The organism is Enterobacter sp. WP_7_1, assembly GCF_003688535.1.
GTDB classification, from domain to species: domain Bacteria; phylum Pseudomonadota; class Gammaproteobacteria; order Enterobacterales; family Enterobacteriaceae; genus Enterobacter; species Enterobacter asburiae.
The window spans coordinates 1-88,396 of record NZ_REFK01000009.1 but is presented as its reverse complement, the minus strand read 5'-3'; the positions used below and the strand labels follow the sequence as shown (position 1 = coordinate 88,396).

82 protein-coding genes, 1 rRNA gene and 1 riboswitch are annotated in these 88,396 nt (G+C 55.4%); of the genes, 40 read left to right on the top strand and 43 right to left on the bottom strand.

The window, feature by feature from the left end; all coding sequences use genetic code 11:
* Nucleotides 1-321: 321 nt before the first annotated feature.
* Both murI and btuB read right to left on the bottom strand, forming a co-directional pair.
* Nucleotides 322-1,173, bottom strand: a complete 852-nt coding sequence (gene murI / locus BJ885_RS22670; RefSeq protein WP_023309660.1) for a glutamate racemase — start codon at nt 1,171-1,173, stop codon at nt 322-324.
* Nucleotides 1,118-2,965: a TonB-dependent vitamin B12 receptor BtuB gene (btuB, locus tag BJ885_RS22665; RefSeq protein ID WP_121932820.1), complete on the bottom strand. Its 1,848-nt coding sequence runs from the start codon at nt 2,963-2,965 to the stop codon at nt 1,118-1,120. Before btuB ends, murI begins: the two co-directional genes overlap by 56 nt.
* 65 nt (nt 2,966-3,030) lie before the next feature.
* Nucleotides 3,031-3,207: riboswitch (cobalamin riboswitch) on the bottom strand.
* A gap of 104 nt (nt 3,208-3,311) precedes the next feature.
* Here btuB and trmA point away from each other — a divergent pair.
* The gene (gene trmA / locus BJ885_RS22660; RefSeq protein WP_047653051.1) at nt 3,312-4,412 is read left to right on the top strand and encodes a tRNA (uridine(54)-C5)-methyltransferase TrmA; all 1,101 of its coding nucleotides are present in this window, start codon (nt 3,312-3,314) and stop codon (nt 4,410-4,412) included.
* A 79-nt stretch (nt 4,413-4,491) separates the two neighbouring features.
* Here trmA and BJ885_RS22655 read toward each other — a convergent pair whose 3' ends face one another.
* On the bottom strand, nt 4,492-4,851 hold the full coding sequence (locus BJ885_RS22655) for a YijD family membrane protein (RefSeq protein ID WP_008501783.1): 360 nt from the start codon (nt 4,849-4,851) through the stop codon (nt 4,492-4,494).
* A 9-nt stretch (nt 4,852-4,860) separates the two neighbouring features.
* Entirely contained in the window at nt 4,861-5,499 is a 639-nt protein-coding gene (gene fabR / locus BJ885_RS22650) for an HTH-type transcriptional repressor FabR (RefSeq protein ID WP_008501784.1), read from the bottom strand.
* Between the two features lie 196 nt (nt 5,500-5,695).
* Between fabR and sthA the strand changes: the two genes are divergently transcribed.
* The gene (gene sthA / locus BJ885_RS22645; RefSeq protein ID WP_008501785.1) at nt 5,696-7,096 is read left to right on the top strand and encodes a Si-specific NAD(P)(+) transhydrogenase; all 1,401 of its coding nucleotides are present in this window, start codon (nt 5,696-5,698) and stop codon (nt 7,094-7,096) included.
* Here the strand turns inward: sthA and oxyR are convergent.
* The 4 genes from oxyR to argC all read right to left on the bottom strand — a co-directional run bounded on the left by oxyR (nt 7,079) and on the right by argC (nt 11,568).
* Complete coding sequence (gene oxyR, locus BJ885_RS22640) at nt 7,079-7,996, bottom strand: DNA-binding transcriptional regulator OxyR (protein WP_023309664.1); 918 nt, start codon at nt 7,994-7,996, stop codon at nt 7,079-7,081. The two genes, sthA and oxyR, sit on opposite strands and share 18 nt — an antisense overlap.
* A 336-nt stretch (nt 7,997-8,332) precedes the next feature.
* Entirely contained in the window at nt 8,333-9,706 is a 1,374-nt protein-coding gene (gene argH, locus BJ885_RS22635; RefSeq protein WP_039264229.1) for an argininosuccinate lyase, read from the bottom strand.
* Between the two features lie 74 nt (nt 9,707-9,780).
* Nucleotides 9,781-10,557 carry an acetylglutamate kinase gene (argB, locus tag BJ885_RS22630; protein ID WP_090420882.1) on the bottom strand — a complete coding sequence of 259 codons (777 nt, stop codon included), beginning with the start codon at nt 10,555-10,557 and terminating at the stop codon, nt 9,781-9,783.
* A 6-nt stretch (nt 10,558-10,563) separates the two neighbouring features.
* Entirely contained in the window at nt 10,564-11,568 is a 1,005-nt protein-coding gene (gene argC, locus BJ885_RS22625) for an N-acetyl-gamma-glutamyl-phosphate reductase (RefSeq protein WP_121932821.1), read from the bottom strand.
* An 88-nt stretch (nt 11,569-11,656) separates the two neighbouring features.
* On the opposite strand from argC, the gene argE reads away from it, so the two are divergent.
* The 5 genes from argE (at nt 11,657) to BJ885_RS22600 (ending at nt 18,496) form a co-directional block, all read left to right on the top strand.
* Nucleotides 11,657-12,808: an acetylornithine deacetylase gene (gene argE / locus BJ885_RS22620; protein WP_023309677.1), complete on the top strand. Its 1,152-nt coding sequence runs from the start codon at nt 11,657-11,659 to the stop codon at nt 12,806-12,808.
* 271 nt (nt 12,809-13,079) lie between these two features.
* Nucleotides 13,080-15,731, top strand: a complete 2,652-nt coding sequence (ppc, locus tag BJ885_RS22615) for a phosphoenolpyruvate carboxylase (RefSeq protein WP_023309665.1) — start codon at nt 13,080-13,082, stop codon at nt 15,729-15,731.
* Between the two features lie 93 nt (nt 15,732-15,824).
* Nucleotides 15,825-16,589: an AraC family transcriptional regulator gene (locus tag BJ885_RS22610; RefSeq protein WP_121932822.1), complete on the top strand. Its 765-nt coding sequence runs from the start codon at nt 15,825-15,827 to the stop codon at nt 16,587-16,589.
* A gap of 128 nt (nt 16,590-16,717) precedes the next feature.
* Nucleotides 16,718-17,380, top strand: a complete 663-nt coding sequence (gene fsa / locus BJ885_RS22605; RefSeq protein WP_121932823.1) for a fructose-6-phosphate aldolase — start codon at nt 16,718-16,720, stop codon at nt 17,378-17,380.
* A 12-nt stretch (nt 17,381-17,392) separates the two neighbouring features.
* Nucleotides 17,393-18,496 (top strand): glycerol dehydrogenase, encoded by a 1,104-nt coding sequence (locus BJ885_RS22600; protein WP_008501794.1) that lies wholly within the window; start codon nt 17,393-17,395, stop codon nt 18,494-18,496.
* 83 nt (nt 18,497-18,579) lie between these two features.
* Here the strand turns inward: BJ885_RS22600 and katG are convergent, their stop codons facing one another.
* The 4 genes from katG to metB form a co-directional block, all read right to left on the bottom strand.
* Nucleotides 18,580-20,760, bottom strand: coding sequence for a catalase/peroxidase HPI (gene katG / locus BJ885_RS22595; protein WP_121932824.1), 2,181 nt, complete (start codon nt 20,758-20,760; stop codon nt 18,580-18,582).
* A 147-nt stretch (nt 20,761-20,907) separates the two neighbouring features.
* On the bottom strand, nt 20,908-21,795 hold the full coding sequence (gene metF, locus BJ885_RS22590; RefSeq protein ID WP_023309676.1) for a methylenetetrahydrofolate reductase: 888 nt from the start codon (nt 21,793-21,795) through the stop codon (nt 20,908-20,910).
* A 226-nt stretch (nt 21,796-22,021) separates the two neighbouring features.
* The gene (locus BJ885_RS22585; RefSeq protein WP_029739191.1) at nt 22,022-24,454 is read right to left on the bottom strand and encodes a bifunctional aspartate kinase/homoserine dehydrogenase II; all 2,433 of its coding nucleotides are present in this window, start codon (nt 24,452-24,454) and stop codon (nt 22,022-22,024) included.
* Nucleotides 24,455-24,456: 2 nt separating this feature from the next.
* Nucleotides 24,457-25,617, bottom strand: coding sequence for a cystathionine gamma-synthase (gene metB, locus BJ885_RS22580; protein ID WP_121932825.1), 1,161 nt, complete (start codon nt 25,615-25,617; stop codon nt 24,457-24,459).
* Between the two features lie 276 nt (nt 25,618-25,893).
* Here metB and metJ point away from each other — a divergent pair, with 276 nt between their 5' ends.
* Nucleotides 25,894-26,211, top strand: a complete 318-nt coding sequence (metJ, locus tag BJ885_RS22575; RefSeq protein ID WP_015966498.1) for a met regulon transcriptional regulator MetJ — start codon at nt 25,894-25,896, stop codon at nt 26,209-26,211.
* 48 nt (nt 26,212-26,259) lie between these two features.
* Here metJ and rpmE read toward each other — a convergent pair whose 3' ends face one another.
* Nucleotides 26,260-26,472, bottom strand: coding sequence for a 50S ribosomal protein L31 (gene rpmE / locus BJ885_RS22570; protein ID WP_003862040.1), 213 nt, complete (start codon nt 26,470-26,472; stop codon nt 26,260-26,262).
* Nucleotides 26,473-26,672: 200 nt separating this feature from the next.
* Here rpmE and priA point away from each other — a divergent pair, with 200 nt between their 5' ends.
* From priA to rraA, 7 genes are all read left to right on the top strand, one after another.
* Nucleotides 26,673-28,868 (top strand): primosomal protein N', encoded by a 2,196-nt coding sequence (gene priA, locus BJ885_RS22565; RefSeq protein WP_121932826.1) that lies wholly within the window; start codon nt 26,673-26,675, stop codon nt 28,866-28,868.
* A gap of 119 nt (nt 28,869-28,987) precedes the next feature.
* Nucleotides 28,988-30,013 carry a DNA-binding transcriptional regulator CytR gene (cytR, locus tag BJ885_RS22560; protein ID WP_023309683.1) on the top strand — a complete coding sequence of 342 codons (1,026 nt, stop codon included), beginning with the start codon at nt 28,988-28,990 and terminating at the stop codon, nt 30,011-30,013.
* A 93-nt stretch (nt 30,014-30,106) separates the two neighbouring features.
* Complete coding sequence (ftsN, locus tag BJ885_RS22555) at nt 30,107-31,105, top strand: cell division protein FtsN (RefSeq protein WP_047646961.1); 999 nt, start codon at nt 30,107-30,109, stop codon at nt 31,103-31,105.
* A 94-nt stretch (nt 31,106-31,199) separates the two neighbouring features.
* Nucleotides 31,200-31,730, top strand: a complete 531-nt coding sequence (hslV, locus tag BJ885_RS22550; protein ID WP_008501802.1) for an ATP-dependent protease subunit HslV — start codon at nt 31,200-31,202, stop codon at nt 31,728-31,730.
* A 9-nt stretch (nt 31,731-31,739) separates the two neighbouring features.
* Complete coding sequence (gene hslU / locus BJ885_RS22545) at nt 31,740-33,074, top strand: HslU--HslV peptidase ATPase subunit (RefSeq protein ID WP_023309685.1); 1,335 nt, start codon at nt 31,740-31,742, stop codon at nt 33,072-33,074.
* 68 nt (nt 33,075-33,142) lie between these two features.
* On the top strand, nt 33,143-34,063 hold the full coding sequence (menA, locus tag BJ885_RS22540; protein ID WP_023309686.1) for a 1,4-dihydroxy-2-naphthoate polyprenyltransferase: 921 nt from the start codon (nt 33,143-33,145) through the stop codon (nt 34,061-34,063).
* A gap of 92 nt (nt 34,064-34,155) precedes the next feature.
* Nucleotides 34,156-34,641 (top strand): ribonuclease E activity regulator RraA, encoded by a 486-nt coding sequence (rraA, locus tag BJ885_RS22535; RefSeq protein WP_023309687.1) that lies wholly within the window; start codon nt 34,156-34,158, stop codon nt 34,639-34,641.
* Between the two features lie 84 nt (nt 34,642-34,725).
* On the opposite strand, the gene zapB is transcribed toward rraA, so the two are convergent.
* Entirely contained in the window at nt 34,726-34,965 is a 240-nt protein-coding gene (zapB, locus tag BJ885_RS22530) for a septal ring assembly protein ZapB (RefSeq protein ID WP_010436935.1), read from the bottom strand.
* Nucleotides 34,966-35,364: 399 nt separating this feature from the next.
* Between zapB and BJ885_RS22525 the strand changes: the two genes are divergently transcribed.
* The 4 genes from BJ885_RS22525 (at nt 35,365) to fpr (ending at nt 39,722) form a co-directional block, all read left to right on the top strand.
* Nucleotides 35,365-36,210: an MIP/aquaporin family protein gene (locus BJ885_RS22525; RefSeq protein ID WP_014885705.1), complete on the top strand. Its 846-nt coding sequence runs from the start codon at nt 35,365-35,367 to the stop codon at nt 36,208-36,210.
* A gap of 21 nt (nt 36,211-36,231) precedes the next feature.
* Nucleotides 36,232-37,740, top strand: a complete 1,509-nt coding sequence (gene glpK / locus BJ885_RS22520) for a glycerol kinase GlpK (protein ID WP_028018115.1) — start codon at nt 36,232-36,234, stop codon at nt 37,738-37,740.
* Nucleotides 37,741-37,868: 128 nt separating this feature from the next.
* Entirely contained in the window at nt 37,869-38,879 is a 1,011-nt protein-coding gene (gene glpX, locus BJ885_RS22515) for a class II fructose-bisphosphatase (RefSeq protein ID WP_029739197.1), read from the top strand.
* A gap of 96 nt (nt 38,880-38,975) precedes the next feature.
* On the top strand, nt 38,976-39,722 hold the full coding sequence (fpr, locus tag BJ885_RS22510) for a ferredoxin--NADP(+) reductase (RefSeq protein ID WP_029739198.1): 747 nt from the start codon (nt 38,976-38,978) through the stop codon (nt 39,720-39,722).
* Here the strand turns inward: fpr and BJ885_RS22505 are convergent, their stop codons facing one another.
* Nucleotides 39,723-40,142, bottom strand: coding sequence for a DUF805 domain-containing protein (locus BJ885_RS22505; RefSeq protein WP_023293600.1), 420 nt, complete (start codon nt 40,140-40,142; stop codon nt 39,723-39,725). It abuts the gene before it with no gap.
* 112 nt (nt 40,143-40,254) lie between these two features.
* Here BJ885_RS22505 and BJ885_RS22500 point away from each other — a divergent pair, with 112 nt between their 5' ends.
* Nucleotides 40,255-40,851, top strand: coding sequence for a DUF1454 family protein (locus BJ885_RS22500; protein WP_023309692.1), 597 nt, complete (start codon nt 40,255-40,257; stop codon nt 40,849-40,851).
* 111 nt (nt 40,852-40,962) lie between these two features.
* Complete coding sequence (gene tpiA, locus BJ885_RS22495; RefSeq protein WP_014172206.1) at nt 40,963-41,730, top strand: triose-phosphate isomerase; 768 nt, start codon at nt 40,963-40,965, stop codon at nt 41,728-41,730.
* Nucleotides 41,731-41,829: 99 nt separating this feature from the next.
* Here the strand turns inward: tpiA and BJ885_RS22490 are convergent, their stop codons facing one another.
* The 6 genes from BJ885_RS22490 to cpxP all read right to left on the bottom strand — a co-directional run bounded on the left by BJ885_RS22490 (nt 41,830) and on the right by cpxP (nt 47,970).
* Nucleotides 41,830-43,134, bottom strand: a complete 1,305-nt coding sequence (locus BJ885_RS22490) for an SLC13 family permease (RefSeq protein WP_121932827.1) — start codon at nt 43,132-43,134, stop codon at nt 41,830-41,832.
* Nucleotides 43,135-43,207: 73 nt separating this feature from the next.
* The gene (locus BJ885_RS22485) at nt 43,208-43,951 is read right to left on the bottom strand and encodes a CDP-diacylglycerol diphosphatase (protein WP_121932841.1); all 744 of its coding nucleotides are present in this window, start codon (nt 43,949-43,951) and stop codon (nt 43,208-43,210) included.
* Nucleotides 43,952-44,058: 107 nt separating this feature from the next.
* Nucleotides 44,059-45,048: a sulfate ABC transporter substrate-binding protein gene (locus BJ885_RS22480; RefSeq protein ID WP_029741703.1), complete on the bottom strand. Its 990-nt coding sequence runs from the start codon at nt 45,046-45,048 to the stop codon at nt 44,059-44,061.
* Nucleotides 45,049-45,280: 232 nt separating this feature from the next.
* Nucleotides 45,281-46,243 carry a 6-phosphofructokinase gene (pfkA, locus tag BJ885_RS22475; RefSeq protein WP_023309696.1) on the bottom strand — a complete coding sequence of 321 codons (963 nt, stop codon included), beginning with the start codon at nt 46,241-46,243 and terminating at the stop codon, nt 45,281-45,283.
* A gap of 174 nt (nt 46,244-46,417) precedes the next feature.
* Complete coding sequence (fieF, locus tag BJ885_RS22470) at nt 46,418-47,311, bottom strand: CDF family cation-efflux transporter FieF (protein WP_023309697.1); 894 nt, start codon at nt 47,309-47,311, stop codon at nt 46,418-46,420.
* 152 nt (nt 47,312-47,463) lie between these two features.
* Nucleotides 47,464-47,970 carry a cell-envelope stress modulator CpxP gene (gene cpxP, locus BJ885_RS22465; RefSeq protein WP_059347407.1) on the bottom strand — a complete coding sequence of 169 codons (507 nt, stop codon included), beginning with the start codon at nt 47,968-47,970 and terminating at the stop codon, nt 47,464-47,466.
* Between the two features lie 150 nt (nt 47,971-48,120).
* Between cpxP and cpxR the strand changes: the two genes are divergently transcribed.
* Nucleotides 48,121-48,819, top strand: a complete 699-nt coding sequence (cpxR, locus tag BJ885_RS22460; RefSeq protein WP_006179159.1) for an envelope stress response regulator transcription factor CpxR — start codon at nt 48,121-48,123, stop codon at nt 48,817-48,819.
* A complete protein-coding gene (gene cpxA / locus BJ885_RS22455; RefSeq protein ID WP_023309731.1) occupies nt 48,816-50,189 on the top strand; it encodes an envelope stress sensor histidine kinase CpxA in 1,374 nt (457 codons plus the stop codon). Before cpxR ends, cpxA begins: the two co-directional genes overlap by 4 nt.
* Before the next feature lie 53 nt (nt 50,190-50,242).
* Here the strand turns inward: cpxA and yiiM are convergent, their stop codons facing one another.
* The 3 genes from yiiM to BJ885_RS22440 form a co-directional block, all read right to left on the bottom strand.
* Nucleotides 50,243-50,917 (bottom strand): 6-hydroxyaminopurine reductase, encoded by a 675-nt coding sequence (gene yiiM / locus BJ885_RS22450; protein ID WP_121932828.1) that lies wholly within the window; start codon nt 50,915-50,917, stop codon nt 50,243-50,245.
* Between the two features lie 71 nt (nt 50,918-50,988).
* Complete coding sequence (gene sodA, locus BJ885_RS22445) at nt 50,989-51,609, bottom strand: superoxide dismutase [Mn] (RefSeq protein WP_121932829.1); 621 nt, start codon at nt 51,607-51,609, stop codon at nt 50,989-50,991.
* A gap of 203 nt (nt 51,610-51,812) precedes the next feature.
* Complete coding sequence (locus tag BJ885_RS22440; protein WP_121932830.1) at nt 51,813-52,361, bottom strand: helix-turn-helix domain-containing protein; 549 nt, start codon at nt 52,359-52,361, stop codon at nt 51,813-51,815.
* A 103-nt stretch (nt 52,362-52,464) separates the two neighbouring features.
* Between BJ885_RS22440 and BJ885_RS22435 the strand changes: the two genes are divergently transcribed.
* Both BJ885_RS22435 and BJ885_RS22430 read left to right on the top strand, forming a co-directional pair.
* The gene (locus tag BJ885_RS22435; protein WP_047646952.1) at nt 52,465-53,124 is read left to right on the top strand and encodes an AzlC family ABC transporter permease; all 660 of its coding nucleotides are present in this window, start codon (nt 52,465-52,467) and stop codon (nt 53,122-53,124) included.
* The gene (locus tag BJ885_RS22430; protein WP_033146957.1) at nt 53,124-53,447 is read left to right on the top strand and encodes an AzlD domain-containing protein; all 324 of its coding nucleotides are present in this window, start codon (nt 53,124-53,126) and stop codon (nt 53,445-53,447) included. Before BJ885_RS22435 ends, BJ885_RS22430 begins: the two co-directional genes overlap by 1 nt.
* 39 nt (nt 53,448-53,486) lie before the next feature.
* Here BJ885_RS22430 and BJ885_RS22425 read toward each other — a convergent pair whose 3' ends face one another.
* Entirely contained in the window at nt 53,487-53,699 is a 213-nt protein-coding gene (locus tag BJ885_RS22425; protein WP_033146958.1) for a DUF1471 domain-containing protein, read from the bottom strand.
* 114 nt (nt 53,700-53,813) lie between these two features.
* Complete coding sequence (fdhD, locus tag BJ885_RS22420) at nt 53,814-54,650, bottom strand: formate dehydrogenase accessory sulfurtransferase FdhD (RefSeq protein WP_029741586.1); 837 nt, start codon at nt 54,648-54,650, stop codon at nt 53,814-53,816.
* Between the two features lie 373 nt (nt 54,651-55,023).
* On the opposite strand from fdhD, the gene fdnG reads away from it, so the two are divergent.
* From fdnG to fdhE, 4 genes are read left to right on the top strand one after another with little or no spacing between them, the layout of a single operon-like run.
* On the top strand, nt 55,024-58,074 hold the full coding sequence (gene fdnG, locus BJ885_RS22415; protein WP_121933155.1) for a formate dehydrogenase-N subunit alpha: 3,051 nt from the start codon (nt 55,024-55,026) through the stop codon (nt 58,072-58,074).
* A 12-nt stretch (nt 58,075-58,086) separates the two neighbouring features.
* The gene (fdxH, locus tag BJ885_RS22410; protein WP_008501831.1) at nt 58,087-58,989 is read left to right on the top strand and encodes a formate dehydrogenase subunit beta; all 903 of its coding nucleotides are present in this window, start codon (nt 58,087-58,089) and stop codon (nt 58,987-58,989) included.
* Complete coding sequence (gene fdoI / locus BJ885_RS22405) at nt 58,986-59,621, top strand: formate dehydrogenase cytochrome b556 subunit (RefSeq protein WP_010436852.1); 636 nt, start codon at nt 58,986-58,988, stop codon at nt 59,619-59,621. Before fdxH ends, fdoI begins: the two co-directional genes overlap by 4 nt.
* Nucleotides 59,618-60,547 carry a formate dehydrogenase accessory protein FdhE gene (fdhE, locus tag BJ885_RS22400; protein WP_029741588.1) on the top strand — a complete coding sequence of 310 codons (930 nt, stop codon included), beginning with the start codon at nt 59,618-59,620 and terminating at the stop codon, nt 60,545-60,547. Before fdoI ends, fdhE begins: the two co-directional genes overlap by 4 nt.
* A 39-nt stretch (nt 60,548-60,586) precedes the next feature.
* Here fdhE and BJ885_RS22395 read toward each other — a convergent pair whose 3' ends face one another.
* Both BJ885_RS22395 and BJ885_RS22390 read right to left on the bottom strand, forming a co-directional pair.
* Nucleotides 60,587-60,958, bottom strand: coding sequence for a type II toxin-antitoxin system VapC family toxin (locus BJ885_RS22395; protein ID WP_029741589.1), 372 nt, complete (start codon nt 60,956-60,958; stop codon nt 60,587-60,589).
* Nucleotides 60,959-60,960: 2 nt separating this feature from the next.
* Nucleotides 60,961-61,203, bottom strand: coding sequence for a CopG family transcriptional regulator (locus BJ885_RS22390; protein WP_029741590.1), 243 nt, complete (start codon nt 61,201-61,203; stop codon nt 60,961-60,963).
* 199 nt (nt 61,204-61,402) lie between these two features.
* Between BJ885_RS22390 and BJ885_RS22385 the strand changes: the two genes are divergently transcribed.
* A complete protein-coding gene (locus BJ885_RS22385; RefSeq protein WP_121932831.1) occupies nt 61,403-62,323 on the top strand; it encodes an alpha/beta hydrolase in 921 nt (306 codons plus the stop codon).
* A gap of 8 nt (nt 62,324-62,331) precedes the next feature.
* Here the strand turns inward: BJ885_RS22385 and fabY are convergent, their stop codons facing one another.
* The 6 genes from fabY to BJ885_RS22355 all read right to left on the bottom strand — a co-directional run bounded on the left by fabY (nt 62,332) and on the right by BJ885_RS22355 (nt 66,522).
* Entirely contained in the window at nt 62,332-63,273 is a 942-nt protein-coding gene (fabY, locus tag BJ885_RS22380; protein ID WP_023309755.1) for a fatty acid biosynthesis protein FabY, read from the bottom strand.
* Between the two features lie 44 nt (nt 63,274-63,317).
* Nucleotides 63,318-63,755, bottom strand: coding sequence for a D-aminoacyl-tRNA deacylase (gene dtd / locus BJ885_RS22375; protein WP_008501836.1), 438 nt, complete (start codon nt 63,753-63,755; stop codon nt 63,318-63,320).
* Nucleotides 63,752-64,633 (bottom strand): virulence factor BrkB family protein, encoded by an 882-nt coding sequence (locus BJ885_RS22370; protein ID WP_033146965.1) that lies wholly within the window; start codon nt 64,631-64,633, stop codon nt 63,752-63,754. Before BJ885_RS22370 ends, dtd begins: the two co-directional genes overlap by 4 nt.
* Nucleotides 64,627-65,226: a glucose-1-phosphatase gene (gene yihX, locus BJ885_RS22365; protein ID WP_121932832.1), complete on the bottom strand. Its 600-nt coding sequence runs from the start codon at nt 65,224-65,226 to the stop codon at nt 64,627-64,629. The genes BJ885_RS22370 and yihX overlap by 7 nt, the downstream gene beginning before the upstream one ends.
* Nucleotides 65,227-65,314: 88 nt before the next feature.
* Nucleotides 65,315-65,785: a hypothetical protein gene (locus BJ885_RS22360; RefSeq protein WP_121932833.1), complete on the bottom strand. Its 471-nt coding sequence runs from the start codon at nt 65,783-65,785 to the stop codon at nt 65,315-65,317.
* Entirely contained in the window at nt 65,782-66,522 is a 741-nt protein-coding gene (locus BJ885_RS22355) for a winged helix-turn-helix domain-containing protein (RefSeq protein WP_121932834.1), read from the bottom strand. Before BJ885_RS22355 ends, BJ885_RS22360 begins: the two co-directional genes overlap by 4 nt.
* Before the next feature lie 547 nt (nt 66,523-67,069).
* On the opposite strand from BJ885_RS22355, the gene BJ885_RS22350 reads away from it, so the two are divergent.
* Nucleotides 67,070-67,687, top strand: a complete 618-nt coding sequence (locus BJ885_RS22350; protein ID WP_121932835.1) for a helix-turn-helix transcriptional regulator — start codon at nt 67,070-67,072, stop codon at nt 67,685-67,687.
* Between the two features lie 71 nt (nt 67,688-67,758).
* On the top strand, nt 67,759-70,707 hold the full coding sequence (locus tag BJ885_RS22345; RefSeq protein WP_121932836.1) for an autotransporter outer membrane beta-barrel domain-containing protein: 2,949 nt from the start codon (nt 67,759-67,761) through the stop codon (nt 70,705-70,707).
* Nucleotides 70,708-70,761: 54 nt separating this feature from the next.
* On the opposite strand, the gene typA is transcribed toward BJ885_RS22345, so the two are convergent.
* Nucleotides 70,762-72,585 (bottom strand): ribosome-dependent GTPase TypA, encoded by a 1,824-nt coding sequence (gene typA / locus BJ885_RS22340; RefSeq protein ID WP_029741474.1) that lies wholly within the window; start codon nt 72,583-72,585, stop codon nt 70,762-70,764.
* A gap of 378 nt (nt 72,586-72,963) precedes the next feature.
* Here typA and glnA point away from each other — a divergent pair, with 378 nt between their 5' ends.
* The 4 genes from glnA (at nt 72,964) to BJ885_RS22310 (ending at nt 77,240) form a co-directional block, all read left to right on the top strand.
* On the top strand, nt 72,964-74,373 hold the full coding sequence (gene glnA, locus BJ885_RS22330) for a glutamate--ammonia ligase (RefSeq protein WP_023309763.1): 1,410 nt from the start codon (nt 72,964-72,966) through the stop codon (nt 74,371-74,373).
* A 171-nt stretch (nt 74,374-74,544) separates the two neighbouring features.
* Nucleotides 74,545-75,594 carry a nitrogen regulation protein NR(II) gene (gene glnL, locus BJ885_RS22320; RefSeq protein WP_008501857.1) on the top strand — a complete coding sequence of 350 codons (1,050 nt, stop codon included), beginning with the start codon at nt 74,545-74,547 and terminating at the stop codon, nt 75,592-75,594.
* A gap of 11 nt (nt 75,595-75,605) precedes the next feature.
* Complete coding sequence (glnG, locus tag BJ885_RS22315; RefSeq protein WP_023309765.1) at nt 75,606-77,018, top strand: nitrogen regulation protein NR(I); 1,413 nt, start codon at nt 75,606-75,608, stop codon at nt 77,016-77,018.
* A 111-nt stretch (nt 77,019-77,129) separates the two neighbouring features.
* Nucleotides 77,130-77,240, top strand: coding sequence for a YshB family small membrane protein (locus BJ885_RS22310; RefSeq protein WP_023333898.1), 111 nt, complete (start codon nt 77,130-77,132; stop codon nt 77,238-77,240).
* A 72-nt stretch (nt 77,241-77,312) separates the two neighbouring features.
* Here BJ885_RS22310 and hemN read toward each other — a convergent pair whose 3' ends face one another.
* Nucleotides 77,313-78,686, bottom strand: a complete 1,374-nt coding sequence (hemN, locus tag BJ885_RS22305; RefSeq protein ID WP_121932837.1) for an oxygen-independent coproporphyrinogen III oxidase — start codon at nt 78,684-78,686, stop codon at nt 77,313-77,315.
* A gap of 188 nt (nt 78,687-78,874) precedes the next feature.
* Entirely contained in the window at nt 78,875-79,390 is a 516-nt protein-coding gene (gene yihI, locus BJ885_RS22295) for a Der GTPase-activating protein YihI (protein WP_033146972.1), read from the bottom strand.
* 577 nt (nt 79,391-79,967) lie between these two features.
* On the opposite strand from yihI, the gene yihA reads away from it, so the two are divergent.
* Nucleotides 79,968-80,597 carry a ribosome biogenesis GTP-binding protein YihA/YsxC gene (gene yihA, locus BJ885_RS22290; protein WP_023309768.1) on the top strand — a complete coding sequence of 210 codons (630 nt, stop codon included), beginning with the start codon at nt 79,968-79,970 and terminating at the stop codon, nt 80,595-80,597.
* A 311-nt stretch (nt 80,598-80,908) separates the two neighbouring features.
* On the opposite strand, the gene polA is transcribed toward yihA, so the two are convergent.
* Together polA and BJ885_RS23610 are read right to left on the bottom strand one after the other, a co-directional pair.
* Complete coding sequence (gene polA, locus BJ885_RS22285) at nt 80,909-83,701, bottom strand: DNA polymerase I (RefSeq protein ID WP_047646929.1); 2,793 nt, start codon at nt 83,699-83,701, stop codon at nt 80,909-80,911.
* Nucleotides 83,702-84,038: 337 nt separating this feature from the next.
* Nucleotides 84,039-84,302, bottom strand: coding sequence for a hypothetical protein (locus BJ885_RS23610; RefSeq protein ID WP_396349948.1), 264 nt, complete (start codon nt 84,300-84,302; stop codon nt 84,039-84,041).
* Between BJ885_RS23610 and BJ885_RS22280 the strand changes: the two genes are divergently transcribed.
* Nucleotides 84,199-85,050: an acyltransferase gene (locus BJ885_RS22280; protein WP_404851418.1), complete on the top strand. Its 852-nt coding sequence runs from the start codon at nt 84,199-84,201 to the stop codon at nt 85,048-85,050. The genes BJ885_RS23610 and BJ885_RS22280 overlap by 104 nt on opposite strands.
* Before the next feature lie 23 nt (nt 85,051-85,073).
* Here BJ885_RS22280 and dsbA read toward each other — a convergent pair whose 3' ends face one another.
* From dsbA to BJ885_RS22265, 3 genes are all read right to left on the bottom strand, one after another.
* On the bottom strand, nt 85,074-85,697 hold the full coding sequence (gene dsbA, locus BJ885_RS22275; protein ID WP_121932838.1) for a thiol:disulfide interchange protein DsbA: 624 nt from the start codon (nt 85,695-85,697) through the stop codon (nt 85,074-85,076).
* Nucleotides 85,698-85,724: 27 nt separating this feature from the next.
* On the bottom strand, nt 85,725-86,711 hold the full coding sequence (locus BJ885_RS22270) for a serine/threonine protein kinase (RefSeq protein WP_059347388.1): 987 nt from the start codon (nt 86,709-86,711) through the stop codon (nt 85,725-85,727).
* Between the two features lie 75 nt (nt 86,712-86,786).
* A complete protein-coding gene (locus BJ885_RS22265; protein WP_008501866.1) occupies nt 86,787-87,056 on the bottom strand; it encodes a YihD family protein in 270 nt (89 codons plus the stop codon).
* Between the two features lie 68 nt (nt 87,057-87,124).
* Between BJ885_RS22265 and mobA the strand changes: the two genes are divergently transcribed.
* Nucleotides 87,125-87,709: a molybdenum cofactor guanylyltransferase MobA gene (gene mobA, locus BJ885_RS22260; RefSeq protein WP_121932839.1), complete on the top strand. Its 585-nt coding sequence runs from the start codon at nt 87,125-87,127 to the stop codon at nt 87,707-87,709.
* The gene (mobB, locus tag BJ885_RS22255; RefSeq protein ID WP_121932840.1) at nt 87,706-88,209 is read left to right on the top strand and encodes a molybdopterin-guanine dinucleotide biosynthesis protein MobB; all 504 of its coding nucleotides are present in this window, start codon (nt 87,706-87,708) and stop codon (nt 88,207-88,209) included. Before mobA ends, mobB begins: the two co-directional genes overlap by 4 nt.
* 99 nt (nt 88,210-88,308) lie before the next feature.
* On the opposite strand, the gene rrf is transcribed toward mobB, so the two are convergent.
* Nucleotides 88,309-88,396, bottom strand: a 5S ribosomal RNA gene (gene rrf, locus BJ885_RS22250); the annotation flags it as partial.

The window sequence follows — 88,396 nt, the reverse complement described above, 5'->3', positions numbered from 1 at the left end:
ATTCATTTATTGTCCGAAGACATTAAGAATCCATGTCACTTTGAGTGCCCACACAGATTGTCTGATAAATTGTTAAAGAGCAGTTGCAACGCGGCGTTAAGCTCACCGTTGCGAGGTCCCGTATATTACGTTTTCCTCATTCAGAGTCAAGCGATTATTTTTGCTTTTCTCTGTCGGCGTTCATCTCTGAACCCCGCTAACCCGGCGGCCTGTAAGCCGTTGTTCCGTGTCAGTGGAGGCGCATTATAGGGAGTTCTCAGACGTTGACAACCCCTCTTTTAAAAAAAACTTTCAACCGTCTCTTTTTTGCTCAAAACCGTGCTACAGCGCCAGTTTTTCGAGCGTTTCAAAGCCATAACGGCGTAAAACGGGTAAAAGTTGCTCAGTCTCTTTCGTGATGGCCATACAAAACGCGATATTCGCATCGGTAGATTTCGCATCCGGCGCTTCATGCTCCAGCAGCCAGGCCGTGCGACGGGCGATAGCCGCGCCGGAATCCACCAGGCGCGTCCCCTCCGGCAACACCTCTAATAGCTCTTCCTGTAATAGCGGGAAGTGGGTGCAGCCCAGCACAACGGTATCCGGAGGTTCGGGCATCCGCAGCCACGGACGAAGAATACGACGCAGCTCGTCGAGTGATACCGCTTTTCCATGCAGCTTCGCTTCAGCCATCTCCACCAGCTCAGCCGAACCCAGCATCGCAATCTGGCATTCGTTGGCAAAACGGTCGATCAGCTCACGGGTATAAGGACGCTTTACCGTGCCTCGCGTTGCCAGCAAACCCACAATGCCGTTCGCCGTCAGGCGTGCGGCAGGCTTTATCGCAGGAACAACGCCCACAACCGGGAACTGGAATTTTTCACGCAGGGCGGGAAGAGAAACGGTGCTCGCCGTATTACAGGCGATGACGGCCAGCGCAAGGGGATAGCGCTTTTGTACCGCGGTGACGATTTCAACCACACGCTCAACAATAAAATCTTCACTCTTTTCCCCATACGGGAAAGCGACGTTATCGAAGGCGTAGATGTAATGGAGATCCGGCAGGAGATGCCGAATCTCATCATAGACCGAAAGCCCACCGACGCCGGAATCAAAAACCAGCACGGTGGGACGCGGATTAGAAGGTGTAGCTGCCAGACAAGGTGTATTCCCGTCCTGCAGTTTGGTAGCCATAAACTGTCTCGTAATCTTTATCGAACAGGTTGGCTATTTTACCACGAACTGTGAGATGTGAGGTGACAGGATACGAAACTGCGACATCCCACAGGCTGACACCACCCATTTTTACTTTCTCAGACGGATAAGCACCAAAGTCAGTGTCGTAACGCGTACCGAGATAGTGATAAGTCAGGCTCCAGTCGAAATCATAGATCTGCGTGTCGAGCTGATATTTCACCTGCTGCTTAGCACGACGGTCCAGAAGTTCGTTGGTTGCGGCATTGCGGGCATCCACATAGTCGTAGCCTACAGTATGCGTCAACGGGCCCGTATCAAATGATGCTGTCGCTTCCACACCTTTAATGCGCGCTTTACCGACGTTGTAATATTGCTGAAGGTTATTATCGAAGTCGATGAGATTATCGACGTCATTACGGTAGCCGGAGACGCGCCAGCTCACGCCCGCCGTCAGGCCTTCAAACGCACCTTCCCACTGCTTGCTCTCTTCTGGATCAAGATGGTCATTGCCATAGAAACCATAGAGTTGACCCAGATTCGGTGCTTTATAGGCCGTACCATAAGAAGCAACGAAGCGGTAACCCTCCACGAACTCCCAGGCCGCACTACTTTGCCAGGTGCCATGGCGACCGAACTGAGAGTTGTCATCGCTGCGAACCGCTCCTTCCAGAGTGAAGTCACCAAACTGCTGCAACCCGGTCAGGTAAACGCCGGTGTTACGCAGGTCGTAGCCGCTGGTCACGTAGTTTGTACCCGGCTCGGTGCTCTGCTTCTGCCAGTCAACGCCCGCGCCAATGTTCCCATGGCCAACATCAACGGAGTTCAGCCACTGGACGTTGTACTGTTTGATTTCATCCAACGTGGCTGTTGAATCGTAGCGGCCCAAATTTGGGTCGTAGTTATAGTCCTTGCTGTGGCTATAGCTGGTGAGCAGCTGTGAATGGAAGATGTCATCGTTGAAGCGCAATCCTGCATCCCAGGTCTGACTATAGAGCTGGCGGGTATCGACCAGTACGTCAGGGGTAAATGAACTGTAGTAACCGTCGTAGGCAGTACGGTTGCTGTAGCCAAAGCCGCGAACAAATCCGCTCCACTGCTCCGAGAATGCGTGATCCACTGCACCATAGAGCGTTTTATTCATAAAGCCGTCGCGATCGGTCTGGGCAAGGCCACCATTGTTGCCGTCCGCAACCACATCAAACCCTTTGGTATAGGTGTAATCACCCGCAAGCGTGACGCGCGTGCTGTCGCCCAATGTTTGCTGAGTACTGCCGCCATAATTCTGATAACCATGCGACCCTGCACCTGCGTTCAGCGTGGTACCGTCCTTCGCGCGAGTGGTAATAATGTTTACGACTCCGCCGATCGCGTCCGAGCCGTATACCGCCGAACGCGGTCCACGAACATATTCGATACGCTGCACCAGGGAGATCGGGAACTGGCTGAGATCGGATGACCCCGTGACGCCCGCCTGGTTAAGGCGGATCCCATCAACAAGGATCAGGACGTGGCTGGAGTTGGTGCCACGTATAAAGAGAGAAGAGAGTTGCCCCATCCCGCCATTTTGCGCCGTATCCACGCCGGGCAGGCGACGCATAACATCCAGGACTGAGGTTGATTGCCAACGGTCAATATCGGCACGCGTAACAACGGAGGTTGCAGCCAGAATAGTTTTTTCAGGTTGTTCAAAACGATTTGCCGTCACCACCAACGAGTCGGCGCTATCCTGCGCCCAGCCCGAAAATGCCGTGACGGACAACGCCGTCAACAGCGATACTTTTTTAATCATTGTTAAAGCATCCACAATATAAGAAGGATGCCGCAGGCCTCATCGATAGCACGCGATGATGAAACCAAATGCGACGTGATCCCGGCAGGTCTTCGGGCTAGGTGGCTATATAAGGATGAAGACTTCCCATTTTCACAGTGTCTACAACGCTCATCCCGCCAGACTTTACCGCTGCGCGTCAGCTCCAGATTTACACTGGATTCCCTTTTCACTCTCAGGAGACCGGAAACAGAATGCTACAATTAGACACGTATGGATGTCCAGACAGCTATTACCCATTAAATCTGGACATCCCCTGAACAATGCCTACAATCCCCGCGTAATTCTTTATCATTCAGGACGCATCATGACCCCAGAACACCTCCCGACAGAACAGTACGACGCGCAGCTGGCAGAGAAAGTCGTCCGCCTGCAAAGTATGATGACGCCTTTCAACGCGCCCGTTCCCGAGGTGTTCCGCTCTCCCGTCAGCCACTACCGCATGCGCGCCGAGTTCCGCATCTGGCACGACGGTGACGACCTGTACCACATCATTTTCGATCAGCAGACGAAGTCCCGTATCCGCGTGGACAGCTTTCCGGCGGCGAGCGAGCTCATTAACCAGTTGATGACGCTGATAATGGACGGCGTGCGCAACAATCCGGTACTGCGTAACAAGCTGTTCCAGATTGACTACCTGACCACGCAAAGCAATCAGGCAATTGTCTCTCTGCTGTATCACAAAGCGCTTAACGACGAGTGGCGCGAGCAGGCAGAAGCGCTGCGCGATGCGCTGCGCGCGCAGAACATCAACGTTCACCTGATTGGCCGCGCGACAAAAACCAAAATCATGCTGGATCAGGACTACATCGACGAGCGCCTGCCGGTGGCAGGTAAAGAGATGGTGTATCGTCAGGTCGAGAACAGCTTCACCCAGCCGAATGCCGCGATGAACGTGCAGATGCTGGAGTGGGCGCTGAAGGCGACGGAAGGGTCAACGGGCGATCTGCTTGAGCTCTACTGCGGTAACGGCAACTTCTCCCTGGCGCTGGCGCGTAACTTCGATCGCGTTCTGGCAACGGAAATCGCCAAGCCGTCGGTGGCTGCCGCGCAGTACAACATCGCCGCTAACCATATCGACAACGTGCAGATCATTCGTATGGCCGCAGAAGAGTTCACGCAGGCCATGAACGGCGTACGCCAGTTTAACCGCCTGGAAGGGATCGATCTCAAGAGCTACCAGTGTGAGACAATTTTTGTCGACCCGCCGCGCAGTGGCCTGGACAGCGAAACCGAGAAGATGGTGCAGGCGTACCCGCGTATTTTGTACATCTCCTGTAACCCGGAGACGCTGTGCAAGAACCTCGAAACATTAGGCCAGACGCACAAGGTTGAACGTCTGGCGCTGTTCGATCAGTTCCCGTATACGCACCATATGGAGTGCGGCGTTTTACTTACCGCACGGTGATCTGTAGGCCGGATAAGCGTAGCGCCATCCGGCGTTTTTGGCAGGTGGCGCTTCGCTTACCTGCCCTACAAATAATTCATTACTCTGGTAACTGGCTCTTACGGCTACGCATGCGCGAGCCAATCCAGAACACCAGCGCCACAGACAGTACCGCAGGGAAGAAGTTAGAGCCGATATCCGGATATTCCGCGCGAACCACGGTGCTATACAGCAATACCCCCAGAATAAAGCAGGCAGCGGCCAGCCCCGGTAACCCCACCGGCATGGTGCGGTTCAGGTAACGTTGATGCAGGCAGTAAACCGTCAGCACCAGCGCAATAAGCGGGAAAATCGAAAATGGAACGATTGAGCTAAAAATAGCGGCAAACGTACCATTAATGGATAAGCCAGCGATCAATGCCAGCAACAGCGTCCCTTTATCCTGACCTGACTGTTTCATTACTCACCTTCACTCTTCGGTTTGATGTGCCAGTTTCTCTTGTTCACGGCGATACCAGTAGTACGCGCCTTTGGAGATCATCCTGAGCTGCAATACCAGCCGCTCTTCGAGCTGCTTGCGTTGTTCAATGCTGACATCCAGCGCTTCGGCACCCGCGCTGAAAACAATCGTCACCATCGCCTCAGCCTGTGCTTCAGTAAACGCACGCGGCATATGGTTTTCGAGTTCAAGATAGTCGGCAAGTTCCGCGATGAAGTGCTGAATTTCACGCGCGACGGCGGCACGAAACGCCGCCGATGTGCCCGAACGCTCGCGCAGAAGCAGACGAAACGCGTTGGGGTTATTGCCGATAAATTCCATAAAGGTCGATACGGAGGTGCGGATCACGCTGCCCCCTTTGGCGATACGCTGACGCGCCTGCCGCATCAGCTGGCGCAGCATCAGACCGCTCTCGTCGACCATGGTCAGGCCCAGTTCATCCACATCACGGAAATGACGATAGAAGGACGTTGGCGCAATCCCGGCCTCGCGTGCGACTTCGCGCAGGCTCAAACTGGCAAAACTCCGCTCAGCACTCAGTTGACTGAATGCGGCTTCCACCAGCGAACGCCGGGTTTTCTCTTTTTGTTGTGCTCTTACGCCCATCACGATAGTTGAATCCTTCCAAAGGCCTGATGGCACTATACCAGAGAATAAAATTAATCTGTTTGCCTGGCTTTGTGAATGATTGTTTACGTGCGGTTTGTGCCCCACTGCCCGAAAAAAGCACAACGATAATTGGGTTACTCTGCCAATGATGTTATGATTCTGTTGCTTTTATGTATAAGAACAGGTAAGCCTTACCATGCCACATTCCTACGATTACGACGCAATAGTTATTGGTTCCGGCCCCGGCGGCGAAGGTGCTGCTATGGGTCTGGTGAAACAGGGAGCCAGAGTAGCGGTCATCGAGCGCTACCATAATGTCGGCGGCGGTTGCACCCACTGGGGCACCATCCCTTCGAAAGCCCTCCGCCACGCCGTTAGCCGCATTATCGAATTTAACCAGAACCCTCTTTACAGCGACCACTCCCGACTTCTTCGTTCATCCTTTGCTGACATCCTGAATCACGCGGATACCGTTATTAACCAGCAGACACGCATGCGTCAGGGATTTTATGAGCGTAACCACTGTGAAATTTTGCAGGGCAACGCGCATTTTGTGGATGAACACACCCTGGCACTCGAATGCCACGACGGTTCGGTTGAAACCATCACGGCTGAAAAATTTGTGATTGCCTGCGGCTCACGCCCTTACCATCCGGCCGACGTGGACTTCTCGCACCCGCGCGTCTACGACAGCGACTCGATTCTGAGCCTGCACCATGAACCCCGCCACGTCATTATCTATGGCGCAGGGGTCATTGGTTGCGAATATGCGTCGATCTTCCGCGGAATGGACGTCAAAGTTGACCTGATCAACACCCGTGACCGCCTGCTGGCGTTCCTCGATCAGGAGATGTCGGACTCCCTCTCCTACCACTTCTGGAACAGCGGCGTGGTGATTCGCCACAACGAAGAGTACGAGAAGATTGAGGGCTGTGACGACGGGGTGATCATGCATCTGAAGTCCGGTAAGAAGCTGAAAGCAGACTGCCTGCTGTACGCCAACGGTCGTACCGGCAACACCGATTCACTGCAGCTGGAAAATATCGGGCTTGAAACCGACAGTCGCGGTCAGCTGAAGGTCAACAGCATGTATCAGACTGCCCTGCCGCACGTTTACGCGGTCGGCGACGTGATTGGCTACCCAAGCCTGGCCTCAGCCGCTTACGACCAGGGACGCATTGCCGCACAGGCGCTGGTAAAAGGCGAAGCGACGGCGCACCTGATCGAAGATATTCCGACGGGCATCTATACCATCCCGGAAATCAGTTCTGTCGGGAAAACCGAGCAGCAGCTGACGTCAATGAAGGTGCCTTACGAGGTGGGACGTGCCCAGTTTAAACATCTGGCGCGGGCGCAAATCGTGGGGATGAGCGTGGGAACGCTGAAGATCCTGTTCCATCGCGAGACCAAAGAGATCCTCGGCATTCACTGCTTTGGTGAACGCGCGGCGGAAATCATTCATATCGGCCAGGCGATAATGGAGCAAAAAGGCGGTGGTAACACCATTGAGTACTTCGTTAACACCACCTTTAACTACCCGACCATGGCGGAAGCCTATCGGGTAGCTGCGCTGAACGGCTTAAACCGCCTGTTTTAACGCGCTGTCGAAATGGCCATCCATCGAACCACGGATGGCCTCTGCCAGCTGCTCATAGCGGCTGCGCAGCGGTGAACCCGGACGATACACCAGGCCGATAGTGCGACGCGGCTCCGGCTTAATGCACGGTAGATAAACCACGCCATCACGCTTACGCTCGCGCGGCACGGCCAGCGCAGGCAGCAGCGTAATACCGCTTCCCGCCGCGACCATATTACGCAGCGTTTCCAGGCTGGTTGCGCGGAAATGGGTATCCTCATCCGCACCCGCTTCAAAGCAGAAGCCCATCGCCTGATCGCGCAGGCAGTGGCCATCTTCCAGCATCAGCAGCTTTTCACCGGCCAGATCGGCCATCGGTACGCGATCGCGGTTCGCCCACGGGTGATCTTCATAGATCGCCAGCATCATCGGCTCATCGAACAGCGGCACTTCAATAAAGGCTTCACTCTCTTTCACCAGCGCCAGAATGGCGCAGTCGAGCTTGCCGCTGTCTAGCTGCGCCAGCAGCTGATGGGTCTGCGCTTCATGCAGGTACATTTCGAGTTTCGGGAACGTCTGGTGCAGCATCGGAATGATGTGCGGCAACAGGTACGGGCCAACGGTTGGGATCAGGCCGATATGCAGCGGGCCGGACATCGCCTCCCCCTGCTGGCTTGCCATTTCCTTGAGCACTTTGACCTCGCGCAGCACGGTGCGCGCCTGATCCACCAGCAGCAGACCTGCCTGTGTGAACAGAACCTTACGACTGGTGCGCTCCAGCAGCATCACGCCCAGCTCGTCTTCCAGCTTGCGGATCTGACCGCTCAGCGTGGGCTGGCTGACGTGGCAGGAGTCTGCCGCGCGGCGAAAGTGACGATGCTCGGCTAACGCTACCAGGTATTCAAGATCACGAATATTCATTATTCATCCTCCGTCGCCACGATAGTTCATGGCGATAGATAGCATAGCAACGAACGATTATCCCTATCAAGCATTCTGTTGAATAATACACCACATAGACGAGGCGGCACGTGTTTGACCCTTGACGTCCCCGCACCGTCAGCGAATTTCTCTCAAAACTCGAACAACTAAAGCCAACGTGAACTTTTGCGGACCCCGTGGTCCGCTTTTTTTTGCGTAAAAAAACCCCGAGGTAAAAGCAAAATGGCAACCGAAGTTGCCATTTTTAGTGTTTGCTCCCTCTCCCCGTGGGAGAGGGCCGGAGTGAGGACACCAGCCCGCACTGTTCAAACCAAATCAAACCAACCGGTTTTTCGCATCCGCTATCGCCTGCGCCACCTGCTTAGGCGACACGCCGCCTTTCGCGGCACGCTTGTCCAGGCAAGACTGCAGCGCAAGGATCGGATACACATCATCCCCGATAACCGCGCTGAACTTCTGCAGGTCGGCCAGCGCCAGATCTTCCAGCGGTTTACCCTGACGAATGGCTTCCACCACCGCTTCACCCACAATATGGTGCGCTTCACGGAAAGGTACGCCTTTCGCCACCAGATAATCCGCCAGTTCGGTAGAGTTCGCATAGCCCTGCTGCGCCGCTTCCTGACAGCGCGGGCGTTTCACCTGAATGCCGTCCAGCACCAGCGCGCCCATATGCAGACAGTCCAGCCAGGTGTCGAGCGCGTCGAACAGCCCTTCTTTGTCTTCCTGCATGTCTTTGTTATACGCCAGCGGCAGCCCTTTCAGGGTCATCATCATGCCTGTCAGCGCGCCCTGCACGCGGCCACACTTGCCGCGGATCAGCTCCAGCGCGTCCGGGTTTTTCTTCTGCGGCATCAGGGATGAGCCTGAGGTCACGCGGTCGGACAGCTCGACGAAGCCCGCTTCGCCAGAGTTAAAGAAGATCAGGTCTTCGGCAAAGCGCGACAGATGCACCATTCCGATAGACGCATTGGAGAGCAGCTCCAGCACGTGGTCGCGGTCGGACACGCTGTCCAGGCTGTTACGGGTGGCGGAGGCAAAGCCCAGCCAGCCTGCCAGCTGCTCACGGTCGATTTCATACGCCGTACCGGCCAGCGCGCCGCTGCCCAGCGGGCTGACGTCCAGACGTTTCAGGGTATCCTGCAGACGGCTTTCGTCACGCGCCAGCATCTCGACGTAGGCCAGACACCAGTGCGCGAAGGTCACCGGCTGCGCGCGCTGCAGGTGGGTATAACCCGGCATCACCGCGTCCTGGTTGTTCTGCGCGGTTTCCACCAGCGCGCTCTGCAGCTGACGGTTAGCCGCCAGCAGTTCGCCAACGGTATCTTTACACCACAGCTTCAGATCGGTGGCGACCTGGTCGTTACGGCTGCGGCCGGTATGCAGCTTTTTACCCAGCTGGCCGACCTTGTCGATCAGTTTACCTTCCACCCAGCTGTGAATATCTTCAGCATCGCTTTCGAGGATCTGCTGCGGGTTAAGACGCACCTCTTCCAGCAGATTGTTCAGCGCTTCTTCCAGCTGTAATTGTTCGTCTGCGGTCAGTACGCCCACCGTCACCAGCGCTTTGGACCAGGCCACAGAGCCGACAATATCCTGTTCGGCCAGGCGGTAGTCGAAGCGCAAAGAGTCGTTGAACTGTTTGAATCGCTGATCCGCTGCCTGTGTAAAACGCCCACCCCAAAGTGCCATAACATGATTCCTTTATTCGTTAGTTCTGCCGGGTGGCGCTTCGCTTACCCGGCCTACGGTCATTCAATAAAAACTTACGCTAAAATACGCGTGCCAATCGGCGTGCCGTTAAACAGCGCCGGCAGTTGTTCCGCGTGACGCCAGGAGGCGATATCCACCGGACGGCCCAGCGTGCGTGCGGCATCCAGCGCGGCATTCACTTTGACGATCATGCCGTCAGTAATAATGCCCTGAGCAATCAGCTGCTCGGCTTTCTCAGCCGTCATTTCCGCAATGCGCTGGCCTTTACCGTCCAGAATACCGCTCACGTCGGAGAGCAGGATCAGATCCGCGCCCAGCGTTGCCGCCAGCGCGGTCGCCGCCTGGTCAGCGTTGACGTTCATCAGCTCGCCCTCTTCGGTCACGCCGATAGAGCTCACCACCGGCAGGAAACCGCCTTCCAGCAGGGTGTTAATCAGCTTAGGTGAACCTGGCTGTGCCAGTCCAACGTGGCCGAGCTCTTCGTCGAGCTGGGTCACTTTTACGCTGTCGCCATCGCCCAGATAGAGGCCAACGGACGCGATGTGGTGTTTCTTCGCCCACGCCAGCAGCGTTTTGTTCGCCGTACCCGCCAGCGCGCCGGTAATGATGTCAATCTGGTCAGCAGGCGTCACGCGCAGGCCGTTCTTCTTTTTCACCGGCAGGTTGAGCCCTTTCATCAGCTCATCCACCACGCAGCCGCCGCCGTGCACAATCACCAGCGGACGCTGGTGTGATTCGCGATAGTTCACCAGCGCGGTAAACAGGCGCTCCAGCGCTTCTTCGCTGTCCAGCAGTACACCACCGAGTTTGATAATTAATGGGTTCATCATCACACCTTAAATAAGAGCCTGCGTTTCCGGGAAACCGAAACGAATATTTGCACACTGCATTGCCTGTGCGGCAGCGCCTTTGAGTAAGTTATCTTCCGCGGCGACAACGATGAGATGCTCGCCCTGTACGGCAAAGCCGATATCGCAGAACGGCAGGCCGACCACGTTTTTCAGCGCCGGCACGCCTTTGTCGTACAGGCGCACCAGCGGTTTATCCGCATACGCCTGGGTGAAGACCTCGTTCACCTGCTCTTTGGTCACGCCGGGCTTCAGGCGGCAGGTAATGGTTTCGAGGATCCCACGCGGGAAGCTGCCCAGGTGCGGGGTGAAAATGACGTCCGCGCCCAGATGCGTCGTGATTTCAGGATGATGACGGTGATTAAACACGCCATACGGCTGAAGGCTCACTTCGCAGAAGCTGTTGGAGATAGCGGCCTTGCGCCCTGCTCCGCTCACGCCGCTGGTGGCGTTAATCACCGGCCACTGACTCAGATCCAGCAGACCCGCGTCGATCAGCGGCTTCAGGGAAAGCTGCGCCGCCGTCGGGTAGCAGCCCGGAACGGCAATGAGGTCCGCTTCTTTCAGTTTATCTGCGCTCCACTCCGCCAGGCCGTACACCGCTTTTTCAAGCAGATCCGGATGCTGATGGGTGAAACCGTAATATTTTTCATAAAACGCGCCGTCGTTCACGCGGAACGCGCCGGAAAGGTCGAAGACCACGCAGCCGGCCGCCAGGAACTGCGGTGCCAGGTCGTGGCTGACCTCGTGCGCGGTGGCTAAAAACACCACGTCGACGCCGTCGGTAAACTCGCTGATGTCAGACATGGGCTGCAGCGGCAGATCGACAATGCCCTTAAGCTGCGGATGCAAATCGGAAATTAACTTTCCTGCATCATTGCTTTGCGCTGACACGGTCAAAGCGGTTATGGTCATATGTGGATGGCGATTCACGTAGCTTACAAGCTCTGCGCCCGCATAACCGCTAGCGCCTACAATCAGCGTATTCAACATCGGGTTCCTTTATGCTCAACGTTAATGTATTTTTATTCACATTTATTGCATGAATATTGATACTATCACGACCTAAGGTGTGTCAACAATGAAAATGAACTTACCGCCATTTATCGAGATCTACCGCGCCCTGATTGCCACACCGTCCATCAGCGCAACGGAAGAAGCGCTGGATCAGAGCAATGAGTCTTTAATCAATCTGCTGGCGGGTTGGTTTAGCGATCTTGGGTTTAACGTTGAGGTTCAACCCGTCCCCGGAACCCGCCACAAATTTAACCTGCTCGCCAGCACCGGAACCGGTGCGGGCGGCCTGCTGCTGGCCGGTCATACCGATACGGTGCCGTTTGACGACGGCCGCTGGACGCGCGATCCGTTCACCCTGACCGAGCACGACAACAAGCTCTATGGCCTGGGCACCGCCGACATGAAAGGCTTCTTCGCCTTTATCCTCGACGCGCTGCGTGACGTGGACGTGACGAAACTGAAAAAACCGCTCTACATTCTGGCGACCGCCGATGAAGAAACCAGCATGGCGGGGGCGCGCTACTTCTCTGAAAACACGTCGATTCGTCCGGATTGCGCGATCATCGGCGAGCCGACGTCTCTGCAGCCGATCCGCGCGCACAAAGGCCATATTTCTACCGCCGTGCGCGTGCTGGGCCAGTCCGGCCACTCCAGCGATCCGGCGCGCGGCGTGAACGCCATTGAGCTGATGCATGATGCCATCGGGCGCATCATGACCCTGCGCGACGATCTGAAAGAGCGCTACCACTACGACGCGTTCACCGTGCCGTATCCGACCCTGAACCTCGGTAGCCTGCACGGCGGCGATGCCTCGAACCGCATCTGCGCCTGCTGCGAACTGCATATGGACATCCGCCCGCTGCCGGGCATGACCCTCAGCGATCTCGACGGCCTGCTGAATGAAGCGCTGGCGCCGGTGAGCGAGCGCTGGCCGGGCCGCCTGACGGTCTCCGAATTGCATCCGCCGATCCCGGGTTACGAATGCCCGCCGGACCATCAGCTGGTTGAGGTGGTGGAAAAGCTGCTCGGTGAGAAAACCGACGTGGTGAACTACTGCACCGAAGCGCCGTTTATTCAGACGCTTTGCCCTACGCTGGTCCTGGGCCCCGGCTCCATCAACCAGGCGCACCAGCCGGATGAATATCTGGAAACCCGCTTCATCAAGCCAACCCGCGAACTGATTACTCAGGTTGTGCATCACTTCTGCTGGCATTAAAACCGCACCGAAGAGTCCCCTCTCCCTGTGGGAGAGGGTTAGGGTGAGGGCAATAAACCGCATGATCTCCGTCACATTCCCATAAGCATCTCTTATCTGAAGCAATGCGAATTAAATTTCGTAAATTGCCCACATTTATTCGTTTGCTGAACCGTTTTCGCAGCAATTGACGACGGGGGTTTTACGTGGCTTTATAAAGGGAGATGACAAAATAATGTCCAGAAAATTTTCGCCTGGACATAAACAAAAATGATGGGGTGACTGGGTTTTTATGAACGAACAATATTCCGCGTTGCGTAGTAATGTCAGTATGCTCGGCAAAGTGCTTGGAGATACCATCAAAGACGCGTTGGGGGAGAACATCCTCGACCGCGTTGAAACCATCCGCAAGCTGTCCAAATCTTCCCGTGCCGGTAACGAGGCCAGTCGTCAGGAGCTGCTCACCACCTTGCAGAACCTCTCAAACGATGAGCTGCTACCCGTTGCACGCGCATTCAGCCAGTTCCTGAACCTGGCTAACACCGCTGAGCAATACCACAGCATTTCGCCAAATGGCGAAGCGGCAAGCAACCCGGAAGTCATTGCCCGCACCCTTCGTAAACTGAAAGATCAGCCAGACCTCAACGAAGCCACCATAAAAAAAGCGGTGGAGTCACTTTCGCTGGAGCTGGTGCTGACCGCACACCCCACTGAAATTACCCGTCGCACCCTGATCCACAAAATGGTGGAAGTGAACAACTGTCTGAAGCAGTTGGATAACAAAGACATTGCCGACTACGAACGCAACCAGCTGATGCGCCGTCTGCGCCAGCTGATTGCCCAGTCCTGGCACACCGATGAAATTCGTAAGCATCGTCCAAGCCCGGTCGACGAAGCCAAATGGGGCTTTGCGGTGGTGGAAAACAGCCTGTGGGAAGGGGTACCTAACTACCTGCGCGAGCTGAACGAACAGCTGGAAGAGAACCTCGGCTACCGCCTGCCGGTCGACTTTGTTCCGGTGCGCTTCACCTCCTGGATGGGCGGCGACCGCGACGGCAACCCGAACGTGACCGCAGAAATCACCCGTCACGTCCTGCTGCTGAGCCGCTGGAAAGCGACCGACCTGTTCCTGAAAGACATTCAGGTGCTGATCTCCGAGCTGTCGATGGTTGAGGCAACGCCTGAACTGCGCGCGCTGGCCGGGGAAGAAGGCGCCAGCGAGCCGTACCGTTTCCTGATGAAGAAACTGCGTGGTCAGCTGATGGCCACTCAGGCCTGGCTGGAAGCGCGTCTGAAAGGTCAGCGCCTGCCGAAGCCGGAAGGGCTGCTCAGCCAGAACGAACAGCTCTGGGAGCCGCTCTACGCCTGCTATAAATCACTGCAGGCCTGCGGGATGGGCATCATCGCTAACGGCGAACTGCTCGACACCCTGCGCCGCGTGAAGTGTTTCGGCGTGCCGCTGGTGCGTATCGACGTACGTCAGGAAAGTACCCGTCATACCGAAGCCCTGGGCGAGCTGACCCGCTATCTCGGCATCGGCGACTATGAAAGCTGGTCCGAAGCCGACAAACAGGCCTTCCTGATCCGCGAGCTGAACTCGAAGCGCCCTCTGCTGCCGCGTAACTGGGAGCCAAGCAACGAAACCCGCGAGGTGCTCAACACCTGTAAAGCGATCGTGGACGCGCCGAAAGGATCGGTGGCCGCCTATGTGATCTCCATGGCGAAGACCCCGTCCGACGTGCTGGGCGTTCACCTTCTGCTGAAAGAAGCGGGAATCGACTACGCTCTGCCGGTCGCCCCGCTGTTTGAGACCCTCGACGACCTGAACAACGCCAACGACGTCATGACCCAGCTGCTGAATATCGACTGGTACCGCGGCTTTATTCAGGGCAAACAGATGGTGATGATTGGCTATTCTGACTCCGCGAAAGATGCGGGCGTGATGGCGGCATCCTGGGCGCAGTATCAGGCGCAGGACGCACTGATCAAAACCTGCGAGAAAGCCGGTATTGAACTGACCCTGTTCCACGGACGCGGTGGCTCGATTGGCCGTGGCGGCGCGCCTGCACACGCAGCGCTGCTGTCGCAGCCGCCGGGAAGCCTGAAAGGCGGCCTGCGCGTCACCGAGCAGGGCGAGATGATCCGCTTCAAGTACGGTCTGCCGGAAGTGACCATCAGCAGCCTGTCGCTCTACACCAGCGCTATCCTGGAAGCAAACCTGCTGCCGCCGCCGGAGCCGAAAGCATCCTGGTGCCATATCATGGACGAGCTGTCTGATATCTCCTGCGATCTGTACCGCGGCTACGTGCGTGAAAACAAAGATTTCGTCCCTTACTTCCGCTCGGCCACGCCTGAGCAGGAGCTGGGTAAACTGCCACTGGGCTCACGTCCTGCGAAGCGTCGCCCGACCGGTGGCGTAGAGTCTCTGCGCGCGATCCCGTGGATCTTCGCCTGGACGCAGAACCGTTTGATGCTGCCCGCCTGGCTGGGTGCCGGTGCCGCGCTGCAAAAAGTGGTGGAAGACGGTAAACAGAACGAACTGGAAACCATGTGCCGCGACTGGCCGTTCTTCTCTACCCGTCTGGGTATGCTGGAGATGGTCTTCTCGAAAGCCGACCTGTGGCTGGCGGAATACTACGACCAGCGTCTGGTGAAACCAGAGCTGTGGGCGCTGGGTAAAGAGCTACGCGAACTGCTGGAAGGCGACATCAAAGTGGTGCTGGACATCGCCAACGACTCACATCTGATGGCGGACCTGCCGTGGATTGCCGAGTCTATTCAGCTGCGTAACATCTACACCGACCCGCTGAACGTCCTGCAGGCAGAGCTGCTGCACCGTTCGCGTCTGGCGGAAGAAGAAGGTAAAGAGCCGGATCCGCGCGTTGAACAGGCGCTGATGGTGACGATTGCGGGTGTTGCTGCGGGTATGCGTAACACCGGCTAATACGCTATGCCTGGCGGCGCCGCGCTTGCCCGGACCTACACTGGTAGGCCGGGTAAGCGTTAGCACCACCCGGTACATTTCGGTAGTCTTCTCATGCATTTCGATATCACCCGAATTTTGGCAGACCTGGTGAACCGCACGCTACCGCTGGGTCAGATTCATTTCTCAGCGCTGTCTGAACAATACACCCGAACATCTCCCTGCCTCGTCATTACCCTTGATACCCCCTGTGAGGCGATATTTTCATCCTTTGGACACTTAACGCAGCCATCGCCTGACGCCCTGAGCATACATTTCGGTAAGCAGCTGCTGGCTATCGAGTTACAGCATGACAATACGCTTGTGCAGCAGCTCCAGGTTGCCCGCCGCGGTCCGCGAACGGGTGCTTTTCTTCTGCAGACGCTAACCGAATTACAGATGCAGCCGGATGAGCAAGAGACCGCGATACTGGTGGTATTAAGCCTGCTCAGCCACTGCCGGGATCTGCTTGGCAGCGATATCCACACCGCCAGCCGCAGCCGCGCCCTGTTTGAGGCCATTCGCCGCTTCATTGAAGAACATCATGCTTCGGCGTTAACCCGTGAATCCGTCGCGCAGGCGTTCTACGTCTCGCCGAACTACCTTTCCCACCTCTTTCAGAAGATTGGCAACGTGGGGTTCAACGAATACCTGACCCAAACGCGACTCGAACACGCGCGCCAGCTGCTGAAAGGCTACGATCTTAAAATCAAAGATATCGCCGCAAGCTGCGGGTTTACAGACAGCAATTACTTCTGCCGTCTCTTTCGCAAGCACACCGAGCGTTCCCCTTCCGAATATCGTCGCCAGTATCACAGCGAGCTGATCGCCAAAAAATAGCATTGTGATCGCTCTCGCACTTCGCTAAGGACATTACATTTGTCCAGTATTTGGCAAAATTGGCCTGTATCCGCTCTGCCTGCCCGCGTCTTATCCTTTATTCAACCTTTCTGACTTAAGGAAAAATAATGGAACTGTACCTGGATACCGCCAACGTGGCGGAAGTTGAACGCCTGGCGCGCGTTTTCCCCATTGCGGGCGTCACCACCAACCCGAGCATCGTTGCCGCCAGCCGTGAATCCATCTGGAACGTGCTGCCGCGTCTGCAAAAAGCCATCGGACCGGAAGGCACGCTGTTTGCTCAAACCATGAGCCGCGATGCCGAAGGCATGGTGGCGGAGGCCAAACGCCTGAGTAACGCCGTCCCTGACATCGTGGTGAAAATCCCGGTGACGGCTCAGGGGCTCATCGCGATTAAGGCATTGAAAAAAGAGGGGATAACAACGCTGGGAACCGCCGTTTACGGCGCGGCACAGGGCCTGCTCGCCGCGCTGGCAGGCGCGAAATATGTCGCGCCGTATGTAAACCGCGTTGACGCTCAGGGCGGTGACGGCATTCGCATGGTCCAGGAGCTGCAATCCCTGCTGGAAATGCACGCGCCGGAAAGCTGCGTGCTGGCCGCCAGCTTCAAAACGCCGCGTCAGGCGCTGGACTGCCTGCTGGCGGGATGCGAGGCAATCACGCTTCCCTTAGACGTAGCGCAACAAATGCTCGGCACGCCAGCGGTAGAGTCAGCCATAGAGAAGTTCGAGCAGGACTGGAAAAACGCGTTTGGTAACCTCAACCTCTAAGGGAGAACTGTTATGGACCGTATCATTCAATCGCCGGGAAAATATATCCAGGGCGCTGATGTGCTTACCCGTCTCGGCGACTATCTGAAACCCCTGGCCAATCGCTGGCTGGTTGTCGGCGATAAATTTGTGCTGGGTTTTGCCGAAGAGACCCTGCGTCAGAGTTTTAAAAAAGCCGAACTGCATGCCGAAATCGCGCCGTTTGGCGGCGAATGTTCACAAAATGAAATCGACCGACTGAAAAAACTGGCCGACAGCGCCGACTGTCTGGCGGTGTTGGGTATCGGCGGCGGTAAAACGCTCGATACCGCCAAAGCGCTGGCCCATTTTATGGATGTGCCGGTCGCTATCGCCCCGACAATTGCCTCCACCGATGCGCCGTGCAGCGCCCTTTCCGTCATTTACACCGACAGCGGTGAGTTCGATCGCTACCTGATGCTGCCGCACAACCCGAACATGGTTATCGTCGATACCAAAGTGGTAGCGGGCGCGCCGGCACGCCTGCTGGCCGCCGGGATTGGCGACGCGCTGGCAACCTGGTTTGAAGCACGCGCCTGCTCGCGCAGCGGCGCAACCACCATGGCGGGCGGCAAATGTACGCAGGCAGCACTCGCGCTGGCCGAGCTGTGCTACAACACGCTGGTTGAAGAGGGTGAAAAAGCCATGCTGGCCGCGGAACAGCATGTGGTTACACCGGCGCTGGAACGCATTATCGAAGCCAATACCTATCTCAGCGGCGTAGGCTTTGAAAGCGGCGGGCTGGCGGCAGCACACGCTATTCATAACGGAATGACGGCGGTACCGGACGCGCACCACTTCTATCACGGTGAAAAAGTGGCGTTTGGCACGCTGACGCAGCTGGTGCTGGAAAACGCGCCGGTAGAAGAAATAGAGACCGTCGCCGCGCTTTGTCACAGCGTTGGGTTGCCGATCACGCTGGCGCAGCTGAACATCAAAGAGGATATTCCGGCCAAAATGCGCCTGATCGCGGAAGCCTCCTGTGCCGAAGGGGAAACTATCCACAACATGCCCGGCGGCGTAACGCCGGATCAGGTGTATGCGGCACTGCTGGTGGCCGACCAGTATGGGCAGCGGTTCCTGCAGGAGTGGGAGTAAATAGCGTGAATAAAAATCCCCGCATCAGCGGGGATTTTTTTGTCCGTAAGCCGGGTAAGCGTCAGCGCCACCCGGCACAACGGTTACTGCAGGTCAAACCGGTCCAGATCCATCACCTTCGCCCATGCGGCAACGAAGTCGCGAACAAACTTCTCATGCGCATCATCACTGGCATAAACCTCTGCCAGCGCGCGCAGGACGGCGTTAGAACCGAAGACCAGATCGGCGCGGGTGGCGGTGTATTTCACTTCACCGCTGGCGCGATCGCTTCCGGCAAACAGTTCATTAGATTCGTCGGTCGCCTTCCACTGGGTGTTCATGTCCAGCAGGTTCACGAAGAAATCGTTGCTCAGCACGCCCTCGCGGTCGGTGAACACGCCATTCTTGCTGCCATCAAAGTTTGCGCCCAGCACGCGCAGGCCACCGATCAGCACCGTCAGCTCAGGCGCGGTCAGCGTCAGCTGCTGGGCTTTATCAATCAGCAGTGACTCAGTGGTGGACACATCCACCTGCGCACGGTAGTTGCGGAAGCCGTCGGCAATCGGTTCGAGCAGGTTAAACATCTCGATATCCGTCTGATCCTGACGCGCATCGACGCGGCCCGGCGTGAAAGGAACGTTGACGTAAACGCCTGCCGCTTTCGCCGCCTGCTCAACGCCCACCACGCCCGCCAGCACGATGATATCGGCCAGAGACGCTTTGTTGGTGGTGCGCTGGATAGCTTCCAGAGCCGGCAACGCGCGAACCGCTGCGGCGTTCACATCCCAGTCGCGCTGAGGGGCCAGCGCCAGACGCGCGCCGTTGGCGCCGCCACGCTTGTCGCCGCCGCGGAAGGTTGAAGCTGACGCCCAGGCAACGGAAATCAGTTCGCTCACGGAGAGGCCAGATGCAGCGATTTCCGCCTTCAGGCTTTCAATGTCTTCTTTCGACGGATTGAACACCGCCTGCGGCAGCGGGTCCTGCCAGATCAGATCTTCTTTCGGCACTTCCGGGCCAAGGTAACGCGATTTTGGCCCCATATCGCGGTGCGTCAGCTTGTACCACGCGCGCGCGAAGGCTTCGTTGAAGGCCTGCGGATCGTTCAGGAAGCGGCGGGAAATTTTCTCGAATTCCGGGTCAAAACGCAGCGTCAGATCGGTGACCAGCATAGTAGGTTTGCGTTTTTTCGACGGGTCGAACGGATCGGGCATGATTTCCGGCGCATCCACGGCTTCAAACTGAATCGCCCCCGCCGGGCTGCGGGTCTGCACCCATTCGTATTTGAACAGGTTCTCGAAGAAGTAGTTGCTCCACTGGGTCGGGGTTTGCGACCAGATAACTTCCAGACCGGAGGTAATGGTATCTGCGCCAATCCCCGTGCCGTGCGTGCTGGCCCAGCCCAGGCCCTGCGCTTCAATCGGCGAGGCTTCCGGGTCGGTGCCCACGTGCGTGGCTTCACCCGCGCCGTGGGTTTTGCCGAGAGTGTGGCCGCCCGCGATCAGCGCAACGGTCTCTTCGTCGTTCATCCCCATGTTGCCGAAGGTCGCGCGAATGGCCGCCGCAGCAGACAGGGGTTCGCCGCTGGCGTTTGGCCCTTCCGGGTTAACGTAGATCAGGCCCATTTCGGTGGCGGCCAGAGGACGCTTCGCCAGCGCTTCCGGGTCACGGTGGGTCAGCCAGGCTTTTTCATCACCCCAGTTCACGTCCAGATCCGGCTCCCAGACGTCTTCACGCCCGGCACCAAAACCAAAGGTGCGGAAACCGGAGTTCTCCAGCGCCACGTTACCCGCGAGGATAAACAGGTCGGCCCAGGAAATTTTTTGTCCGTATTTTTGCTTAATTGGCCACAGCAGACGGCGCGCCTTATCCAGGCTCACGTTATCCGGCCAGGAGTTCAGCGGCGCAAAGCGCTGTTGACCACGACCAGCGCCACCGCGTCCGTCCACGGAGCGATAGGTACCCGCGCCGTGCCAGGCCATACGGATAAACAGGCCCGCATAGCTGCCCCAGTCGGCAGGCCACCACGGTTGAGAGTCGGTTAAAAGGGCTTTGAGGTCGCCTTTAAGGGCGGAGTAATCAAGTTTGCTGAATTCTTTGCGGTAGTCGAAGTCTTCACCCAGCGGGTTCGAACGATTGGAATGTTGGTTAAGAAGATCGATGCGGAGTTGTTTTGGCCACCAGTCGCGGCTGCCTGTACCTGCCCCCGCGCTGTGATCGACGCCGCCCTGGTGGAACGGGCATTTGCCGACCGATGCCGCTTTATTGGTCTCGTCTGACGTGCTCATCGCTATGCTCCCTTTTACAGTGTTACCGTTACGATATACACCACTAGCAATAAGTTATAGTTGAATTAATCCACAGATTCGATAGCTAATACCTTTTAACTATTCGCGTGACAAAAAAGCCCTCGTAATACGAGGGCTTTGTGCTTATTACGCCGGACGAACACCCAGCGTATGGCAAATGGCGTAGCTCATCTCCGCGCGGTTCAGCGTATAGAAGTGGAAATCTTTCACCCCTTCACGGCTTAAAATTTTCACCATGTCCATCGCGATATTGGCTCCCACCAGCTTGCGGGTTTCCGGGTCGTCGTCCAGCCCTTCGTACATTTTGGACATCCACAGCGGAATGCGGACATTGGTCATATCGGCAAACTTCTTCGCCTGTTTGAAGTTAGAGACCGGCAGAATACCCGGGATAATTTCAACGTCGATGCCCGCGGAGACGCAGCGGTCACGGAAACGCAGGTAGCTTTCCACATCAAAGAAGAACTGGGTAATGGCGCGGTTCGCGCCGGCGTCCACTTTACGCTTGAGGTTCAGCAGATCGGCCTGGGCGCTTTTCGCTTCCGGATGCACCTCAGGATAAGCGGCAACGGAGATATCAAAGTCGGCCACGTCTTTCAGCAGCGCGACCAGATCGGCGGCATACATGTCCGGCTTACCGCTGCCCGGCGGCAGGTCACCGCGCAGAGCGACGATATGACGAATGCCGTTATTCCAGTAATCCTGGGCGATGGCCCGCAGCTCGTCGCGGGTCGCGTCGATACAGGTGAGATGCGGCGCCGCTTCCAGACCGGTACGATCTTTGATGCCTTTAATGATGCTGTGCGTACGGTCACGCTCGCCGGAGTTAGCGCCGTAAGTCACGGAGACGAACTTCGGCTTCAGGCTGCTAAGACGATCGATAGAGCTCCACAGGGTTTGCTCCATTTCACTGGTGCGCGGCGGGAAAAATTCAAAAGAGACGTTAATCTGGCCGTTTACTTCGGCCAGGCTCTGATTCAGTGCTTCCCGCTGGTTGGCGTGAAAAAAGCTCATACCTTACCTCTATCAATCGCATGTCGTTATTTGTTGTGTTGTGAACTTCTATACGTTTAGACGTCCAGATGTAAAAATGACGGAAAAGCGGAGTGACGTCAACATAAATAATCAACAATAACGGTGAGGTTTGCTCAGGGAATATGAGGGAAATTCAGGATGAGGGTGAGTGCGGTCTGATGCCCTCACCCTAACCCTCTCCCACAGGGAGAGGGAAATTCAGGTTTTACAGCAGTTTAGCCAGACGGTTGATGTCGGACTGAATGGCTCCAGCGGTGACATCGCGCCCCGCACCAGGACCGCGGATCACCAGCGGGTTATCGCGATACCAGCGGCTTTCGATGGCGAAGACGTTATCGCACGGCAGCAGCGCCGCCAGCGGATGTTCAGGACGCACCGCCTCGACGCCGACTCGCGCTTTTCCGTTGGCCTCGAAACGCGCCACGTAGCGCAGCACCAGCCCCATCTCGTTCGCCGCTTCCAGTCGCTGTACCATCTGCTCGTTAAGCTCTTCACCATTTTCAAAGAAATGATCCACAGAACCTTCTTCACAGCCGGCAGGCACCAGCGATTCGACGCGTACGGCATCCGGTTCGATGTCGTAACCGGCTTCACGCGCCAGGATCACCAGCTTACGCATTACGTCTTTGCCGGAAAGGTCAACGCGCGGATCGGGCTCGGTTAAGCCCTGCTGCCACGCCTGATCCACCAGGTCGGTGAACGGTACGGTGCCGTCAAACTGCAGGAAAAGCCAGGAGAGCGTGCCGGAGAAGATACCGCTCAGCGCCAGAATGCTGTCGCCGCTTTCAATCAGGTCACGCACAGTGTGGTTAACCGGCAGGCCAGCCCCAACGGTGGCGTTATAGAGCCAGTGGCGCCCTGTTTTTTCAAACGCGTCGTGGATCTGGCGGTATTTATCGGTGCTGCTCGCCCCCGCCAGCTTGTTCGCGCTAATAACGTGGAAACCGTGGCTGGCGAAATCCAGATACTGATCCGCAAGCTGTTCGCTGGCGGTAACGTCCAGCACTACCAGATCGTCATACGGGTGCGCGCGCATCCACAGGAACAGCGACTCTTCGTCCTGCTCTACGGCTTCATCATTAAAGAAGGCAAGCGCGCGGCTGGCGTCCAGCCCTTCGTAGTTCAGCAGGCTGCGGCGGCTGTCCACCACGCCCGCAAGAATAAATTCAAACCCGGTACGCGCCGAGAGCGTCACCTGTTCGCGGGCAAACAGCTCCAGCCAGCGGGAACCAATGTTGCCTTTACCAAACAGCACCAGACCGATGCGCTTTTCCGCGCGGAACAGGGAGGTGTGCAGACCCTGAATCAGGCTCTCGGTTGGGCCTTTGCGCAGGACGGCGACCAGGCTGATGCCCTCTTCCGACTGCCAGGTGAACTCCACCGGCTGGCCTTTCAGCTGCTGCCAGAAGCGGTGGCAGTGCAGCGGGTTACGGGTGACGCCCGCGCCCACCATCGCCACCAGCGCCAGCCCCTGACGCAGGCGAAGCTCGCCCGGCAGGCCCGCTTCATCCAGAATTTTCAGCGCGCTGTCCGCCACTTCAGCGGTGTAGCAGAACTGCAGCAGCTGACGATCGTTATGCACGCCAACGGCAAGCGGACGCACCTGGGCGCGTTTCAGGATAGTGTCGATATCTTTATGCGCCAGCTTGAAGTCCTGGCCCGCAGGCACCTGGAACTCAATCAGGCAGATGTCGTCGTGGCTGGTGACAATACGCGCCCCGGTACCGGACGCCAGCACGCGCTCAATGCGCGTGGAGCCTTGATCCGGGGTATAGCTGCAGCGCAGCTGGAGGTCGATATCGCTGCCGGAAACCGGCTGCAGCGTGCGCGCGTGCAGCACCGGCGCGGCCAGACGCGCCAGCTCGCTGGCTTCGTCGAGACGCAGCAGCGGCAGCAGGCAGGCATCTTTCACCTTACGCGGGTCCGCGCTGTACACACCGGCCACGTCGCTCCAGATGGTGACGCGGGACACGCCAGCCAGCGCACCAATCTGCGTTGCCGAGTAGTCAGAACCGTTACGGCCCAGCAGCACGGTTTCGCCCGCGTTGCTGCGGCTGATAAAGCCGGTGACGACAATACGTTTACCCGGGTGCTGCACCAGCAGCTGTTGCAGCAGCGGGTAGGACAACCCTTCATCCACCTGCGGCTGCGCGGCGCGTTCGGCGCGCAGAAAATCACGCGCGTCGAGCCAGGCCGCTTCTACGCCCAGGTGTTGCAGCACGGCGGCCATCAGGCGCGCGGACCACACTTCTCCGTGGCCCACCACTTCGGCATACACCGCGTCGGTAATCCCGCTGTCCAGCAGGGCAGCCAGACGTTCAAGGTCATGCGTGAAGGCGCCGATCAGCCCGTCCGCCACGTCCGCAGGCAGCAGGCCGGCAATCAGCTCGCTCTGGTAGCGGCGTAAGGACTGTTGCACCTGATGCGCAGAAAGGCGATCGGTCTGGCTCAGTTTCAGCCAGCTAATCAACTGGTTGGTGGTGCTGCCCGCCGCCGAAACAACCATCATGTCACCCGGCTGTGAATATTCCGTCATGATGCCTGCAACGCGCAGGTAACATTTCACATCAGCAAGACTACTACCACCAAACTTGTGCAGTTGACGACCCTTCGCCCCTGCCTGCGCTATCACACTCATGATTACCCCTTGGCTGCGATCCGGAAGGCATTTTCCAGATCGGCAATTAAATCTTCAGAATCTTCAATGCCGGTTGAGATACGCAGCAGCGTCTCAGAAATTCCGGCGGCGGCACGTGCTTCCGGTGCCATACCTGCGTGCGTCATGGTTGCGGCGTGGGAGATCAAGCTTTCAACCCCACCTAAGGATTCCGCCAGCGTAAACAATGACAGCCCGCTCAGGAAGCGACGCAGCGTTTGCTCGTCACCGTCCAGTTCAAAACTTAACATCGCGCCAAACCCTTTCTGCTGGCGCGCGGCAATCTCGTGCCCCTGATTTTCCGGCAGCGAAGGATGATAAAGCTTCTTCACCAGCGGCTGGGTTTTCAGGAAATCGACTATCGCCTGAGCATTGCGCTGCGCCACGTCCATGCGCGGCGACAGCGTGCGGATGCCGCGCAACAGCAGATAGCTGTCGAAGGCCCCCGCGGTGACGCCAATATTATTGGCCCACCATGCCAGTTCGGTGACAACGTCGGGATCTTTGGCAATCACCACGCCCGCCACCACATCAGAATGGCCGTTCAGATATTTAGTGCATGAATGCAATACCAGATCGGCACCCAGTGCGAGTGGGTTCTGAAGGGCCGGACTGAGGAACGTATTATCCACTACACTTATCGCTCCCGCATCCCTTGCGAGCTGACAAATTTTCGCAATATCGACAACGCGCAACAATGGATTGCTTGGACTTTCCACCAGAACCAGCTTCGGTTTCTCTGCCAGGGCCTGTTTCAGCGCCTGTTCGTCGTTTTGATCGACAAACAGCACGCGATAGCAGCCGCGTTTCGCCAGGCTGTCAAACAGACGATAGCTGCCGCCGTAGCAGTCGTGCGGCGCAACCAGCAAGTCACTTGGTTTCAGGAACACCGTGGTCACCAGGTGAATGGCGGACATCCCCGTATTGGTTAATACTGCACCTGCGCCACCTTCCAGTTCGGCCAGCGCGCGCTGGGTCACGTCACGCGTAGGATTGCCGCGACGCGAATAATCATGCGCGCGGGGTTCATTAAATCCGGTGAAATTGTAGGTACTGGAAAGATGAATCGGCGGGACAACGCAGCCGTACTGCTCGTCATCATTTAATCCGCTACGCACTGCAATAGTGGCCTGTTTACGCGTCATGGTGAGGGCTTCCTGGCGAATGAGGTGAAAAGTCAGGCACCAGAGTAAACACTGAAAGTATGGACGTCAATACATCTGGACATCTAAACTTCTTTGCGTATAGATTGAGCAATGCGCAAATAGCCGTTAAAATTATATGCTTTAGTGCACGCTGCAGCGGCAATATCCGTGCCACGGTATCGTCTCTACGGTAAACTAGACAAGATTGCGGTTCAAAACGGGTGGTTACAGGTTTTGCACCTTTAAATAAATGACTGAGAGGATTAAAGGTATCTCATGGCTGAATGGAGCGGCGAATATATCAGCCCATACGCTGAGCACGGTAAGAAGAGTGAGCAAGTAAAGAAAATTACGGTTTCCATTCCTCTGAAGGTGTTGAAGATCCTCACCGATGAACGTACGCGTCGTCAGGTGAATAACCTGCGCCACGCGACCAACAGCGAACTGCTGTGCGAAGCGTTTCTGCATGCGTTTACCGGTCAACCGTTGCCGAACGATGAAGATCTGCGCAAAGAGCGTAGTGATGAAATCCCGGAAGAGGCGAAGGTGATCATGCGTGAACTGGGTATTGACCCGGAGACGTGGGAATACTGAGAAGCGGATACAAAAAAGGCACCTTGCGGTGCCTTTTTTTCGGGAAACTTATTTAGCGCCCGGGATGCTGAAACGCTTGTTGAAGCGGTCAACACGGCCACCGGTTGCAACGTCACGCTGCTTACCAGTGTAGAACGGGTGGCATTTGCCGCACACGTCCAGGTTCAGATCGTGACCCACGGTAGAGCGGATCTGGATAGAGTTACCGCAAGAACAGTTTGCAGTAATCATTTCGTATTTCGGGTGAATATCTTTTTTCATGGGAGAACCTCAGTTAAGGCCGCGTCGCTCTTCCAGCCCTAACGCCAGACACCACGCGATGTTGATTGTAAGTTCTTTGGCGTAAAGTACACCAAAGGCGGCGAATCATACAGAATTTGACCAACGTATGCAAACTGATCCGCACGCCGCTTTTACTAATGTGTATACTAACGCGCCACTTTTCAAGTCAGGAAGATTCGATGCCCGTCGCTCACGTTGCCCTGCCCGTTCCGCTTCCCCGCACCTTTGACTACCTGCTGCCCGACAGCATGAGCGCCAAAGCGGGCTGCCGCGTGACCGTGCCGTTTGGCAAACAGCAGCGCGTGGGGATCGTCGTCTCCGTCAGCGATAAAAGCGAATTACCGCTTAACGAGCTGAAGTCGGTCGTTGAGGTGCTGGACAGCGAGCCGGTTTACTCTATCAGCACCTGGCGACTGCTGCTGTGGGCGGCGGATTATTATCATCACCCGATTGGCGACGTGCTGTTCCACGCCCTGCCAATCATGCTGCGCCAGGGCAAAAGCGCCAGCCATGCGCCGATGTGGTACTGGTTTGCCACCGAGCAGGGCCAGGCGGTGGATATCAACAGCCTGAAGCGATCGCAAAAACAGCAGCAGGCGCTGGCGGCGCTGCGTCAGGGAAAAATCTGGCGACATCAGGTCGACGAGCTTGAGGTCAGCGAAACGGCGCTACAGGCCTTAAGAAAGAAAGGGCTGAGCGAACTGGCCAGCGAAGCCCCCGCTCTTTACGACTGGCGGGAGAGTTTCTCTGTTTCAGGGGATCGCCTGCGTTTGAATACCGAGCAGGCCACCGCCGTGGGCGCGATTCATAGCGCCTCCGATCATTTCTCTGCCTGGCTGCTGGCGGGGGTCACCGGTTCCGGCAAGACCGAAGTCTACCTGAGCGTGCTGGAAAACGTGCTCGCGCAGGGCAAACAGGCGCTGGTGATGGTGCCGGAAATTGGCCTGACGCCGCAAACCATCGCCCGATTCCGCGAGCGCTTTAACGCGCCGGTTGAGGTGCTGCACTCCGGCCTGAACGACAGCGAACGCCTCAGCGCCTGGCTGAAAGCCAAAAACGGCGAAGCGGCGATTGTGATCGGCACCCGCTCGTCGCTGTTTACGCCTTTTAAAAATCTTGGCGTTATCGTGATCGACGAAGAGCACGACAGCTCCTATAAACAGCAGGAAGGCTGGCGCTATCACGCCCGCGATCTGGCGGTCTACCGCGCGCACAGCGAGCAAATTCCCATTATTCTCGGCTCCGCCACGCCTGCGCTCGAAACGCTGCACAACGTGCGCCAGCGTAAATACCATATGCTGCGCCTGACGCGTCGCGCGGGGAATGCCCGTCCGGCCATTCAGCACGTGCTGGATCTGAAAGGCCAGCAGGTTCAGGCCGGGCTCGCGCCTGCATTGATTACCCGCATGCGCCAGCACCTGCAGGCGGGGAACCAGGTCATTCTGTTCCTTAACCGACGCGGATTCGCCCCCGCCCTGCTGTGCCACGACTGCGGCTGGATTGCCGAGTGCCCGCGCTGCGACCACTACTATACCTTCCACCAGGCCCAGCGGCATTTGCGCTGCCACCACTGCGACAGCCAGCGCCCGGTGCCGCGCCAGTGCCCGTCGTGTGGCTCAACGCATATCGTGCCGGTCGGTCTGGGGACGGAACAGCTGGAACAGGCGCTTGGCCCCTTCTTCCCGGACGTGCCTATCTCTCGTATCGACCGGGACACCACCAGCCGCAAAGGGGCGCTGGAACAGCAGCTGGCGGAAGTGCATCGCGGTGGAGCACGCATTCTGATTGGCACCCAGATGCTGGCGAAAGGCCACCACTTCCCGGACGTCACGCTGGTTGCCCTGCTGGACGTAGACGGCGCGCTATTCTCGGCAGATTTCCGCTCAGCCGAGCGCTTCGCCCAGCTTTATACCCAGGTGGCAGGGCGTGCCGGTCGCGCCGGTAAACAGGGCGAAGTGGTGCTGCAAACGCACCATCCTGAGCACCCGCTGCTGCAAACCCTGCTGCATAAAGGCTATGACGCCTTTGCCGAGCAGGCGCTGGCCGAACGCCAGACCATGCAGCTGCCGCCGTGGACCAGCCACGTCATCATCCGCGCGGAAGATCACAACAACCAGCAGGCGCCGCTTTTCCTGCAGCAGCTGAGAAACCTCCTGCAGGCCAGCCCGCTGGTGGATAATCAGCTTTGGATTTTGGGCCCGGTTCCAGCGCTGGCCCCAAAACGCGGCGGACGTTTTCGCTGGCAAATTTTGCTCCAGCACCCCTCGCGCGTTCGTCTTCAGCACATCGTCAGCGGCACGCTGGCGCTCATCAACACGCTGCCGGAAGCGCGAAAAGTGAAGTGGGTACTGGACGTCGATCCTATCGAAGGCTGAAGACGGATCGAAAAATTTAACACTCCTCACACTTTTTATGAAAATTCTGTAACCGATTCCATTAACTATCTGTAAAAATGGTGATGTCAGAAGTTCGGTGTTCAGGCGAGGAGAAGACGTTGAAGTCCAGGAAAGAGGTTGCACCGGCGACCATGAAAGACGTTGCCCAGAAAGCACAAGTCTCTACGGCAACGGTATCCCGCGCATTAATGAACCCGGATAAAGTCTCCCAGGCGACCCGTAACCGGGTGGAGCAGGCTGCGCTTGAAGTGGGCTATTTCCCACAGGCGATGGGGCGTAACGTTAAACGCAATGAGTCGCGCACCATTCTGGTGATTGTGCCGGACATCTGTGACCCCTTCTTCAGCGAGATTATCCGCGGTATTGAAGTCACCGCTGCGGAACAGGGTTACCTGGTGCTGATTGGCGACTGTGCTCACCAGAACCAGCAGGAAAAAACCTTCATCGATCTCATTATCACCAAGCAGATCGACGGCATGCTGCTGCTTGGCTCTCGCCTGCCTTTTGATGCCAGCATTGAAGAGCAGCGTAATTTACCGCCGATGGTGATGGCCAACGAGTTTGCGCCAGAGCTGGAGCTGCCGACGGTCCACATTGATAACCTCACCGCCGCGTTCAACGCCGTAAACTATCTCCAGGAGCTGGGGCATAAGCGCATTGGCTGTATTGCCGGGCCGGAAGAGATGCCGCTGTGTCACTATCGCTTACAGGGCTACGTACAGGCGCTGCGCCGTACCGGCGTCACCGTCGATCCGCACTACATTGCGCGCGGAGACTTTACCTTCGCCGCGGGTGGACAAGCGCTGGAGAAACTTCTGGACCTGCCTGAACCGCCAACCGCCGTATTTTGTCACAGCGACGTGATGGCGCTGGGCGCATTATCGTACGCCAAACGCCGCGGCCTGCGGATACCGAAAGATTTATCGATCATCGGATTCGACAATATTTCGCTTTCAGAATTTTGCGATCCGCCGCTCTCAACGGTCGCTCAGCCGCGCTATCAAATTGGCCGCGAAGCGATGCTGCTTCTGCTGGATCAGCTTCACGGTCAAACAGTTAGCAGCGGCTCGCGGTTGCTGGACTGCGAACTGATTGTCCGAGGAACTACCCAGGCATTGACTTAAAGTAAACGTCTTTCGGATACCCTTATCTGGTCAAAGCCCCGCCGCTTAAGTAACATGGCGGACTGACGAACGAATAAATACAGCGAAACGATAGTGGCACAACGAGATTATGTACGTCGCGGCCAGCCGGCACCTTCGCGACGCAAAAAGAGTAGCTCAAGGAAAAAGCAACGTAACCTGCCTGCTGTCTCGCCAGCAATGGTCGCTATTGCTGCGGCTGTAGTCGTCGCCTTTATTGGTGGCCTGTACTTCATCACGCACCATAAAAAAGAAGAGTCTGAGGCGCTTCAGGCCAGTAAAGTTGCCGGAAATGGCCTTCCTCCGAAGCCTGAAGAGCGCTGGCGCTATATCAAAGAGCTGGAAAGCCGTCAGCCCGGGGTGCGTGCGCCAACCGAACCTTCTGCGGGTGGTGAAGTGCAGAATGCGAATCAGCTGACGGATGAACAGCGTCAGCTGCTGGCCCAAATGCAGGCCGATATGCGCCAGCAGCCTACGCAGCTGAACGAAGTACCGTGGAATGAGCAGACCCCGGCACAGCGCCAGCAAACGCTGCAGCGACGTCAGGCGCAACAGCAGATCCAGCAGCAGCAACAACAGCAGCAGTGGGCGCAAACCCAGCCGGTGCAGCAGCCGAAAGCACAGCCGCGGGTAACGGAACAGCCATACCAGCAGCAGACGCGTACGGCGCAGTCTCAGCCTGTCCAGCAGCAGCCGAAAACGCAGCCGCAGAAACAGGCGGCTCAGCCGTATCAGGATCTGCTCCAGACGCCAGCGCATACCACCGCGCAGCAGCCGAAAACGCAGCAGGCCGCGCCGGTCACCAAAGAGACCGAAGCGCCGAAGCAGACGGCTGAGAAAAAAGACGAGCGCCGCTGGATGGTGCAGTGCGGTTCGTTCAAAGGCGCAGAGCAGGCGGAAACGGTGCGCGCGCAGCTGGCCTTTGAAGGGTTTGATTCGCGTATTACCACCAATAACGGCTGGAATCGCGTGGTGATTGGTCCAGTCAAAGGCAAAGAAAATGCCGATGGCACCATTTCGCGGTTGAAAATCGCCGGTCACACAAACTGCATTCGACTCGCCTCCGGGGGTTGAACCCCCCAAAATCCCCCCCATCTATCATTTAATTCAGCCCTGGGCACAGGCTCAGGGCTTCTGTTTCCCGATTCTGTAACCAGGGGGTCTGCTCGTGACAACAATAGTAAGTGTACGCCGTAACGGCCATGTGGTAATCGCCGGTGATGGCCAGGCCACGCTGGGTAATACCGTCATGAAAGGCAACGTGAAAAAAGTGCGCCGTCTCTACAATGACAAAGTGATCGCCGGTTTTGCAGGCGGCACGGCGGACGCCTTCACGCTGTTTGAACTGTTTGAACGCAAACTGGAAATGCACCAGGGTCATCTGGTGAAAGCTGCCGTTGAGCTGGCGAAAGACTGGCGTACCGACCGCATGCTGCGCAAGCTCGAAGCGCTGCTGGCCGTAGCCGATGAAACCGCCTCGCTGATCATCACCGGTAACGGCGACGTCATTCAGCCGGAAAATGATCTGATTGCCATCGGCTCTGGCGGCCCTTATGCCCAGGCTGCAGCCCGCGCGCTGTTGGAGAATACCGACATGAACGCGCGTGATATCGCGGTGAAGGCGTTGGATATTGCAGGTGATATCTGCATTTATACCAACCACAACCACACCATCGAAGAATTGACCTCCAAAGCGTAAGGATCTCCCATGTCTGAAATGACCCCACGCGAAATTGTCAGCGAACTGAACAAACACATTATCGGCCAGGATAACGCCAAGCGTTCCGTGGCTATCGCCCTGCGTAACCGCTGGCGTCGTATGCAGCTTGACGAAGAGCTGCGCCACGAAGTGACGCCGAAAAACATTCTGATGATCGGCCCGACCGGCGTCGGTAAAACCGAAATCGCCCGTCGTCTGGCGAAGCTGGCTAACGCGCCGTTCATTAAAGTTGAAGCCACCAAGTTCACCGAAGTGGGCTATGTGGGTAAAGAAGTTGACTCCATCATCCGCGATCTGACCGACTCGGCGATCAAGATGGTGCGCGTCCAGGCGATCGAGAAAAACCGCTACCGCGCGGAAGAGATGGCGGAAGAGCGCATTCTCGACGTGCTGATCCCACCGGCAAAAAACAACTGGGGCCAGGCAGAACAGCAGGCGGAACCGTCCGCTGCGCGTCAGGCGTTCCGCAAGAAGCTGCGTGAAGGCCAGCTGGACGACAAAGAGATTGAGATCGATCTCGCTGCCGCGCCAATGGGTGTAGAAATCATGGCGCCTCCGGGCATGGAAGAGATGACCAGCCAGCTGCAGTCCATGTTCCAGAACCTGGGCGGCCAGAAGCAGAAAGCGCGTAAGCTGAAAATCAAAGACGCGATGAAGCTGCTGATTGAAGAAGAAGCGGCGAAGCTGGTAAACCCGGAAGAGCTGAAGCAGGACGCTATCGACGCGGTTGAGCAGCACGGCATCGTGTTTATCGACGAAATCGACAAAATTTGTAAGCGCGGCGGCAACAGCTCCGGCCCGGATGTATCCCGCGAAGGCGTTCAGCGCGACCTGCTGCCGCTGGTTGAAGGCTGCACCGTCTCCACCAAGCACGGCATGGTGAAAACGGACCACATCCTGTTTATCGCTTCCGGTGCGTTCCAGGTTGCCAGCCCGTCGGATCTGATCCCGGAACTGCAGGGGCGTCTGCCTATCCGCGTTGAGCTGCAGGCGCTGACCACCGAAGATTTCGAACGTATCCTGACCGAGCCAAACGCCTCTGCTACCGTACAGTACAAAGCGCTGATGGCGACCGAAGGCGTGAACCTCGAGTTCACCGAAGACGGTATCAAGCGTATTGCCCAGGCCGCATGGCAGGTCAACGAAACCACCGAGAACATCGGTGCGCGTCGCCTGCATACCGTGCTGGAACGCCTGGTTGAAGATATCTCTTACGACGCGAGCGACCTTAACGGTCAAACCGTTACCATTGACGCAGAATATGTGAGTAAACATCTGGATGCGTTAGTGGCAGATGAAGATCTGAGCCGTTTTATCCTATAATCGCGGTTACTGGATTCTCATCACGTTTAATGGGGGCTAATGCCCCCATTTTTATTGGCTAAATACTTATGACTGACATCAGCCGTACTCAGGCGTGGCTCGAAAGTCTGCGCCCTAAAACGCTTCCTCTGGCCTTTGCCGCAATTATCGTCGGCACCGCCCTTGCCTGGTGGCAGGGTTATTTTGATCCGCTGGTCGCCGCGCTGGCATTGATTACCGCCGGCCTGCTGCAAATTCTCTCCAATCTCGCCAACGACTACGGCGACGCGGTAAAAGGCAGCGACAAGCCGGACCGCATAGGACCACTGCGCGGGATGCAGAAAGGGGTGATTACCCAGGCGCAGATGAAACGCGCGCTGATTATCACCGTAGCGCTGATCTGCGTATCCGGCCTGGCGCTGGTGACGGTGGCGTCTAAGACCACCAGCGATTTCATTGGCTTCCTGGTGCTGGGTTTACTGGCTATTATCGCGGCCATCACCTACACCGTCGGCACGCGTCCTTACGGTTATATTGGACTCGGGGATATCTCCGTACTGGTGTTCTTCGGCTGGCTGAGCGTGATGGGAAGCTGGTACCTGCAGGCGCATACGGTGATCCCTGCCCTGTTCCTGCCCGCAACCGCCTGCGGCCTGCTGGCGACGGCGGTGCTCAACATCAACAACCTGCGCGACATCGACAGCGATCGCGAGAACGGCAAAAATACCCTGGCGGTTCGTCTGGGGCCGGTCAATGCGCGCCGCTATCACGCCTGTCTGCTCATTGGCGCGCTGGTTTGCCTGGCGCTGTTTAACCTGATTTCCTTGCAGAGCCTGTGGGGCTGGCTGTTTGTGCTTGCCGCGCCGCTGCTGATTAAGCAGGCCCGCTTTGTGATGCGTGAACTCAGCCCGTCCGCCATGCCGCCAATGCTGGAGCGCACGGTAAAAGGCGCGCTGCTGACTAACCTGTTGTTCGTCATCGGGATTGTTTTAAGCCAGACGCTGCGTTAGCTGACAAATATCAATTAACAATTGATGATTTTGCCAACAACGCATTTCGCACGATATACTGAACACATTCGCAGCAACTGAGCGTTAAACCTATGAAATACGATACCTCCGAGCTCTGTGACATCTACCAGGAAGATGTCAACGTCGTTGAACCGCTGTTCTCCAACTTTGGTGGGAGGTCGTCGTTTGGCGGTCAAATCGTCACGGTGAAATGTTTCGAGGACAACGGGTTGCTGTACGATCTGCTCGAACAGAATGGCCGCGGCCGCGTTCTTGTGGTAGACGGCGGCGGTTCCGTGCGCCGTGCATTAATTGATGCTGAACTGGCCGGCATTGCCGTTCAGAATGAGTGGGAAGGCCTTGTGGTGTACGGTTCCGTGCGTCAGGTGGACGATCTGGAAGACCTGGATATCGGGATTCAGGCCATCGCGGCCATACCGGTAGGGGCGGCAGGTGACGGCATCGGCGAAAGCGACGTGCGCGTCAATTTCGGCGGCGTGACCTTCTTCTCCGGGGACCATCTCTACGCCGATAATACCGGCATTATCCTTTCCGAAGACCCGCTGGATATCGAGTAGTAAAAAGTCAGCGAGAACCATAAAAAAAGCCGGGTGGCGGCGACGCCTTACCCGGCTTATTTCATCTGTATTTCCCGAGAGAAATTAGACTTCTTCCATACGTCCCAGCAGCGCCTGCAGGCGATCCTGCCAGCCGTTCTGCTGTTCGCGCAGCTGGTTGTTTTCGCGCTCCAGCTCTTCGCGGCCGTGCTGAGCGTTCTGAACTTCCTGCGCCAGGCTGTTGTTCTTCTCTTTCAGCTCTTCAATTTCCATCTGCAGCAGGGTGATGGTGTCAATCGCCTGCTGTACTTTCGATTCCAGTTTCTCAAACACTTCTAAAGACATGATGCTACCTCTCCTGAATTGCAAGGCGACGCTTTAACATAAACGCGCACGACATATACCGTCGATTGTATGGAGCGCGGCGCTCTGTGTCCAGCGACACACCGCGCAGATCGCGGTTTGCAACACTTTTAGGTCTGGTCCTGGTGTGTTCGCGTCATATACCCCTAAATTGTTAACTGATTCGTTAATGAAATGATTCAGCTCACATTCCTGTACTGATGCAAAAATGTGCTTTATGGCGCGAAAACGCTCATTTTATTGACGCAGACCACACATTTTGATTTCGATATTTCTCGTTTTTGCTCGTTAACGATAAATTAACACTATGTCTACAGGGCATCGTGGCTGTCACGGGCGGCCATGCTAACAATAAACATCAATTTCTTCAGGATTCCGATTATGAGTCAGACATCAACCTTAAAAGGCCAGTGCATTGCCGAGTTCCTTGGTACCGGGTTGTTGATATTCTTCGGAGTGGGCTGTGTTGCTGCACTGAAAGTGGCGGGTGCCAGTTTTGGTCAGTGGGAAATCAGTATCATCTGGGGTCTGGGCGTGGCGATGGCCATCTACCTGACTGCAGGGGTTTCTGGTGCACATCTTAACCCGGCGGTGACAATCGCACTGTGGCTGTTCGCGTGCTTCGACGGACGCAAAGTAGTTCCTTTCATTCTTTCTCAGTTTGCCGGCGCGTTTTGCGCAGCGGCGTTAGTTTACGGGCTTTATTATAATCTTTTCATCGACTTCGAACAGACGCATCATATGGTACGCGGCAGCGTCGAAAGTCTGGATCTGGCAGGCATCTTCTCAACCTACCCTAACCCGCATATCAATTTTGTGCAGGCGTTCGCAGTTGAAATGGTGATTACCGCTATTCTGATGGGCGTTATCCTGGCGCTGACCGACGACGGAAACGGCATTCCGCGCGGCCCGCTGGCACCCCTGCTGATTGGTTTGCTGATTGCGGTGATTGGCGCATCCATGGGCCCGCTGACCGGCTTCGCGATGAACCCGGCACGTGATATCGGCCCAAAAGCCTTCGCCTTTATCGCTGGCTGGGGCGACGTGGCCTTCACCGGCGGCAAAGACATTCCTTACTTCCTGGTACCGCTGTTTGCGCCGGTTGTCGGGGCTGCGCTGGGTGCGTTTAGCTACCGCAAATTAATTGGTCGCCACTTACCGTGCGACACCTGTGTGGAAGAGGAGAAGGAAACGACTTCTACCGCACAACAAAAAGCTTCGCTGTAATCTGACTACGGGACACATACCATGACCGAAAAAAAATATATCGTTGCGCTCGACCAGGGCACTACCAGCTCCCGCGCTGTCGTAATGGATCATGACGCGAACATCGTCAGCGTGTCACAGCGCGAATTTGAGCAAATTTATCCTCGTCCAGGCTGGGTAGAACACGACCCGATGGAGATTTGGGCATCGCAAAGCTCCACGCTGGTTGAAGTGCTGGCGAAAGCCGATATCAGTTCCGACGAGATTGCCGCGATTGGTATTACCAACCAGCGTGAAACGACGATTGTCTGGGAACGTGAAACTGGTAAGCCTATTTACAACGCTATCGTCTGGCAGTGCCGCCGTACATCAGAGATCTGCGAACAGCTGAAGCGCGACGGTATGGAAGAGTACGTGCGCAGCGCCACCGGTCTGGTGGTTGACCCGTATTTCTCCGGCACCAAAGTGAAATGGATCCTCGACCACGTAGAAGGTTCACGCGAGCGTGCTAAACGCGGCGAGCTGCTGTTCGGTACCGTCGATACCTGGCTTATCTGGAAGATGACCCAGGGACGCGTTCACGTCACCGACTACACCAACGCCTCGCGTACCATGCTGTTCAACATCAACACCCTGGAGTGGGATGACAAGATGCTGGACGCGCTGGACATTCCGCGCGCGATGCTGCCTGAGGTGCGTAAGTCTTCAGAAGTGTACGGTCAGACTAACATCGGCGGTAAAGGCGGCACCCGTATTCCTATCGCCGGTATCGCCGGTGACCAGCAGGCGGCGCTGTTCGGCCAGCTGTGCGTCAAGGAAGGGATGGCGAAGAACACCTACGGTACCGGCTGCTTTATGCTGATGAACACCGGCGAGAAAGCGGTGAAATCAGAAAACGGCCTGCTGACCACCATCGCCTGCGGCCCGCGCGGCGAAGTGAACTATGCGCTGGAAGGTGCGGTGTTCATGGCGGGTGCATCCATTCAGTGGCTGCGCGACGAGATGAAGCTGATCAGCGATGCGTTCGACTCCGAGTACTTCGCGACCAAAGTGAAAGACACCAACGGCGTGTACGTGGTGCCTGCGTTCACCGGTCTGGGCGCACCGTACTGGGATCCGTATGCACGCGGGGCGATTTTCGGCCTGACGCGCGGTGTGAACTCTAACCACATTATTCGCGCTACTCTCGAATCCATCGCCTACCAGACGCGCGACGTGCTGGAAGCGATGCAGGCTGACTCCGGCATTCGTCTGCACGCCCTGCGCGTGGACGGCGGTGCGGTAGCGAATAACTTCCTGATGCAGTTCCAGTCCGACATTCTCGGCACCCGCGTTGAGCGCCCTGAAGTGCGTGAAGTTACGGCGCTGGGCGCGGCGTACCTTGCCGGTCTGGCGGTAGGCTTCTGGCAGAACTTGGACGAGCTGCAGGAAAAAGCGGTTATCGAACGCGAGTTCCGTCCGGGCATCGAAACCACCGAGCGTAACTTCCGCTACAGCGGCTGGAAAAAAGCGGTGAAACGCGCCCTGGCGTGGGAAGATCACGAAGAGTAAGACAGACTCACCCCTCACCCCGGCCCTCTCCCCAAAGGGGAGAGGGTTAGGGTGAGGGGAGTACAGACCGCACCTTACCCACTCTGTGATAAACTTCGTGCAATTCCTTTTGATTGCACGAGTACCTCATGAAACGTGAACTTGCTATCGAGTTTTCCCGCGTCACCGAAGCGGCCGCCCTTGCAGGCTATAAATGGCTGGGTCGTGGCGACAAAAATACCGCAGACGGCGCAGCCGTCCATGCCATGCGCATTGTGCTTAACCAGGTCAACATTGACGGCACCATCGTGATCGGCGAAGGCGAGATCGACGAAGCGCCGATGCTCTATATCGGTGAAAAAGTCGGTACCGGCAAAGGCGATGCCGTAGATATCGCGGTAGACCCGATCGAAGGCACCCGTATGACGGCAATGGGTCAGGCCAATGCGTTAGCGGTGATGGCCGTGGGCGATAAGGGCTGCTTCCTCAACGCGCCGGATATGTACATGGAAAAGCTGATTGTCGGTCCTGGCGCGAAGGGCGCAATCGACCTTAGCCTGCCGCTGGAAGAGAACCTGCACAACATAGCCAAAGCCCTGGGCAAACCCCTTAGCGAACTTACCGTGACGATTCTGGCGAAACCGCGCCACGACGCCACCATCGCGCAGATGCAAAAGCTCGGCGTGCGCGTGTTTGCCATCCCTGACGGTGACGTTGCCGCCTCGATCCTGACCTGCATGCCGGACAGCGAAGTCGACGTGCTGTACGGCATCGGCGGCGCGCCGGAAGGTGTGGTCTCCGCGGCAGTGATCCGCGCGCTGGATGGCGATATGCAGGCCCGTCTGCTGCCCCGCCATGAGGTGAAAGGCGATAATGAAGAGAACCGCCGTATCGGGGAAAACGAGCTTGCGCGCTGCGAAGCGATGGGCATCGAGGCCAATAAAGTGCTGGCTCTGGACGAGATGGCGCGTAGCGATAACGTTGTCTTCTCGGCGACCGGCATCACCAAAGGCGATCTGCTGGACGGCATCACCCGCAAGGGTAATATGGCCACCACTGAAACGCTGCTGATCCGCGGTAAATCACGCACCATTCGGCGCATCCAGTCTATCCACTATCTCGACCGCAAAGACCCGGACGTGCAGACGCACATTCTGTAAAACCGTTTGATCGATAGAGCTTTCCGGCCCTGACGGGCTGGAAATTGTCACCACAAGTACGGAAGATAGAACAGAGAAACAGCACAGGAGAAGATCATGGCGGACTGGGTAACAGGTAAAGTCACAAAGGTACAGTTCTGGACCGATGCGCTATTTAGTCTCACCGTACATGCTCCCGTTCACCCGTTTAAAGCCGGGCAATTTGCGAAGCTGGGGCTGGACGTCGACGGCGAGCGCGTGCAGCGCGCCTACTCTTACGTTAACGCGCCTGATAACCCGGATCTCGAGTTCTATCTGGTCACCGTTCCTGACGGTAAGCTCAGCCCGCGCCTTGCCGCCCTAAAGCCCGGCGACGAGGTGCAAATTGTGAGTGAAGCGGCAGGCTTCTTTGTGCTTGAAGAGATCCCTGACTGCGACACGCTCTGGATGCTGGCAACCGGCACGGCCATCGGCCCTTATCTCTCTATTTTGCAGTACGGCAAAGACCTGGAGCGCTTTAAAAACATCGTGCTGGTGCACGCTGCGCGCTACGCCGCAGACCTGAGCTATTTGCCGCAAATGCAGGCGCTTGAACAGCAGTACGGCGGGAAGTTAAAGATTCAGACGGTGGTCAGCCGTGAAACCGTAGCAGGAGCGCTTACCGGTCGCGTGCCGGCGTTAATTGAGAGTGGCGCCCTGGAAGACGCGGTGGGTTTGCCGCTGAACGCTGAAACCAGCCACGTCATGCTGTGCGGCAACCCGCAGATGGTTCGTGACACGCAGCAGCTTCTGAAGGATACCCGGCAGATGACGAAACACCTTCGTCGCCGACCGGGCCATATGACCGCCGAACACTACTGGTGATCAGCGGTATTTCACCTCAACGGTGTCTTTACCGTATTTATTTTCGCTCTGGGTGCCAATAAACGCGCCCAGATCGACAATCATCATCACGAAGATGACCGACGGCAGCAGCCTGCCCACGACCCACGGCAGGATGGACGGAAGCATCGCCCAGTTTCCCGCCACCAGCATCCACGCCAGAATAATCAGAAATGCCCACGCGCCGGAACGTCCGCGATCGTGCAGCCGTTTTACGACAACCGCCGCCGTTGGCCATAGCAGACAGACCAGCGCGAAGGCCGCCGTTTGCGTGCTCAGCCAGGCGTTGTAAGCAACGAAAAACAGAAGCAGCATGGCGACAACCCACGTCACCATCCAGATCCAGAAATCACGGCGTCCAATACGCCCTTTGAATGAAAACAGCCACTGCTGTATGGTCATGTAAGGTTCCTTATTATCGTATAGCGCGCATTTTACCCTGGAGTTGTGACCTTTTGACAAGCCGACCAGATATCGTTTTAATCATGAGCACTTACGGCCAGGGGCAATGTTGATGAAAAGTTCGGCACGTTCTCTTTTCCTGTGTTTAGCGCTGCTCAGCGCGGGTTATCCCCTGCACGCCGCCGAAACCACTGCCCCGACCACAGCACCGTATCTGCTGGCGGGCGCGCCGTCCTTCGATCAGTCCATCAGCCAGTTTCGTGAAACCTTCAATCAGACCAACCCCACGCTGCCGCTGGATGAGTTTCGCGCCATTGATGGCTCACGCGATACCCCCACACTGACCCGTGCGGCAAGCAAGATAAATGAGAATTTGTATGCATCTACGGCGCTGGAGCGCGGTACGTTAAAAATCAAAAGCATGCAAATCACCTGGCTGCCGATACAGGGGCCAGAGCAGAAAGCTGCGAAGGCGAAAGCGCTGGAGTACATGAGCGCGGTACTGCAGGCCTTTACCCCTGCGCTGACGAAAAAGCAAAGTCAGCAAAAGCTGCAAAAACTCCTTACCGCCGGGAAAAACAAGCGTTACTACGCTGATACTGAAGGCGCGATCCGCTATGTTGTGGCGGACAACGGCGAAAAAGGACTGACCTTCGCTGTTGAACCGATTAAGCTGGCACTATCTGACACCCTCGGCGGGGCGAATTAATGACAAAAAGCAAAGCCTTTCGAGGGAAAATCTCTATACTGATTCACAGACCATGCTGCCCGACAGGGTGGCCATATTCCTTAATTCGCTTATTTAGCGTGGAGAATTGAAATGCGACATCCTTTAGTGATGGGTAACTGGAAACTGAACGGCAGCCGCCACATGGTAAACGAGCTGGTTGCGAACCTGCGTAAAGAGCTGGCTGGCGTGACGGGCTGCGCGGTTGCTATCGCTCCGCCGGATATGTACCTGGATCTGGCTAAACACGCCGCTGACGGCAGCCACATCATCCTGGGTGCGCAGAACGTTGACGTTAACCTGTCTGGCGCGTTCACCGGTGAAACCTCCGCTGAAATGCTGAAAGATATCGGCGCGAAATACATCATCATCGGCCACTCCGAGCGTCGCACCTATCACAAAGAATCCGATGAGTTCATCGCGAAGAAATTCGCCGTGCTGAAAGAGCAGGGTCTGATCCCGGTTCTGTGCATCGGTGAAACCGAAGCGGAAAACGAAGCGGGCAAAACCGAAGAAGTGTGCGCACGTCAGATCGACGCAGTGCTGAAAACTCAGGGCGCGGCAGCGTTCGAAGGCGCGGTAATCGCATACGAGCCAGTCTGGGCGATCGGTACCGGCAAATCTGCAACCCCTGCGCAGGCTCAGGCGGTTCACAAATTCATTCGTGACCACATTGCTAAAGCCGACGCGAAGGTCGCTGAGCAAGTGATTATTCAGTACGGCGGTTCCGTAAACGCCTCCAACGCTGCTGAGCTGTTCACCCAGCCAGACATCGATGGCGCGCTGGTTGGCGGTGCATCCCTGAAAGCTGACGCTTTCGCGGTGATCGTTAAGGCAGCAGAAGCGGCTAAACAGGCGTAATTGCCTTTGCGGCGGGTGGCGCTTGCGCTTACCCGCCGCTCTTCTCCTCCCTCTCCCTTTGGGAGAGGGTTGGGGTGAAGGGAAACCGCTCGCACCGAACTACACTTTCCCCAGCAAACTAAACCACAGATAATTCAGCGGCAGCAGCACCAGATAGGTTGCTATCGCCAGCGCCAGACAGAGCACCATCCCCGCCCTTGCAGGCACCTTTCCTAACCCCATCGCCACCACAATCGGAGACGCCTGATACGGCAGCAGCGGCGTGGAATAGCCCAGCACCTGAATCATGATCACCGACAGCAGCGGGAAACCGGTCGCGTCCGAAAAACTCTGCGCCAGCGTGGTGTACAGCGCCGGCACGCCGTTGGCGGTCATAATGAAGTTGAGCGCGGTGGTAATACCGGTCAGCGCCAGGAAACTGGTGAACGGTCTGTCTGCATCCAGCGGCATAATGCGTAGCAACGCCTCACCTACTGCCGTTCCGATACCGGTTTGCGTCACCACGATCGCAAGCCCAAGAATACCCGCGACGTAAATACAGGTGCGCATGTTCACGCCCGCTGAAAATTCTTCCCCGGTGATAAAGCCAACGCGCGGCAGCATGACGACGATCGACGCCGCCAGCCCCGTCCACGCCGGCCCCACGCCGTGCCAGCTCTCCGTCACCCACATCCCCAGCACCACCGCCAGCAGCCAGGCGAGACGCTTTTCATCCCGCCCCATAGGCTCAGACGGCGCCTGTTCCTTCGGCGGTTTCGGGCTACCGGGAAATAGCCAGCAGATCAGGCCAATCAGGATCAGGCCTTTGAGAATACCGAGCACCGGCGTGTGCAGCAGCAGATACGGGACATAGTTCAGATGGATACCGTACGAACCTTCCGCCGCACCGCTCATTACCAGATTGGGGACGTTTGCAGGCAGGATCGTCGCCGAAAGCTGGAAAGTCCCGAACCCCACCGCCAGCGCCAGCCCATACCAGGCGCGGGAGCCGTCGGCGATACCGCCGCGTTTTGCCATCGCCGCGACAATCGGCATCAGCAGCGCAATACGCCCCATGTTCGACGGCATCACAAACGCCAGCGCATAGCTCAGCAGCACCACGCTCGCCACCATCAACACCCAGGAGTCGGTGAGCTTTGACGACAGCGCCCGGGCGGCCCTGTCCGCCAGTCCGGTTTTACGGATCGCCACGCCGAGCACAAAGCCGCTGAAGACCAGCCAGAAAGCCGACGAGGCAAAACCGCCGAAGATGACCTCTGGCGGGGCGATTCTGGCGGTCATCGCCGCCGTGAAGAACAGCAGCGCGGTGATAAATTCCGGCAATAGCGACGTCGCCCACAGCACGATGGTGACGCCAACGATCAGTGAGGGCAGCAGCAGAGGATGCGTTAACCAGAGCGACATACCTGTCTCCTGTAGAATTTTTCAGCAAGTCTACGGTGACAGGCAGCCCGAGTAAACGCGATTTATGGTGGGGTTACTTCAGGATAGTGCATTGATGATCCTGCAGTTCCTCCGCAGACGCGCGGTTAAGCGTGAGCAGGTTACGCTCGGTCGCCAGCAAAACAAAAGAGCCGTCCGACTGCTGCGCCATCGCCAGGGCAAAGCGCCCCATATGGTCGCGCGCTTCCGGCAGCTCTTCAGCCAGCATCATAAACGGGCTGCGCTGGACCAGTTCATTCTCCGTCACGCGGCGAGCAAGATACTCATGTCCTTCCAGCCCCCCAGGAAGAGGCAGCCACTGGGTGCTGATTTCTCCCTGTGCCGCGTTGAGCTTCTCGCGCACGTCCGGGCGCAGGCAGGAGATATGAATATGAAAGTGGTTCTGCGTGCGCCCTGTCGGGGAGTTAATCGTCAGCGAAATGGCGCTGTCAGGCACCTCGGATCCACGCTTCAGGGTCATAAAGCTGCGCGACTGCCACGCCAGCCAGAAAAAGTTCGGCGTATGAGCGTCGGTCAATAGCGGGCTCTCGGTGCCGTTGATGCGATATGTCGGCATCAACAGGTATTGCAGCGGCCCGTTGCGATCTTTAAATACCACATAGCCTGCATCCGTTTTCACCTGCGCGCAGGGTGCCGGGTTACGGTTCTGGATCTGATTCGGCACACACTGGTCGAGAACGATATGGCGCAACGCATTCGGATTACCCGCCTTCATCCAGTACACGCCGCCAGCGGCAAGGGCGATGACAATGAGGATCAATAAGATAATTTTTTTCACAACGCGTTCCCTGTTTTCAATAGAGGCAAAAGAGTAACGCAAAATGATGACCAAATAAAAAACCCGGCGGATTTCTCACGCCGGGTTACCGTGTCATTGGCTAATGGTTAGCGCTGGCTGATCTGGTCGAAAGTGCCACCGTTAGAGAAGTGCTCTTTCTGCGCTTTGGTCCAACCGCCGAACTCGTCATCGATGGTGAAGAGTTTCAGTTTAGGGAATACGCTTTCGTATTTTTTCGCAACGGCCGGATCGCGTGGACGATAGAAGTTTTTCGCCGCAATTTCCTGGCCTTCTGGCGAGTACAGATACTTCAGATAGGCTTCCGCCACCGCTTTGGTATCTTTTTTCTCAACCACTTTGTCGACCACGGAAACAGTCGGCTCGGCAAGAATAGACTCGCTTGGGGTCACAATCTCGAACTTGTCTTTTCCCAGCTCGTTGGTGGCCAGCAGGGCTTCGTTTTCCCATGCGATCAGCACGTCGCCAATCCCGCGCTCGACGAAGGTGTTGGTGGCGCCACGCGCGCCGGAGTCCAGCACCTCAACGTTTTTATACAGCGCCTTCACGAATTCCTGCGCTTTGGCCTGGTCGCCATTGTTGTGGTGCAGTGCATAACCCCACGCGCCCAGGTAGTTCCAGCGAGCGCCGCCGGAGCTTTTCGGGTTCGGGGTAATTACAGAAACGCCCGGTTTTATCAGGTCGTTCCAGTCTTTAATTTGTTTCGGGTTTCCTTTACGCACCAGGAAGACGATGGTCGAGGTGTAGGGCGCGGAGTTATCCGGCAGGCGTTTGATCCAGTTTTTGTCGATGCGGCCACGCTCGGCGATAGCGTCGACATCGTAGGCCAGCGCCAGGGTCACCACGTCGGCTTCAATCCCGTTGATGACGGAGGTCGCCTGCTTACCAGAACCACCGTGAGACTGGCGAACCACCACGTTGTCGCCGGTTTCCTGCTTCCAGTGTGCCGCGAACGCTTTGTTGTATTGCTCGTACAGTTCACGCGTCGGGTCGTATGACACGTTCAGTAACTGGATATCCTTAGCCAGAACGCTGGTCGATGCCAGCAATAATGTTAAACCCACGCCCCATTTATTCATCGCCCAGCTCTCTTGTGTAGTGTTTTGATGAATGCAGCGTGCCAGAAAGCGAATCGCGGATTAAAGAATAAAAAAAGATTGGCTATAACTTAGTGGAATAAAAGAAGTGGATGAGCGGCCTGATGCCCTCACCCCAACCCTCTCCCACGGGAGAGGGAGCAACCATAAAAAAACGGTAACCCTTGGGTTACCGTTTTGCATTTACCTTGCCGCCACCGGGCAACAGAGCCGATCAGTACAGTTTTTTCGCGCAGTCCAGCCAGTCACCTTTGAACGGACGCTTCATGTTTTCAATCGCGTCGATGATGTCATGGTGAACCAGTTTTTCGTTCTGAATACCGACGCAGCGGCCGCCGTGACCCTGCAGCAGCAGATCGATAGCGTACGCGCCCATACGGGACGCCAGAATACGGTCGTAAGGGCCTGGGGAGCCGCCGCGCTGGATGTGGCCCAGTACGGTCGCGCGGGTTTCGCGTTTGGTTTCGGCTTCGATGTACTTCGCCAGCTCGTCAACGTCGCAGATGTGCTCTGTAATAGCCACGATCGCGTGTTTTTTACCCTTCGCGATGCCCGCTTTGATTTCAGCCACCAGATCTTCACGGCTAAATTCGACTTCTGGCACGACGATAAATTCGCAACCGCCCGCAATGGCTGCCGCCAGCGTCAGGTCGCCGCAGTAACGGCCCATTACTTCAACGATAGAGATACGCTGGTGAGAAGACGAGGTGTCACGCAGACGGTCAATCGCTTCAACAACGGTTCCCAGTGCAGTAAAGAAGCCGATAGTGTAGTCAGTACCTTTGATGTCGTTGTCGATGGTGCCCGGCAGACCGATGCACGGGAAGCCCATTTCGGTCAGACGTTTTGCACCCATGTAGGAGCCGTCACCGCCGATAACCACCAGGGCGTCCAGACCGCGTTTCTTCATGTTTTCGATAGCCACTTCACGAACGTGTTCATCACGGAATTCCGGGAAGCGCGCGGAACCGAGGAAAGTGCCGCCACGGTTGATCATGTCAGACACGCTGTAACGGTCGAGCTGAACCATACGATCTTCATACAGGCCCAGATAACCGTCATAAACGCCAAAAACTTCCAGGCCTTCCGTCAGCGCTGCACGGACAACACCACGAATTGCCGCGTTCATGCCCGGCGCATCACCGCCGCTTGTCAACACACCGATTTTCTTAATCATGACTACCTCTGAACTTAGGAATGCAAAATTGAAATCTGTTGCCGGAAGAAACTTATCGACCAACGAATACTGCAAATAGTATATCAATCCCTTCCAGCTGAATTGATTCAGGTCAGACCAAACGGCGGTAATTTATACACAAAATGCTGGCCTGGCTCACTTTTTTACAACGAATTACGAAAGCCCAACATGACCGGGTACAACCGAGCAGGGATCCTGGTGAATGATGACGTCTGAACCAGGAAAACGCTGCAAAATCGCCTGCTCGACCTGCTCAGCAATAACGTGAGCCTGAACCAGTGGCAGGTTGTCTTCCATTTCAATATGAATCTGAATAAAGCGGGTCGGCCCTGACTGCCGCGTTCGAAGATCGTGTGCACCGCTGACGCCGGGCCAGGAGGTCACGATAGAAAAAATTTCATTACGTTCTGAGTCCGGGAGGGCGCGGTCAAGCAGTGATTGCACCGCTTCATACCCCATCCGCAGGGCGCTATATAAAATATAGATACCAATCCCTAACGCAAATAACGCATCGGCGCGATGCCAGCCATACCAGGCCAGACCGAGCGCAATAAGAATAGCCCCATTCATCATAACATCAGATTGATAATGAAGCATATCCGCCCGTACAGCCTGACTTTGCGTTTTGCGAACAACCCAGCGCTGGAACGTTACCAGAACAAGTGTGCATATAAGGGCAACGATCGTCACAACTACGCCCACGCCGGGATCGTTCATCGGTGTCGGCGAAACGAGATGCTGAATGCCGGTTAAAAACAGGAACAGCGCAGAGCCGGAAATGAACATACTTTGCGCCAGCGCGGCCAGCGACTCCGCTTTGCCGTGCCCAAATGTGTGCTCTTCATCCGCTGGCTGCAGCGAGTAACGCACCACCAGCAGGTTGGTCAACGAGGCGGCAATGTCCATCAGCGAGTCCACCAGCGCCGCCAGAATACTGACCGAGCCGGTGTACCACCAGGCAAAGATTTTAATCAGCAACAGGCTGGAGGCCATGACGGTCGCCGCAATGGCGGCCCGGCTTACCAGTCTTCCATAGGATTGATTCATAAACGCTCCTGTCATGTCATGCCGCTAGTATAACGGAAGCATGGGGAGTCTAAGGATGAATAAACGGTTAACAGCGCGGATGCGGGGCAAAAAAAACCCCCACATCATGTGGGGGAAGACAGGGATGGTGTCTATGGCAAGGAAAACAGGGTTTACTGGTTACTACGGGTACTGCTATTGCTACTGAAAAACGTCGTTTCTGAGCTTCGCTGCATCCGTGCAACCTCACGCAGCTGGTCCATTCGCTGCTGATGTTTCGTATTCAAAACCGCTTGCTGCTCGGGCGTTAGCAGGTGGAACATCTGGTTGCGGACCTTCGCCAACTCTACCTGGCGGGCAACCTGTTCTTGTGCCATTTTTTCGGCCTGAGCGCGTACAGCGCTTTCGTCAAAATTTTCTGCGGTGACAAGGCGATGCATTGTCTCCATTTCGCTAACATTAACAGGGGGCTGGTCGTGTCGTGCCCTCTGCATCAGATCTCGCATCTGTTGACGCTGATGTTCGGTTAAACTTATGCCGTCAAACATATGGCTTTGGCTGCTGTTCTGCGTTGCACCCTCTTGTAAGGGACTGTTATCGCTGATGATAGCTTCAGCAGCCTGGCTAAACGCACTGAACGCCAGCGTTGAGGCCATGACGGCAGCGGTAACTTTGCGCATCACTTGCTCCCAAAATCTTTCGTGTCGCGATTCAACGAGAGACAGTCTACGATTCAGGCTGCAAACATGCGTCAGGGGGTGTAAAACAACGTAAAGTCATGGATTAGACAGCCTTGATGTCGTAATTTCTGCCTCGGAGGTATTTAAACAATGAATAAAATCCTGTTAGTTGATGATGACCGAGAGCTCACATCCCTTTTAAAGGAGTTGCTCGACATGGAAGGTTTCAACGTCCTGGTTGCCCATGATGGCGAGCAGGCGCTGAGTCTCCTTGACGACAGCATCGATTTACTTTTGCTCGACGTGATGATGCCGAAGAAAAACGGTATTGATACGTTGAAAGAGCTTCGCCAGACACACCAGACTCCCGTAATCATGCTGACCGCGCGCGGCAGCGAACTTGACCGCGTACTCGGCCTTGAGCTGGGCGCGGATGACTATTTACCCAAGCCGTTTAACGACCGTGAACTGGTTGCCCGTATTCGCGCTATCCTGCGTCGTTCCCACTGGAGCGAGCAGCAGCAAAATACCGACAACAGCTCACCCACCCTTGAAGTCGACTCCCTGAGCCTGAACCCGGGCCGTCAGGAAGCAAGCTTTGATGGCCAGACGCTGGAACTGACCGGCACGGAGTTCACCCTGCTGTATCTGCTGGCGCAGCACCTCGGCCAGGTGGTTTCGCGTGAACATCTAAGCCAGGAAGTGCTGGGCAAACGCCTCACCCCGTTTGACCGCGCCATCGACATGCACATCTCTAACCTGCGCCGTAAGCTGCCGGAGCGTAAAGACGGTCACCCATGGTTTAAAACCCTGCGTGGTCGCGGTTATCTGATGGTTTCTGCTTCATGATAGGAAGCTTAACCGCCCGCATCTTCGCCATCTTCTGGCTGACGCTGGCACTGGTTTTAATGCTCGTACTGATGTTGCCAAAACTCGACTCACGCCAGATGACGGAGCTTCTCGACAGCGAGCAACGTCAGGGCGTGATGATCGAGCAGCACGTGGAAGCCGAGCTGGCAAACGATCCGCCGAACGATTTAATGTGGTGGCGCAGGCTGTTTCGCGCTATCGACAAGTGGGCGCCGCCCGGACAACGCCTGCTGCTAGTGACCAGCGAAGGCCGCGTGATTGGGGCCGATCGCAATGAAATGCAGATTATCCGCAACTTCATTGGCCAGGCGGATAACGCCGATCATCCCCAGAAGAAGAAATATGGCCGCGTAGAAATGGTGGGGCCTTTCTCCGTCAGGGACGGAGAGGATAATTATCAGCTCTACCTGATCCGTCCGGCGAGCAACTCCCAGTCTGATTTTATCAACCTGCTGTTTGACCGCCCTCTCCTGCTGCTGATTGTCACCATGCTGGTCAGCTCGCCGCTGCTGTTATGGCTGGCGTGGAGCCTGGCAAAACCGGCGCGCAAGCTGAAAAATGCCGCCGATGAAGTGGCGCAGGGTAACCTGCGACAGCACCCTGAACTGGAAGCAGGTCCGCAGGAGTTCCTTGCCGCCGGAACCAGTTTTAACCAGATGGTGAGCGCGCTCGACCGCATGATGACCGCACAGCAACGTCTGTTGTCGGATATCTCGCACGAGCTGCGTACCCCGCTTACGCGCTTGCAGCTTGGCACCGCGCTGCTGCGCCGCCGCAGCGGTGAGAGCAAAGAGCTGGAGCGTATTGAAACGGAAGCGCACCGCCTGGACAGCATGATCAACGACCTGCTGGTCATGTCGCGCAATCAGCAGAAAAACGCGCTGGTAAGCGAAACGGTGAAAGCCAATCACCTGTGGCACGAGGTGCTGGACAACGCGGCGTTCGAAGCGGAACAGATGGGTAAATCCTTCACCGTCAACTTCCCGCCGGGCCCGTGGCCGCTGTACGGTAACCCCAACACGCTGGAAAGCGCGCTGGAGAACATCGTGCGTAACGCCCTTCGCTACTCGCATACGAAGATTGAGGTGGCGTTCTCGGTGGATAAAGACGGGATCACCGTCATTGTCGATGATGACGGCCCAGGCGTGAGCCCGGAAGACCGCGAGCAGATTTTCCGTCCGTTCTATCGTACCGATGAGGCGCGCGACCGGGAATCGGGCGGTACGGGACTGGGTCTGGCGATTGTTGAAACCGCCATGCAGCAGCACCGTGGCTGGGTGAAAGCCGACGACAGCCCGCTGGGTGGACTACGGTTAACGCTCTGGCTACCGTTGTATAAGCGTTCGTAGCTGTTAGTGCCGGGTGGCGGCTTCGCCTTACCCGGCCTACTTTCTGCGGAGGACTACTTCCCCCACAATCTCCGCGAATTATCCTCGATCCTGCTGCTTAAACGCCGCTTCTGCATCGTTCTTGTCCAGCTGGTCGATAACCCCGCCGCCGACAGCAGATGGTGATACTGCTCGTCATCAAACGGCATATGCCAGGCAATGGCGCAGGCGTCATAAACAGACACATCGCTCAGGCGCGACGCCAGTTCAAGCGGCGCGTCCGCTGAAACCTGTCCCGCCAGCACCACGCGATACAGCCAGCCGGTTTTACCCGCTTTTTGCAGCTGGGCAGACATATCCTGAATGCCGAAATGGTAGTTGAGCTTGAAGCACGGCGAGCGTGGCTGCGTCACCTGAATCAGAGCATCGCCCCAGCGGTAGATATCACCAATAAACACGTTCTTTTCGGTGAGCCCTTCGGTGGAGAGATTCTCGCCAAACGCGGGGGCAACAAAGAGGTCCGCCTGCTCGGGAAACTCGGTTTTCCAGTGCTGATAGTGTTCACGCGGGTAGTGGCACAGCGCGCGATCGGGCCCGCCGTGGATTTTCTTTTCGGCCTGCTCGTCACCCGCAAGCCCGAGGTCGGTTAACGTCAACTCACCGTCGACCTGAATTTTGGCGATGGCACTCGGGCGGCTGCCGTCGTACTCCCTTACCTTGCCTGTAAACACGTTCACCGGGTAATGCATTGCTGCCTCCATTACGCAGATACAAAAAAAGCGAGTCATAAGACTCGCTTCTCACAGGCGTCTATGCAACCTTATTTTTTAGCGGCGAAACGTGCTGCTGCTTCGTCCCAGTTCACCACGTCCCAGAAGGCTTTGATGTAGTCCGGACGACGGTTCTGGAATTTCAGGTAGTAAGCGTGTTCCCAAACGTCCAGACCCAGGATTGGGAAGCCGGATGCGCCAGAAATTGCTTCACCCATCAGCGGGGAGTCCTGGTTAGCAGTAGAAACCACCGCCAGCTTGTCGCCTTTCAGAACCAGCCACGCCCAGCCAGAGCCGAAACGGGTTGCAGCGGCTTTTTCGAATTCCGCTTTGAAGTTGTCAACGGAACCGAAGTCGCGCTCGATAGCCGCTTTCAGGTCGCCCTGAAGGGTGGTACCGGTCTTCAGGCCTTTCCAGAACAGGCTGTGGTTAGCGTGGCCGCCAGCGTTGTTACGCAGAACGGTTTTCTTGTCCGCTGGCAGCTGGTCCAGCCTGGTGATCAGCTCTTCAGCAGACAGGTTAGCGAACTCTGGCAGGCTTTCCAGCGCGGCGTTCGCGTTGTTCACATAGGTCTGGTGGTGTTTAGTGTGATGGATTTCCATCGTCTGCTTGTCGAAATGCGGTTCCAGTGCGTCGTAGGCATACGGCAGGGATGGCAGTGTATAACTCATAATCCTCTCCATTATTGTCGGGCGGCACAGCTGTTAATGCCGCGTAAGCAGTTGGTTCATTATAGTTAATTAAATGATATTGAAAATGATTATCAATGCCGTAGTTTTTATAAGGTTATTCGCATTCTGACAAAAGCCGAAATGGGTAATTCACTCAGGAGGTTAACGGAAGATGCTGCCGCGATGATGGCAGCATTGTCGGGTTAGTTTTGTTCCGCCACCAGCAGCGCGTGCGTATCCGGCTTCAGCGCCTTAAAGATATGCGGTAGATCGGCGGGATAACAGATGTAATCTCCCGGGCCGAGTTCTTCGGCCGCGTCGATCAGGCCCACTAACGCACGCCCCTGCGTCACAATAATATGTTCAACGGACCCCGGCGGATGCGGCTGGGAAATGCGGTCTGCGCCCGGCTGGGTAAGCAGGAGGTATACGTCGCGTCGTGCGCCAGGCGGACATGCCGCCAGCAGTATCGCCTCGTAGTTGGCCTGCCCGGCAACGACCTTCGTACCTTCACCACGACGGATCACCTGAGTGGTAGGCTGCTGTGGTTCAAGCAGGCGGGCGAAAGGTATATCCAGCGCCACGCAAAGCGACCACAGCGTTTCCAGGCTAGGGTTACCGTTACCGGACTCAAGCTGAGAAAGCGTGGATTTAGCGATCCCGGCACGGCGAGCGATTTCCGCCAGTGAAAGCCCGGTTCGCAGGCGTTCCCGCACCAGACTTTTAGCGATCAGGCTGATTGGCTGCGTCATATAACGGCCTCTTTGTTCTATAAACCGAACGAATCGTTCATCTTGAAAAACACTTCTGTTGCGTTCATTATAATGGATACACGTTCGATATGGCTAAAAATGTATGAAGCATCATCTCTCTTGCCTGAAAGGCGACACCATAAAAGCAATCATCCTGGTCTGCCTCGCGGTCGGCGTGGTCGGGATGTCATACGGCTCCCTGGCGATGGCCTACGGTTTCCCGGTCTGGGTACCGTTTGTACTCTCCATCACCGTACTCGCGGGCGCGTCAGAGTTTATGTTTATTGGCATTGTGGCAAGCGGCGGTAACCCGCTGGCGGCCGCGGCCGCGGGGTTGCTGGTCAACGCGCGGCACGTGCCGTTTGGCGTGACGGTCCGTGAACTGGTGGGCAAGCGTGGCCTGAGCCTGTTGGGCTGCCACATCATGAACGACGAAAGCGTGGTCTTTGGCCTGTCGCAAAAAACGCCCGAACAGCGCAAAGCGGCGTACTGGCTATGTGGTTTAGGCGTGGCGATTGTCTGGCCGCTGGGGGCCCTGCTGGGCGCCATGGTCGGCAAGCTGCTGCCGGACCCGGAAACCATCGGGCTGGATGCGGTATTCCCGGCCATATTGCTGGCGCTGGTGGTTCCCGCGTTTAAAAACCGTACCACGCTGATCCGCGCCTGCAGCGGCGCCGTTGTGTCGCTGGCCGCCGTGCCGTTTGCTCCGGTGGGATTACCGGTGCTGCTCTCTTTACTGGGTCTCGCTGCGAGGAAAAAATAATGGGAAATATGACGTTTTTTATTCTCGGCATCGCCATTTTGTCTGCGGGAACGTATCTGATGCGTCTTGGCGGAGCGAAACTGGGCAGCAGGCTGGCATTGTCAGAGCGTTCACAGGCGCTGCTGTCAGATGCGGCAACGGTATTGCTGTTTTCCGTGGCGCTGGCGACCACGTTTTATGAAGGTGACCACTTTGCAGGCATGGCGCGCGTGCTGGGCGTGGCGTTTGCGGTATTTCTGGCCTGGCGGAAGATGCCGTTAATTGTGGTGATCGTGGCGGCGGCAGTCGTAACCGCGCTGCTGCGCGTGGCGGGCATAAACTAAAAAAGCGCCCCGGGGGCGCTCTTTCGACGGTGTGACAGCTTATTTAGTCAGTTCAGCAGTCATGTGTACGCGGTTACCTGAGAACGCCTGGGTAATTTTGTAAGATGATGCGCCAGCATCCTGAGCCTGAGCCGCGATTTTAGCTTCTGCGCCATCAATGGTAGAGGCGGTTGCGGTCACGGTCTGTGCAGCGAAAGAACCGAAAGAAGTAGCCAGAGCGATTACAGCGACAAAAGTTTTGATGCTTTTCATAATATAAACCCTTTCATTAAGTTGTTTAGGTAAGGCACCGTGCCTTGATGAGATATATACTAGACCTCATCATGAACAACTAAAAGCGGAAGGATTTGCTATTATCATTCAAAATTATTGATTAACTATTAACCGCTGCGGATGGGTATAAATCGTCGCCCTTCCCGGCTTGCAGAAGCCCACCAGCGTCAGGTTGCAGCGCTCCGCCACCTCCACCGCCAGCGTGGTCGCCGCCGATACCGCAAACAGAATTTCCACACCGCACATCGCCGATTTTTGCACCATCTCATAGCTAGCGCGGCTGGAAACGAGTGCCGCCCCCTGCTTCCAGACGTCACTTTCACGCGCACGGCGACCGAGCAGCTTATCCAGGGCCACGTGGCGGCCAACGTCCTCATGCCCCCCGGCAATATCCCCCGACGGCAACACCCATGCCGCCGCGTGCGTGCAGCCGCTCAGCTGGCCGATGGGCTGTACATCGTTCAGGTGCTCGAGCGCATGGTCGAGGCGAGCCAGATCAAAGGTCTGAGTAAACGGCAGTGGCGCAACGGGTTTGCCAATATCATTGAGTTGCTCAACGCCACAGACACCGCAGCCGGTACGCCCGGCCAGCGCACGGCGGCGCTCTTTCAGCCCCATAAAGCGGCGGCTGGAGAGTTCGATTTGCACTTCAAGGCCGTTGCAAGCCTGCACCACGTCCATGCCGTAGATCTCCTGCGGATGGTCAATGATGCCTTCCGAGAGGGAAAAACCGATGGCGAACAGTTCGAGATCTTTCGGCGAAGCCATCATCACCACGTGCGAGATGCCGTTGTAAACGAGCGCAACGGGCACCTCTTCCGCCAGAAAATCCGGCGTGGCATGGGTAATGTGGGGCGGTCTGTGTACCGACAGTTCCACTATACCCGCAGGCAGTGGTGACGAGTGGGGAGCACGGTTTTGTTTAGACACAGCGGTATTCCTGAACAACCACGGAGGTGAGCCTGCTATTGCATCACAAACAACAGGGCTTACGCATAGTATGGATCAACTTTTCAGCATCAAGTTTACCTACTCACTTGTGAGAGGTACAACAAAACGCGTGCTACACCCCTTTAACATGCGGGGTTAATAATGTGATTAATATCACACTTTATAGTCAACAGGGTGATAATACGTTCACTTTGTATTAACGCCATTAGAACAGCTGTACCGACATTGTGGTATTCTGATGATATCCCTCGTGGAATTGAGGGATTAACGCAAATTTTTCTCCTTTGCGGTCAATTCTCAACCGCGAAGTTAAAACTACATATGTAAGCAATGTCGAAACAAGGAGTGACCCATGCAGGTCAGCAGAAGGCAGTTCTTTAAGATCTGCGCTGGCGGTATGGCAGGCACCACGGCAGCGGCACTGGGCTTTGCGCCCGGCGTAGCGCTGGCGGAAACGCGGCAGTATAAACTGCTGCGCACCCGTGAAACCCGTAATACCTGTACGTACTGCTCTGTCGGTTGCGGGCTGTTGATGTATAGCCTCGGCGACGGTGCTAAAAACGCCAAAGCGTCTATTTTCCATATCGAAGGCGACCCGGATCATCCGGTCAACCGCGGCGCATTGTGCCCGAAAGGGGCCGGTCTGGTGGACTTTATCCACTCCGAAAGCCGCCTCAAATTCCCTGAATATCGCGCGCCTGGCTCCGATAAATGGCAGCAAATCAGCTGGGAAGAAGCGTTCGACCGCATCGCAAAACATATTAAAGAAGACCGCGATGCCAACTTTGTTGAGAAAAACGCCGACGGCGTCACGGTCAACCGCTGGCTCTCCACCGGGATGCTGTGTGCCTCTGCTTCCAGCAACGAAACCGGTTATTTAACCCAGAAATTTACGCGCGCACTCGGTATGCTCGCGGTCGACAACCAGGCGCGTGTCTGACACGGACCAACGGTAGCAAGTCTTGCTCCAACATTTGGTCGCGGTGCGATGACCAACCACTGGGTCGACATCAAGAACGCCAACCTCATTGTGGTGATGGGCGGTAACGCCGCTGAAGCGCACCCTGTCGGGTTCCGCTGGGCGATGGAAGCCAAAATCCACAACGGTGCGAAACTGATTGTGATCGATCCCCGCTTTACGCGAACTGCGTCAGTGGCGGATTTCTACACCCCTATTCGTTCAGGTACTGACATCACTTTCCTGTCAGGCGTATTGCTGTACCTGATGACCAACGAAAAATATAACCGCGAATACACCGAAGCCTATACCAACGCCAGCCTGATCGTGCGTGAGGATTACCACTTCGAAGATGGCCTGTTCAGCGGTTACGACGCCGAAAAACGCAAATACGACAAAACCAGCTGGAACTACGAGCTGGATGAAAAAGGCTTTGCGAAGCGCGATACCACCCTGCAACATCCGCGCTGCGTGTGGAACCTGCTGAAAGAGCACGTTTCCCGCTACACGCCGGAGGTTGTCGAAAACATCTGCGGTACGCCGAAGGCCGACTTCCTGAAGGTGTGCGAGCTTATCGCCGAGACCAGCGCGAAAGACAAAACCGCGTCGTTCCTGTACGCCCTCGGCTGGACGCAGCACTCCATCGGTGCGCAGAACATCCGTACCATGGCGATGGTTCAGCTCCTGCTCGGCAACATGGGGATGGCAGGCGGCGGCGTGAACGCCCTGCGCGGTCACTCCAACATTCAGGGTCTGACCGACCTCGGCCTGCTGTCTCAAAGCCTGCCGGGTTACATGAACCTGCCAAACGAGAAACAGACCGATCTGCAAACCTACCTGACGGCCAGCACGCCTAAACCGCTGCTCGAAGGCCAGGTAAACTACTGGGGCAACTATCCGAAGTTCTTCGTCTCGATGATGAAAGCCTTCTTCGGCGACAAAGCGACGGCTGAAAACAGCTGGGGCTTTGACTGGCTGCCGAAGTGGGACAAAGGCTACGACGTTCTGCAGTATTTCGAGATGATGCACCAGGGCAAAGTGAACGGCTATCTGTGCCAGGGCTTTAACCCGGTTGCCTCGTTCCCGAACAAGAACAAGGTTGTTGAGTCCCTGTCGAAGCTGAAGTTCCTGGTGACGATTGACCCGCTCAATACCGAGACCTCAACCTTCTGGCAGAACCACGGTGAATCGAACGACGTCGATCCATCGAAGATTCAGACCGAAGTGTTCCGTCTGCCGTCTACCTGCTTCGCGGAAGAGAACGGTTCTATCGTTAACTCCGGACGCTGGCTGCAGTGGCACTGGAAAGGCGCGGACGCCCCGGGCATCGCCATGAACGACGGCGAGATCCTGGCCGGTATCTTCTTACGCCTGCGTAAGATGTATGCGGAAGAAGGCGGCGCGAACCCGGAACCGGTGCTGAACATGACCTGGAACTACTCGACGCCGGAAAACCCTGCACCGGAAGAAGTGGCGATGGAGAGCAACGGCAAGGCGCTGGCGGACGTTATCGACCCGGCCACCGGTACCGTGCTGGCGAAGAAAGGCGATCAGCTCAGCACCTTCGCGCACCTGCGCGATGACGGCACCACGTCAAGCGGCTGCTGGATCTTTGCCGGTAGCTGGACGCCAAAAGGCAACCAGATGGCCAACCGCGACAACGCAGACCCGTCGGGCCTTGGCAATACGCTGGGCTGGGCATGGGCATGGCCGCTTAACCGCCGCATTCTCTATAACCGCGCATCCGCTGACCCGCAGGGCAACCCGTGGGATCCGAAGCGTCAGCTTCTGAAGTGGGACGGCGCGAAATGGGGCGGCGTGGATATTCCGGACTACAGCACTGCCGCACCGGGCAGCGACGTTGGGCCGTTTATCATGCAGCCTGAAGGGATGGGACGCCTGTTTGCTATCGATAAGATGGCGGAAGGTCCGTTCCCGGAACACTACGAGCCGTTTGAGACGCCGCTGGGTACCAACCCGCTGCACCCGAACGTGGTCTCTAACCCGGCAGCCCGTATCTTCAAGGGCGATTTCGAAGCGCTGGGTAAAAAGGACAAGTTCCCGTACGTGGGCACCACCTACCGTCTGACCGAGCACTTCCACTACTGGACCAAGCACGCGCTGCTTAACGCCATCGCGCAGCCGGAACAGTTTGTGGAGATCGGCGAGAAGCTGGCGGGCAAGCTCGGCATCGCCCATGGCGATACCGTGAAGGTCTCCTCTAACCGCGGCTATATTAAAGCCAAGGCGGTGGTGACCAAGCGTATCCGCACGCTGAACGTTCACGGTCAGGAGGTGGACACCATCGGTATCCCGATCCACTGGGGCTATGAGGGTGTGGCGAAGAAAGGGTTCATTGCGAACACCCTGACGCCGTTCGTCGGCGATGCGAACACGCAGACGCCGGAGTTTAAGGCCTTCCTCGTGAACGTGGAAAAGGTGTAACGGAGACGACTTATGGCTTATCAATCTCAAGACATTATCCGTCGTTCCGCGACTAACGGTTTCACGCCCGCGCCTCAGGCGCGGGACCACCAGCAGGAAGTGGCGAAGCTTATCGACGTGACCACCTGTATCGGCTGTAAAGCCTGTCAGGTGGCGTGTTCAGAGTGGAACGACCTGCGTGACGAAGTCGGTCACAACGTCGGGGTGTATGACAACCCGGCGGACCTGACCGCCAAGTCCTGGACGGTGATGCGTTTCTCGGAAGTGGAGCAGAACGACAAACTGGAATGGCTTATCCGCAAAGACGGCTGTATGCACTGTGCGGATCCGGGCTGCCTGAAGGCATGTCCGTCAGAAGGGGCTATCATTCAGTATGCCAACGGCATCGTCGACTTCCAGTCCGAACAGTGTATCGGCTGCGGCTACTGCATCGCGGGCTGCCCGTTCGACGTTCCGCGCCTGAACCCGGAAGACAATCGCGTCTACAAATGCACGCTGTGCGTAGACCGCGTCACCGTCGGCCAGGAGCCAGCGTGCGTGAAGACCTGCCCAACCGGCGCTATCCACTTTGGCTCCAAAGAGGATATGAAAACGCTGGCGGCAGAGCGCGTGGGCGAGCTGAAAACTCGTGGTTACGACAATGCGGGCCTGTACGATCCGGCCGGGGTTGGCGGTACGCACGTGATGTACGTGCTCCACCACGCCGACAAGCCGAACCTGTATCACGGCCTGCCGGAGAACCCGGAAATCAGCGCCACCGTGAAGTTCTGGAAAGGCATCTGGAAACCGCTGGCAGCGGTCGGTTTTGCTGCCACCTTCGCAGCGAGCATCTTCCACTACGTCGGCGTTGGTCCGAACCGCGCGGAAGAGGAAGACGACAACCTGCATGAAGAGAAAGACGAGGTGCGCAAATGAGAAAACGTGACACCATCGTGCGCTACACCGCGCCGGAACGCATCAACCACTGGGTCACCGCCTTCTGCTTCATGCTGGCGGCGATAAGCGGGCTGGGGTTCTTCTTCCCGTCCTTCAACTGGCTGATGCAGGTACTGGGTACGCCACAGCTGGCGCGCATCCTTCACCCGTTCGTGGGTGTGGTGATGTTTGCCTCGTTTATCATCATGTTTTTCCGCTACTGGCACCATAACCTAATCAATCGGGATGATATCTTTTGGGCGAAGAATATTCGTAAGATCGTCGTCAACGAGGAAGTGGGTGATACCGGGCGTTATAACTTCGGCCAGAAATGCGTATTCTGGGCGGCGATTATCTTCCTGGTCCTGTTGCTGGTGAGCGGCGTGATCATCTGGCGTCCGTACTTTGCGCCTGCTTTCTCAATCCCGGTGATCCGATTTGCGCTGATGCTGCATTCATTTGCCGCAGTGGCGTTAATTGTGGTTATCATGGTGCATATCTACGCCGCCCTCTGGGTGAAAGGCACCATTACCGCGATGGTGGAAGGATGGGTAACCAGTACGTGGGCGAAGAAACATCACCCGCGCTGGTACCGTGAAGTCCGCCAGAAACAGGAAAAGTCATCTGAATGAGTATTCGCATAATCCCGCAAGATGAGCTGGGGTCGAGCGAGAAACGCACGGCGGATTATATTCCGCCGTTGTTATTCCCCAGACTCAAGAACCTCTACAACCGCCGCGCAGAGCGTCTGCGCGAGCTGGCAGAGAACAACCCGCTGGGTGATTTTCTGCGCTTTGCCGCGCTGGTTGCCCACGCGCAGGAAGTGGTGCTGTACGACCACCCGCTGCAAATGGATCTGACCGCGCGCATCAAAGAAGCCAACGCGCAGGGCAAGCCGCCGCTGGACATTCACGTCCTGCCGCGCGACAAGCACTGGCAAAAGCTGCTGCATTCGCTGATTGCCGAGCTGAAGCCGGAGATGAGCGGCACCGCGCTGGCGGTCATTGAGAATCTGGAAAAAGCGTCCGAACTTGAGCTGGAAGAGATGGCGAGCGCGCTGTTTGCCTCCGACTTCGCTCTGGTCAGCAGCGATAAAGCGCCGTTTATCTGGGCTGCGCTGTCGCTCTACTGGGCGCAAATGGCAAGCCTGATCCCCGGTAAAGCCCGCGCCGAATACGGCGAGGCGCGCCAGTTCTGCCCGGTCTGCGGCTCTATGCCGGTATCGAGCATGGTGCAAATCGGCACGACTCAGGGGCTGCGCTACCTGCACTGCAACCTGTGTGAAACCGAGTGGCACGTGGTGCGCATCAAATGCAGCAACTGCGAGCAGACCCGCGATCTGAACTACTGGTCGCTGGAAAATGAAGAAGCGGCAGTGAAAGCCGAAAGCTGCGGCGACTGCGGCACTTACCTGAAGATTCTGTATCAGGAAAAAGACCCGAAAGTCGAAGCGGTGGCCGACGATCTCGCCTCGCTGATTCTGGACGCGAAGATGGAGCAGGAGGGCTTTGCCCGCAGCTCGATCAACCCGTTCCTGTTCCCGGGTGAAGGGGAGTAATTCCCTCTGACAGTGCCGGGCGGCGCGAGCTTGCCCGGCCTACAGCTGGTAAGGTGAAACGACCCCGGTGATGCCCGAAAAGTCTTTCGTATTGCGTGAGATTAACGGGCAACTTCTGCTCTGAGCAGTAGCCAGAATAATGGCATCAGGCAGTTTCATCCCATGTTTCTCGCGAAGTAAAACGCTTCTTTCTGCGATATCCCGAGAAAGATCAATAATCTCAAAAGCCCCCATCACAGCCGCCGTTTTTGCTTCATGTCCGTGCTTGCGCGCACCCACCATGACTTCCATCCACGTGATCAGGCTAATGGCTCTATGCGACGCCGTGCGATCAATCGCATCCGCCGCCTCAACACGATTATTAAAAAGATCGATGAGAATATTGGTATCAAACACTGCCATGTGCTCCATGATTACCACTCCTCACGCAGCTTGCGTTCATACTCAAGCCCATCTTCCTGCTGGTTTCCCCACAGGCCAAGCGCATCGCGGATAACCGATGAACTCTGCTGGTCGAGATATTGCTCAATTGCTTCACGCAGTAATTCGGCACGAGGTTGGTTACGCAGCTGCTTCAGATTATCCAGTCGTTGAATTACGTCATCAGACAAATCGATCAGAATTCTGCCCATATCAAGATCCGCGGAAAGACTCATATATCACCTTAGTATATCACCATTGTCTATTTTTAAGGCAACATACGCTTTCATTCAGAAGGGTTAAAGCCCGTAGCTATAGTTTTCCTGCTATTTGCGAAGCGCTTTCCAGATTTTTAATCCTCGACAATTTTCTTATTTTCTTTTGAATTAAACCAGGTTATAAAACTGTATATCTATACAGTTAAAGGGAATTTTCATGGCACTGGAAAAGGGTATTGCGCAGCTGGTTCAGGGATTTATCGCTGCAGGCCGGCCTTCGTCACGTCGACAGACCATTGAGGTACGACGAGCAGGGTACATTGCCAGCACGGGGCTTGCCGGGAAAACAGAAACGCGCGTTCAGGTGGAGACGCTAGTGCTTGAGGGCCTTACCATTCGGGTATTTGCACCTCTTAATGCCCCTGAAATATTGCCTGCTGCCATCTACTATCACGGCGGATGTTTTATCAGCGGCGGCTTTGAAACCCATGACAACCAACTCCGTCAGTTGGCCTGCTACGGCAATTGCCGGGTGATCGCGGTCCAGTACAGGTTAGCGCCGGAGCATACCTTCCCCGCCGCGCATGACGATGCTGAAAGAGGTGCAGATCTGGTCTGGCAGTATGCAGACAAATTAGGCGTAGATAAGAACCGGCTCACCCTCTGTGGAGACAGCGCAGGAGGACATCTGGCGCTGGTAACGGCGCTGCGGCTTAAGGTTAAAAAGCTTTGGCAACCTGTACAGCTTATTCTTATCTATCCCATGCTCGACGCCACGGCCAGTTTTGAAAGCTATGCCCTTAATGGCACGGATTATATTATCACCCGCGATACCCTGCTCAGCGGATATGAAATGTATCTCGCAGAGACTGACCGCCAGCATCCGGAAGCCAGCCCGCTGTGGCGCGATGATTTTTACGGACTCCCGCCAGTGCACATCATTACCGCAGAATACGATCCGCTATGCGATGAGGGAGAAATGTTGTATCAGCATCTGACTGAGCAGGGTGTGAAGTGTACCGCTCAGCGCTGGCTGGGCGTAATCCATGGCTTCTTCCAGCTTGGCGGCGTCAGCCAGTCAGCGCGAGACGTTATGCGGGATATCGCCGGGCGGATTAAGCACGCCCGAGGTGAATGAACAGGAGATTACTCCTCCTCGTTCCCCCCCTCTTCATACGCGCCGAAGGGCTTCGCTGGAAGAACAATGTAGGTGCCTTCAAACACCGCACCCGGTGTTTTATCGCCAAACAGTTCAACCTGCATTTGTACGCGGGCTTTGCGGCCGCGTGCCAGGCGGTCGAGATCGCCACCCAGTGACCCCAGATCGGCCACGGCGCTCGGCTTGCCGCTTATCGGTGCGCTATAGCGAATGTGGGCATCGGCGAGAATGATCGTGCCACCCAGATGACGCTCGCGAAGCATCAGCCAGATGAGACCCCACCCGGTGAGCGTCGCGAGGGAAAACAGACTTCCGGCAAACAGGGTGTGGTGCGGGTTCTGATTACCGGTTTCCGGCATGGTGGTAATAAATTTTTGTCCGGTGTACTGCTGAATGCGCACGCCCATTTTTTCGCTGAGCGGAATGTGCTGATACCAGGCCTGCTGCAGCTGTCCACACCAGTCGGCGCGATGAAGAATATCATCCAGCGTGGCGATGGGTTTGATCATCAAAAAATGACGAATCGGCGTGGTTTGCGGGGTTGTGATTTCCCCCTGATTCACAAAACCGAGCTTGGCAAAAAATTCTACGGCATCTTCGCGGGCGCTACAGGTGACGCGCTTAACGCCTTCCTGGCGGGCGACGGACTCAAGGGTCATCGCCATTAGCGTTCCCAGACCTTTGTCCTGAACGGAGGGATGAACCGCCATAAAGCGAATCGACGCTTCGTTATCGGCGTTGATATACAAGCGCCCGACGGCGACGAGGTTACCCTCTTCGTCCATCACCATCTGATGGTGAGCCATCGCATCCCAGGCGTCGCGTTCAGATCCTTTTGGCTGATGCAGTGGCTTGCGCAGCATTTCCCAGCGGAACTGGTAATAAGCGTCTAACTCTTCTTCCGTTTGCGGTACTCGAAGGTGATACATAGCTGTACTCTCTCTTGTTACCCGCGGCCACGCCGCCAGTTGGCTCATACCTGAAGCCAGAATGTGACGGGGCCATCGTTCACCAGCGAAACCTGCATATCTGCAGCGAATCGTCCGGTTTGCGTATTCATTTCCTGCTGGCGACAACGCTCAACAAAGTATTCGTAAAGTGCTTCAGCACGATCCGGCGCGGCGCCTTTAGAGAAACTCGGGCGCATGCCGCGCTCGGTATCCGCTGCCAGCGTAAACTGGGAAACCACCAGCACGCTGCCGCCCGCCTGCTGGACGTTCAGGTTCATCTTGCCTTCCGCATCGCTGAAAATACGGTAGCCCAGCACGCGCTCACACAAGCGGTTGGCTTTTTGTTCGTCGTCATCCTTTTCGACACCTAACAACACCAAAAGTCCTGGGCCAATTTCACCCGTCACCTCTCCCTCCACGGTGACGCTGGCACGGGTTACGCGCTGTATCAATGCAATCATGGTTGGTCTGCTTCTAATTGTTTTTCAGCTTCTGCTGCTTTTTTAAGTTCGCGGTACACACCGAGAGTGACAGTTATTTCGGCACCAAGCAAGACGATACACCAGGTCCAGTAGACCCAGACAAACAAAATGGGGATCACCGCCAGCACGCCGTAAATCAGCTGATAGGACGGAAACATGGTGATGTAGAGGGCAAACCCTTTTTTACCGAGCTCAAAAAGCAACGCCGCCACCAGCGCCCCCACAACCGCATCGCGGTTAGGCACGCGCGTGGTCGGCACGACGCTATAGAGCAGCCAGAACGAGAGCCACGACAGGATCAGCGGGAAGATGCGAAGCGCATTATCAATTACGCCGTTTAAATCACTCGCCCAGCGCAAGGAAAGGAGATACGAACTGATCGCCAGGCTCGCCCCGGCCAGCAGCGGCCCCAGCGTGAGGATCATCCAGTACACGGCAAAGGAATACACTTTTGGCCGCGCTTTTTTACTCCGCCAGATCGTGTTCAGCGCGTTATCGATGGCATACATCAACAGCAGCGCGGTAACGATAAGACCGCACGCCCCCACTGCCGTCATCTTGCTGGAATTGGCAACAAACTGTTCAATGTAGTTCTGGATGACATCCCCGGTTGCAGGAATGAAATTAGCGAAGACAAAATGACGAAGCTGCAGGCTGACGTCCGCAAACATCGGAAAGGCGGAAAACAGGGCAAAGATGACCGCCACCAGCGGCACTAATGAGAGCAACGACACGTAGGCGAGGTTACCCGCCAGCGTGGTCATGTTGTCCTCATCAATACGGTGCCAGAGCAGTTTCAGCCAGGCCCTCAGCGGGCGAGTATGATGCGTGGCTTTTTGATGAACGGTTTTTAGCATAGCTGCTTCGCGAAGTAGTTTGGTATCGTCTCTTTTCCGGTCACCAGAATTGACGTTATACCCAACTGGTTAGCTCCCTCTATATTATCGGCGTTGTCGTCGAAAAAGACCGCATCGGCCGCGGTGAATCCCTCTGACTGCAGAACAGCCTGATAAATTCGCGCTTCAGGCTTACGCATCCCCATCTCTTGCGAAAGATAGATCTTGTCGGCCGCCGCCTTAACTTCAGGGTATTCCTCAGGCCAGAACGTGGTGTGCAGACGGTTGGTATTGGACAACACAACGACCCTATGGCCCTGCTCTCGAAGCTTATGCATGATGTCGATCGCTTCAGGCCGGATGGCGACAAATACTGCCTGCCAGCCGTGTGAAAACTGCTCGTAGCTTAAGGGTAGATCCATCTCCTCACAGAAACGTTCAGCGAACTCTTCATCGCTAATCTCGCCGCGTTCATGCTGATGGAAGGTCTCGCCCATCGCGAAATTCTGCTTCAGCGTCGCCAGCGGAACGCGGCTAAAGTCGCTCCACGCCCCCAGCACGCGATTAAAATCGATATCGACGATTACGTTTCCTAAATCAAAGATATAAAGCATGGTTATCTCCTGCTCGCCGTGGAGAAGTAACTGTAGCGGGAATAGAGAGATTTGACTATGCGTGCCGTCTAAGGTGTGCGATCGATTTCTACGGCGCGTTTTTACGACAGTAAAGTGAAGGGACGTTTGACGCGGCGAAAAGCCAGGCCCCGCGATACTCATCGATCATCAGGCTCAGCTCTCTTCCCGGCGTACGATAAAAACCCGGCAGCGTGGCGTTGATATCAACCTCATCCGCATCATCGGCGAAGGTTTTAACAATACGATCGTTATTTAATACGCGCGCGTTCTGATGATAGCTGTAGTGAAAATAGATGGTCCGGTTAACTTCAGAAACCGTCTGACCAAATAATTTACCGTTAATGACGGTAGACCCCTCCCGATGCTGCATCCGCCAGGAAACCGTACCCACAAATCGGTTTTTACCAATCGTCCACTCCACATCACCTGTACAGCGTATCGGCGAACTTGAGAAATGCGAATACGCTAACCAGCCGCTGGTGAGAGCGGCCATCAGAAATGCCGTCAGCAAAATAATACGGTTCCGGAGTGTCTTCATTGCTCATGTGCCCAAAAATAATGCGTGGTACATAATGCTGCCGCGTCACGTCGCGCATCGTTATTACAGACAAACGCCGCGATTCGCTCCGTTTTACTATAGCCGATGAGGAAGACGTATCGTTTTTCGGCGCACAGACCGGGATTGTTTTTTAACAGGCGCAAGTAATGATCCTGAATATGTTCATTAGGTGCGTAAAAAAGCTGGCAGGCGTTGGTCATGCTGCCCGTTGAAAGTGGAATGAAGTGGCTAAACGGCATGTTCTGGTGATGCTTATATAATATTACCCCATTGATAAGTGCGATCAGCAAAAGCGTAGTGGTTATTATCAACCAGACCGGCATCTGCATCGCCGTACCATCAGCTAATACCGCACCTTTATTAATCATCACGGGCTCAGCGGTTGGGGTAAATACTTCAACCTGAGTGGCTTCGGAAAGCATCAGCCCGCGGCGAGAAATCGTTTTTACCGTATCGCGCGGTAACCCTACCTCAGCCAGAGCATTGCGTAATGTCAAAATGGCCTGGTAAAAGGTATTCGGTGTGGTGACGTCATTACGCTCTCCCCATCCCACCACCATGAGCTGGTTATGCGAAATAATTTCCCCAGGATGGGTGACGAGATAAAGAAAACAGAGATTGGCAGGAAGCTGCAATTGTATCGAGCGCCCGGTAATATGATTCACCAGCGTTTTGTTTTCTGGATCATACTCGACCAACTTGTTAATGAGATACAATTTTCCTTTCCTCTGCGATAATAATGCTTAACTTTATACGCTAAAAACATATACGTATATTTAACAACATTATAGGTCAGATGGATTAGGACGCGATACCACCCCACCTAAGATTAAAAACAACGTATTATTTTTCAAACTGTTACAGGCTGCTTTTCTTAGGTTTCCCTCATCTAAAACGACATAATGAGATTTCATTACACTTCACCAGGCCAAATAATTATATTGAGCCGCAACCAGAGGAAAGACTGCCGTTACGGCAGATTTAAGAAACAAATTTTTAGCTATTAGTGCTATTTCGTAAATCTGCTTTTCGCCTTTTTTTTGTCGAATAATCTTAAAGGAATGATGAATATTCCTGGTTTACTTCTGCCAGCAGATGTTCTTTCGCTATGACGACGGCCTGACGGAATAGAGTCCACCAGGAATTTATATTCCCTGCCATTATTTTTGATAAATAAGACAGGATTACGAGATATGTTTCAAGATTGACACATTTGAACGGCAGTGAAATATTGATAATGAAAATAAGACAGGAGTGGACTGGATGATAACATCGTCGCAAAAGGTTGTCCGCTGTATAAGCTGTGAATTGTCCTGTCAGTTATATCCAGATAACGCAGTACGATCACAATACTGTGGCAACGCCTCGTTCGCGGTTTGGCCGCTTGGTAATCATTTTTTGCAGACTGCAATTGAAAATAAGATATTGCGTGGGAACAAGAATCACCTGTCACGTGGGTTTATTTTTGTAGACTTTTCGATGTATAACCTGCGCGCACTTGCCGATCCGCAATGGATTGAACGTCTGGCGATAACCAACATGAATATCGTGATTATCACGGACCGCAGGCTGGAGGCGCTAGCTAATTACTTATTCAATCAGCGCAGTGAAATAAAGGGAGTTATTTATTCAGATGATAAGGACGTTATATTACAGGAAAAAATTAGCCATCTTTTCTCCGGCAGACGGGTGAATAGCAGACGAGGAAGTAAGTTGAATACCGTCGAATTCACTTTACTTAACAGGTTTTTATCAGGAGCGTGCCTCCAGGAGATTATAAAAACAGACAGCATTGATGTAAAAAAAATTTATGTTCATAAAATACGACTTGAAAGGAAATTAGGTATCAGCATTCATAAAATTCTCGTTTCTATTTTGTAATTTCAACCACTTAACATACCCACATTTAATGCTGTGGAGGATGTTCTACGCCTGAAAGAAAGGGGGCAGTTATGCCATATTTAAAACACTCACCAATCGCCGCTGCGATTTCTCTGGCCTTATCGTCAGCGCTATTTACCGCACATGCGGCGGTAATAGACTTTGCTAATTTACCTGCCTCGGGAGCAGTGACGGATTTGCCTGCAGAAATACAGGCGCTGATTCCTGCAACGGCAAATGCGAACTTTAGCAAAAATACCGGCGATCCTAACTATGTCTACCAGTACAGCGCGGGTAATATCCCGATCTACGGAGATGGGATCACCCTCGAAGGACCGGGGGCGGAAGCCTTTGAGCATTCAGTCACCGTTATTCAGAACTCCACGTCCGGCAGCCCGGGGGTGATATTTGGTGACGATCTGACTATTCGCACCCAGTCAAAAGTGGCTACCAATAATGGTAAAGACGTCGACGGCATCCGCACCCATGGTATGAACACGCCGGACAACCCGGTGTTTATCATTACCGGCGACCGCACCCATATTTACGTCAATGGCCAAAGCGGTGACGGCATCAATGCCGGATACAGCTCCTTCAGCCAGGGCTCTCTCGGCTCCGCCAATATTTATGTGGGTGACGATCTCTATATCGAAACCACCGGCAGTACCGGTCGAGGGATCAGCGCCTATGCACTGAATGATGCGTCAAAGGCCAAAAATAACGTTATCGTCGGCGATCGTGCGCATATTGTAACGCGTGGTACCTCCGCCGAGGGGATTCGTACCAACCAGAGCGGCTCTTACGTCCGTCTGGGGAATGAGGCCGCCATCGAAACCTTCGGCACATCGGCCTACGGCCTGTATGCAGGTTCCGCGTCAAAAATTGAGCTGGGAAAAAACGCGGCGATTACCACCGACGCGTCCAGCGCCTCCGGGGTTTATTCTACCGGCTCGTCAACCATCACCCTTGATGAAGGCGCGACCATCTCCACCAACGGTGCCAGCGCGCATGGCGTCTATGCGTACACAGGCGCGGTGAATCTTGGAGATAACGTCACCATAGCGGTCAACAGCAGCGAGAAAACCAGCAGCTCCGCGCAGGCGCCGCACGGGATGTATGCCTGGTCACGCGGCGTGATAACGCTTGAGGGTGGCGCAACCGTTACCACCGCAGGCCAGCGCGACAGCGGAAGCTACGCTCTGAACGCCGGCAACGGTGGCGTGATTGATGCCTCGGCGGGCGGAAAATTCGTCCTCAACGGCGATATCCTCTCCGCAGGCGGCGTCGCGGCCACCAGCACGCTTCCGGCTCAAAACAGTACCATTACGCTGAATATGGATGACAACTCACTCTGGAACGGGGCGTCTTATATTGAGAGCAACGCCAACGGTACCGGGACTATCGCGCTTACGATGAATGATGCCGTGTGGAATATGCGCGACAGCTCCACGCTGACCAGCCTGACGCTGAACGCGGGCGGTACGATTAATTTCCAGCATGCTGAGGATGCGGCGTGGCAAACCCTGACCATCAGTGACGATTTTATCGGCAACGGCGGCAAGCTGGTTTTCAATACCGTGCTGTTTGACGACGCCTCGGAAACGGACAAACTGATCGTTGAAGGGAACACCTCCGGCCAAACCGGGGTGGAAGTGAACAACATTGGCGGTACTGGCGCACAAACCGTAGAAGGGATTGAAATTGTCAGCGTTGGCGGTAACTCGGACGGGACGTTCGAGAAGGCCAGCCGTATCGTGGCGGGGGGTTATGACTATAACGTTGTGCAAAAAGGGAAAAACTGGTTTCTGACCAGCCTGGCTGAGCCCGTTGACCCACCCGTTGATCCTGTGGACCCGCCCGTTGATCCTGTAGACCCGCCCGTTGATCCTGTAGACCCGCCTGTTGACCCTGTAGACCCACCTGTTGACCCTGTGGACCCACCTGTTGACCCGGTAGACCCACCGGTTGCCCCTGTGGAGCCACCCGTCGACCCGGTGATTCCGCCGCAGGAACCGGCGCCCCCTGCTGCACCACCGAAAAGCGAGCATCAGTATCGCCCTGAATTTGGTAGCTATCAGGCGAACAGCTATGCGGCAAATACGCTGTTTATGACCCGCCTGCACGACCGTCTGGGTGAAACGCAGTACACCGACCTGCTCACCGGCGAGCAAAAAGTAACGAGCCTGTGGATGCGTAACGTCGGCGGCCATACGCGTTTCAGAGACGGCAGCGGCCAGTTAAAAACGACTGCCAATCGCTACGTGCTGCAGCTGGGTGGTGATGTCGCCCAGTGGAGCACCGACGGCCTGGATCGGTGGCATCTTGGCCTGATGGCGGGCTACGGCAACAGCCAGAGCCGGAGTGCTTCCAGCCTGACCGGATACCACTCGTGTGGCGAAGTGAATGGCTATAGCGTCGGTCTGTACGGTACCTGGTACGCAAACGACGCGGATAAAAGTGGTACCTACGTTGATAGCTGGATGCTATATAACTGGTTCGACAATAAGGTGATGGGACAGGATCAGGCGACTGAGCGTTATCGCTCCAGCGGCATAACCGCCTCTGTAGAAGCTGGCTATAGCGTTAAGGTGGGCGAAAGCGGCCGCAACAGCTACTGGCTCCAGCCGAAAGCGCAGGCCGTTTGGATGGACGTGCAGGCTGACGACCATCGCGAGCGCAACGGCACGCGGGTGAAAGACGAGACTCAGGGGAACCTGATGACACGTCTCGGCGTGAAGGCCTATATCAGCGGACATAACGCGATTGACGACGGTAAATCCCGTACCTTCCAGCCGTTTATCGAGGCGAACTGGATCCACAATACCCAGACCACGCGCATCCGCATGGATGACGTCAGCAATGAAATGCGCGGCACTCGCAATATCGGTGAACTTAAAACAGGTGTAGAGGGACAGATTACGCCGCAGCTTAGCGTATGGGGCAATGTGGCTCAGCAGTTAGGCGACAAAGGCTACAGCGATACCCAGGGGATGCTGGGGGTGAAATACAGCTTCAAATAACAACAAAAAAGCCGCTGATTTCTCAGCGGCTTTTTTTAATACGCATTAGCCGTATTAGTCTTCTTTCGGACCGCGCATCGCACGTTTACGATCGTTCTCGGTCAGGTGACGTTTACGGATACGAATTGACTGTGGAGTCACTTCTACCAGTTCGTCATCATCGATGAATTCCAGAGCCTGCTCCAGAGTCATCTTGATCGGTGGAACCAGAACCGTTGCTTCGTCAGTACCGGACGCACGCATGTTGGTCAGTTTCTTACCGGTCAGGCAGTTTACGGTCAGGTCGTTAGAACGACTGTGAATACCGATGATCTGGCCTTCATAAACTTCAGCACCGTGACCCAGGAACAGCTTACCGCGATCCTGCAGACCGAACAGCGCAAACGCAACCGCTTTACCCTGACCGTTGGAGATCAGCACGCCGTTGTTACGCTGGCCCACTTCGCCCGGACGCACGTCGTCGTAGTGGCTGAAGGTGGAGTACAGCAGACCGGTACCGGAGGTCATGGTCATGAACTCTGAACGGAAGCCGATCAGACCACGGCTTGGGATCACGTAGTCGAGACGTACGCGGCCTTTGCCGTCTGGATTCATGTTTTTCAGGTCGCCTTTACGCTCACCCAGAGCCTGCATCACAGAACCCTGGTGCTGCTCTTCAACGTCCAGCGTTACGTTTTCGAATGGCTCTTGTTTACGGCCATCGATCTCGCGGAAGATTACTTTCGGACGGGAAACCGCCATTTCGAAACCTTCACGACGCATGTTCTCAATCAGAACAGACAGGTGCAGCTCACCACGACCAGAAACGCGGAATGCGTCTGCATCCGGGGTTTCTTCAACGCGCAGCGCAACGTTGTGCACCAGCTCTTTGTTCAGGCGATCAAGGATCTGACGAGAGGTAACGAACTTACCTTCTTTACCACAGAACGGAGAGGTGTTGACGTTGAAGAACATGGTTACGGTTGGTTCATCAACGGACAGGGCTGGCAGCGCTTCGACGTTCTGCGGATCGCAGATGGTGTCGGAGATGTTCAGCTCACCCAGACCGGTGATAGCGATGATGTCGCCCGCTTCAGCGATGTCGCTCTCGATACGCTCAAGACCCAGGTGAGTCAGTACTTTACCAACTTTACCGTTACGGGTTTTGCCTTCGCTATCGATGATAGTGACCTGCTGGTTAGGCTTCACTTTACCGCGCTTGATACGACCAATGCCGATTACGCCAACGTAGTTGTTGTAGTCGAGCTGAGAGATCTGCATCTGCAGGGTGCCGTCGAGATCGACGTTTGGCGCAGGAACACGGTCAACAATCGCCTGATACAGCGGGGTCATGTCTTCAGCCATGTCTTCGTGGTCCAGACCTGCGATACCGTTCAGCGCAGAGGCGTAAACGATAGGGAAGTCCAGCTGCTCGTCGGTCGCATCGAGGTTAACGAACAGGTCGAAGACCTGGTCAACAACCCAGTCAGGACGCGCGCCAGGGCGGTCAACTTTGTTGATAACAACGATTGGCTTCAGACCATGGGCAAAAGCTTTTTTGGTCACGAAGCGCGTCTGTGGCATTGGGCCATCCATTGCGTCAACGACCAGCAGAACGGAGTCTACCATGGACATTACACGTTCAACTTCACCACCGAAGTCGGCGTGCCCTGGGGTATCAACGATGTTGATACGGTAGTCATTCCATTTAATCGCGGTGTTTTTCGCGAGGATGGTAATCCCACGCTCTTTCTCCAAATCGTTGGAGTCCATCACGCGTTCTTGGGTTTCGGCACGCGCATCAAACGTACCGGATTGCTGCAGCAGCTTGTCAACCAGGGTAGTTTTACCATGGTCTACGTGCGCGATGATGGCGATGTTACGCAAATTTTCGATCACAACTTTGCCTCAGGCATTTAGAAATAGCGCGTTATTGTACACGGATTAATCGCACTACAAAACAGGATCACAAACATCCCCCGCAAACAAGTATTGCAGAGATGCTTTGTGATCGCTTTCACGGAGCGGTAAAAGGGCACTTTAACGTAAATTGCACCAATATGGTGCTCAATGTTCACATTGAAGCACTATACTGGTGCAACAAATCCATTGTGGTGCAGCCCTTTTGCACTATGGTGCGCATGATAACGCCTTTTTGGGGTGTTTTAAAAGTTGGCACAGATTTCGCTTTATAAAAAATACATGGCACCAGCCAGTACAAACAGAAATTGAAGACCTCGTTACCACGACGACAATGACCAATCTGGAGAGTTAAGTATGTCCGCTGAACACGTTTTGACGATGCTGAACGAACATGAAGTGAAGTTTGTTGATCTGCGCTTCACCGATACCAAAGGTAAAGAACAGCACGTCACAATCCCTGCTCATCAGGTGAACGCCGAATTCTTTGAAGAAGGCAAAATGTTTGACGGCTCCTCCATTGGTGGCTGGAAAGGCATTAACGAATCCGACATGGTTCTGATGCCAGATGCAACCACTGCGGTCATTGATCCGTTCTTCGAAGAACCAACCCTGATCATCCGTTGCGACATCCTCGAGCCAGGCACGCTGCAGGGCTACGACCGCGACCCACGTTCTATCGCGAAACGCGCTGAAGAGTACCTGCGTTCTACCGGCATCGCAGACACCGTTCTGTTCGGGCCAGAGCCAGAATTCTTCCTGTTCGATGACATCCGCTTTGGTGCTTCTATTTCTGGCTCCCACGTGGCTATCGACGACATCGAAGGTGCATGGAACTCCTCCACCAAATACGAAGGTGGTAACAAAGGTCACCGTCCTGGCGTGAAAGGCGGTTACTTCCCGGTTCCTCCGGTCGACTCTGCTCAGGACATTCGTTCCACCATGTGTCTGGTGATGGAAGAGATGGGCCTGGTTGTTGAAGCTCACCACCACGAAGTGGCGACTGCTGGTCAGAACGAAGTGGCAACCCGCTTCAACACCATGACCAAAAAAGCGGACGAAATTCAGATCTACAAATACGTTGTGCACAACGTTGCGCACCGTTTCGGTAAAACCGCGACCTTCATGCCAAAACCAATGTTTGGCGATAACGGTTCCGGTATGCACTGCCACATGTCTCTGTCCAAGAACGGTACCAACCTGTTCTCTGGCGACAAATATGCCGGTCTGTCCGAGCAGGCGCTGTATTACATCGGTGGTGTTATCAAACACGCTAAAGCGATCAACGCCCTGGCGAACCCAACCACGAACTCCTACAAGCGTCTGGTCCCGGGCTACGAAGCGCCAGTGATGCTGGCCTACTCTGCACGTAACCGTTCTGCTTCTATCCGTATCCCGGTGGTGGCTTCTCCTAAAGCGCGTCGTATCGAAGTTCGCTTCCCGGACCCAGCGGCTAACCCATACCTGTGCTTCGCAGCACTGCTGATGGCCGGTCTGGACGGTATCAAGAACAAGATTCATCCGGGCGAAGCGATGGACAAAAACCTGTACGACCTGCCGCCAGAAGAAGCGAAAGAGATCCCACAGGTTGCTGGCTCTCTGGAAGAAGCCCTGCAGGCGCTGGACGCAGACCGCGAGTTCCTGACTGCAGGTGGCGTATTCACTGACGACGCTATCGATGCTTACATCGCCCTGCGTATGGAAGAGAACGACCGCGTGCGTATGACTCCACACCCGGTTGAGTTCGAGCTGTACTACAGCGTTTAATTAAAGTTGTTTTACCCGGCGTGATAAGCGCCGGGAGTAGTTGCCGTGGAAACTTTTAGCCCATCTCCGGATGGGCTTTTTTCTCCACCAACAACCTGATCTCACGCGCTTTTTACGCCGAAAACGCTATACTGCACTAAATTAGTGCAAACGACTCCAGGAGACTGCTGAATGGCAACTGGCACGCTGCCCGATGCTGGGCAGATCCTCAATTCTTTGATTAACAGCATATTGCTGGTCGATGACGAGCTGGCCGTTCATTACGCCAACCCGGCCGCGCAGCAGCTGCTCGCCCAAAGCGCACGTAAACTGTTCGGCACCCCGCTTCCTGAACTCCTGAGCTACTTTTCGCTGAATATTGGCCTGATGCAGGAAAGTTTGCAGGCTGGCCAGGGGTTTACCGATAACGAAGTCACGCTGGTGATCGACGGGCGCTCGCACATTCTGTCGCTGACCGCGCAGCGTCTTCCCGAAGGTCTGATCCTGCTGGAAATGGCGCCGATGGATAATCAGCGTCGACTGAGCCAGGAGCAGCTTCAGCATGCGCAGCAAATTGCCGCCCGTGACCTGGTGCGCGGTCTGGCACATGAAATCAAAAACCCGCTGGGTGGATTACGCGGCGCGGCGCAGCTTCTGACCAAGGCGCTGCCCGACCCCGCGCTGGCAGAGTATACCAACGTCATCATTGAGCAGGCGGACCGTCTGCGGAATCTGGTAGACCGTCTTCTCGGTCCGCAGCAGCCGGGAATGCACGTAACGGAAAGCATCCATAAAGTGGCTGAGCGGGTGGTGAAGCTCGTCTCAATGGAGCTGCCGGAGAACGTCACGCTGGTACGTGATTACGACCCAAGCCTGCCGGAACTGGCCCATGACCCGGACCAGATTGAGCAGGTCCTGTTGAATATTGTGCGTAATGCCCTGCAGGCGCTGGGACCTGAAGGCGGCGAGATTATTTTACGCACCCGTACCGCCTTCCAGCTCACGTTACACGGCGTGCGCTACCGGCTGGCCGCCCGAATCGACGTTGAGGATAACGGGCCCGGCATTCCATCGCATTTGCAGGACACCCTGTTCTACCCGATGGTAAGCGGTCGCGAAGGCGGAACCGGCCTGGGCTTATCCATTGCCCGCAGTTTGATCGATCAACACTCCGGGAAAATTGAATTTACCAGTTGGCCGGGACATACCGAGTTTTCGGTTTTCCTGCCGATTAAAAAATAAAGGTGACGTTTATGCAACGAGGGATAGTCTGGGTAGTCGATGACGATAGCTCCATCCGTTGGGTGCTTGAACGCGCGCTCACAGGGGCGGGATTAAGCTGCACGACGTTTGAGAGCGGCAGCGAAGTGCTCGACGCACTCACCACTAAAACGCCAGATGTTCTGCTTTCGGATATTCGCATGCCGGGCATGGACGGGCTGGCGCTGTTAAAGCAGATCAAACAACGCCACCCTATGCTTCCGGTCATCATAATGACCGCGCACTCCGATCTGGATGCCGCAGTGAGCGCCTATCAGCAAGGGGCGTTCGATTACCTGCCCAAACCCTTTGATATCGACGAAGCGGTGGCGCTGGTTGAGCGCGCGATTAGCCATTATCAGGAGCAGCAACAGCCGCGCCACGCGCCCGATTTTGGGCCAACGACAGATATCATCGGTGAAGCGCCGGCGATGCAGGACGTGTTTCGCATTATTGGTCGTTTATCCCGCTCGTCCATCAGCGTATTGATTAACGGTGAGTCGGGAACCGGTAAAGAGCTTGTGGCGCATGCATTGCACCGCCACAGTCCGCGGGCAAAAGCGCCGTTCATCGCCCTGAATATGGCGGCGATCCCGAAGGATTTGATTGAGTCCGAACTGTTCGGCCATGAAAAAGGGGCATTTACCGGCGCCAATACCATTCGCCAGGGGCGGTTCGAACAGGCCGACGGCGGTACGCTGTTCCTGGATGAGATCGGCGATATGCCGCTGGATGTCCAGACACGCCTGCTGCGCGTGCTGGCCGACGGGCAGTTTTATCGCGTGGGCGGCTATGCGCCGGTGAAGGTGGACGTGCGTATTATCGCCGCGACCCACCAGAACCTGGAGCAACGCGTTCAGGAAGGAAAATTCCGTGAGGATTTATTCCACCGTCTGAACGTCATCCGCGTTCATCTGCCGCCGCTGCGTGAACGTCGGGAAGATATTCCCCGCCTGGCGCGCCATTTCCTGCAGGTAGCCGCCCGCGAGCTGGGTGTGGAAGCCAAGCAGCTTCACCCGGAAACCGATGCCGCTCTGACGCGTCTGGCGTGGCCGGGCAACGTGCGCCAGCTGGAAAACACCTGCCGCTGGTTAACCGTGATGGCCGCCGGGCAGGAAGTGCTGATTCAGGATTTACCGGCCGAGCTGTTTGAAGCGACCGCACCTGAAAGCAGTACCGGGCACGCGCTGCCGGACAGCTGGGCGACGCTGCTGGCGCAGTGGGCCGACCGCGCGCTGCGTTCCGGTCATCAAAACCTGCTGTCTGAAGCTCAGCCAGAGATGGAGCGTACGCTATTAACTACCGCGCTTCGTCATACTCAGGGTCATAAGCAGGAAGCCGCTCGCCTGTTGGGATGGGGTCGTAATACCCTGACGCGCAAGCTTAAAGAGCTGGGAATGGAGTGATCGTACGCCGCTGTGTAAAGGTTATTAATTGAGCGCAAATTGCCGTTATTTTGCGCTTTACTGTTCCGATGAGTTTTGTATGATCGTGCCCGGAAATTGGGGGTGAACATCATGCTGGAAACAATCGTGAATATGCTCTCTAGCGGAGCCGCTGAAAGCCACACGCCACAAACAGCCGTTGCGGCTATGCTGTGCGCGGCGCTGGTTGGGCTGTTTAGCTAGCGAGTTGAACGTAAAAGCCGGGTGGCGGCTTCGCCTTACCCGGCCTACGTTTTGTGCATTTTGCAATGCGCCTTAAATCACCCGCGAGAACTGCTGCAGTCGCGCTTTCTGGCGCAGATACGCGTCAAAGCACATGCAAATATTACGGATCAACAGACGCCCTTTCGGCGTGACCTCAATCGCGTTCTCCGACACATCCACCAGCCCGTCTTTCGCCAGCGGTGCAATCAGCTTCAGGTCTTCCGCAAAATAATCTCTGAAGTGCAGATCCCACTGCGACTCAACGTCGCTGAAATCGAGACGGAAGTTGCAGATTAGCGCTTTAATCACATCGCGACGGATGCAGTCGTCGCGCGTTAACGCAATGCCGCGCCACAGCGCGTTGCCCGTTTCATCAACCTGCTGGTAGTAGAGCTTCAGCTCTTTCTGGTTCTGCGCGTAACAGTCGCCAATCATACTGATGGCGGAGACGCCCATCCCCAGCAAATCGGTATCGCCCTGCGTCGTGTAGCCCTGGAAGTTACGGTGCAGTACCCCTTCACGCTGCGCAATCGCCAGCTCGTCATCCGGACGAGCAAAGTGATCCATTCCGATAAACTGATAGCCGGTTTCGGTCAGCGAGGTGATGGTTTCCTGCAGAATATCCAGCTTCTGCTGGGCTGAAGGAAGATCGGCATCTTTGATTTTGCGCTGGGCGGCAAAGAGGGTCGGCAGGTGCGCATAGTTAAAGACGCTCAGGCGGTCCGGGTTGAGTTCGGCCACGCGCTTCAGGGTGAAGGCGAAGCTCTCCGGCGTCTGCTTTGGCAGGCCGTAAATCAGGTCGATATTGGTCGAGGTGAAACCAATCTCACGCGCGTGGTTGAGCAAGGCAAAGATAAACTCTTCGTCCTGCTCGCGGTTCACCAGACGCTGAACCTCTTTATTGAAATCCTGCACGCCCATGCTCAGACGATTGAAGCCTTCGGCGCGTAAGTGATCCAGTACATCCAGCTCAATTTCACGCGGATCGACTTCGATCGAGATTTCAGCGTCGGCGTTAAAACTGAAATTGCCGCGCAGCAGGGACATCAGGCGGCTTATTTGCGCTTTATTCAGATAGGTTGGCGTGCCGCCGCCCCAGTGAAGCTGGCTGACGTGACGGCCAGCAAACAGCGGTGCGCGATGGACAATTTCTTGTTCGAGGGCATCAAGATACTGATCGGCTTTGTGCTGCTGACGGGTAACGATTTTATTGCAGCCGCAGAAGTAGCAGAGCTTGTGGCAGAACGGAATATGGACGTAGAGCGACAGCGGACGCTCAGGATAGCGCGCGACAGCATGCTGGAAATCAGCCTCGCCGAAGGCATCGGAGAACTCCAGCGCGGTGGGGTATGACGTATAACGCGGCCCGGAATAGTTATATTTCTGGATTAGGGCCAAATCCCAGTCGATAGTTGGTGCTGACATGCTCACTCCTTCCGTTGGTGTCGCGTTCGTATACGGCGGCCCGTTCTGGCCCCATCGCGGGCCATCACTCGGGTGCGCAGCCACTTCTGTCGCCGCGACAACCGCCGTAGTTTAACGAATAACCACACCAGATAACATATAACCGGAAGGGTTATAAGCAGGACTATCGTGCCTGCCGGGTGCAAATGTTAGTTTCCACCCTTCAGAAGACGCATCATATCTTCCTGCTTCTCGTCTTCTTCTTCATCTTCGTCATCGTCGTATGACAGGCCCAGCTTCTGCATCAGTTCATCGATACGATCCAGTTTGGCATCCACCCATGACTGCTCTTCAGCGGTCAGGGTTTCACCCTCTTCAAGACGTTCCAGCAGCGCGTCCAGGCGCTCATCGTTCTCCAGCAAATCCAGCTCAGCCTGCGGTGAAAGCATAGGTTTCTCGCTCTTTGGTTTGTGCTGCTTAGTGACCGGGGTGTCTGTCACGCCCAGTGGAATGGGAGTTTTACTGCCGATACGAGGGTCTTTCTGCTGTTTGCCTTTTGCAGAAGCACCCGCTGCACCACCACCGTTGGCACGGCTACCCGCAGTATGACCGCGATGTTTTTTGTCGCGTTTACGATCGCGCGCTTCCTGGTTCAGTTCTTCGCGCGTTTTGCGGCGTGCTTTTGCAGGGCGTTTCGCGCCCGCAGCGGAGGTTGGTTTTTTCATGATGTTTTATCTTTAAGTCGTTTTCTTCAGTATAGAATTGCGGCGAAATCTAGCAGAAAGCAAGCAAAGAAAAAAGGCGACAGAGCAATCTGTCGCCTTTTTTCCTGACTCACAACCCTTAGCGGGTCAGACTTTCCGTGTTTGCCAACAACAAACCCTGTTTATCCCTTGGCTAATACCGTCCGTGATACGGTTCCATTTCCTTTTAAAACGCCTCCAGGCGCTGGTCATCCTGACAATCCTGCGTCTTCGCCTCCTGGCGTTCCTGACCCTTGTCCTTAAGTCGATATCCTGCTGGCTTCCTCGCCCTGACGCACACTTTACCTTGTTCCGTTAAACTAACAAGCAACGAAACGGTACAAAAAGGAATTTTCAGACAATTACCCGGAAATAAGCTTATGATTTAAAACAGTTTGGCTTTTTTGACGCCTGCGATTTCTCTGATATCTCCCATAGCATCACTGGCCGATCTCTCACACCGGTTGGGGCATTCGCCTACAGCTCATAGCAATCAGAAAAGCCTTTTGCCTGCATTCGGGTATAATCCCCTTCAGATTACGATTTTGGAGACGACCACGTGACTACCTGGAACTACCAACAGACGCATTTTGTCACCAGTGCGCCCGATATTCGCCACCTTCCCTCTGATACCGGTATTGAAGTGGCATTTGCTGGCCGCTCCAATGCGGGGAAATCCAGCGCCCTGAATACGCTGACCAATCAGAAGAGCCTGGCGCGTACCTCAAAAACACCTGGCCGTACCCAGCTGATCAACCTGTTTGAAGTTGCTGAGGGCAAACGCCTGGTCGACTTACCGGGCTACGGTTACGCGCAGGTACCGGAAGAGATGAAAATCAAGTGGCAGCGTGCGCTGGGTGAATACCTGGAAAAACGCCTGTGCCTGAAAGGTCTGGTGGTGCTGATGGATATTCGCCATCCCCTGAAAGATCTGGATCAGCAGATGATCGACTGGGCTGTAGCAAGCGATATCGCCGTGCTGGTGCTGCTGACGAAAGCCGATAAGCTGGCGAGCGGCGCGCGTAAAGCGCAGGTGAATATGGTTCGCGAAGCGGTGCTGGCGTTCAACGGTGATGTGCAGGTTGAGCCGTTCTCCTCCCTGAAAAAGCAGGGCGTGGACAAGCTGCGTCAGAAGCTCGACACCTGGTTTAGCGAGCTGGAACCCGCGACGGAAGCGGAAGAAGAGTAATACCGAGCGCGGCGATAGCCGCGTTTTTTTTGCCTGAATTTTTCTTTGACGCAATAAAAAACGCCCCAGTCATTACTGACTGGGGCGGCTAAAATATTCAGCCAAATCCGATTACGTGAAGTAAAAGGTCTGAAAGATAGAACATCTTACCTCTGTACCCTACGCCGACAACTCTACCCCTTTTTGTGCTGCAGAAAAAGCACTTTTTGTAGTTTTTTTTCATTCTTTACATAGGGAATTCTAATGATTGTCACAAAACGCGCGTTGTTATGTTGCAAACTTACATAAAAAGCGCGTTATGCGAAGAACCGTTAGTGAGCCTGATCCCAGTTTTCGCCACTTCCTACTTCCACCAGCAACGGCACGTCAAGCGTCATGCTGCTTTCCATCAGTTCGTGGATCTTCTTCGACACGGCGTCAAGGTCGTCTTTGTGCACTTCAAATACCAGTTCATCGTGTACCTGCATGATCATTTTCACGCGAGGCTTCTCTTCTTCCAGCCAGGCATCAACGGCGATCATTGCACGCTTAATAATGTCCGCCGCGGTACCCTGCATCGGGGCGTTGATCGCCGCACGCTCTGCGCCAGCGCGACGCGCCGCGTTGCTGGATTTGATGTCCGGTAAGTAGAGACGGCGGCCATCCAGGGTTTCGACGTAACCTTTTTCCTTCGCCTGCGCGCGGGTGCGTTCCATATATTCCAGCACGCCCGGATAACGCTCGAAGTAGAGATCCATATACTTCTGCGACTCTTTACGCGGAATGTTGAGCTGGCGCGAAAGACCAAATGCGCTCATGCCGTAAATCAGACCGAAGTTGATCGCCTTAGCACTGCGGCGCTGCTCGTTGGTCACGCTGTCTAGCGGCAAGCCGAAGACTTCCGCCGCGGTTGCCCGGTGGATATCCTTCCCTTCGGCAAACGCGGTCAGCAGGCCTTTGTCGCGGGACAGATGCGCCATAATGCGCAGCTCAATTTGCGAGTAGTCAGCAGAGACAATCAGATAATCCTCTGGTGCGATGAAAGCCTGGCGAATACGGCGGCCTTCTTCGTTACGTACCGGGATGTTCTGCAGGTTGGGATCGGTTGATGAGAGACGACCGGTCGCCGCGACAGCCTGATGGTACGACGTGTGCACGCGACCCGTTTTCGGGTTGATCATCAGCGGGAGCTTGTCGGTGTAGGTAGACTTCAGCTTCGCGAGGCCACGGTACTGCAGAATCACTTTTGGCAGCGGGTAGTCCAGCGCCAGCTCTTCCAGCACCTCTTCAGAGGTTGACGGCGCGCCGCCTGGGGTTTTCTTCAGCGGCTTGATGCCCTGCTTTTCAAACAGAATGGTTTGCAGCTGCTTCGGTGAAGAGAGATTAAACGGCTCGCCTGCAAGCTCATGCGCTTTTTGCTCAAGCTCGGTCAAACGCTGCGCCAGCTCCCCGGAGTGGTTATGCAGCACCGTTGGGTCGATTTTCACGCCGTTACGTTCAATGCGTGACAGCACGGGCACCAGCGGCATCTCAATATGCTGGAACACGTTCAGCGGACCTTCATGCTTCTGCAGTTTTGGCCACATCTTCAGGTGCAGCTGCAGCGTGACATCTGCGTCTTCCGCCGCGTAGCGCCCCGCTTCTTCCAGAGCAATCTGGTTAAAGGTGAGCTGATTTTTTCCTTTACCAGCAATCTCTTCAAAGGTGATCGTTTTGTGCTTGAGCCAGCGGTCAGATAAGGAATCCATATCATGGCGGCCCGCGACGCTGTCCAGAATGTAGGATTCAAGCATGGTGTCGAAGGCAATCCCGCGCAGTTCAATGCCGTAGTTTTGCAGAATGCCGCGGTCGTACTTGAGGTTTTGCCCAACCTTGAGCGCCTTTTCGTCTTCCAGAATCGGCTTCAGCAGCTCAAGCACGCGTTCACGGGAAATTTGCTCCGGCGCATCCAGGTAATCGTGCGCCACGGGAACGTAGGCGGCAATACCAGGCTCTGTCGCAAATGACAGGCCAACCATATTGGCTGAGATGTTATCAAGACTGTCAGTTTCGGTATCAAAGGCAAAGACCGGCGCCTTTTTCAGTTTCTCGATCCAGGCGATCAGCTGTGACTCTTCAAGAATGGTTTCGTAGTTGTCGAAGGAAAGCGCCACGGCTTCTTCTTCTGCCTGCTCTTCTGCGTCAACGACGATCGTCTCCTTCGGCTTTGCAGCAGGTTTGGCCCCTTTTGCCTGTAGCCATTTACCGGCTTCCACGTCAGTGATCCAGCGCTTGAACTCGTATTTCTTAAACAGGCTCAGCAGATCGTCAGCGGAAGGCTGTTGCACTTCAAGCTGCTCACAGCCCAGCTCCAGTTCGACATCGGTTTTGATTGTCGCCAGCTTATAGGAGAGATAAGCCACCTCTTTGTTCTCTTCCAGTTTTCCGGCCATGGTTTTTGCGCCACGGAAGGAGAGCCCGGCGATTTTATCCGATTCCGCGTACAGCGTATCCAGACCGCCCAGCCCCTGGAGCAGCGCCTGCGCGGTTTTTTCACCGACGCCAGGGACACCCGGGATGTTATCCGAGGAGTCGCCCATCAACGCGAGGAAGTCGATAATCAGCTCGGGCGGCACGCCATACTTTGTGACCACTTCTTCTGGCCCCAGAATGGTGTTGGTCATGGTGTTAATCAGGGTGATGCCTGGCGTCACCAGTTGCGCCATATCTTTATCACCAGTGCTGATCAGCACAGGACGACCCATCTTTTCTGCTTCACGCGCCAGCGTGCCGATGACGTCATCAGCCTCAACGCCAGAGACGGCCAGCAGCGGCAGCCCCATCGCTTTTACCATGGTGTGCAGCGGCTCAATCTGTGCACGCAGATCGTCAGGCATTGGCGGACGGTGAGATTTGTAATGCTCAAACAGCTCATCGCGGAAAGTTTTACCTTTCGCATCAAAGACTACAGCCGCATGGGTTGGCTGATACTGAAGGATCAGGCTGCGCAGCATGTTCAGCACGCCGTACATTGCGCCGGTAGGTTCCCCTGCGCTATTGGTCAGAGGAGGAAACGCATGGTACGCCCGATACAGGTAAGAAGAGCCATCGACGAGAATAAGAGGGTTTTCTGGGATCTGAACCATAATGTCCGTGCCTTTAATCAATTTATGGGTAAAGGATGCCACAGAAGGATGAAAACATCAGGTATTAGCGCCAGATACAGGAAAAGATTTTGCGATCGTGAGGATCGCTCGCAAAAATCAAACTGTGGATAAGTTTGTGTATATTTTCACTTCATATGAATAACAGACGTAAAAAATACATATGAGTTAATTTTTAGATCTTAATTATCATGCTGTTATCGCATTAGATCTTCTCTATATGGTCACCTGATGGCAATTTAGTCTATGTGGATATAAGCCTTGTTAAGCGCGGAATCACAGAGAAATCTTCTGCGGCAGTGTAAAAGCGGCCAAATCATCACGTCAAAGCGCCATTAATTTGTCTGTTTTCTGGTAAAATCAGCGCCCGGCGTTGCATAGCCGACCGCTCACTTACAGCTAACCATTTGAAAAAGCTCATCATGTCGAGATTGCTCGCTGCAATAACATTACTGTTAAGCATCATTTTAACTATCCTGGTGACTATCGCCTGCTCTGTGCCGATCATTATCGCCGGGATTATTAAACTGCTGCTGCCTGTCCCTGTGGTGTGGCGAGCCGTGTCCGCATTTTGTAATTTCATGATGTACTGCTGGTGCGAAGGACTGGCGATCCTGCTGTGCCTGAACCCGCATCTGAAGTGGGATATCAAAGGGCTGGAGAGTCTTAACAAGAAAAACTGGTATCTGCTGATCTGCAATCACCACAGCTGGGCGGACATCGTGGTGTTATGCGTACTTTTTCGCAAACACATCCCGATGAACAAATACTTTCTGAAACAGCAGCTCGCCTGGGTGCCTTTTATCGGGCTGGCCTGCTGGGCGCTTGATATGCCGTTTATGAAACGCTATTCGCGCAGCTATTTAATTCGTCATCCCGAGCGTCGCGGCAAAGATGTGGAGACCACACGCCGTTCCTGCGAAAAGTTTCGCGCGCATCCAACGACCATCGTGAATTTTGTTGAAGGCTCCCGTTTTACGGAAGAGAAGCATCAACAAACCCGCTCTCCTTACCAGCATCTGCTGCCGCCGAAGGCGGCGGGTATTGCGATGGCGCTTAACGTGCTGGGAGCACAGTTCGATAAACTCCTGAACGTCACGCTCTGCTATCCGGAAAACGATAAGACGCCGTTTTTTGATATGCTCAGCGGCAAACTGACGCGCATTGTTGTGCGTGTCGATCTGGTCCCGATAGATGCCGGGCTGCACGGTGATTACGTTAACGATAAGAATTTCAAGCGTCGTTTCCAGCAGTGGCTTAATACGCTCTGGAAAGAGAAAGACGAACAGATAGACAAGATTAAATCTTCATACAAAAACGCCGGTCAGTGACCGGCGTTTTTACATCAGCGAAATTACTTCTTCTCAACCAGGAATTTCACGGTATCAGCATACTGCTGTACGAAGATATCCATGCTGCTGGTGTCCATGCCCTGCATGTTCAGCTGGTATTTGCCGTTAACAAACATCGCCGGAACGCCCTGAAGCTGGAGGTCAGCAGCCGCTTTTTCCTGCTGAGCAACCAGAGATTTCACCACAAAGCTGTTCCATGCAGCGTCATACTCTTCACCTTTCACGCCGGCATCAACGAACACTTTACGGATATCCGCGGTAGTCTGAACGGTCTGGGTTTTCTGTACGGCTTCAAACATTGGCGCAGTGATCTTATCTTCCACGCCCAGTGCCATCGCAACCGCCCACGCCTGAGTCAGGTCTTTACCCAATGGGCCCAGGAACTCGACGTGAAACTTGGTCATTTTGGTGCCTTCCGGCAGCTTTTTCTTCACGTTGTCAGACACATGCAGAACCTGCTCGAACTGATAGCAGTGCGGGCAGTAGAACGAGAAGAACTCCAGAACCTGTGGCTCGCCAGCGACCGGTTTGTCCAGCGTGGTGTACTGTTTGCCGTCGGTAAACTGCGCAGCAGAAGCGCTAAATGCCAGAATCATACCTGCCAGCGCCAGCCAAATTTTTTTCATGATTAACTCTCTCCTGGGTGTGTCCAATTAATACATCGGCGTTAATTGCAGAGGGGGTTCCTGAAGAACCTTGACCTGCTCAGTAAATGTAGATATCTGGCTACGCCAGTAATCCTCTCCGGTAAGCCACGGGAAATTCCGGGGAAATGCGGGATCGTCCCAACGCCTGATTAACCATGCGAGATAATAAACAAAACGCATCGCACGTAAAGGCTCAATCAGGGCAATTTCGTCTGAATTAAACGGGCTAAATTCTTCATAAGCTTCAATAATGGTTTCAAGCTGCATGCGTTGCTCGGCTTTATCGCCATTGAGCAGCATCCACAGGTCCTGAACCGCTGGCCCCATACGCGCATCATCGAGATCGACAAACAGCGGGCCATCACGCCAGAGGATATTTCCGGCATGACAATCGCCGTGCAGGCGCAGAACGGTAATATCGTCGCGCCAGCAGGTTTTAACGGCAGCAATGAGCTTATCGGTGGCGTTGAGGAAATCATCCTTTAACGCAGTGGGGATCATGGCAGACGTTTCGAATATTCCCCGCGGTTCAAGAAGGTATTCCTGAATTCCGATAGTCGGGCGGGCAATAAAGGCTTTTTTGCGTCCCGTCTGGTGTATGCGCCCAAGATAGCGGGCAACCCACTCCATCTGATCGATATTATCCGCTTCAAACTGGCGCCCCCCCAGGCTCGGGAATACAGCGTAGTAAAACCCTTCGTGCGTGAGGAGCGTTTGGTTATTAAATTTTAGCGGTGCGGCAACGGGAACATCGTCATCCAGCAGATCGTGAGCAAACTGATGCTCTTCCTGAATTTGTTCTGCGGACCAGCGTTCAGGGCGATAGAACTTTACGACGAAGCGCTGACGATCCTCGTCCTGAAATTGATAGACGCGGTTTTCGTAGCTGTTTAACGGTGTTAGCCCGGAATCCACCCGAATACCCTGTTCAAACAGGGCATCCATAATGGTGTCCGGGTGTAATGTCTGGAAAGTAAAAGCCTGGTCGTTCATCCGATCATCCGGAAATTATACGAATGATTCAGGATATCATCTTGTGGCGATTTCGGTGCCGCCGCTTACAAGCTTTTACTCTTTAATTACGCCTCGGGCGCGCAGTAATGCGGTCTTAAAATCTTCCTCATAATCCTTCTGAATACCAGGAATAACAGCATCTTTGGCAGAATCACGCATTTTAAGGTGGTAGATCAGGATGTCGTCAGAAAGGTCTGCCAGATCGCCGTCAAAGCCTGACTCTTTCGCCAGTTTCTGTAAAAATTGCATCAGATTTAGCTCTGGCTCTTTTTGCCAGGCGGGCTGGAGGAGTTCAATAACTTCATTCAGACGTTTACATTTCATGGTGGGGCTCCTTTCATTTAGAGTGACACGTTAGCAGGGTCAATCCCACAATAAAAGAGGCGATATTCGTGAATCTTAGCCAGGAAATCATTGGGGTCGTTCTGGCAGGTGGCAGAGCGACGCGAATGGGGGGGAAAGATAAGGGGCTTCAACGCCTGAACGGCAAACCCTTATGGCAATGTGTCGCTGATACGCTCGCAGGCCAGGTGTCGACAATGGTCATCAGTGCTAACCGGCATCTCGACACTTACCAGCTCAGCGGGTACGCCGTTTACCAGGATATCCTTGAGGATTACCCGGGACCGCTGGCCGGGATGCTTTCGGTCATGCAACAGTCTTGCGGAGAGTGGTTCATCTTCTGTCCCTGCGATACTCCGTTTATTCCGTCCTGTCTTGTCGAGCGTTTGTTGCTGCTTCGCGGTACGGCTCCTGTGGTTTGGGTACATGACGGCGAGCGTGATCATCCTGCTATCGCATTGATGCACCGATCCCTGGCGCCAGCCTTGCAGTCCTATCTGGCTGCGGGAGAGCGCAGGGTGATGGATTTTATGCGCGAGTCTGGCGGTCATCCCGTTGATTTTAGCGATTTAAAATCAGCATTTGTGAATGTGAATACGCCTGACGATTTGCAGATGATGCAGGAGAAAAGATGATACCTGTTGTCGCCATTTCCGCCTGGAGTGGGACCGGAAAAACCACGCTGCTTAAAAAGCTCATTCCTGCGCTTTGTGCCAGAGGTATCCGTCCAGGATTGATTAAGCATACCCACCATAATATGGATGTCGATAGACCGGGCAAAGATAGCTATGCGTTACGTAAAGCGGGTGCAGCGCAAACAATGGTGGCAAGTACTCAACGCTGGGCGCTGATGACAGAAACGCCGGATGAGGCGCCGCTGGATCTCGCCTATCTGGTCAGCCGGATGGATCATGCCACGCTGGATCTGGTGCTGGTTGAGGGATTTAAGCATGAGGCCGTGCCTAAGATCCTGTTGTTCAGAAGCGATGCCGGGCATGATTTCAGCGAATTAACGCTGGATGAGCATGTGATTGCGGTGGCCAGTGATGTTGTATTGCCGCTTGAGGTTACGGTGCTGGATTTAAATGATGTGGAAGGGATTGCGGAGTTTATTGTGGAGTGGAGTGCGATCTGACTTACCGGGGGGCGGTTTCGCCCTACCCGGCCTACAAATTTCTGAGGTGCTTAAACGCAAAAAGGCCATCCTTTCGGATGGCCTCTTCACTTATTTGATGCCTGGCAGTTCCCTACTCTCACATGGGGAGACCCCACACTACCATCGGCGCTACGGCGTTTCACTTCTGAGTTCGGCATGGGGTCAG

What these genes read in the sequence shown, in the direction of transcription:
- murI (WP_023309660.1), bottom strand. Translation starts at nt 1,173, where the DNA reads ATGGCTACCAAACTGCAGGACGGGAATACACCTTGTCTGGCAGCTACA.
- btuB (WP_121932820.1), bottom strand. Translation starts at nt 2,965, where the DNA reads ATGATTAAAAAAGTATCGCTGTTGACGGCGTTGTCCGTCACGGCATTT.
- trmA (WP_047653051.1), top strand. Translation starts at nt 3,312, where the DNA reads ATGACCCCAGAACACCTCCCGACAGAACAGTACGACGCGCAGCTGGCA.
- BJ885_RS22655 (WP_008501783.1), bottom strand. Translation starts at nt 4,851, where the DNA reads ATGAAACAGTCAGGTCAGGATAAAGGGACGCTGTTGCTGGCATTGATC.
- sthA (WP_008501785.1), top strand. Translation starts at nt 5,696, where the DNA reads ATGCCACATTCCTACGATTACGACGCAATAGTTATTGGTTCCGGCCCC.
- oxyR (WP_023309664.1), bottom strand. Translation starts at nt 7,996, where the DNA reads ATGAATATTCGTGATCTTGAATACCTGGTAGCGTTAGCCGAGCATCGT.
- argH (WP_039264229.1), bottom strand. Translation starts at nt 9,706, where the DNA reads ATGGCACTTTGGGGTGGGCGTTTTACACAGGCAGCGGATCAGCGATTC.
- argB (WP_090420882.1), bottom strand. Translation starts at nt 10,557, where the DNA reads ATGATGAACCCATTAATTATCAAACTCGGTGGTGTACTGCTGGACAGC.
- argC (WP_121932821.1), bottom strand. Translation starts at nt 11,568, where the DNA reads ATGTTGAATACGCTGATTGTAGGCGCTAGCGGTTATGCGGGCGCAGAG.
- argE (WP_023309677.1), top strand. Translation starts at nt 11,657, where the DNA reads ATGAAAATGAACTTACCGCCATTTATCGAGATCTACCGCGCCCTGATT.
- ppc (WP_023309665.1), top strand. Translation starts at nt 13,080, where the DNA reads ATGAACGAACAATATTCCGCGTTGCGTAGTAATGTCAGTATGCTCGGC.
- BJ885_RS22610 (WP_121932822.1), top strand. Translation starts at nt 15,825, where the DNA reads ATGCATTTCGATATCACCCGAATTTTGGCAGACCTGGTGAACCGCACG.
- fsa (WP_121932823.1), top strand. Translation starts at nt 16,718, where the DNA reads ATGGAACTGTACCTGGATACCGCCAACGTGGCGGAAGTTGAACGCCTG.
- BJ885_RS22600 (WP_008501794.1), top strand. Translation starts at nt 17,393, where the DNA reads ATGGACCGTATCATTCAATCGCCGGGAAAATATATCCAGGGCGCTGAT.
- katG (WP_121932824.1), bottom strand. Translation starts at nt 20,760, where the DNA reads ATGAGCACGTCAGACGAGACCAATAAAGCGGCATCGGTCGGCAAATGC.
- metF (WP_023309676.1), bottom strand. Translation starts at nt 21,795, where the DNA reads ATGAGCTTTTTTCACGCCAACCAGCGGGAAGCACTGAATCAGAGCCTG.
- BJ885_RS22585 (WP_029739191.1), bottom strand. Translation starts at nt 24,454, where the DNA reads ATGAGTGTGATAGCGCAGGCAGGGGCGAAGGGTCGTCAACTGCACAAG.
- metB (WP_121932825.1), bottom strand. Translation starts at nt 25,617, where the DNA reads ATGACGCGTAAACAGGCCACTATTGCAGTGCGTAGCGGATTAAATGAT.
- metJ (WP_015966498.1), top strand. Translation starts at nt 25,894, where the DNA reads ATGGCTGAATGGAGCGGCGAATATATCAGCCCATACGCTGAGCACGGT.
- rpmE (WP_003862040.1), bottom strand. Translation starts at nt 26,472, where the DNA reads ATGAAAAAAGATATTCACCCGAAATACGAAATGATTACTGCAAACTGT.
- priA (WP_121932826.1), top strand. Translation starts at nt 26,673, where the DNA reads ATGCCCGTCGCTCACGTTGCCCTGCCCGTTCCGCTTCCCCGCACCTTT.
- hslU (WP_023309685.1), top strand. Translation starts at nt 31,740, where the DNA reads ATGTCTGAAATGACCCCACGCGAAATTGTCAGCGAACTGAACAAACAC.
- menA (WP_023309686.1), top strand. Translation starts at nt 33,143, where the DNA reads ATGACTGACATCAGCCGTACTCAGGCGTGGCTCGAAAGTCTGCGCCCT.
- rraA (WP_023309687.1), top strand. Translation starts at nt 34,156, where the DNA reads ATGAAATACGATACCTCCGAGCTCTGTGACATCTACCAGGAAGATGTC.
- zapB (WP_010436935.1), bottom strand. Translation starts at nt 34,965, where the DNA reads ATGTCTTTAGAAGTGTTTGAGAAACTGGAATCGAAAGTACAGCAGGCG.
- BJ885_RS22525 (WP_014885705.1), top strand. Translation starts at nt 35,365, where the DNA reads ATGAGTCAGACATCAACCTTAAAAGGCCAGTGCATTGCCGAGTTCCTT.
- glpK (WP_028018115.1), top strand. Translation starts at nt 36,232, where the DNA reads ATGACCGAAAAAAAATATATCGTTGCGCTCGACCAGGGCACTACCAGC.
- glpX (WP_029739197.1), top strand. Translation starts at nt 37,869, where the DNA reads ATGAAACGTGAACTTGCTATCGAGTTTTCCCGCGTCACCGAAGCGGCC.
- fpr (WP_029739198.1), top strand. Translation starts at nt 38,976, where the DNA reads ATGGCGGACTGGGTAACAGGTAAAGTCACAAAGGTACAGTTCTGGACC.
- BJ885_RS22505 (WP_023293600.1), bottom strand. Translation starts at nt 40,142, where the DNA reads ATGACCATACAGCAGTGGCTGTTTTCATTCAAAGGGCGTATTGGACGC.
- BJ885_RS22500 (WP_023309692.1), top strand. Translation starts at nt 40,255, where the DNA reads ATGAAAAGTTCGGCACGTTCTCTTTTCCTGTGTTTAGCGCTGCTCAGC.
- tpiA (WP_014172206.1), top strand. Translation starts at nt 40,963, where the DNA reads ATGCGACATCCTTTAGTGATGGGTAACTGGAAACTGAACGGCAGCCGC.
- BJ885_RS22490 (WP_121932827.1), bottom strand. Translation starts at nt 43,134, where the DNA reads ATGTCGCTCTGGTTAACGCATCCTCTGCTGCTGCCCTCACTGATCGTT.
- BJ885_RS22480 (WP_029741703.1), bottom strand. Translation starts at nt 45,048, where the DNA reads ATGAATAAATGGGGCGTGGGTTTAACATTATTGCTGGCATCGACCAGC.
- pfkA (WP_023309696.1), bottom strand. Translation starts at nt 46,243, where the DNA reads ATGATTAAGAAAATCGGTGTGTTGACAAGCGGCGGTGATGCGCCGGGC.
- fieF (WP_023309697.1), bottom strand. Translation starts at nt 47,311, where the DNA reads ATGAATCAATCCTATGGAAGACTGGTAAGCCGGGCCGCCATTGCGGCG.
- cpxP (WP_059347407.1), bottom strand. Translation starts at nt 47,970, where the DNA reads ATGCGCAAAGTTACCGCTGCCGTCATGGCCTCAACGCTGGCGTTCAGT.
- cpxR (WP_006179159.1), top strand. Translation starts at nt 48,121, where the DNA reads ATGAATAAAATCCTGTTAGTTGATGATGACCGAGAGCTCACATCCCTT.
- cpxA (WP_023309731.1), top strand. Translation starts at nt 48,816, where the DNA reads ATGATAGGAAGCTTAACCGCCCGCATCTTCGCCATCTTCTGGCTGACG.
- yiiM (WP_121932828.1), bottom strand. Translation starts at nt 50,917, where the DNA reads ATGCATTACCCGGTGAACGTGTTTACAGGCAAGGTAAGGGAGTACGAC.
- sodA (WP_121932829.1), bottom strand. Translation starts at nt 51,609, where the DNA reads ATGAGTTATACACTGCCATCCCTGCCGTATGCCTACGACGCACTGGAA.
- BJ885_RS22440 (WP_121932830.1), bottom strand. Translation starts at nt 52,361, where the DNA reads ATGACGCAGCCAATCAGCCTGATCGCTAAAAGTCTGGTGCGGGAACGC.
- BJ885_RS22435 (WP_047646952.1), top strand. Translation starts at nt 52,465, where the DNA reads ATGAAGCATCATCTCTCTTGCCTGAAAGGCGACACCATAAAAGCAATC.
- BJ885_RS22430 (WP_033146957.1), top strand. Translation starts at nt 53,124, where the DNA reads ATGGGAAATATGACGTTTTTTATTCTCGGCATCGCCATTTTGTCTGCG.
- BJ885_RS22425 (WP_033146958.1), bottom strand. Translation starts at nt 53,699, where the DNA reads ATGAAAAGCATCAAAACTTTTGTCGCTGTAATCGCTCTGGCTACTTCT.
- fdxH (WP_008501831.1), top strand. Translation starts at nt 58,087, where the DNA reads ATGGCTTATCAATCTCAAGACATTATCCGTCGTTCCGCGACTAACGGT.
- fdoI (WP_010436852.1), top strand. Translation starts at nt 58,986, where the DNA reads ATGAGAAAACGTGACACCATCGTGCGCTACACCGCGCCGGAACGCATC.
- fdhE (WP_029741588.1), top strand. Translation starts at nt 59,618, where the DNA reads ATGAGTATTCGCATAATCCCGCAAGATGAGCTGGGGTCGAGCGAGAAA.
- BJ885_RS22395 (WP_029741589.1), bottom strand. Translation starts at nt 60,958, where the DNA reads ATGGAGCACATGGCAGTGTTTGATACCAATATTCTCATCGATCTTTTT.
- BJ885_RS22390 (WP_029741590.1), bottom strand. Translation starts at nt 61,203, where the DNA reads ATGAGTCTTTCCGCGGATCTTGATATGGGCAGAATTCTGATCGATTTG.
- BJ885_RS22385 (WP_121932831.1), top strand. Translation starts at nt 61,403, where the DNA reads ATGGCACTGGAAAAGGGTATTGCGCAGCTGGTTCAGGGATTTATCGCT.
- fabY (WP_023309755.1), bottom strand. Translation starts at nt 63,273, where the DNA reads ATGTATCACCTTCGAGTACCGCAAACGGAAGAAGAGTTAGACGCTTAT.
- dtd (WP_008501836.1), bottom strand. Translation starts at nt 63,755, where the DNA reads ATGATTGCATTGATACAGCGCGTAACCCGTGCCAGCGTCACCGTGGAG.
- BJ885_RS22370 (WP_033146965.1), bottom strand. Translation starts at nt 64,633, where the DNA reads ATGCTAAAAACCGTTCATCAAAAAGCCACGCATCATACTCGCCCGCTG.
- yihX (WP_121932832.1), bottom strand. Translation starts at nt 65,226, where the DNA reads ATGCTTTATATCTTTGATTTAGGAAACGTAATCGTCGATATCGATTTT.
- BJ885_RS22360 (WP_121932833.1), bottom strand. Translation starts at nt 65,785, where the DNA reads ATGAAGACACTCCGGAACCGTATTATTTTGCTGACGGCATTTCTGATG.
- BJ885_RS22350 (WP_121932835.1), top strand. Translation starts at nt 67,070, where the DNA reads ATGATAACATCGTCGCAAAAGGTTGTCCGCTGTATAAGCTGTGAATTG.
- BJ885_RS22345 (WP_121932836.1), top strand. Translation starts at nt 67,759, where the DNA reads ATGCCATATTTAAAACACTCACCAATCGCCGCTGCGATTTCTCTGGCC.
- glnA (WP_023309763.1), top strand. Translation starts at nt 72,964, where the DNA reads ATGTCCGCTGAACACGTTTTGACGATGCTGAACGAACATGAAGTGAAG.
- glnL (WP_008501857.1), top strand. Translation starts at nt 74,545, where the DNA reads ATGGCAACTGGCACGCTGCCCGATGCTGGGCAGATCCTCAATTCTTTG.
- glnG (WP_023309765.1), top strand. Translation starts at nt 75,606, where the DNA reads ATGCAACGAGGGATAGTCTGGGTAGTCGATGACGATAGCTCCATCCGT.
- BJ885_RS22310 (WP_023333898.1), top strand. Translation starts at nt 77,130, where the DNA reads ATGCTGGAAACAATCGTGAATATGCTCTCTAGCGGAGCCGCTGAAAGC.
- hemN (WP_121932837.1), bottom strand. Translation starts at nt 78,686, where the DNA reads ATGTCAGCACCAACTATCGACTGGGATTTGGCCCTAATCCAGAAATAT.
- yihI (WP_033146972.1), bottom strand. Translation starts at nt 79,390, where the DNA reads ATGAAAAAACCAACCTCCGCTGCGGGCGCGAAACGCCCTGCAAAAGCA.
- polA (WP_047646929.1), bottom strand. Translation starts at nt 83,701, where the DNA reads ATGGTTCAGATCCCAGAAAACCCTCTTATTCTCGTCGATGGCTCTTCT.
- BJ885_RS23610 (WP_396349948.1), bottom strand. Translation starts at nt 84,302, where the DNA reads ATGAAATTACAAAATGCGGACACGGCTCGCCACACCACAGGGACAGGC.
- dsbA (WP_121932838.1), bottom strand. Translation starts at nt 85,697, where the DNA reads ATGAAAAAAATTTGGCTGGCGCTGGCAGGTATGATTCTGGCATTTAGC.
- BJ885_RS22270 (WP_059347388.1), bottom strand. Translation starts at nt 86,711, where the DNA reads ATGAACGACCAGGCTTTTACTTTCCAGACATTACACCCGGACACCATT.
- BJ885_RS22265 (WP_008501866.1), bottom strand. Translation starts at nt 87,056, where the DNA reads ATGAAATGTAAACGTCTGAATGAAGTTATTGAACTCCTCCAGCCCGCC.
- mobB (WP_121932840.1), top strand. Translation starts at nt 87,706, where the DNA reads ATGATACCTGTTGTCGCCATTTCCGCCTGGAGTGGGACCGGAAAAACC.